Source organism: Vibrio sp. ABG19, from assembly GCF_029962385.1.
Classification (GTDB): Bacteria; Pseudomonadota; Gammaproteobacteria; order Enterobacterales; family Vibrionaceae; genus Vibrio; species Vibrio ostreae.
This window is the reverse complement of sequence record NZ_CP071708.1, coordinates 977,379-1,092,721: the sequence shown is the minus strand read 5'-3', so window position 1 is coordinate 1,092,721 and position 115,343 is coordinate 977,379. Positions and strand designations below refer to the sequence as shown.

The 115,343-nt window shown below is 53.0% G+C and carries 90 protein-coding genes, 6 tRNA genes and 8 rRNA genes (2 of these 104 cut by a window edge); 59 read left to right on the top strand and 45 right to left on the bottom strand.

Features of this window, described 5'->3' with window-relative positions:
• The 14 genes from J0X00_RS11220 to J0X00_RS11155 form a co-directional block, all read left to right on the top strand.
• Positions 1-62, top strand: a 23S ribosomal RNA gene (locus tag J0X00_RS11220) (it extends 2,828 nt beyond the left edge of the window).
• Between the two features lie 126 nt (positions 63-188).
• A 5S ribosomal RNA gene (gene rrf / locus J0X00_RS11215) occupies positions 189-304 on the top strand.
• Between the two features lie 407 nt (positions 305-711).
• Positions 712-2,264 (top strand): 16S ribosomal RNA (locus J0X00_RS11210).
• Between the two features lie 66 nt (positions 2,265-2,330).
• Positions 2,331-2,407 (top strand) — tRNA-Ile (locus J0X00_RS11205).
• A gap of 42 nt (positions 2,408-2,449) precedes the next feature.
• Positions 2,450-2,525: transfer RNA gene (locus tag J0X00_RS11200), tRNA-Ala, on the top strand.
• Positions 2,526-2,855: 330 nt separating this feature from the next.
• Positions 2,856-5,745 (top strand): 23S ribosomal RNA (locus tag J0X00_RS11195).
• Between the two features lie 126 nt (positions 5,746-5,871).
• Positions 5,872-5,987, top strand: a 5S ribosomal RNA gene (rrf, locus tag J0X00_RS11190).
• 407 nt (positions 5,988-6,394) lie between these two features.
• Positions 6,395-7,947 (top strand): 16S ribosomal RNA (locus J0X00_RS11185).
• A gap of 68 nt (positions 7,948-8,015) precedes the next feature.
• Positions 8,016-8,091: transfer RNA gene (locus tag J0X00_RS11180), tRNA-Glu, on the top strand.
• A gap of 19 nt (positions 8,092-8,110) precedes the next feature.
• Positions 8,111-8,186, top strand: a tRNA-Lys gene (locus tag J0X00_RS11175).
• A 27-nt stretch (positions 8,187-8,213) separates the two neighbouring features.
• Positions 8,214-8,289 (top strand) — tRNA-Val (locus J0X00_RS11170).
• 378 nt (positions 8,290-8,667) lie between these two features.
• Positions 8,668-11,557, top strand: a 23S ribosomal RNA gene (locus J0X00_RS11165).
• A 126-nt stretch (positions 11,558-11,683) separates the two neighbouring features.
• Positions 11,684-11,799, top strand: a 5S ribosomal RNA gene (rrf, locus tag J0X00_RS11160).
• The 16S, 23S and 5S rRNA genes sit together here with 6 tRNA genes alongside, the layout of an rRNA operon.
• Before the next feature lie 78 nt (positions 11,800-11,877).
• Positions 11,878-11,954, top strand: a tRNA-Asp gene (locus J0X00_RS11155).
• Positions 11,955-12,217: 263 nt separating this feature from the next.
• On the opposite strand, the gene add is transcribed toward J0X00_RS11155, so the two are convergent.
• From add to glnA, 5 genes are all read right to left on the bottom strand, one after another.
• Complete coding sequence (gene add, locus J0X00_RS11150; RefSeq protein ID WP_136485495.1) at positions 12,218-13,222, bottom strand: adenosine deaminase; 1,005 nt, start codon at positions 13,220-13,222, stop codon at positions 12,218-12,220.
• Between the two features lie 238 nt (positions 13,223-13,460).
• Positions 13,461-14,864, bottom strand: coding sequence for a nitrogen regulation protein NR(I) (gene glnG / locus J0X00_RS11145; RefSeq protein ID WP_136485492.1), 1,404 nt, complete (start codon positions 14,862-14,864; stop codon positions 13,461-13,463).
• Between the two features lie 53 nt (positions 14,865-14,917).
• Positions 14,918-15,964, bottom strand: coding sequence for a nitrogen regulation protein NR(II) (gene glnL, locus J0X00_RS11140; protein WP_136485490.1), 1,047 nt, complete (start codon positions 15,962-15,964; stop codon positions 14,918-14,920).
• A 134-nt stretch (positions 15,965-16,098) separates the two neighbouring features.
• Positions 16,099-16,644, bottom strand: coding sequence for a DUF4124 domain-containing protein (locus J0X00_RS11135; protein ID WP_282478059.1), 546 nt, complete (start codon positions 16,642-16,644; stop codon positions 16,099-16,101).
• A 144-nt stretch (positions 16,645-16,788) separates the two neighbouring features.
• Complete coding sequence (gene glnA / locus J0X00_RS11130) at positions 16,789-18,198, bottom strand: glutamate--ammonia ligase (protein ID WP_136485486.1); 1,410 nt, start codon at positions 18,196-18,198, stop codon at positions 16,789-16,791.
• Positions 18,199-18,693: 495 nt separating this feature from the next.
• Between glnA and typA the strand changes: the two genes are divergently transcribed.
• The gene (typA, locus tag J0X00_RS11125) at positions 18,694-20,514 is read left to right on the top strand and encodes a translational GTPase TypA (RefSeq protein WP_136485484.1); all 1,821 of its coding nucleotides are present in this window, start codon (positions 18,694-18,696) and stop codon (positions 20,512-20,514) included.
• Positions 20,515-20,653: 139 nt separating this feature from the next.
• Positions 20,654-21,847, top strand: coding sequence for an ISL3 family transposase (locus tag J0X00_RS11120; protein ID WP_282476786.1), 1,194 nt, complete (start codon positions 20,654-20,656; stop codon positions 21,845-21,847).
• Between the two features lie 83 nt (positions 21,848-21,930).
• Here the strand turns inward: J0X00_RS11120 and J0X00_RS11115 are convergent, their stop codons facing one another.
• Complete coding sequence (locus tag J0X00_RS11115) at positions 21,931-22,569, bottom strand: DUF2959 domain-containing protein (protein WP_136485521.1); 639 nt, start codon at positions 22,567-22,569, stop codon at positions 21,931-21,933.
• A gap of 294 nt (positions 22,570-22,863) precedes the next feature.
• Between J0X00_RS11115 and J0X00_RS11110 the strand changes: the two genes are divergently transcribed.
• The 3 genes from J0X00_RS11110 to J0X00_RS11100 are packed head-to-tail and all read left to right on the top strand — an operon-like array spanning position 22,864 to position 25,148.
• Positions 22,864-23,781 (top strand): virulence factor BrkB family protein, encoded by a 918-nt coding sequence (locus J0X00_RS11110; protein ID WP_136485482.1) that lies wholly within the window; start codon positions 22,864-22,866, stop codon positions 23,779-23,781.
• The gene (dtd, locus tag J0X00_RS11105; RefSeq protein WP_136485480.1) at positions 23,753-24,187 is read left to right on the top strand and encodes a D-aminoacyl-tRNA deacylase; all 435 of its coding nucleotides are present in this window, start codon (positions 23,753-23,755) and stop codon (positions 24,185-24,187) included. The genes J0X00_RS11110 and dtd overlap by 29 nt, the downstream gene beginning before the upstream one ends.
• A 34-nt stretch (positions 24,188-24,221) precedes the next feature.
• Positions 24,222-25,148 (top strand): bifunctional GNAT family N-acetyltransferase/hotdog fold thioesterase, encoded by a 927-nt coding sequence (locus J0X00_RS11100; protein ID WP_136485478.1) that lies wholly within the window; start codon positions 24,222-24,224, stop codon positions 25,146-25,148.
• Here J0X00_RS11100 and J0X00_RS11095 read toward each other — a convergent pair.
• The 4 genes from J0X00_RS11095 to hslR all read right to left on the bottom strand — a co-directional run bounded on the left by J0X00_RS11095 (position 25,123) and on the right by hslR (position 30,431).
• Positions 25,123-27,042 carry an AsmA family protein gene (locus J0X00_RS11095; RefSeq protein WP_282478058.1) on the bottom strand — a complete coding sequence of 640 codons (1,920 nt, stop codon included), beginning with the start codon at positions 27,040-27,042 and terminating at the stop codon, positions 25,123-25,125. The two genes, J0X00_RS11100 and J0X00_RS11095, sit on opposite strands and share 26 nt — an antisense overlap.
• Positions 27,043-27,151: 109 nt before the next feature.
• Positions 27,152-28,780, bottom strand: a complete 1,629-nt coding sequence (gene pckA, locus J0X00_RS11090; protein WP_282478057.1) for a phosphoenolpyruvate carboxykinase (ATP) — start codon at positions 28,778-28,780, stop codon at positions 27,152-27,154.
• Positions 28,781-29,135: 355 nt separating this feature from the next.
• Entirely contained in the window at positions 29,136-30,026 is an 891-nt protein-coding gene (gene hslO, locus J0X00_RS11085) for an Hsp33 family molecular chaperone HslO (RefSeq protein WP_136485471.1), read from the bottom strand.
• Between the two features lie 18 nt (positions 30,027-30,044).
• The gene (gene hslR / locus J0X00_RS11080) at positions 30,045-30,431 is read right to left on the bottom strand and encodes a ribosome-associated heat shock protein Hsp15 (RefSeq protein WP_136485469.1); all 387 of its coding nucleotides are present in this window, start codon (positions 30,429-30,431) and stop codon (positions 30,045-30,047) included.
• Positions 30,432-30,698: 267 nt separating this feature from the next.
• On the opposite strand from hslR, the gene gspC reads away from it, so the two are divergent.
• Genes gspC through J0X00_RS11020 form a run of 12 tightly spaced genes read left to right on the top strand, consistent with a single transcriptional unit; the run spans position 30,699 to position 41,900 of the window.
• Positions 30,699-31,556 carry a type II secretion system protein GspC gene (gene gspC, locus J0X00_RS11075; RefSeq protein WP_282478287.1) on the top strand — a complete coding sequence of 286 codons (858 nt, stop codon included), beginning with the start codon at positions 30,699-30,701 and terminating at the stop codon, positions 31,554-31,556.
• A gap of 35 nt (positions 31,557-31,591) precedes the next feature.
• Positions 31,592-33,610 carry a type II secretion system secretin GspD gene (gene gspD, locus J0X00_RS11070; RefSeq protein WP_136485465.1) on the top strand — a complete coding sequence of 673 codons (2,019 nt, stop codon included), beginning with the start codon at positions 31,592-31,594 and terminating at the stop codon, positions 33,608-33,610.
• 2 nt (positions 33,611-33,612) lie between these two features.
• Entirely contained in the window at positions 33,613-35,124 is a 1,512-nt protein-coding gene (gspE, locus tag J0X00_RS11065) for a type II secretion system ATPase GspE (protein WP_136485463.1), read from the top strand.
• A complete protein-coding gene (gspF, locus tag J0X00_RS11060; protein WP_136485461.1) occupies positions 35,124-36,347 on the top strand; it encodes a type II secretion system inner membrane protein GspF in 1,224 nt (407 codons plus the stop codon). Before gspE ends, gspF begins: the two co-directional genes overlap by 1 nt.
• A 36-nt stretch (positions 36,348-36,383) precedes the next feature.
• A complete protein-coding gene (gene gspG / locus J0X00_RS11055) occupies positions 36,384-36,827 on the top strand; it encodes a type II secretion system major pseudopilin GspG (RefSeq protein ID WP_136485459.1) in 444 nt (147 codons plus the stop codon).
• Positions 36,828-36,884: 57 nt separating this feature from the next.
• Positions 36,885-37,466 carry a type II secretion system minor pseudopilin GspH gene (gspH, locus tag J0X00_RS11050; protein ID WP_136485457.1) on the top strand — a complete coding sequence of 194 codons (582 nt, stop codon included), beginning with the start codon at positions 36,885-36,887 and terminating at the stop codon, positions 37,464-37,466.
• The gene (gene gspI / locus J0X00_RS11045) at positions 37,453-37,809 is read left to right on the top strand and encodes a type II secretion system minor pseudopilin GspI (protein ID WP_136485519.1); all 357 of its coding nucleotides are present in this window, start codon (positions 37,453-37,455) and stop codon (positions 37,807-37,809) included. Before gspH ends, gspI begins: the two co-directional genes overlap by 14 nt.
• On the top strand, positions 37,796-38,452 hold the full coding sequence (gene gspJ, locus J0X00_RS11040) for a type II secretion system minor pseudopilin GspJ (protein WP_282478056.1): 657 nt from the start codon (positions 37,796-37,798) through the stop codon (positions 38,450-38,452). Before gspI ends, gspJ begins: the two co-directional genes overlap by 14 nt.
• Positions 38,445-39,458 carry a type II secretion system minor pseudopilin GspK gene (gspK, locus tag J0X00_RS11035; protein WP_136485453.1) on the top strand — a complete coding sequence of 338 codons (1,014 nt, stop codon included), beginning with the start codon at positions 38,445-38,447 and terminating at the stop codon, positions 39,456-39,458. The genes gspJ and gspK overlap by 8 nt, the downstream gene beginning before the upstream one ends.
• Complete coding sequence (gspL, locus tag J0X00_RS11030; protein WP_136485451.1) at positions 39,427-40,638, top strand: type II secretion system protein GspL; 1,212 nt, start codon at positions 39,427-39,429, stop codon at positions 40,636-40,638. The genes gspK and gspL overlap by 32 nt, the downstream gene beginning before the upstream one ends.
• 9 nt (positions 40,639-40,647) lie before the next feature.
• On the top strand, positions 40,648-41,142 hold the full coding sequence (locus tag J0X00_RS11025; protein WP_282478055.1) for a type II secretion system protein M: 495 nt from the start codon (positions 40,648-40,650) through the stop codon (positions 41,140-41,142).
• Positions 41,142-41,900 carry a type II secretion system protein N gene (locus J0X00_RS11020; RefSeq protein WP_282478054.1) on the top strand — a complete coding sequence of 253 codons (759 nt, stop codon included), beginning with the start codon at positions 41,142-41,144 and terminating at the stop codon, positions 41,898-41,900. Before J0X00_RS11025 ends, J0X00_RS11020 begins: the two co-directional genes overlap by 1 nt.
• A gap of 84 nt (positions 41,901-41,984) precedes the next feature.
• Here the strand turns inward: J0X00_RS11020 and cysQ are convergent, their stop codons facing one another.
• The 4 genes from cysQ to J0X00_RS11000 all read right to left on the bottom strand — a co-directional run bounded on the left by cysQ (position 41,985) and on the right by J0X00_RS11000 (position 44,917).
• Complete coding sequence (gene cysQ / locus J0X00_RS11015; protein ID WP_136485445.1) at positions 41,985-42,812, bottom strand: 3'(2'),5'-bisphosphate nucleotidase CysQ; 828 nt, start codon at positions 42,810-42,812, stop codon at positions 41,985-41,987.
• A gap of 23 nt (positions 42,813-42,835) precedes the next feature.
• Positions 42,836-43,384: an ADP compounds hydrolase NudE gene (nudE, locus tag J0X00_RS11010; RefSeq protein ID WP_136485443.1), complete on the bottom strand. Its 549-nt coding sequence runs from the start codon at positions 43,382-43,384 to the stop codon at positions 42,836-42,838.
• A gap of 145 nt (positions 43,385-43,529) precedes the next feature.
• The gene (nfuA, locus tag J0X00_RS11005; protein WP_136485441.1) at positions 43,530-44,117 is read right to left on the bottom strand and encodes a Fe-S biogenesis protein NfuA; all 588 of its coding nucleotides are present in this window, start codon (positions 44,115-44,117) and stop codon (positions 43,530-43,532) included.
• A 98-nt stretch (positions 44,118-44,215) separates the two neighbouring features.
• Positions 44,216-44,917, bottom strand: coding sequence for a phosphoribosyltransferase family protein (locus J0X00_RS11000; RefSeq protein ID WP_136485439.1), 702 nt, complete (start codon positions 44,915-44,917; stop codon positions 44,216-44,218).
• 87 nt (positions 44,918-45,004) lie between these two features.
• Here J0X00_RS11000 and bioH point away from each other — a divergent pair, with 87 nt between their 5' ends.
• Both bioH and J0X00_RS10990 read left to right on the top strand, forming a co-directional pair.
• Positions 45,005-45,775, top strand: a complete 771-nt coding sequence (gene bioH, locus J0X00_RS10995) for a pimeloyl-ACP methyl ester esterase BioH (RefSeq protein WP_136485517.1) — start codon at positions 45,005-45,007, stop codon at positions 45,773-45,775.
• Positions 45,776-45,904: 129 nt separating this feature from the next.
• The gene (locus tag J0X00_RS10990; RefSeq protein WP_282478053.1) at positions 45,905-46,375 is read left to right on the top strand and encodes an ATP-dependent Lon protease; all 471 of its coding nucleotides are present in this window, start codon (positions 45,905-45,907) and stop codon (positions 46,373-46,375) included.
• A gap of 80 nt (positions 46,376-46,455) precedes the next feature.
• On the opposite strand, the gene J0X00_RS10985 is transcribed toward J0X00_RS10990, so the two are convergent.
• Both J0X00_RS10985 and J0X00_RS10980 read right to left on the bottom strand, forming a co-directional pair.
• Positions 46,456-48,762, bottom strand: coding sequence for a Tex family protein (locus J0X00_RS10985; protein WP_282478052.1), 2,307 nt, complete (start codon positions 48,760-48,762; stop codon positions 46,456-46,458).
• A gap of 55 nt (positions 48,763-48,817) precedes the next feature.
• A complete protein-coding gene (locus J0X00_RS10980; RefSeq protein WP_282478051.1) occupies positions 48,818-49,480 on the bottom strand; it encodes a hypothetical protein in 663 nt (220 codons plus the stop codon).
• Positions 49,481-49,627: 147 nt separating this feature from the next.
• On the opposite strand from J0X00_RS10980, the gene greB reads away from it, so the two are divergent.
• Positions 49,628-50,113, top strand: coding sequence for a transcription elongation factor GreB (greB, locus tag J0X00_RS10975; protein ID WP_282478050.1), 486 nt, complete (start codon positions 49,628-49,630; stop codon positions 50,111-50,113).
• A 133-nt stretch (positions 50,114-50,246) separates the two neighbouring features.
• A complete protein-coding gene (locus J0X00_RS10970) occupies positions 50,247-51,245 on the top strand; it encodes a LacI family DNA-binding transcriptional regulator (protein ID WP_218562623.1) in 999 nt (332 codons plus the stop codon).
• A gap of 48 nt (positions 51,246-51,293) precedes the next feature.
• Here J0X00_RS10970 and edd read toward each other — a convergent pair whose 3' ends face one another.
• The gene (edd, locus tag J0X00_RS10965) at positions 51,294-53,099 is read right to left on the bottom strand and encodes a phosphogluconate dehydratase (protein ID WP_282478049.1); all 1,806 of its coding nucleotides are present in this window, start codon (positions 53,097-53,099) and stop codon (positions 51,294-51,296) included.
• On the bottom strand, positions 53,096-53,617 hold the full coding sequence (locus J0X00_RS10960) for a gluconokinase (RefSeq protein WP_136485424.1): 522 nt from the start codon (positions 53,615-53,617) through the stop codon (positions 53,096-53,098). Before J0X00_RS10960 ends, edd begins: the two co-directional genes overlap by 4 nt.
• Before the next feature lie 159 nt (positions 53,618-53,776).
• Between J0X00_RS10960 and J0X00_RS10955 the strand changes: the two genes are divergently transcribed.
• The 4 genes from J0X00_RS10955 to envZ all read left to right on the top strand — a co-directional run bounded on the left by J0X00_RS10955 (position 53,777) and on the right by envZ (position 58,151).
• Positions 53,777-55,156: a GntP family permease gene (locus tag J0X00_RS10955; RefSeq protein WP_136485422.1), complete on the top strand. Its 1,380-nt coding sequence runs from the start codon at positions 53,777-53,779 to the stop codon at positions 55,154-55,156.
• 12 nt (positions 55,157-55,168) lie between these two features.
• Positions 55,169-55,774, top strand: a complete 606-nt coding sequence (locus J0X00_RS10950) for a bifunctional 4-hydroxy-2-oxoglutarate aldolase/2-dehydro-3-deoxy-phosphogluconate aldolase (protein WP_282478048.1) — start codon at positions 55,169-55,171, stop codon at positions 55,772-55,774.
• A 284-nt stretch (positions 55,775-56,058) separates the two neighbouring features.
• Positions 56,059-56,781, top strand: coding sequence for a two-component system response regulator OmpR (gene ompR, locus J0X00_RS10945; RefSeq protein WP_136485418.1), 723 nt, complete (start codon positions 56,059-56,061; stop codon positions 56,779-56,781).
• 62 nt (positions 56,782-56,843) lie between these two features.
• On the top strand, positions 56,844-58,151 hold the full coding sequence (gene envZ, locus J0X00_RS10940; protein WP_136485416.1) for a two-component system sensor histidine kinase EnvZ: 1,308 nt from the start codon (positions 56,844-56,846) through the stop codon (positions 58,149-58,151).
• A 124-nt stretch (positions 58,152-58,275) separates the two neighbouring features.
• Here envZ and J0X00_RS10935 read toward each other — a convergent pair whose 3' ends face one another.
• The 6 genes from J0X00_RS10935 to gmk all read right to left on the bottom strand — a co-directional run bounded on the left by J0X00_RS10935 (position 58,276) and on the right by gmk (position 66,136).
• On the bottom strand, positions 58,276-59,664 hold the full coding sequence (locus J0X00_RS10935; protein ID WP_136485414.1) for a uracil-xanthine permease family protein: 1,389 nt from the start codon (positions 59,662-59,664) through the stop codon (positions 58,276-58,278).
• 279 nt (positions 59,665-59,943) lie between these two features.
• Positions 59,944-62,022, bottom strand: coding sequence for an ATP-dependent DNA helicase RecG (recG, locus tag J0X00_RS10930; protein WP_282478047.1), 2,079 nt, complete (start codon positions 62,020-62,022; stop codon positions 59,944-59,946).
• Between the two features lie 87 nt (positions 62,023-62,109).
• Positions 62,110-62,796: a tRNA (guanosine(18)-2'-O)-methyltransferase TrmH gene (gene trmH, locus J0X00_RS10925; protein WP_136485410.1), complete on the bottom strand. Its 687-nt coding sequence runs from the start codon at positions 62,794-62,796 to the stop codon at positions 62,110-62,112.
• Positions 62,797-62,942: 146 nt separating this feature from the next.
• Positions 62,943-65,063 carry a bifunctional GTP diphosphokinase/guanosine-3',5'-bis pyrophosphate 3'-pyrophosphohydrolase gene (spoT, locus tag J0X00_RS10920; protein ID WP_136485408.1) on the bottom strand — a complete coding sequence of 707 codons (2,121 nt, stop codon included), beginning with the start codon at positions 65,061-65,063 and terminating at the stop codon, positions 62,943-62,945.
• Between the two features lie 38 nt (positions 65,064-65,101).
• Entirely contained in the window at positions 65,102-65,374 is a 273-nt protein-coding gene (gene rpoZ, locus J0X00_RS10915) for a DNA-directed RNA polymerase subunit omega (protein ID WP_004728487.1), read from the bottom strand.
• 138 nt (positions 65,375-65,512) lie between these two features.
• A complete protein-coding gene (gene gmk, locus J0X00_RS10910; protein ID WP_136485406.1) occupies positions 65,513-66,136 on the bottom strand; it encodes a guanylate kinase in 624 nt (207 codons plus the stop codon).
• Positions 66,137-66,519: 383 nt separating this feature from the next.
• Between gmk and J0X00_RS10905 the strand changes: the two genes are divergently transcribed.
• On the top strand, positions 66,520-67,194 hold the full coding sequence (locus tag J0X00_RS10905; protein WP_136485404.1) for a 7-cyano-7-deazaguanine/7-aminomethyl-7-deazaguanine transporter: 675 nt from the start codon (positions 66,520-66,522) through the stop codon (positions 67,192-67,194).
• A gap of 158 nt (positions 67,195-67,352) precedes the next feature.
• On the opposite strand, the gene J0X00_RS10900 is transcribed toward J0X00_RS10905, so the two are convergent.
• Together J0X00_RS10900 and J0X00_RS10895 are read right to left on the bottom strand one after the other, a co-directional pair.
• On the bottom strand, positions 67,353-69,056 hold the full coding sequence (locus J0X00_RS10900; protein WP_282478046.1) for a sodium:solute symporter family protein: 1,704 nt from the start codon (positions 69,054-69,056) through the stop codon (positions 67,353-67,355).
• A gap of 12 nt (positions 69,057-69,068) precedes the next feature.
• Positions 69,069-69,335 carry a DUF4212 domain-containing protein gene (locus J0X00_RS10895; protein ID WP_136485399.1) on the bottom strand — a complete coding sequence of 89 codons (267 nt, stop codon included), beginning with the start codon at positions 69,333-69,335 and terminating at the stop codon, positions 69,069-69,071.
• 395 nt (positions 69,336-69,730) lie between these two features.
• Here J0X00_RS10895 and J0X00_RS10890 point away from each other — a divergent pair, with 395 nt between their 5' ends.
• Entirely contained in the window at positions 69,731-71,476 is a 1,746-nt protein-coding gene (locus J0X00_RS10890; RefSeq protein WP_282478045.1) for a potassium/proton antiporter, read from the top strand.
• Between the two features lie 2 nt (positions 71,477-71,478).
• Here J0X00_RS10890 and J0X00_RS10885 read toward each other — a convergent pair whose 3' ends face one another.
• From J0X00_RS10885 to J0X00_RS10865, 5 genes are all read right to left on the bottom strand, one after another.
• Entirely contained in the window at positions 71,479-72,108 is a 630-nt protein-coding gene (locus J0X00_RS10885) for a response regulator transcription factor (protein WP_136485395.1), read from the bottom strand.
• 182 nt (positions 72,109-72,290) lie between these two features.
• Positions 72,291-75,872, bottom strand: a complete 3,582-nt coding sequence (pulA, locus tag J0X00_RS10880; protein ID WP_282478044.1) for a pullulanase-type alpha-1,6-glucosidase — start codon at positions 75,870-75,872, stop codon at positions 72,291-72,293.
• A gap of 380 nt (positions 75,873-76,252) precedes the next feature.
• Positions 76,253-78,040 carry a protein-disulfide reductase DsbD gene (locus tag J0X00_RS10875; protein ID WP_282478286.1) on the bottom strand — a complete coding sequence of 596 codons (1,788 nt, stop codon included), beginning with the start codon at positions 78,038-78,040 and terminating at the stop codon, positions 76,253-76,255.
• A gap of 338 nt (positions 78,041-78,378) precedes the next feature.
• Positions 78,379-79,812: an aspartate ammonia-lyase gene (gene aspA / locus J0X00_RS10870; RefSeq protein ID WP_136485515.1), complete on the bottom strand. Its 1,434-nt coding sequence runs from the start codon at positions 79,810-79,812 to the stop codon at positions 78,379-78,381.
• A gap of 199 nt (positions 79,813-80,011) precedes the next feature.
• Complete coding sequence (locus J0X00_RS10865; RefSeq protein WP_282478043.1) at positions 80,012-81,922, bottom strand: sensor domain-containing diguanylate cyclase; 1,911 nt, start codon at positions 81,920-81,922, stop codon at positions 80,012-80,014.
• A 222-nt stretch (positions 81,923-82,144) separates the two neighbouring features.
• On the opposite strand from J0X00_RS10865, the gene J0X00_RS10860 reads away from it, so the two are divergent.
• Positions 82,145-82,636 carry an FxsA family protein gene (locus J0X00_RS10860; RefSeq protein ID WP_136485385.1) on the top strand — a complete coding sequence of 164 codons (492 nt, stop codon included), beginning with the start codon at positions 82,145-82,147 and terminating at the stop codon, positions 82,634-82,636.
• A gap of 127 nt (positions 82,637-82,763) precedes the next feature.
• On the opposite strand, the gene trmL is transcribed toward J0X00_RS10860, so the two are convergent.
• The 4 genes from trmL to J0X00_RS10840 all read right to left on the bottom strand — a co-directional run bounded on the left by trmL (position 82,764) and on the right by J0X00_RS10840 (position 86,163).
• On the bottom strand, positions 82,764-83,237 hold the full coding sequence (gene trmL / locus J0X00_RS10855) for a tRNA (uridine(34)/cytosine(34)/5-carboxymethylaminomethyluridine(34)-2'-O)-methyltransferase TrmL (protein WP_136485383.1): 474 nt from the start codon (positions 83,235-83,237) through the stop codon (positions 82,764-82,766).
• A gap of 129 nt (positions 83,238-83,366) precedes the next feature.
• The gene (locus J0X00_RS10850) at positions 83,367-83,984 is read right to left on the bottom strand and encodes a superoxide dismutase (RefSeq protein ID WP_282478042.1); all 618 of its coding nucleotides are present in this window, start codon (positions 83,982-83,984) and stop codon (positions 83,367-83,369) included.
• A 113-nt stretch (positions 83,985-84,097) separates the two neighbouring features.
• Positions 84,098-85,477 (bottom strand): envelope stress sensor histidine kinase CpxA, encoded by a 1,380-nt coding sequence (gene cpxA / locus J0X00_RS10845; protein ID WP_282478041.1) that lies wholly within the window; start codon positions 85,475-85,477, stop codon positions 84,098-84,100.
• Positions 85,477-86,163, bottom strand: coding sequence for a response regulator (locus J0X00_RS10840; protein ID WP_136485377.1), 687 nt, complete (start codon positions 86,161-86,163; stop codon positions 85,477-85,479). The genes cpxA and J0X00_RS10840 overlap by 1 nt, the downstream gene beginning before the upstream one ends.
• A 187-nt stretch (positions 86,164-86,350) precedes the next feature.
• Here J0X00_RS10840 and J0X00_RS10835 point away from each other — a divergent pair, with 187 nt between their 5' ends.
• The 3 genes from J0X00_RS10835 to pfkA all read left to right on the top strand — a co-directional run bounded on the left by J0X00_RS10835 (position 86,351) and on the right by pfkA (position 89,191).
• On the top strand, positions 86,351-86,911 hold the full coding sequence (locus J0X00_RS10835) for a CpxP family protein (protein WP_282478040.1): 561 nt from the start codon (positions 86,351-86,353) through the stop codon (positions 86,909-86,911).
• A 150-nt stretch (positions 86,912-87,061) separates the two neighbouring features.
• Positions 87,062-87,970, top strand: coding sequence for a CDF family cation-efflux transporter FieF (gene fieF / locus J0X00_RS10830; RefSeq protein ID WP_136485373.1), 909 nt, complete (start codon positions 87,062-87,064; stop codon positions 87,968-87,970).
• A gap of 258 nt (positions 87,971-88,228) precedes the next feature.
• The gene (gene pfkA, locus J0X00_RS10825) at positions 88,229-89,191 is read left to right on the top strand and encodes a 6-phosphofructokinase (protein ID WP_136485370.1); all 963 of its coding nucleotides are present in this window, start codon (positions 88,229-88,231) and stop codon (positions 89,189-89,191) included.
• A 100-nt stretch (positions 89,192-89,291) separates the two neighbouring features.
• On the opposite strand, the gene glpX is transcribed toward pfkA, so the two are convergent.
• A complete protein-coding gene (gene glpX / locus J0X00_RS10820) occupies positions 89,292-90,299 on the bottom strand; it encodes a class II fructose-bisphosphatase (RefSeq protein WP_136485368.1) in 1,008 nt (335 codons plus the stop codon).
• 389 nt (positions 90,300-90,688) lie between these two features.
• Between glpX and zapB the strand changes: the two genes are divergently transcribed.
• Complete coding sequence (zapB, locus tag J0X00_RS10815) at positions 90,689-90,931, top strand: cell division protein ZapB (protein ID WP_136485366.1); 243 nt, start codon at positions 90,689-90,691, stop codon at positions 90,929-90,931.
• An 89-nt stretch (positions 90,932-91,020) separates the two neighbouring features.
• Here zapB and metF read toward each other — a convergent pair whose 3' ends face one another.
• The 3 genes from metF to J0X00_RS10800 all read right to left on the bottom strand — a co-directional run bounded on the left by metF (position 91,021) and on the right by J0X00_RS10800 (position 95,836).
• Entirely contained in the window at positions 91,021-91,914 is an 894-nt protein-coding gene (gene metF / locus J0X00_RS10810; protein WP_136485363.1) for a methylenetetrahydrofolate reductase, read from the bottom strand.
• A 344-nt stretch (positions 91,915-92,258) separates the two neighbouring features.
• A complete protein-coding gene (locus J0X00_RS10805) occupies positions 92,259-94,670 on the bottom strand; it encodes a bifunctional aspartate kinase/homoserine dehydrogenase II (protein ID WP_136485361.1) in 2,412 nt (803 codons plus the stop codon).
• A complete protein-coding gene (locus J0X00_RS10800) occupies positions 94,670-95,836 on the bottom strand; it encodes an O-succinylhomoserine (thiol)-lyase (RefSeq protein ID WP_282478039.1) in 1,167 nt (388 codons plus the stop codon). Before J0X00_RS10800 ends, J0X00_RS10805 begins: the two co-directional genes overlap by 1 nt.
• A gap of 328 nt (positions 95,837-96,164) precedes the next feature.
• Between J0X00_RS10800 and metJ the strand changes: the two genes are divergently transcribed.
• Positions 96,165-96,482 carry a met regulon transcriptional regulator MetJ gene (metJ, locus tag J0X00_RS10795; protein WP_136485356.1) on the top strand — a complete coding sequence of 106 codons (318 nt, stop codon included), beginning with the start codon at positions 96,165-96,167 and terminating at the stop codon, positions 96,480-96,482.
• A 153-nt stretch (positions 96,483-96,635) separates the two neighbouring features.
• Here metJ and J0X00_RS10790 read toward each other — a convergent pair whose 3' ends face one another.
• On the bottom strand, positions 96,636-97,913 hold the full coding sequence (locus tag J0X00_RS10790; protein ID WP_136485354.1) for a malic enzyme-like NAD(P)-binding protein: 1,278 nt from the start codon (positions 97,911-97,913) through the stop codon (positions 96,636-96,638).
• A 236-nt stretch (positions 97,914-98,149) separates the two neighbouring features.
• Positions 98,150-98,368, bottom strand: a complete 219-nt coding sequence (rpmE, locus tag J0X00_RS10785) for a 50S ribosomal protein L31 (RefSeq protein ID WP_136485352.1) — start codon at positions 98,366-98,368, stop codon at positions 98,150-98,152.
• A 352-nt stretch (positions 98,369-98,720) separates the two neighbouring features.
• Between rpmE and priA the strand changes: the two genes are divergently transcribed.
• From priA to rraA, 7 genes are all read left to right on the top strand, one after another.
• Positions 98,721-100,922 carry a primosomal protein N' gene (priA, locus tag J0X00_RS10780; protein ID WP_282478038.1) on the top strand — a complete coding sequence of 734 codons (2,202 nt, stop codon included), beginning with the start codon at positions 98,721-98,723 and terminating at the stop codon, positions 100,920-100,922.
• A 324-nt stretch (positions 100,923-101,246) separates the two neighbouring features.
• Complete coding sequence (cytR, locus tag J0X00_RS10775) at positions 101,247-102,254, top strand: DNA-binding transcriptional regulator CytR (RefSeq protein WP_136485348.1); 1,008 nt, start codon at positions 101,247-101,249, stop codon at positions 102,252-102,254.
• A 128-nt stretch (positions 102,255-102,382) separates the two neighbouring features.
• Complete coding sequence (locus J0X00_RS10770; protein ID WP_136485346.1) at positions 102,383-102,937, top strand: SPOR domain-containing protein; 555 nt, start codon at positions 102,383-102,385, stop codon at positions 102,935-102,937.
• A 131-nt stretch (positions 102,938-103,068) separates the two neighbouring features.
• Positions 103,069-103,626, top strand: coding sequence for an ATP-dependent protease subunit HslV (hslV, locus tag J0X00_RS10765; protein ID WP_218562634.1), 558 nt, complete (start codon positions 103,069-103,071; stop codon positions 103,624-103,626).
• A gap of 33 nt (positions 103,627-103,659) precedes the next feature.
• Entirely contained in the window at positions 103,660-104,991 is a 1,332-nt protein-coding gene (hslU, locus tag J0X00_RS10760; RefSeq protein WP_136485341.1) for an HslU--HslV peptidase ATPase subunit, read from the top strand.
• Between the two features lie 126 nt (positions 104,992-105,117).
• Positions 105,118-106,035, top strand: a complete 918-nt coding sequence (locus J0X00_RS10755; RefSeq protein WP_136485339.1) for a 1,4-dihydroxy-2-naphthoate polyprenyltransferase — start codon at positions 105,118-105,120, stop codon at positions 106,033-106,035.
• 75 nt (positions 106,036-106,110) lie between these two features.
• Positions 106,111-106,665: a ribonuclease E activity regulator RraA gene (rraA, locus tag J0X00_RS10750; protein WP_136485337.1), complete on the top strand. Its 555-nt coding sequence runs from the start codon at positions 106,111-106,113 to the stop codon at positions 106,663-106,665.
• A 157-nt stretch (positions 106,666-106,822) separates the two neighbouring features.
• Here rraA and J0X00_RS10745 read toward each other — a convergent pair whose 3' ends face one another.
• Both J0X00_RS10745 and tpiA read right to left on the bottom strand, forming a co-directional pair.
• Positions 106,823-108,193, bottom strand: a complete 1,371-nt coding sequence (locus tag J0X00_RS10745; RefSeq protein ID WP_282478037.1) for an MATE family efflux transporter — start codon at positions 108,191-108,193, stop codon at positions 106,823-106,825.
• Between the two features lie 202 nt (positions 108,194-108,395).
• On the bottom strand, positions 108,396-109,166 hold the full coding sequence (tpiA, locus tag J0X00_RS10740; protein ID WP_136485333.1) for a triose-phosphate isomerase: 771 nt from the start codon (positions 109,164-109,166) through the stop codon (positions 108,396-108,398).
• A gap of 231 nt (positions 109,167-109,397) precedes the next feature.
• Between tpiA and J0X00_RS10735 the strand changes: the two genes are divergently transcribed.
• Both J0X00_RS10735 and J0X00_RS10730 read left to right on the top strand, forming a co-directional pair.
• Positions 109,398-109,745 (top strand): 5-carboxymethyl-2-hydroxymuconate Delta-isomerase, encoded by a 348-nt coding sequence (locus tag J0X00_RS10735; RefSeq protein ID WP_136485331.1) that lies wholly within the window; start codon positions 109,398-109,400, stop codon positions 109,743-109,745.
• A gap of 32 nt (positions 109,746-109,777) precedes the next feature.
• Positions 109,778-110,236: a DUF805 domain-containing protein gene (locus tag J0X00_RS10730; protein ID WP_256612378.1), complete on the top strand. Its 459-nt coding sequence runs from the start codon at positions 109,778-109,780 to the stop codon at positions 110,234-110,236.
• Between the two features lie 65 nt (positions 110,237-110,301).
• Here the strand turns inward: J0X00_RS10730 and J0X00_RS10725 are convergent, their stop codons facing one another.
• Both J0X00_RS10725 and J0X00_RS10720 read right to left on the bottom strand, forming a co-directional pair.
• Complete coding sequence (locus J0X00_RS10725) at positions 110,302-110,649, bottom strand: DUF3135 domain-containing protein (RefSeq protein WP_136485329.1); 348 nt, start codon at positions 110,647-110,649, stop codon at positions 110,302-110,304.
• A 142-nt stretch (positions 110,650-110,791) separates the two neighbouring features.
• The gene (locus J0X00_RS10720) at positions 110,792-111,409 is read right to left on the bottom strand and encodes a metalloregulator ArsR/SmtB family transcription factor (RefSeq protein ID WP_218563461.1); all 618 of its coding nucleotides are present in this window, start codon (positions 111,407-111,409) and stop codon (positions 110,792-110,794) included.
• A gap of 251 nt (positions 111,410-111,660) precedes the next feature.
• Here J0X00_RS10720 and J0X00_RS10715 point away from each other — a divergent pair, with 251 nt between their 5' ends.
• The 3 genes from J0X00_RS10715 to ltrA form a co-directional block, all read left to right on the top strand.
• The gene (locus J0X00_RS10715; protein WP_136485327.1) at positions 111,661-111,951 is read left to right on the top strand and encodes a co-chaperone GroES; all 291 of its coding nucleotides are present in this window, start codon (positions 111,661-111,663) and stop codon (positions 111,949-111,951) included.
• A 54-nt stretch (positions 111,952-112,005) separates the two neighbouring features.
• The gene (groL, locus tag J0X00_RS10710) at positions 112,006-113,643 is read left to right on the top strand and encodes a chaperonin GroEL (RefSeq protein WP_136485324.1); all 1,638 of its coding nucleotides are present in this window, start codon (positions 112,006-112,008) and stop codon (positions 113,641-113,643) included.
• Positions 113,644-114,747: 1,104 nt separating this feature from the next.
• A protein-coding gene (ltrA, locus tag J0X00_RS10705) for a group II intron reverse transcriptase/maturase (RefSeq protein WP_282478036.1) crosses the window boundary here: on the top strand, positions 114,748-115,343 show its 5' end (the start). The gene runs 1,060 nt beyond the window's last position; only the first 596 of its 1,656 coding nucleotides appear in the window; its start codon is at positions 114,748-114,750; its stop codon lies beyond the right edge, outside the window.

Below are 115,343 nucleotides of genomic sequence, written 5' to 3'. Positions count from 1 at the left end.
GGTGTGTAAGCGTTGTGAGGCGTTGAGCTAACCTGTACTAATTGCCCGTGAGGCTTAACCATACAACACCCAAGGGGTTTTGATGGACTCAATGACCAGTACATTGAATGTGTAAAGAGAACCTTTTTCGAAAGAACAGCTTTCCGAATTATTAATTACTGCTTAAAGCGGTAGTTAAACAGAATTTGCTTGGCGACCATAGCGTTTTGGACCCACCTGACTCCATTCCGAACTCAGAAGTGAAACGAAACAGCGTCGATGGTAGTGTGGGGCCTCCCCATGTGAGAGTAGAACATCGCCAGGCTCTTATTTTTGTCTTCAGATTTTAGAAAATCTGAAAGCAAAACGGCGCACTTGTCTACTAAGCAGACAAGTCACCATAAAGCTTTTAAAAAACTTAAAGTTTTATGTTGACTTTCACGGTGCACAGCGTAATATACGCGTCCTGCCCAGGTGCTAAGGCACTGAAAGCCTTCTCTTTTTAGAGAAATGCTCTTTAACAATATAAACCTATCAATCTGTGTGGGCACTCGTTGATGATAATCGAAGATGATTCTAAAGAATCAACTTAGGTATCAATGAACTGAGTGACCAATTTGAATGAGCAATCATTCGAGCACAGTCAATTCATTACCATTCTGTTGGAATGGTAATAGCTTTGAATTACTAAGGTAATTTGAAGTCAGTATTCATTGAGCCGAACAAAATCTTAAATTGAAGAGTTTGATCATGGCTCAGATTGAACGCTGGCGGCAGGCCTAACACATGCAAGTCGAGCGGCAGCGACTTAACTGAACCTTCGGGGAACGTTAAGGGCGGCGAGCGGCGGACGGGTGAGTAATGCCTGGGAAATTGCCCTGATGTGGGGGATAACCATTGGAAACGATGGCTAATACCGCATGATGCCTTCGGGCCAAAGAGGGGGACCTTCGGGCCTCTCGCGTCAGGATATGCCCAGGTGGGATTAGCTAGTTGGTGAGGTAAGGGCTCACCAAGGCAACGATCCCTAGCTGGTCTGAGAGGATGATCAGCCACACTGGAACTGAGACACGGTCCAGACTCCTACGGGAGGCAGCAGTGGGGAATATTGCACAATGGGCGCAAGCCTGATGCAGCCATGCCGCGTGTATGAAGAAGGCCTTCGGGTTGTAAAGTACTTTCAGCAGTGAGGAAGGCGGGTGCGTTAATAGCGCATTCGTTTGACGTTAGCTGCAGAAGAAGCACCGGCTAACTCCGTGCCAGCAGCCGCGGTAATACGGAGGGTGCGAGCGTTAATCGGAATTACTGGGCGTAAAGCGCATGCAGGTGGTTTGTTAAGTCAGATGTGAAAGCCCGGGGCTCAACCTCGGAATTGCATTTGAAACTGGCAGGCTAGAGTACTGTAGAGGGGGGTAGAATTTCAGGTGTAGCGGTGAAATGCGTAGAGATCTGAAGGAATACCGGTGGCGAAGGCGGCCCCCTGGACAGATACTGACACTCAGATGCGAAAGCGTGGGGAGCAAACAGGATTAGATACCCTGGTAGTCCACGCCGTCAACGATGTCTACTTGGAGGTTGTGGCCTTGAGCCGTGGCTTTCGGAGCTAACGCGTTAAGTAGACCGCCTGGGGAGTACGGTCGCAAGATTAAAACTCAAATGAATTGACGGGGGCCCGCACAAGCGGTGGAGCATGTGGTTTAATTCGATGCAACGCGAAGAACCTTACCTACTCTTGACATCCTCAGAAGAGACTGGAGACAGTCTTGTGCCTTCGGGAACTGAGAGACAGGTGCTGCATGGCTGTCGTCAGCTCGTGTTGTGAAATGTTGGGTTAAGTCCCGCAACGAGCGCAACCCTTATCCTTGTTTGCCAGCGAGTAAAGTCGGGAACTCCAGGGAGACTGCCGGTGATAAACCGGAGGAAGGTGGGGACGACGTCAAGTCATCATGGCCCTTACGAGTAGGGCTACACACGTGCTACAATGGCGCATACAGAGGGCGGCCAACTTGCGAAAGTGAGCGAATCCCAAAAAGTGCGTCGTAGTCCGGATTGGAGTCTGCAACTCGACTCCATGAAGTCGGAATCGCTAGTAATCGTGGATCAGAATGCCACGGTGAATACGTTCCCGGGCCTTGTACACACCGCCCGTCACACCATGGGAGTGGGCTGCAAAAGAAGCAGGTAGTTTAACCTTCGGGAGGACGCTTGCCACTTTGTGGTTCATGACTGGGGTGAAGTCGTAACAAGGTAGCGCTAGGGGAACCTGGCGCTGGATCACCTCCTTATACGAATGATTATTGCGATGAGTGTTCACACAGATTGATGGTTTATACGATTTAAGAGACGATACTGGGTCTGTAGCTCAGGTGGTTAGAGCGTTCGCCTGATAAGCGAGAGGTCGGTGGTTCGAGTCCACTCAGACCCACCAATCTTCCTCCCAGGAGATTGGCACACAGTATCAACACCTGATGGGGCTATAGCTCAGCTGGGAGAGCGCCTGCCTTGCACGCAGGAGGTCAGCAGTTCGATCCTGCTTAGCTCCACCATCTTTAAGCGCATTCCTTCATAAAGAAGAAATCAGTGCTCTTAAACATGGTTCATCTCATTAGAGATACGAATCTTGCTCTTTAACAATTTGGAAAGCTGACAAAATAATCTTTTGTTTATTCGTAAACGAAATATTATTTGTAAAGTTCTCAATGTATTCCGAAATGGAATACACCAACAACACATTCAAGTGTGCTTGGTAGAAACTTGTTTTCAAGTTTCAAAATTGAGTCCGGCAAAATCGAAAAGTCTCTCGCTCATTCAAATAATGAGAGACAACGAAACCTTGGTGACTTGGTTCATCAACTCGAAACTCCTTCGGGTTGTATGGTTAAGTGACTAAGCGTACACGGTGGATGCCTTGGCAGTCAGAGGCGATGAAGGACGTACTAACTTGCGATAAGCGTAGATGAGGCAGTAAGAGCCACTTGAGTCTACGATTTCCGAATGGGGAAACCCACCTGCATAAGCAGGTATCATTAACTGAATACATAGGTTAATGAAGCGAACCGGGGGAACTGAAACATCTAAGTACCCCGAGGAAAAGAAATCAATTGAGATTCCGAAAGTAGCGGCGAGCGAAATTGGATTAGCCCTTAAGCTTTATATGCGTCAGGTGAAGGTTCTGGAAAGGACCGCGAAACAGGGTGATAGCCCCGTAGCCGACAGCGTATGTTCAGTGAAATCGAGTAGGGCGGGACACGTGTTATCCTGTCTGAACATGGGGGGACCATCCTCCAAGGCTAAATACTCCTGACTGACCGATAGTGAACCAGTACCGTGAGGGAAAGGCGAAAAGAACCCCTGTGAGGGGAGTGAAATAGAACCTGAAACCGTGTACGTACAAGCAGTAGGAGCACCTTCGTGGTGTGACTGCGTACCTTTTGTATAATGGGTCAGCGACTTATATTCAGTGGCAAGGTTAACCAATTAGGGGAGCCGTAGGGAAACCGAGTCTTAACTGGGCGCACAGTCTCTGGATATAGACCCGAAACCGAGTGATCTAGCCATGGGCAGGTTGAAGATTGAGTAACATCAATTGGAGGACCGAACCGACTAATGTTGAAAAATTAGCGGATGACTTGTGGCTAGGGGTGAAAGGCCAATCAAACTCGGAGATAGCTGGTTCTCCCCGAAAGCTATTTAGGTAGCGCCTCGGACGAATACTACTGGGGGTAGAGCACTGTTAAGGCTAGGGGGTCATCCCGACTTACCAACCCTTTGCAAACTCCGAATACCAGTAAGTACTATCCGGGAGACACACGGCGGGTGCTAACGTCCGTCGTGGAGAGGGAAACAACCCAGACCGCCAGCTAAGGTCCCAAATTACAGCTAAGTGGGAAACGATGTGGGAAGGCTCAGACAGCTAGGATGTTGGCTTAGAAGCAGCCATCATTTAAAGAAAGCGTAATAGCTCACTAGTCGAGTCGGCCTGCGCGGAAGATGTAACGGGGCTAAGCTGTAAACCGAAGCTGCGGCAATGCGATTTATCGTATTGGGTAGGGGAGCGTTCTGTAAGCCGTTGAAGGTGTGCTGTAAGGCATGCTGGAGGTATCAGAAGTGCGAATGCTGACATGAGTAACGATAAAGGGGGTGAAAAACCTCCTCGCCGGAAGACCAAGGGTTCCTGTCCAACGTTAATCGGGGCAGGGTAAGTCGACCCCTAAGGCGAGGCCGAAAGGCGTAGTCGATGGGAAACGGGTTAATATTCCCGTACTTCTTACAATTGCGATGGGGGGACGGAGAAGGCTAGGTGGGCCTGGCGACGGTTGTCCAGGTTCAAGTGCGTAGGCTTGAGAGTTAGGTAAATCCGGCTCTCTGTAAGGCTGAGACACGATGTCGAGTCACTACGGTGATGAAGTCATTGATGCCATGCTTCCAGGAAAAGCCTCTAAGCTTCAGATTGTAAGGAATCGTACCCCAAACCGACACAGGTGGTCGGGTAGAGAATACCAAGGCGCTTGAGAGAACTCGGGTGAAGGAACTAGGCAAAATGGTACCGTAACTTCGGGAGAAGGTACGCTTCTGACGGTGAAGTCCCTCGCGGATGGAGCTATTGGAAGTCGCAGATACCAGGTGGCTGCAACTGTTTATTAAAAACACAGCACTGTGCAAAATCGTAAGATGACGTATACGGTGTGACGCCTGCCCGGTGCCGGAAGGTTAATTGATGGGGTTAGACTTCGGTCGACGCTCTTGATCGAAGCCCCGGTAAACGGCGGCCGTAACTATAACGGTCCTAAGGTAGCGAAATTCCTTGTCGGGTAAGTTCCGACCTGCACGAATGGCGTAATGATGGCCACGCTGTCTCCACCCGAGACTCAGTGAAATTGAAATCGCTGTGAAGATGCAGTGTACCCGCGGCTAGACGGAAAGACCCCGTGAACCTTTACTACAGCTTGGCACTGAACATTGAACCTACATGTGTAGGATAGGTGGGAGGCTTTGAAGACGTGACGCCAGTTGCGTTGGAGCCGTCCTTGAAATACCACCCTTGTATGTTTGATGTTCTAACTCTGGACCGTTATCCGGTTCGAGGACAGTGCCTGGTGGGTAGTTTGACTGGGGCGGTCTCCTCCCAAAGAGTAACGGAGGAGCACGAAGGTGGGCTAATCACGGTTGGACATCGTGAGGTTAGTGCAATGGCATAAGCCCGCTTGACTGCGAGAATGACAATTCGAGCAGGTGCGAAAGCAGGTCATAGTGATCCGGTGGTTCTGAATGGAAGGGCCATCGCTCAACGGATAAAAGGTACTCCGGGGATAACAGGCTGATACCGCCCAAGAGTTCATATCGACGGCGGTGTTTGGCACCTCGATGTCGGCTCATCACATCCTGGGGCTGAAGTCGGTCCCAAGGGTATGGCTGTTCGCCATTTAAAGTGGTACGCGAGCTGGGTTTAGAACGTCGTGAGACAGTTCGGTCCCTATCTGCCGTGGGCGTTGGAAGATTGAAGGGGGCTGCTCCTAGTACGAGAGGACCGGAGTGGACGAACCTCTGGTGTTCGGGTTGTGTCGCCAGACGCATTGCCCGGTAGCTAAGTTCGGAATCGATAACCGCTGAAAGCATCTAAGCGGGAAGCGAGCCCTGAGATGAGTCTTCCCTGACACTTTAAGTGTCCTAAAGGGTTGTTCGAGACTAGAACGTTGATAGGCAGGGTGTGTAAGCGTTGTGAGGCGTTGAGCTAACCTGTACTAATTGCCCGTGAGGCTTAACCATACAACACCCAAGGGGTTTTGATGGACTCAATGACCAGTACATTGAATGTGTAAAGAGAACCTTTTTCGAAAGAACAGCTTTCCGAATTATTAATTACTGCTTAAAGCGGTAGTTAAACAGAATTTGCTTGGCGACCATAGCGTTTTGGACCCACCTGACTCCATTCCGAACTCAGAAGTGAAACGAAACAGCGTCGATGGTAGTGTGGGGCCTCCCCATGTGAGAGTAGAACATCGCCAGGCTCTTATTTTTGTCTTCAGATTTTAGAAAATCTGAAAGCAAAACGGCGCACTTGTCTACTAAGCAGACAAGTCACCATAAAGCTTTTAAAAAACTTAAAGTTTTATGTTGACTTTCACGGTGCACAGCGTAATATACGCGTCCTGCCCAGGTGCTAAGGCACTGAAAGCCTTCTCTTTTTAGAGAAATGCTCTTTAACAATATAAACCTATCAATCTGTGTGGGCACTCGTTGATGATAATCGAAGATGATTCTAAAGAATCAACTTAGGTATCAATGAACTGAGTGACCAATTTGAATGAGCAATCATTCGAGCACAGTCAATTCATTACCATTCTGTTGGAATGGTAATAGCTTTGAATTACTAAGGTAATTTGAAGTCAGTATTCATTGAGCCGAACAAAATCTTAAATTGAAGAGTTTGATCATGGCTCAGATTGAACGCTGGCGGCAGGCCTAACACATGCAAGTCGAGCGGCAGCGACTTAACTGAACCTTCGGGGAACGTTAAGGGCGGCGAGCGGCGGACGGGTGAGTAATGCCTGGGAAATTGCCCTGATGTGGGGGATAACCATTGGAAACGATGGCTAATACCGCATGATGCCTTCGGGCCAAAGAGGGGGACCTTCGGGCCTCTCGCGTCAGGATATGCCCAGGTGGGATTAGCTAGTTGGTGAGGTAAGGGCTCACCAAGGCAACGATCCCTAGCTGGTCTGAGAGGATGATCAGCCACACTGGAACTGAGACACGGTCCAGACTCCTACGGGAGGCAGCAGTGGGGAATATTGCACAATGGGCGCAAGCCTGATGCAGCCATGCCGCGTGTATGAAGAAGGCCTTCGGGTTGTAAAGTACTTTCAGCAGTGAGGAAGGCGGGTGCGTTAATAGCGCATTCGTTTGACGTTAGCTGCAGAAGAAGCACCGGCTAACTCCGTGCCAGCAGCCGCGGTAATACGGAGGGTGCGAGCGTTAATCGGAATTACTGGGCGTAAAGCGCATGCAGGTGGTTTGTTAAGTCAGATGTGAAAGCCCGGGGCTCAACCTCGGAATTGCATTTGAAACTGGCAGGCTAGAGTACTGTAGAGGGGGGTAGAATTTCAGGTGTAGCGGTGAAATGCGTAGAGATCTGAAGGAATACCGGTGGCGAAGGCGGCCCCCTGGACAGATACTGACACTCAGATGCGAAAGCGTGGGGAGCAAACAGGATTAGATACCCTGGTAGTCCACGCCGTCAACGATGTCTACTTGGAGGTTGTGGCCTTGAGCCGTGGCTTTCGGAGCTAACGCGTTAAGTAGACCGCCTGGGGAGTACGGTCGCAAGATTAAAACTCAAATGAATTGACGGGGGCCCGCACAAGCGGTGGAGCATGTGGTTTAATTCGATGCAACGCGAAGAACCTTACCTACTCTTGACATCCTCAGAAGAGACTGGAGACAGTCTTGTGCCTTCGGGAACTGAGAGACAGGTGCTGCATGGCTGTCGTCAGCTCGTGTTGTGAAATGTTGGGTTAAGTCCCGCAACGAGCGCAACCCTTATCCTTGTTTGCCAGCGAGTAAAGTCGGGAACTCCAGGGAGACTGCCGGTGATAAACCGGAGGAAGGTGGGGACGACGTCAAGTCATCATGGCCCTTACGAGTAGGGCTACACACGTGCTACAATGGCGCATACAGAGGGCGGCCAACTTGCGAAAGTGAGCGAATCCCAAAAAGTGCGTCGTAGTCCGGATTGGAGTCTGCAACTCGACTCCATGAAGTCGGAATCGCTAGTAATCGTGGATCAGAATGCCACGGTGAATACGTTCCCGGGCCTTGTACACACCGCCCGTCACACCATGGGAGTGGGCTGCAAAAGAAGCAGGTAGTTTAACCTTCGGGAGGACGCTTGCCACTTTGTGGTTCATGACTGGGGTGAAGTCGTAACAAGGTAGCGCTAGGGGAACCTGGCGCTGGATCACCTCCTTATACGAATGATTATTGCGATGAGTGTTCACACAGATTGATACGGTTTAGATAAAGAAGAGTATCTTAGTGTCCCGTTCGTCTAGAGGCCTAGGACACCGCCCTTTCACGGCGGTAACAGGGGTTCGACTCCCCTACGGGATACCATTTCCTTGTGAAATAAAAGGGGTCGTTAGCTCAGTTGGTAGAGCAGTTGACTTTTAATCAATTGGTCGCAGGTTCGAATCCTGCACGACCCACCATTCCTTCCATGGGAATTAAAATAAGATGGGCGATTAGCTCAGTTGGGAGAGCACCTGCCTTACAAGCAGGGGGTCACTGGTTCGAACCCGGTATCGCCCACCACTCTCTAAGTATTTTTGGATTTCAAATTCCAAACCACTTCAGTAAAACGTACGTGGTTCGGATTTCTGACGCTGAGAATCTTTAGAAAGTGCCAAACAGGTACTCTGTTTCGAAAGAAACAACGCTCTTTAACAATTTGGAAAGCTGACAAAATAATCTTTTGTTTATTCGTAAACGAAATATTATTTGTAAAGTTCTCAATGTATTCCGAAATGGAATACACCAACAACACATTCAAGTGTGCTTGGTAGAAACTTGTTTAACAAGTTTCAAAATTGAGTCCGGCAAAATCGAAAAGTCTCTCGCTCATTCAAATAATGAGAGACAACGAAACCTTGGTGACTTGGTTCATCAACTCGAAACTCCTTCGGGTTGTATGGTTAAGTGACTAAGCGTACACGGTGGATGCCTTGGCAGTCAGAGGCGATGAAGGACGTACTAACTTGCGATAAGCGTAGATGAGGCAGTAAGAGCCACTTGAGTCTACGATTTCCGAATGGGGAAACCCACCTGCATAAGCAGGTATCATTAACTGAATACATAGGTTAATGAAGCGAACCGGGGGAACTGAAACATCTAAGTACCCCGAGGAAAAGAAATCAATTGAGATTCCGAAAGTAGCGGCGAGCGAAATTGGATTAGCCCTTAAGCTTTATATGCGTCAGGTGAAGGTTCTGGAAAGGACCGCGAAACAGGGTGATAGCCCCGTAGCCGACAGCGTATGTTCAGTGAAATCGAGTAGGGCGGGACACGTGTTATCCTGTCTGAACATGGGGGGACCATCCTCCAAGGCTAAATACTCCTGACTGACCGATAGTGAACCAGTACCGTGAGGGAAAGGCGAAAAGAACCCCTGTGAGGGGAGTGAAATAGAACCTGAAACCGTGTACGTACAAGCAGTAGGAGCACCTTCGTGGTGTGACTGCGTACCTTTTGTATAATGGGTCAGCGACTTATATTCAGTGGCAAGGTTAACCATTTAGGGGAGCCGTAGGGAAACCGAGTCTTAACTGGGCGTTCAGTCTCTGGATATAGACCCGAAACCGAGTGATCTAGCCATGGGCAGGTTGAAGATTGAGTAACATCAATTGGAGGACCGAACCGACTAATGTTGAAAAATTAGCGGATGACTTGTGGCTAGGGGTGAAAGGCCAATCAAACTCGGAGATAGCTGGTTCTCCCCGAAAGCTATTTAGGTAGCGCCTCGGACGAATACTACTGGGGGTAGAGCACTGTTAAGGCTAGGGGGTCATCCCGACTTACCAACCCTTTGCAAACTCCGAATACCAGTAAGTACTATCCGGGAGACACACGGCGGGTGCTAACGTCCGTCGTGGAGAGGGAAACAACCCAGACCGCCAGCTAAGGTCCCAAATTACAGCTAAGTGGGAAACGATGTGGGAAGGCTCAGACAGCTAGGATGTTGGCTTAGAAGCAGCCATCATTTAAAGAAAGCGTAATAGCTCACTAGTCGAGTCGGCCTGCGCGGAAGATGTAACGGGGCTAAGCTGTAAACCGAAGCTGCGGCAATGCGATTTATCGTATTGGGTAGGGGAGCGTTCTGTAAGCCGTTGAAGGTGTGCTGTAAGGCATGCTGGAGGTATCAGAAGTGCGAATGCTGACATGAGTAACGATAAAGGGGGTGAAAAACCTCCTCGCCGGAAGACCAAGGGTTCCTGTCCAACGTTAATCGGGGCAGGGTAAGTCGACCCCTAAGGCGAGGCCGAAAGGCGTAGTCGATGGGAAACGGGTTAATATTCCCGTACTTCTTACAATTGCGATGGGGGGACGGAGAAGGCTAGGTGGGCCTGGCGACGGTTGTCCAGGTTCAAGTGCGTAGGCTTGAGAGTTAGGTAAATCCGGCTCTCTATAAGGCTGAGACACGATGTCGAGTCACTACGGTGATGAAGTCATTGATGCCATGCTTCCAGGAAAAGCCTCTAAGCTTCAGATTGTAAGGAATCGTACCCCAAACCGACACAGGTGGTCGGGTAGAGAATACCAAGGCGCTTGAGAGAACTCGGGTGAAGGAACTAGGCAAAATGGTACCGTAACTTCGGGAGAAGGTACGCTTCTGACGGTGAAGTCCCTCGCGGATGGAGCTATTGGAAGTCGCAGATACCAGGTGGCTGCAACTGTTTATTAAAAACACAGCACTGTGCAAAATCGTAAGATGACGTATACGGTGTGACGCCTGCCCGGTGCCGGAAGGTTAATTGATGGGGTTAGACTTCGGTCGACGCTCTTGATCGAAGCCCCGGTAAACGGCGGCCGTAACTATAACGGTCCTAAGGTAGCGAAATTCCTTGTCGGGTAAGTTCCGACCTGCACGAATGGCGTAATGATGGCCACGCTGTCTCCACCCGAGACTCAGTGAAATTGAAATCGCTGTGAAGATGCAGTGTACCCGCGGCTAGACGGAAAGACCCCGTGAACCTTTACTACAGCTTGGCACTGAACATTGAACCTACATGTGTAGGATAGGTGGGAGGCTTTGAAGACGTGACGCCAGTTGCGTTGGAGCCGTCCTTGAAATACCACCCTTGTATGTTTGATGTTCTAACTCTGGACCGTTATCCGGTTCGAGGACAGTGCCTGGTGGGTAGTTTGACTGGGGCGGTCTCCTCCCAAAGAGTAACGGAGGAGCACGAAGGTGGGCTAATCACGGTTGGACATCGTGAGGTTAGTGCAATGGCATAAGCCCGCTTGACTGCGAGAATGACAATTCGAGCAGGTGCGAAAGCAGGTCATAGTGATCCGGTGGTTCTGAATGGAAGGGCCATCGCTCAACGGATAAAAGGTACTCCGGGGATAACAGGCTGATACCGCCCAAGAGTTCATATCGACGGCGGTGTTTGGCACCTCGATGTCGGCTCATCACATCCTGGGGCTGAAGTCGGTCCCAAGGGTATGGCTGTTCGCCATTTAAAGTGGTACGCGAGCTGGGTTTAGAACGTCGTGAGACAGTTCGGTCCCTATCTGCCGTGGGCGTTGGAAGATTGAAGGGGGCTGCTCCTAGTACGAGAGGACCGGAGTGGACGAACCTCTGGTGTTCGGGTTGTGTCGCCAGACGCATTGCCCGGTAGCTAAGTTCGGAATCGATAACCGCTGAAAGCATCTAAGCGGGAAGCGAGCCCTGAGATGAGTCTTCCCTGACACTTTAAGTGTCCTAAAGGGTTGTTCGAGACTAGAACGTTGATAGGCAGGGTGTGTAAGCGTTGTGAGGCGTTGAGCTAACCTGTACTAATTGCCCGTGAGGCTTAACCATACAACACCCAAGGGGTTTTGATGGACTCAATGACCAGTACATTGAATGTGTAAAGAGAACCTTTTTCGAAAGAACAGCTTTCCGAATTATTAATTACTGCTTAAAGCGGTAGTTAAACAGAATTTGCTTGGCGACCATAGCGTTTTGGACCCACCTGACTCCATTCCGAACTCAGAAGTGAAACGAAACAGCGTCGATGGTAGTGTGGGGCCTCCCCATGTGAGAGTAGAACATCGCCAGGCTTTAACTTCTTGTTTTCAGCTTTTTTAAGCAAAAGCTCAAAGCAAAAAATGAAAAAGACTTTATAGTCTGACCAATGCGGAGCGGTAGTTCAGTTGGTTAGAATACCGGCCTGTCACGCCGGGGGTCGCGGGTTCGAGTCCCGTCCGCTCCGCCACTTATTCGAAACCCTAGCAGAAATGCTGGGGTTTTGTCGTTTTAAGCTGAGCCAAATTCATCGCGTTGCGATGACGAGTCCCGCAGGGAGGCCTGCCCGTCGTGTGCGACCCCAGCCGTCCGCTACTTCCTTATCTATTCCTGCCAACATCGAGACCGGAATATCTTGTTATCTGCCCAGGTTATTATTTTCAGTTCTAGACCCTGACAAAGAAGCCCCGCTTGTAAGGGCGGGGCTTTGGTATATTTTTGTTTGATGAAAGTTTAACAGCGTTGAGCGACTTTATCCTTCAGTGCCTGTTTTTCTGTTTCAGACAAGAAAGCGAGATCCAGGCCGTTGATTTGAGCCTGACGGATTTGCTCTTGGCTGAGGCCTGCTTGCGGCGCTGCCACTTCATACTCGTATGGTAGTTCAATCCCTTCTACTGCCGGATCATCGGTATTCAGACACGCTGGCACACCGTGCTCAAGGAAACGCTTGAGCGGATGTTGCGCCAGGCTGGCAACGGTGCTGGTTTGAATGTTGGAGGTCAGGCAAGACTCAATACCAACCCGGTGTTTAGCCAGATAATCCATCAGCTGCGGATCTTCAATTGCTTTCACACCGTGGCCAATACGGGTTGCGCCTAATTCACGGATAGCCTGCCACATGCTCTGCGGGCCAGCGGCTTCACCTGCGTGGACGGTAATATTCAGTCCGGCATCGCGTGCTTGTTTAAAGTGGCTGACAAAGCGATCTCCAGGTTGCCCCAGCTCATCCCCGGCTAAATCGAGTGCGACGATGTGCTGTTTCTGGCTCAGAATGCCCTCCAGCTCTTGCTGACACGCTTTTGTGCCGAAAGTACGGCTCAGTATGCCAATCAGGTTAGCTTGCACGCCAAAATCGCGTACACCGGCTTGTACGCCATCGACCACGGCTTCGACGACACCGGCAATAGGCAGGTTATGTTTCATTGCCATGTAATACGGAGAAAAACGCAGTTCGGCATAATCGATCTGCGCGTTGAGTGCATCCTCAACGTTTTCGTAGGCCACGCGGCGGCAAGCGTCCAGATCACCCAGTACAGCCACACCCCAGTCAAGTTTCGACAGAAAGGCAACCAGAGAGGGTTCGGCTTCGACAATTTGTACATGCGGTGTCAGAGCTTCCACAGTATCGGCGGGTAACGCCATACCAAACTTCTGGCCAAGCTCAAGGATGGTTTGAGTGCGGATGTTGCCGTCAAGGTGGCGGTGTAGATCAGTCAGGGGAATATTTTTTGTAATCATTGTCATGTACCAAGTCAAATTCTGCGCTAAGTATAAAAACCAATCGGGTCAGTGTCAGTAGCTGTAATGGCTGAATCTGGCTTATTTTGCTGCGACTTTGTTCTTGTTTACTGTATATGTTGATCTCTCGTCGCTCGCTGAAAGGAGACTGCAGCGGGCTGAATGCAGCGGCGGAAAATAAAAAGGTGGCCTGATTACAGACCACCTTGCATAGCTCTCAGTGAGATTATGCTTCGGGCTAATACAATTCTTTAAGCTTGCGCGTCAGGGTATTACGTCCCCAGCCAAGCACTTTGGCTGCATCTTGTTTATGGCCGTTAGTATGATTCAAAGCGGCTTCCAGCAGGATGCGTTCAAATTCCGGCAGAGCATAAGAGAGGATTTCAGTTTCACCAGATGCTAGGGCGGATTTTGCCCAGGCTTCAAGCTGCTTCTGCCAACTGACATCACTGTCAAAGTCGACCGTTTTCTTCTCTGCCAGTAACTCAGAAGGCAGGTCGCTTGGTAACACTTCGGTACCACTTGCCATTACCGTCAGCCAGCGGCACATGTTTTCTAACTGACGTACGTTACCCGGCCAATCGAGACGATTGAGAATTTCGATTGTTTTGCTATGCAGAGTTTTCATCTCCACGCCTAACTCTTTGGCAGCCAGAGCAAGAAAATGTTTGGTCAGTTTGTCGATGTCCTGACGACGCTCACGCAAAGCAGGAATTTGAATGCGGATGACGTTAAGACGGTGGAACAGGTCTTCACGGAACTTGCCCTGATGAACCAGTTTTTCCAGATTCTGGTGCGTTGCGGCGACAATTCGCACATCGACTTTGATTGCGGAATGGCCGCCGACACGATAGAACTGTCCATCGGCCAGTACCCGCAGCAAACGGGTCTGAATGTCGAGCGGCATGTCACCGATTTCATCCAGAAACAGTGTTCCGCCATTAGCCTGTTCAAAACGGCCCTGACGTACATTGTTGGCGCCGGTAAACGCGCCTTTTTCGTGGCCAAACAGTTCAGATTCGATCAGGTCTTTCGGGATAGCGGCCATATTGAGGGCGATAAAAGGGTTCTGCGCCCGCGGGCTGTGACGATGCAGAGCATGAGCGACCAATTCTTTACCGGTACCCGATTCACCGTTAATCAACACTGAAATCGAAGAGCGGGACAGGCGGCCGATGGCGCGAAACACTTCCTGCATTGCTGGCGCTTCGCCGATGATTTCCGGTGTATCGTAGGTGGGGACCTGATTTTGTGACTGCTCTTTACGCTGTTCCTGACCGTGGGCAATCGCACGTTCAACCAGAGTGAGGGTCTCATCCACATCAAACGGCTTAGGCAGATATTCGAATGCCCCCTTCTGATAGGCATTTACGGCTGCATCCAGGTCGGAGTGGGCCGTCATGATGATCACCGGGAGCTCTGGTGAGCGCGAGTGTACCTGATGCAGTAACTCGATTCCGTCGATCCCGGGCATACGAATATCAGAAACCAGTACATCCGGCGTTTCTCGTTCTAATGCCATCAGAACGCTTTCCGCATCGGAGAAGGTTTCACATTTAATGTTTGCTGACGACAGGGTTTTCTCCATCACCCAACGAATAGAACTGTCGTCATCGACAACCCAAACGTATCCTTTACTCATAGTATTCTTCCTCAACAGCAACCTACATTCTCAGTGGTCGCATAATCACACCATCAGATGGGTAAATAAATCGTAAATATGGTTCGTCCTGGCCAGCTTTCTACATCGATTTTTCCATTGTGCTGGTCGATCAGGTTTTGAGATATTGACAGACCAAGTCCGGTCCCACCTTCCCGGCCACTGACCATCGGGTAGAACAGTGTATCCTGTAGTTCGAGTGGGATCCCCGGGCCGTTATCAATGATCTCAATGCGGGCCACCAACTTATGTCGCTGACCGTGAATATTGGCTTGGTGCACGGTGCGGGTGCGTAGGGTAATCACGCCATGTGACTGCTGTGACAAAATTTGCGCCGCATTACTGACGATATTGAGTAGAGCCTGCTCGATTTGATCGGTATCCATCATGATATTAGGCAGGCTGGGATCGTAATCCCGCTCAATCTGCAACTCTTTGCCACCTTCGAGTTCAACCAGCTGACGAACCTTTTCCAGAATCAGATGCAGGTTCTCCGACGTTTTCTTGCCAGGCTTCTGCGGGCCAAGTAAACGGTCGACCAGCGCACGCAGACGATCTGCCTGTTCGATAATAATCTGGGTGTATTCGGTCAGGCTCTGGTCCGGTAACATGCGTTCCAGCAACTGAGCTGCGCCGCGCAACCCCCCTAACGGATTTTTAATTTCATGAGCTAAACCTCGCACCAGCAGTTTCGCTGCTTGTTGCTGCGCATGCTGATTGAGCTCCTGAGTCAGGCGGCGTTGCTGACCGATTTTTCGCATTTCAACCAACAGCATCAAGCTCTTCTGCCACGAAATCGGACTAACGGTCACTTCCAGCATTAAGGGTTTGCCGTCAACCACGAAGGTGACATCACTGTCTGTAATACTCTGTCCGCTTTGCAATGGCTGAGACAGTAAAGCCAGGTCCATCGAAGCGTGTTGAATCAGTTTTGACAGCGGTTGATTGATAATGCGCTTGGCACTTTGGGAAAACAGTTGTTCGGCCGCCGGGTTGGCGTAACGTACGCACAATGTTTCATCCAACATCAAGGTGGCGGTTACAACATTGTTCAGAATGGTTTCGCTTAGCTCTGCACTCACAGTATCGTCCTTGCCGTGTTCCAAAATGATGCAGTGCACAATAATGGTGCACTGTTTTGTCAAGTATGGCGCAACGGTATAGAAATAAAAAGTGAAATCCCCTGTTAAATCGGGCGATTGAGTGTTGTTCACACCTATTTAATGGATGCCCGATGCAGATACACCGTTACTTTACTAGACGATGCAATAACCTTGCCGCTTACAAGAGCCTGAATTAAAAAGGTATGTGAGCCGCGTGCAATATTACTCAGCTGCCACACTGTTTTGGTGCCGGGTGCACCAAAAGGCTGATCATCGAGCAGTAATTGCAGTGTCTCCTGCTCAGACAGCGGGCGGTTTAGTGCGATATGCAGGGTGATGTTGCCCTGATTGTCGTGAACCGTCTGTTCATGAGTCGGTTTTAACCACTCTATGTGCAGCTCTGTTTGAGTGGTTGTGTGCTGTTTCGGTGCAACCTGTGCCGTTGCCGCACTGACCGACGGGGTTAAGGCCGGCGGTGTGTCATTAACGAGCAGTGCGTCATTAACGGATAGTCGCAGCACCCGGCTATGGGCATGACTTGGATTATCACTAAAATGAACGGTGCCGTGATGATCGGTCCAGGTATAGATGGTCTGGGGCTGAGTGTCTGCTGCGGGCAGCAGACACAGCAGTAATGCAAGGGGAGTGGTCCGTTTCATGCGACTCCTTGGCTGAGCTGTCATATGGCAGTGAGAAGACAAGGATAATAAGGCTCTGAACGTCAACCAATAGAAAAAAGGCCCGCCTGCGAGGCGAGCCTTATTATTGATTGCAACCGCGGTTACAACGGCACTGAGTGCGAATTATACAGAGTAGTACAGTTCGAACTCTAGTGGGTGTACTGCTACGTTCACGCGCTCTACATCTTTAGATTTCAGGTCGATGTAAGAGTTGATGAAGTCATCAGAGAATACGCCACCTGCTGTCAGGAACTCGCGGTCTTCGTCTAGGCATTGCAGAGCTTGTTGCAGAGATTCTGCCACTTTTGGAATTTCTGCAGCTTCTTCTGCTGGTAGATCGTACAGATCTTTATCCATCGCTTCGCCTGGGTGGATCTTGTTCTTGATACCGTCAAGACCAGCCATCAGCATTGCTGCAAACGCCAGGTATGGGTTCGCTGCTGGATCGCCGAAACGAATTTCGATACGACGTGCTTTAGGGCTTGGTACCACTGGGATACGGATAGACGCTGAACGGTTACGTGCAGAGTATGCCAGCATAACTGGTGCTTCGAAGTGAGGAACCAGACGCTTGTATGAGTTAGTCGCTGGGTTAGCGAATGCGTTGATTGCACGAGCGTGTTTGATGATACCACCGATGTAGTAGATCGCCATTTCAGACAGGCCGCCGTACTTGTCGCCTGCGAACAGGTTAACGCCGTCTTTTGCCAGAGATTGGTGCACGTGCATACCTGAACCGTTGTCGCCAACGAGTGGTTTAGGCATGAAAGTCGCTGTTTTACCGAATGCGTGAGCAACGTTATGAACAACGTACTTGTAGATTTGGATTTCGTCCGCTTTAGTCGTCAGAGTGTTGAAACGCGTTGCGATTTCGTTCTGACCCGCTGTTGCTACTTCGTGGTGGTGTGCTTCAACAACCAGACCCATTTCTTCCATGATCAGACACATAGCTGAACGGATGTCTTGAGATGAGTCAACTGGCGCTACTGGGAAGTAACCGCCTTTCACACCTGGACGGTGACCTTTGTTACCGTTTTCGTATTCAGTGCCAGTGTTCCATGCCGCTTCCACGTCATCGATCTTGAAGAAAGAACCTGACATGTCAGTAGAGAATTTCACGTCGTCAAACAGGAAGAACTCTGGCTCTGGACCAACCAGAACAGTGTCTGCGATGCCAGTTGAACGCATGTATTCTTCAGCACGTTTTGCGATAGAACGTGGGTCACGATCGTAGCCTTGCATAGTTGCAGGCTCAAGAATGTCACAACGGATGTTTAGCGTTGCGTCTTCTGTGAACGGGTCTAGTACAGCAGATGATGCATCCGGCATCATTACCATGTCAGATTCGTTGATACCTTTCCAGCCAGCAACTGATGAACCATCGAACATTTTACCTTCTTCGAAGAAGTCTGCGTCGATTTGGTGAGCAGGAATAGAGATATGTTGCTCTTTACCTTTTGTATCTGTGAAGCGTAGGTCAACAAACTTAACTTCGTTTTCTTGGATCAGCGATAGAACGTTTTCTACTGACATCTTGGATAACCTCCAGTGTTAATAAAGCGGTTTGGGCTCGAATCAAAGTGAAACCAGCATTGCTTAAGGCTGCACTATTTCTTAAGCAATGCTGATTTTATTAAGCTAATATCGTGCCAATTTCTTAAGTCCCGTAATTTCAATGCTTTGCGAGTGTTTGGTTCTTTTTGGTGCTTTCCGTTGCACCATAATGATCCCGTACTGCACTTTGGTGGTGCATAGTGGTTTTTGCTGCACCAATTTATAACAAAGCGAACACTATTCAGCCGATTATTTCTGTGATTGTCAATTGTCTTTTCTGCTCCAGGACGGTTTGTGTTCATTTCAATTCGCGACTAGGCTCTAAATGTGCGAAATTCACAGAGTCAGATCACATATTTCTAGGCTTTTCGCCAAAATCTGGTACATTATTGGCCGTTTTTTTAACCAAACTCAGGTACTGGTTTGCACTTCCGTAAATCGGGCCATTTGTGTAATTAAGTGAAGCAAAATTCCATGGCTACTCAGATTGAAAAACTAAGAAACATCGCGATCATCGCGCACGTTGACCACGGCAAAACGACCCTGGTAGATAAACTGCTCCAGCAATCGGGCACGCTAGAGTCGCGCGGTGACGTTGAAGAGCGAGTCATGGACTCGAACGACATCGAAAAAGAGCGTGGTATTACCATCCTGGCGAAGAACACAGCGATCAACTGGAATGATTTCCGTATCAACATCGTTGACACCCCGGGACACGCGGACTTCGGTGGTGAAGTAGAGCGCATTATGTCGATGGTAGACTCTGTACTGCTGATCGTTGACGCGGTTGACGGCCCAATGCCACAAACCCGCTTTGTAACGCAGAAAGCGTTTGCTCACGGTCTGAAGCCTATCGTTGTTATCAACAAAATCGACCGCCCTGGCGCGCGCCCTGACTGGGTTATGGACCAGGTATTTGACCTGTTTGACAACCTGGGCGCGACTGACGAACAGCTTGACTTCCAAGTGGTTTACGCATCAGCACTGAACGGTTGGGCATCGCTGGAAGAAGGCGAGACCGGCGAAAACATGGAACCGCTGTTCCAGGCAATCGTTGATAATGTTGAATCACCAAACGTTGACCTTGATGGTCCACTGCAGATGCAGATTTCACAGCTGGATTACAGCTCTTACGTTGGTGTTATCGGTGTTGGCCGTGTAACCCGTGGTAGCGTGAAGCCAAACCAGCAAGTGACGGTAATCAGTGCTGATGGCAAGAAGCGTAACGGCAAAGTGGGTACGGTTCTGGGTTACCTGGGTCTGCAACGTTCTGAAACTGACCTGGCAACGGCTGGTGACATCGTTGCGATCACAGGTCTGGGTGAGCTGAAAATCTCTGACACCATCTGTGACGTGAACACAGTAGAAGCTCTGCCTGCACTGACTGTTGATGAACCAACCGTTACGATGACTTTCCAGGTCAACACTTCTCCGTTCGCGGGTAAAGAAGGTAAGTTCGTGACTTCACGTAACATCCTTGAGCGTCTGGAAAAAGAACTGGTACACAACGTAGCCCTGCGCGTTGAGCAAACTGACGATCCAGATAAATTCCGTGTATCTGGTCGTGGTGAACTGCACCTGTCTATCCTGATTGAAAACATGCGCCGTGAAGGTTTTGAGCTGGCAGTATCTCGTCCGGAAGTTATTCTGCGCGAAGAAGATGGCCAACTGATGGAACCGTTTGAAACTGTGACTATCGACGTACTGGAAGAGAACCAGGGCGGTATCATGGAGAAAATCGGTCTGCGTAAAGGCGAACTGAAAGACATGTCTCCGGACGGTAAAGGCCGTGTACGTCTTGACTTCGTGATGCCATCACGTGGCCTGATCGGCTTCCAGACTGAGTTCCTGACTCTGACTTCTGGTACTGGTCTGCTGTACCATACTTTTGACCACTACGCACCGCACAAAGGTGGCGAAATCGGTCAACGTGTTAACGGCGTACTGATCTCTAACGCAACCGGTAAAGCACTGACTTACGCACTGTTTAACCTGCAAGAGCGTGGCCGTCTGTTTGCAGAACACGCGGATGAGGTTTATGAAGGTCAGGTAGTGGGTATCCACAACCGTTCTAACGACCTGACAGTAAACTGTCTGAAAGGTAAGCAGCTGACCAACGTACGTGCTTCTGGTACTGATGACGCTCAGGTTCTGACTCCTGCGATCAAATACACCCTGGAACAGGCTCTGGAGTTCATCGATGATGACGAGCTGGTAGAAGTAACACCGAAGAGCATCCGTATCCGTAAACGTCACCTGACTGAGAACGACCGTAAACGCGCTGCGCGTAAGTAATCGTTCAGCGGATTAAAAAAAGCCCTCATTTGAGGGCTTTTTTATGGTTCATCGCGGATTAGCGGGAACTTAAAACAAAAACGGTAGTAAGTGATAAGGTTACATCGCCAAACACAACCTTACACAAACTACCGTTTTCATGCCGAATCATACTTTCCTATCATCGTTCTGGGAAGGCTTTCATGTCGTAAAGTCTGTACAAACGTCTTCTCTCATCACGATTACTCTCCAACCCAGCACAACTGCTCGATGTTCATGTGGGCAACATGTTCAAGCCATACATGATTATCAGTGGCGCACGATTAAGGAAGCGATGATTCTCGGCGTACCCGTCGAGCTATCCCTACAAACAAGGCGTATCAAGTGCCCTGACTGCGGTATCAAAACCGAATCTATTTCTTGGCTTGAACCTTTTGCTCGCCTGACTAACCGCTTAAGAAGTTACATTGAGCAGTTGTTGCCTCTTCTTCCTATCAAACATATTGCCCAGATGACGGGGGTTCATTGGCATACGATTAAGGCGATAGATAAGCGTCGGCTGCAACATGTGGTGCCAGAGGTTAACTGGGCAGAGCTGAGACAACTGGTCATGGATGAGTTTGCTCTCTTCAAGGGACATCGTTATGCCACTGTTATCGCGGATGCTAAGACGCATCAAGTGCTTTGGATAGGCGTCGGACGCAGCCGAAAAGATATCCGTCCCTTCTTTGAATTACTCGGTGAGCATAGCCAGAACATAGAAGCGGTTGCAATGGATATGAATACGGCTTTCGACTTTGAAGTGCAGCAACATTGTCCTAACGCCCGCATTGTGTACGACTTATTCCACGTGGTCGCCAAATTTGGCCGGGAAGTGATGGATAGAGTCAGAGTTGACCAAGCTAATCAACTCAAACAGGACAAGAAAACGCGCCAATGGGTGAAACGTTCACGCTGGGTTCTCCTCAAAAACAGAGCTAATTTAGACGGTAAGCAGGAGAGCTATCTGAGTGAGATACTGAGCATGAACAAGGACTTAATGGTGACGTATTTACTTGGCTCTCAGCTTAAAGAGTTATGGAGGTGCCAGTCGGAAAGAGAAGCGGAAGACTTATGGGACGTATGGTGGGAGCAAGTTCAAGAAAGCGGGATCAAGCCGCTTATGGACTTCGCGAGAAAGCTCAAACCGTATCTTCATGGCATCGTTGCTTCTGCAAGCTACCCACTCAATACCTGTACGCTCGAAGGGATAAACAACAAAATAAAGTTAATCAAACGAATGGGCTACGGTTACCGAGATATCGATTACTTTTTTTTAAAGATAAAAGCGGCTTTCCCCGGAAAGCCGCGATGAACCTTTTTTATTGTCTGGCACCATGAGCGGATTAACCGGAGCGGTCTATCTGAATACCGCTGCCGGTCCGGTATTGGCGGTCATTACTGTTTTAACTGGCTGAGGAACTGATCTGACTCGGCAATTGCAGCATTCATCTGACTGATCGCACTGCGGATATCCTTCTCCAGTGAGGCGAATTCACCTTGCAGCGAGCCGACCGCGCTGGCGTTGAGGTTGTGTTTGAGATACAGGGTGTTGTCACGCAGTGTATTGAGCACAGGTGTCATTGTCTGCTCAGCCTGTTTCATCGCTTTCAGCATGGTCTGATACGATGCCTGAGTTTGTTTTAGCTTCTGCTCACTGGCGCGACGCAACTTGCTGCTGGTATACAGCGACAACTCTTGCTGCCACTCGGCAAACAAAGCCTGGGAAACATCTTCGATTGCGGCGATACGATCGCGCACATCCGCGGCGGCGTCTTCGCTTTGCTGATACTGATCGTTGATGCGCTCATAGGCGCTTTCCAGCTCTCCACCGTCGAACTGGGTAAAGGCTGACAGGGCTTCGAGCGCGCTGGTCAGCTCCTGCTGAGCGTCTTTCTGTGAGTCTTGTGCGGCTTCAACCCGATCAACCATGATGTCACGTTTATGGTAGCCGACTTTTTCCATTGCCGAATAATACGCACTCTGGCAACCAGTCAGGGTGAAGACAGATAACAAGATGGCCAACAAGTAAGGCATCATGAACTCCTTTCTATTAAAATAATTGCATTGTAACCTGATATAGTCAGCATACCGTATTCAACACCGCTTTACTGGTCGATTTAGTGATAACTGATAGTGGTGTTCAATAAACCGGTTCAGTTTGTGTATCGCGCTGCATTCTGTGTCATCTGGCCGCGTTGCGTGTCACACTAAGCGCTATGATCCGCTACAATTTCAAAACCTTATCTGTCAGATAATTCAAATGTTCATATGATCACTCCAGCCAGATTGGTCATTCAGGGACGGATATCGTTAAATGGGAGAAACACCTTGAACATCCAGTTACTGGTCAAGCATAGCCTGTTATTCGGCCGCTATTTATTTGCCCGCATGGGGCACGACAGAGTCAATGTGAACGCTGGCTATCTGGCTTACATCACCTTGCTGTCTATCGTGCCGATGTTGACCGTGCTGCTGTCGATCCTCTCTTCGTTTGCTATTTTCGATAACGTCGGCGATGAAGTGCAGGATTATGTCATTACCCATTTCGTGCCGGCGGCCGGTGATGCGGTGCGCACCGCGTTAGCCGAATTTGTCACCAATACTGGTAAAATGACGGCCGTTGGCGGTATGTTCCTCTTTATCGCGGCGCTGACACTGATCTCGAACATCGATAAAAATCTGAACTATATCTGGCGGGTGCGTAAAAAACGCCGTCTGGTCTTTTCATTCTCGATGTACTGGATGATCCTGACCCTGGGGCCGATTTTGGTCGGTGCCAGTATCGCGGTGACGTCGTACATTACGTCACTTAAGCTGCTGGACAATGAAGCGCTGACCGGCGCGTTTAATTTTTTCCTCGCCCGCCTGCCGTTATTGCTGTCCTTTTTTGCCTTTTCGGGGTTGTACCTGCTGGTGCCGAATAAAAAAGTCGTTATCTGGCACGCGGTCTCCGGCGCCCTGGTCGCGGCCTTGTTGTTTGAACTGAGTAAGAAAGGTTTTGCTGTTTACATTACTCAGTTTCCGTCTTACCAGCTGATTTACGGCGCGCTGGCGGCGATCCCGATTCTGTTTGTCTGGGTGTACCTGTGTTGGTTGATCGTGCTGATTGGGGCTGAAGTGACCGCGGCGCTCGGTGAGCGTGACGAGTGGAGCGACGAGCCAGACATGCTAAACTCAGCGCTCAATTCCCCAACCCAACCACAAGGAAAAGAGCAGAGTGATAGCCTTGATTCAACGAGTAAGTGAAGCGGCAGTGCGCGTCGAAGGTGAAATCGTCGGCGAGATTGAACAGGGTTTACTGGTATTGCTCGGGGTCGAGCGTGAAGATGACGAAGCGAAAGCGAAACGCCTGATGGAACGGGTGACCAGCTACCGCGTATTTGAAGATCAAGCCGGTAAGATGAATCTGAGTGTCAAAGATGTCGGCGGCAGTGTGCTGGTGGTCTCGCAGTTTACCCTGCCAGCAGACACCAAAAAGGGCACCCGGGCCGGATTTTCCCGTGGCGCTCATCCAGAGGATGCTGAACGCCTGTACGATTACTTCTCCGATTTGTGCACTCAGGTACTACCGACACAGCGTGGCCGTTTTGCCGCGGATATGAAAGTGTCACTGATCAATGATGGTCCGGTAACCTTCTGGTTACAGGCTTAACGACGGCTCTTTAGAGCCAGCAGGAACCGACTCTATGTACAAACTTATTACGCCGAAGACGGATAATCAGCTCAATAAGTATTTTCATTTTCGCTGGCAGATGTTGCGCGAGCCATGGCGAATGCCACTCGGTTCGGAGCGGGACGAATACGATGCCATGAGCCATCACCGCATGATTGTTGACGGACGTGGCCGGCCGATGGCGATTGGACGTCTGTATATTACTCCGGACAGTGACGGCCAGATTCGTTATATGGCGGTGAAAGCGAACCGGCGCAGCAAAGGTATGGGATCACTCATCCTGGTCGCGCTGGAGTCGCTGGCGCGTCAGGAAGGGGCCAAGCGGCTGGTGTGTAATGCGCGTGAGGATGCGATAAAATTCTATGAAAAGAACGGATTCGAGCAACGCGGTGAACTCACGGATGAACGCGGCCCGGTCCGCCATCAGCAAATGGTTAAACACCTTGATCCGATGGCAGATGTACTGCGCAAACCGGAATGGTGCACTGAGTTGCAGGAACGCTGGGGCGAGCATATTCCGATCAGTGAAAAAATGGGCATCAAGGTACTGCAGTACACAGGTTACCAGTTTCAGTGCGGGGCTCAGCTTAATCCTAATCTTAACCCGCACAACACCATGTTTGCCGGTTCAGCATTTACTCTGGCCACTCTGACGGGGTGGGGGATGGCCTGGCTGCTGATGCGTGAACGCAATCTGGAAGGGGATATTGTGCTGGTGGACAGCCGTATCCGTTACCGCCATCCGGTAGTCTATAACCCGGTGGCGTCCACTTCTCTGGATGGGATCAGTGGTGATCTTGACCGTCTGGAGTCCGGGCGTAAAGCGCGGATTGTGATGCGCGTTATCATCGCCAGCGGCGACAAGGACGCGGTCGAGTTTACCGGAACCTACATGCTTATCCCCGATTATCAGTCTATTCTCGAGCACGCTCGCGACTGAGTGTGTCTGCACACGCTTTGGCTGACAGAGTCTCTTCAGCCTGTTGATTGCGCAGCAGGTCGAAGCGGGTTTGCTGACAGCCTTGGCGCAACTGCAGTTCAAGTATCCCTTGCTGCGGGGCGACTAAGTCGATATTCCCTTGCAGGCGGGCATCAAGTCCGGGCCCAGCTAGCGGCGCCGCGTTAAGCTGTAAACGTCCGCGGTCCGCGCTGATAGTCAGCCCATCCAGTGCAAATGGCTGAACCACCAATTGCTGGTTCTGTTGTGTGGTGAGCACGCCGTGACGCAAACCTAGTTGCAGCTCACCGGTGAGTGAATGAGCCAGCATGGAATAATCGCCGGCCAGTCCTTCGGCATTGAGATCCAGATCCGCCAGAGCATCGAAACGAAAAGGCAGTGTCAGCCACTGGTGCAGCTCGGTCAGCGGCAGTCCGTCGGTATGCAGCGCCACTTTCCACGGCGCGCTGTCAGCCGCGAAATGCCATTCCGCATTGGCATCGATGTAGCCTTTTTCCAGTGGCAGAAATGCGCGATCCAACCACCAGCGGCCATTGTCACTGTGCATTTCAATAATGCCCTGACTGCTGAGCACTGAACCGATACTGGCGTTATTGGCGCTGATGGTGGCGGAGCCTTGCCAAAGTCCCCATTTGCCATCCCGCATCAGCTCGGTATCGCGGCCTTCCGCATTGAGTCCGGTCAACTGCCAGGCCGGAGTATGTCGCAGTTGGATCAGCTGCAGGTTGTGCAGATCAAATTGATCAATTTGCAGCGCGTGCCAGTTGCTAAGATCCATGCTGAGCCAGTGCCAGTCGCTGTCTTGTTCGCCAAACCACTTCAGACCACGAGCCGTCAGGTGGTGCAGGTGCACCTGCCCGGGAGTGAGTTCACCACTCAGTTGCAGGCTGCCCTGCAACACCTCACTGGCAAAGTCGCTGATTTGGATCTTGTCTGGTTCGAAGTCCAGTTTAACGCTTGGCTCTACCCATTGCAGGCCATGGCTGGTCATGCTGTCAGCATTGAGCGACAGGTAACCTTGCTGCTGTTGCCACCAGGTATGGTCTAACTGCAGATTTTCTGCCGACAGGGCCAGGTTGGTCATCTCGCTGCCGGCCACGCGCAGATTGCTGTTGAGAATATCCAGGCTGTTGATGCGCGCAACATGGCTGCGTAGGAGTGGCCACCAAGGGGCAGTGAGTTGAGTGAGGTCCTGATCCAGGTTGAGCTGGTTGATGGTGACATTGACCAGTGACCAGCCTTGCGGATACTGCTCGGCCTGACCGGAGAACTGACCGCCGCGCCAGATAAAAGAGGCGCCATAAACCGTGCTGTCGGCGGGCTGGTAGTCAGCATCGACTAACACATTGTCGATGGCTTCACTGTGCCAGTAAAACTGCTCGGCAGACAGCTGCAACTCGCCATAGGGCAGAAGTTGTGTCGCGCTGTGCCAGGACGGGTTTTTAATCTGCAGGTCAAAGCCGCGTGCAATCAGACCATCCATTGCAAAATCAATATTGTGCAGCGCCAGTTGGTTTAGTTTCAGTTCGGACAGGAAAGGGTGGCTGGGCAGCCCAGCCGAGAAATTGGCGCCATCAAGCAGCAGACTGTCGATAACCCATTTATCATCCTGCCAGGGGCGGGCGCTAAGCCAGACATCCACCTGCTGAAAGTGCAGCGGTTTTTCATCTTGATCCAGGGTGACATCGTGCAGGCGGAAATGACGCGGATAGTCGTATTCTAACCGGGTGAAGGTCAGCTCGCCGGGCCATAAATGGTCGGTTAACCATTGAGCGGAAGGCGTCAGGTAGCGAGTATGCATCAGGCCAAATGTAGCCAGTATCAGCACCAGCAACAGTGCGATTAATCCCATCCCTAGCGCGAGCAGCTTTTTCATAGTTTCCTGACTGAGTGACATTCCTTAAGAATCACAGCTTGGAACAATTTCATTCTGGCTTCAACAAAAAAAGCCCCTCAAAAGAGGGGCTTGTTGGCAAGTTTTGGTTTCAGTCCAGCTGAGGGCCGGCGGAAACCAGCGCTTTGCCTTCGGCATTATCCGTGTACTTGGCAAAGTTATTGATAAAGCGGGTCGCCAGATCCTGGGCTTTGCTTTCCCATTGCAGCGGATCGGTGTAGGTATCACGTGGATCAAGGATGGAAGCATCGACGCCTGGCAGCGAGGTTGGTACCTCAAGGTTAAAGATAGGCACCTGTTTGGTTTCTGCCTGCTCAATTGAGCCATCCAGAATGGCGTCAATAATGCCACGGGTATCTTTGATCGAAATACGCTTACCAGTGCCGTTCCAGCCGGTGTTAACCAGATAAGCTTCTGCGCCTGCTGCTTCCATGCGTTTGACCAGCACTTCAGCGTATTGGGTCGGATGCAGGGTCAGGAAAGCCGCACCGAAACAGGCCGAGAAGGTCGGTGTCGGTTCAGTGATGCCACGTTCAGTACCGGCCAGCTTGGCGGTAAAGCCGGACAGGAAGTGGTACTTGGTCTGTTCCGGGGTCAGTTTGGATACCGGAGGCAGTACGCCAAACGCATCGGCCGACAGGAAAATCACTTTGTTCGCGTGGCCGCCTTTGGAAACCGGTTTAACGACGTTATCGATATGGTAAATCGGGTAGGAAACTCGGGTATTCTCGGTTTTCGAACCGTCATCGAAGTCGATTGAACCGTCACCACGCACGGTGACGTTTTCCAGCAGAGCGTCGCGGCGGATGGCATTGTAAATATCCGGTTCCGCTTCTTTGGACAGCTTGATGGTTTTTGCGTAGCAACCGCCTTCAAAGTTGAAGACGCCATCGTCATCCCAGCCGTGTTCGTCATCGCCAATCAGCGCGCGCTTAGGATCGGTGGACAGGGTGGTTTTACCGGTGCCGGACAGACCAAAGAAGACCGCCACGTCACCATCCTGGCTCATGTTGGCACTGCAGTGCATTGAGGCGATGCCTTGCAGCGGCAGGAAGTAGTTCATCATCGCGAACATCCCTTTTTTCATCTCGCCGCCATACCAGGTGCCGCCGATGAGCTGCATTTTTTCGCTCAGGTTGAATACAGTGAAGTTCTCAGAGTTTAGCCCTTGCTGCTGCCAGTTCGGGTTGGTGCATTTGGCGCCGTTCATGACGACAAAATCTGGTTTAAAGTCCGCCAGCTCATCTTTGGCCGGGCGGATGAACATATTGGTCACGAAGTGGGCCTGCCAGGCTACCTCGGTAATAAAGCGCACACACAGGCGGGTATCGGCGTTGGCGCCACAGTAGCCGTCGACCACAAACAGGCGTTTGCCTGACAACTGCTGGCTGACCAGAGATTTCAGGTCATTCCATACCGCCTGGCTAATCGGTTTATTGTCGTTTTTGGCTTGGTCAGAAGTCCACCATAAGGTGTCGCGGGTGGTGTCGTCATTAACGATGAATTTATCTTTTGGTGAGCGGCCAGTGAAGATGCCGGTGTCTACTGCCACGGCCCCCAGTTCGGTGACCACGCCTTTCTCGTAGCCTTCCAGATCCGGACGGGTTTCTTCTTCAAATAGTAACTCGTAACTCGGGTTACGAATGACTTCGCTGACATCGGTGATGCCGTATTGGGTAAGATCAAGTCGTGCAGCCTTTGTTTGTTCGATAACAGTCATAGGTGCTCCTTATCGGGAATTTGTAGGGATTTTTATAATGTTTGTATTTTTTCTGCTCACCATGCTAGCAACGGGGTCGGGAAAAAACAGGGAGATGGGTCAAAAATTAACCATGCCTGATTTGTGGTTTTAGGTAACCTGTCACATATTGCTGGCGGGCTTATTTTATATTGCGTTTTGGCGTCAGTACCAGAGCAAAACGATTATTAATTCGCGGAAATTAAGTCGGGTGTTCTACAGGGGAGTATGTTGATTTTTTTGGGTTTTTATGGGTTTTTATGGGTTTTGATCACAAAAAAAGCCAGCATGAAGCTGGCTGTAAGACTGTGTTGACGTGCTTGTTAATTCACAAGAATTAATGCTTGGTCTGAGAACCTGAATCCTGCTGGGCGAACAATTCAAACACTTGAGTGGAATCAAATGAGTAGGTGGTACCGCAGTAATCACAATGCAGGTTCACCGCGCCGTCTTCGGCCAGAATTTGGTTCAGCTCATCACGGGCGACGGTAATAATGGCTGCTGCACTGCGTTCACGGGAGCAACCACACAGGAATTCGACGGCCTGAGGTTCAAACAGCTGGACTTTTTCCTGGTTGTACAGACGGTAGAGTACTTCGTTCGCTTCCAGGCTGAACAGCTCTTCATTTTTCACGGTCGCAGTCAGTTGCGCCAGGTGATCGAAGTCGTCGGCGGAGCCGGTACCGTCAGGCATGATTTGCAGCAGCATGCCGGCAGCGTGCAGTTTGCCGTCCAGCTGACCGGTGCGGATCCACAGGCGGGTCTTCAGCTGCTCTGAGCGCATGAAATAAGCTTCCAGTACTTCAGCCAGATTATCTCCTTCCAGACCAACCACCCCCTGATAGCGTTCGCCTTTCTTCGGCTCGATAGTGATCACCAGATGGCCTTTGCCCATCAGATCATGCAGGCTGGCATCGTCGGCAATCTCACCGTCCCAGCGCGCTACGCCGCGAACTTTCTGGTTATTGTCACCATTGATGACGGCCAGAGAGACCGGGCCGTCACCTTGCAGTTGCATGGTGATCGAACCTTCAAATTTCAGGGTCGCAGTCAACAGCGTGGTTGCGACTAGCAGTTCGCCCAGTAACTGTTGCAGCGGAGCTGGGTATTCCTTGCTGCTGATAATATGCTGATACGTGTCGTCCAGTTGTACCAACTCGCCACGTACCGACAGATCGTCAAACAGGTAGCGGTGTAATGTGTTTTTAGACTTTGAGCTTGTCGTCATAAGGAATAGTCCGGCTCGTTATTGATGTTTAAATTTCAGCAGATCGCGACGCTGTTTCTTATCCGGGCGGCGATCCGGTGCTGGATTGTGGGCATTCAGCTTGCGTGCCAGTGCCTGCTTTTCACGTTTCTCAACACTGTCAGTGGTTTCTGAATAAAGGGTCTGTGCCTCGGGGGCTCCTCGTCTTTGATCGGAAACTCTTTCGATAACAACGGTTTTCTCTTCGTTGCCCTGACGCAAGGTGATGATTGCACCGAGTTCAACCAGCTTGCTGGGTTTGGTTCGTTGGCCATTATAGTGAACTTTGCCACCATCGACCATATTCCGCGCCACTGAGCGGGTTTTATAAAATCGCGCGGCCCATAACCATTTATCGAGACGCACTGCTTCAGATGGGGAACTCATGCTGGCAAATTACCTCTAAATTCATTATTTTGCTGCGTTAATGTGGTTTACAATGGAGTCTGCGTCACAGTTTTTCAAGTTTGCGGACAATTTTAACCTAACTGAAAAGAAGTGTTCCTCGGTTGTGATATATTGCTATATTTTATTTAAAGCCCTGAAATACAAGGCTCCGACTAATAAAAAAACATGACGTTAGCGTTTAAAACGGAACCAAAGGACACCGAAGTGGAGCGTATCAGTTTTCAACCGCTGGCATCCGTCAACTGGATGCAGCGCCTTTCCGGCTGGCAAAAGCCGCTGAGTGTTTGGCTGGCAGTGCTGTGTATTGCGCTTTCCGCCTGGATTGTCGGCAAGATGGTGTGGATGTTTTACGGTGAGCAAACCGCCGTGTCAGCCTGGGCACCCTCTGTGACTGCGCGCCAGACCAATCAAACTCATTTTGACCTCACGAACCTGCAACAAGGTGCTATTTTTGGCCGCTATAGCGAGAAAGTGGCGCCGGTGGCCATACCGGTCAAAGTCGACGCGCCGAAAACCCGTCTTAACCTTGTGCTGGTGGGGGTGGTGGCCAGTTCTGAACCAACCCAGAGCCTTGCGGTCATAGCTAACCGTGGCCAGCAGTCGACCTACGGCTTGAACGAGGTGATTGAAGGTACCCGGGTTAAGCTGAAAGCCGTTTTGCCGGATCGTGTCATTATTGATAATTCTGGTCGTAACGAGACCCTGATGTTGGAAGGGTTGGACTATTCTAAATTGAATACGGCCCAGCCAGAGCGACGTGCGCGTAATAGCGCTGAGACCGGCGCCAACGATCAGGAAGACAAACTGGCAGCCATTCGCGCTGCAGTGGCGAACAATCCCAGTGAGATCTTCCAGTATGTGACGATGTCGCAGGTTAAGCAGGATGATCAAATTTTGGGATATCGTGTCAGCCCGGGTAAAGATCGGGCGCTGTTTGAAGCCGTCGGGCTGCAAAATGGCGACATTGCCACCCAAATTAATGGTCTGGATCTGACCGATCCGGATGTGATGAGCAAACTTTTTGAGTCCGTGTCTGATTTGACCGAGCTTAACCTGACCGTAGAACGAGATGGACAGCAACATGACATCTATATTCAGTTTTAATTTTCACCTTTGTGTAAAGGTTGAGGGAGTATCCCGTGAAGCATTGGCTTAACAAAAGTGCGTGGCTGCTCGCCATGAGTCTGGCGGCATCGCCAATGGCACTGGCAAATGAATTCAGTGCCAGTTTTAAGGGCACTGATATTCAGGAATTCATCAACATCGTCGGTCGCAATCTCGAAAAAACCATTATTGTTGACCCTTCTGTCCGCGGCAAAGTCGATGTGCGCAGTTATGACACCCTGAATGAAGAGCAGTACTACAGCTTTTTTCTCAATGTACTGGAAGTGTACGGGTTTGCCGTGATTGAGATGGACAACGGTGTGCTGAAAGTCGTCAAGTCGAAAGACGCCAAAACCTCTGCCATTCCGGTGCTGGGGGACAGTGACCGCATGGATGGCGACAGCGTTATCACGCAGGTCGTGGCGGTAAAGAACGTCTCGGTGCGCGAATTGTCACCGCTGTTGCGCCAGCTGATTGATAACGCGGGTGCCGGTAACGTGGTGCATTATGACCCGGCCAACATCATTCTGATCACCGGCCGTGCTGCGGTGGTCAACCGTCTGGCAGACATCATTCGCCGGGTCGATCAGGCCGGTGACAAAGATATTGAAGTGGTGGAGCTGAAAAATGCGTCTGCCGCTGAAATGGTGCGTATTGTCGAGGCGCTGAATAAAGCGAATGACACTAAAAATACGCCTGAATTCCTGCAGCCAAAGTTTGTGGCGGACGAGCGTACCAACTCAATTCTTATTTCCGGTGACCCGAAAGTACGCCAGCGCCTCAAACGTCTGATCAACAAGCTCGACGTCGAGATGGCCACCAAAGGCAACAATCGGGTGGTGTACCTCAAATACGCCAAAGCTGAAGACATGGTCGATGTGCTGAAAGGAGTCTCGGAAAACCTGGTAGCGGAGAAGAAAAGTGGCCAGCCGGGCGCTTCTGCCAAGCGGGATGATGTGATGATTGCCGCGCATGCCGATACCAACGCGATCGTACTGACCGCACCACAGGACATTATGAGTGAATTGCTGGATGTGATTTCACAACTCGATATCCGCCGAGCTCAGGTGCTGATTGAAGCGCTGATTGTGGAAATGTCGGAAGCGGATGGTATCAACCTCGGCGTACAGTGGGGCTCACTGGAGAGTGGTTCGGCGATTCAGTTCAGCAACAGCGGCGCCTCGATTGGTAATGTGATGGTGGGGCTGGAAGAGGCTAAGGATCAAACGACAACAGAATACTACTACGATGGCAATGGTAACCGTGTGCCTTACTCGGTGACCGAGTCTGGTGACTATTCAACCCTGGCATCGGCCTTGTCCGGCGTGAATGGTGCGGCGGTGAGCGTGCTGATGGGTGACTGGACCGCGCTGATTAATGCCGTGGCGAGCACATCGAACACTAATATCCTCTCTTCGCCAAGCATCACTGTGATGGATAACGGCGAAGCGTCATTTATTGTCGGTGAAGAAGTGCCGGTAATTACCGGCTCGACGGCGGGTTCGAATAATGATAATCCGTTCCAGACCGTGGATCGTAAAGAAGTGGGTATCAAACTTAAAGTGGTGCCGCAAATCAACGAAGGCGACTCGGTGCAGCTGTCGATTGAACAGGAAGTGTCGAACGTGCTGGGTGCGAACGGCGCGGTCGATGTGCGCTTTGCCAAACGTCAGCTCAATACCTCGGTGATGGTGCAGGATGGCCAGATGCTGGTGCTGGGTGGTCTGATTGATGAGCGGACCGCCGAAAGTGAATCGAAAGTACCGCTGCTGGGCGATATCCCGATTCTTGGCCAGTTGTTTACTTCCACCAGTACTCAGGTTGAAAAACGTAACCTGATGGTGTTCATCAAGCCGACCATTATCCGTACCGGCATGACGGCTGACGGCGTGACCCAGCGTAAATATAACTACATTCGCGCTGAGCAGTTATTTAAAGCCGATAAAGGGCTGAAACTGATGGATGACAACAATATTCCGGTGCTGCCGAAATATGGTCAGGATCGTCTGCATCCGCCGGAAATTCAGGCCTTTTTAGAACAAATGGAAGAGTAATCATGACGGATGTTGTGGTAGCGCAGGCGGCGCGTAATCTGGTGCGCCGCTTACCGTTCAGTTTCTCTAACCGCTTCAAACTGGTGCTGGAATGGCATGACAGCCAGGACACTCCCACCGTGTATTATGTTGCGCCGCTGTCGATGACCTCGCTGGCGGAAGTGCGCCGGGTGATTAAAGGCCGCCTCAATCTGATTGAACTGCAGCCGAATGAGTTTGAAAGTAAACTGACTCAGGTCTATCAGCGTGATTCTTCCGAGGCGCGGCAGCTGATGGAAGATATCGGTGCGGACAGCGATGACTTTTTCTCGATTGCTGAGGAGTTACCGCAAAACGAAGACCTGCTGGAATCCGAAGATGATGCGCCAATCATCAAGCTGATCAACGCCATGCTTGGCGAAGCGATCAAAGAGGGGGCGTCGGATATTCATATCGAGACCTTCGAGAAAGAGTTGTCGATTCGTTTCCGGGTCGATGGAGTGCTGCGTGAGGTTTTGTCGCCGAGCCGTAAACTGGCGCCGCTGCTGGTGTCACGGGTGAAAGTGATGGCCAAACTGGACATTGCCGAAAAACGTGTGCCGCAGGACGGGCGGATTTCGCTGCGTATCGGTGGCCGTTCGGTGGATGTGCGGGTGTCGACCATGCCGTCGTCGCACGGCGAACGAGTGGTGATGCGTCTGCTGGATAAAAATGCCACCCGGCTTGATCTGCACAGTCTGGGGATGACGGAATATAACCACGACCATTTCCGTCATCTGATTCAGCGCCCGCACGGGATTTTGCTGGTGACCGGACCGACCGGATCAGGTAAATCAACCACCTTGTATGCCGGGTTACAGGAGCTCAACAGCAATGAGCGCAACATTCTGACGGTGGAAGACCCGATCGAGTTCGATATCGAAGGTATCGGCCAGACTCAGGTCAACCCGAAAGTGGACATGACCTTCGCCCGTGGTTTGCGTGCGATTTTACGTCAGGACCCGGATGTGGTGATGGTGGGCGAGATTCGTGACCTGGAAACGGCGCAGATCGCCGTGCAGGCCTCCTTGACCGGCCACCTGGTGATGTCAACCCTGCACACCAATACTGCGATTGGCGCCGTGACTCGTCTGCGTGATATGGGGATTGAGCCTTTCCTGATCTCCTCTTCGCTGCTTGGTGTACTGGCACAGCGTCTGGTGCGCACCTTGTGTCCGGAGTGTAAAGAAGCGTATCAACCGAACAAAGAGCAGCGTAAGTTGTTCGCACTGGACGACGCTGAACCACTGACGCTGTATAAAGCGCATGGCTGTGACAAGTGTAACTTCAAAGGTTACCGTGGCCGGACCGGGATTCATGAGCTGGTGTTGATTGATGATGAGCTGCAGGCGTTGATTCACGCCGAAGCCGGTGAGCAGGAAATCGAGAAACGGGTCCGTATCAGTACACCGAGTATTCGTCAGGATGGCTTGGATAAAGTCCGGCGTGGGATTACCTCGCTGGAAGAAGTGATGCGAGTCACCAAGGAGTCCTGATGGCGGCGTTTGAATATAAAGCGCTGGATGAGCGTGGCCGGCACAAAAAAGGGGTCCTGGAAGGGGATAATGCCCGCCAGGTGCGTCAGCGTCTCAAAGAGCAGGGGCTGGTGCCGGTGGAAGTGGTGGAAACCCGTGCCAGGGCCGCGAAATCGCAAAGCAGCGGGCTTGGGTTTTCCCAGCGTGGTATCAGCACGCCGGATCTGGCGCTGTTGACCCGTCAGTTATCGACGCTGGTGCAATCCGGCATGCCGCTGGAGGAGTGTTTGCGCGCGGTATCCGAGCAGTCGGAAAAGCCGCGCATTCGTAATATGCTCGCCGCGGTGCGCTCCAAAGTGACCGAAGGTTACACTCTGGCGGACAGTATGGCCGATTACCCGCATATTTTTGACGATCTGTTCCGCTCTATGGTGGCGGCCGGAGAAAAGTCCGGCCACCTGGATGCGGTGCTGGAACGTCTGGCCGATTATGCGGAAAACCGCCAGAAAATGCGCTCTAAACTGCTGCAGGCGATGCTGTATCCGATAGTGCTGGTCGTATTTGCGGTTGGCATTGTGGCCTTCCTGCTGGCCGCTGTGGTACCTAAGATTGTCGGTCAGTTTGTCCAGATGGGGCAGGAGCTGCCAAAATCGACCCAGTTCCTGCTCTCGTCCAGTGACTTTATCCAGCATTGGGGGTTGCAGCTGGTGGTGCTATTCGTGTTGCTGGTGTATCTGGTGCGCTGGTTGCTGAGCAAACCAGATCTGCGCCTGCGCTGGGATCAGCGCGTGATTCATATGCCGCTGGTGGGAAAAATCTCGCGTGGCCTCAATACTTCGCGTTTTGCCCGGACTTTGTCTATCTGTACCTCGAGCGCAATTCCGATTCTGGACGGAATGCGGGTCGCGGTGGATGTGATGTCCAATCAATACGTCAAGCAACAGGTGCGTCTGGCGGCAGAAAATGTGCGCGAAGGTGCCAGCCTGCGCAAAGCACTTGATCAAACCAAACTCTTCCCGCCGATGATGCTGCATATGATCGCCAGTGGTGAACAGAGCGGCGAACTGGAAAGCATGCTGACCCGCGCCGCAGATAACCAGGACAACAGTTTTGAAGCGACGGTTAATATTGCGCTGGGCATTTTTACCCCGGCGCTGATTGCGTTGATGGCGGGTCTGGTGCTGTTCATCGTAATGGCTACTCTGATGCCTATCCTGGAAATGAATAATTTGATGAGCCGCTGATTTGGCTCACTTCGTCTTGAGTAACATGGAGTCTCTATGAACAAAAAAGTAAACAAACAGTCCGGTTTTACCCTGCTGGAAGTGATGGTTGTGGTCGTTATTCTGGGTATTCTGGCCAGCTTTGTGGTGCCTAACCTGCTCGGCAACAAAGAAAAAGCCGACCAACAGAAAGCGATCACAGACATTGTCGCGCTGGAAAATGCCCTCGATATGTACAAGCTGGATAACAATGTCTATCCGACCACTGATCAGGGGCTGGATGCGCTGGTCACTATGCCAGGCAGCCCTGAGCCACGTAATTACCGCGCCGGTGGTTACATCAAACGTCTGCCAAAAGACCCTTGGGGTAACGATTACCAATACCTGAGCCCGGGTGATAAAGCCACGATTGATGTGTTCACCTTAGGTGCGGATGGTCAGGAAGGCGGTGAAGGTACGGCCGTCGATATCGGTAACTGGAATCTGCAGGATTTTCAGTAACAGGTTAACGGTGGCGCTTGGCGCCACCTTTTATTGAATTCAGGTCTGGCTGTTGTGATGAAGCGCAAACATGGTTTTACTCTGTTGGAAATAATGCTGGTGTTAGTGCTGCTTTCCGTCAGTGCGGTGGCCGTGATCGCCACTCTGCCGGTCAGACATGATGATGAGATTAAAGAAGTGGCGCAGAGTATTTTTCAGCGTCTGCAACTGCTCAATGAGGAAGCCATCCTCAGCGGCCGTGATTACGGGCTGCGCATTGATGAGCAGGCACGCACACTGCGTTTTTTAAGCCTGGAACAGACAGGCTGGCAAAAATTGGATAAAAACGGCATCGCCGCGGATCTGCAGCTAGAGGAGGGACTGGCGCTGCAGTATCAAGCCGGTGGCGATGTCTGGCAGGATGAAGACCGCTTGTTTAAGCCGGGCTCTCTGTTTGATGAAGAGATGTTTGCTGAGCAGGATGGCGAGCACAAGCAGCGTCCGCCCCAGGTCTTTATCTTATCCAGCGGCGAACTGACCCCGTTTACGCTGGATATTTACGTGCAGAATGCAAGTGTTGAGCGTGGATGGCAGGTGCAGGTACAAGATAATGGTCAGATCACTCTGCTGGCACCGGGAGAACATGATGAGGCGCGCTGAGCGGGGCTTTACGCTGCTGGAAGTGCTGGTTGCGCTGGCCATCTTTGCCACTGCCGCATTGAGTGTGATGCGCGCCGTGACCCAGCACATCAATACCATCAGTTATCTGGAAGAGAAAACGTTCGCCGCTATGGTGGTGGATAACCAGACCGCCAAGGTGTTTTTGAGTGAACAGACACCTCGGGCGCAAAACGGCAGCGAAGAGCTGGCCGGACGTACCTGGTACTGGAAAGTCGCGCCGGTGAAAACGGCCAATGATGTCCTGGCAGCATTTGATGTCAGTGCGGCGACCGAGAAGAACGGCGCGCCGGTGGTGACGGTAAGAAGTTATGTTGCAAAGTAAATATGGTTCATTGAGACGAGTTGCACGCCGCCGCGGTTTTACCCTGATTGAAGTGCTGGTCGCCATGGCGATTTTTGCCAGCCTCAGTCTGGCGGCCTATCAGGTGCTCAATCAGGTGCAACGCAGCAATGCCCTGTCCGCGGAACGAGAAGCGCGTCTGAGCGAAGTGCAGCGTGCGATCGTCATGATGGATGCGGATTTTCGTCAGATGGCGTTGCGTCATTTCCGCCATAACGGGGAAGCGCCCGCTGAGCGTATGTTGCTCTGGAGCGATTATCTGAACGACTCTGACAGTAAGGGGGTGATGTTTATCCGCCTCGGCTGGCATAACCCGGAGCAGCAATTCCCGCGTGGAGAAGTGGCCAAGGTAGGCTATCGTTTAAAAGAAGGTGTGTTGGAGCGCCTTTATTGGCGCTATCCGGATACCACGGTCTCTGAGCCTGCGGTGGTGATGCCTGTGCTGACTCAGGTTGAATCCTGGTCGCTGCGTTTTTACGCCGAGGGCGGCTGGCGTGATACATGGGAGTCGGATCAGGCGTTGCCGAAAGCAGTGGAAGTGACACTGACATTGCAGGATTACGGTCAGATTCAACGAATTTATCTTACCACCGGCGCATCACTGGGAGAGGGCGGGAATGGCTAAATCTCAACAGCGCGGTGTGGCTCTGATCATCGTTTTGCTGCTGCTGGCGATCATGGTGTCGATTGCCGCGACCATGTCGCAGCGGATGTTTACCCAGTTTCAGCGTGCCAGTCATCAGCTCAATTACCAACAGGCGTACTGGTACAGTATCGGGGTTGAAGGGCTGGCCAAAGCGGCCATCGAGCAGAGCTATAAAGACAGTGATGTCGTCAGCCTCAATCAACCCTGGTCACAGCGCGATCGCAGTTATCCGCTCGACTACGGTCAGGTGACCGGCAGTATCGTCGACAAGCAGGCCTGCTTTAACATCAATGCGTTTGCCGGTCTGGCGCCGGTCGCAGCGCAGACCACGACACCGTATGTGTATCGGGTGTGGCGCGCCTTGCTCGATGAGCTCGATGTTGACAGCTATCAGGCCGAAAACATTGCCGACGGCACCTGGGAGTTTCTTGATGCCAATGATTCGGTCAACACCGCGAGCGGGGTGGAAGACAGTTATTATGAATCAGTGTCGCCGGCCTATATGGCCCCCAATGGTATACTGGCTGACGTCAGTGAATTACGTGCGGTGCACGAAGTCAGTGGCGAAGTGATGCAGAGTCTGCAGCCCTATGTCTGTGCGTTACCGGTGCAGGACTGGCGTTTGAATATTAATACGCTGCAACCTGAGCAGGCTAAACTGCTGGCCGCCATGTTCAGCCCGAACCTGAGTGAGTCCAATGCGCGTACTGTGCTGGAAGGACGGCCCTATGACGGCTGGAGCAGTATCGAAGATTTTATGGCTGAGGCGCCTATCGCCGCGGTTGATGAGAGTGTGCGGGAACAGGCACGCGGTTATCTGAGTATCGACAGCCACTATTTTGAGCTGGATGCGAACATTCAGGTCGAGCAATCCCGGGTGCGTATCCGCAGTCTGTTTTTTAGTAGTAATTTAGAAACTGCAACGGTTATTCGCCGTCGCTTTGGAGGAATCAGTGAGCGAGTTTCTGACCGTTCGGCTGAGTAGTCAAAAAGAAGCCACCATTCCCTGGCTGGTGTGGTCAACTGACCAGCAGGCAGTGATTGCCAGTGGTGAAATTGCGGGCCTGGATCAGCTCGAAGATCTGGCACCTTATGCGGCCCAGCGTCCGACACTGTTACTGTTGTCGGCCAGCGATGTGGTGCTGACTCAGGTTGCTATTCCGTCGGGTGCCAGTCGCCAGCTTGAGTCGATGCTGCCTTATCTGGTGGAAGAGGAAATTGCCCAGGATGTGGATGAAATGCATTTCACCATTCTGGCGAAAAGTGGCGGAGTGGCTCAGGTTGCCGGTGTCGATCGCCAGTGGCTGCGTTCGTGCCTCGATTCGCTGCGCGCACTGCAGTTTGATGTGCGCCGGGTTGTCCCGGATGTGCTGGCTATTCCTCACTCTGAAGGGCTGAGCGCGCTGCAAATCGGTGACGAGTGGCTGGTACGTAAAAGTGAGTTTTCCGGCCTGAGTATCGACGTGCAGTGGTTGCCACTGTTTAGTCAGTCGCAGTGGGTACGTGACGGCGAAAACTGGTTAGCTCTGAACGCTTACACACCGTTGCCGGAGCTGCAGCTGGCTGAGGGGCAGGAGTGGCATAACCAGCCGGCAGCGTTGGTGATGCAGTTGCTGACCGAACAGGCGCTCAGTCACAAAATCAACCTGCTCAGTGGTGAGTTTAAAACCAAGTCATCCTGGAACAAGTACTGGCAAGTGTGGCGTAAAGCCGCGATTGCGGCCGGTTTGCTGGTGGTGGTCAGCACCGGTTATCAGCTGGTACAGGCCAATCAGTATGAAAGTACCGCTCAAAGTTATCGCGCTGAAAGTGAACGCATTTTTCGCTCCATTTTTCCTGACAAACAGCGCATCCCGACCGTGAGCTATCTGAAGCGCCAGATGAGCGATGAAGTGGCGCTGCTGTCGGGTGGCGGGGGCGGGGAGCATGTGTTGTCCTGGCTGGATAAATTGCCGGAAACGCTACGCAATGTCAGCGCCATGCAGGTACAGAGCCTGCGCTTTGACGGGAATCGCGGTGAAGTGCGTCTGGAGGCGGTCAGCAAAGATTTTCAGACCTTCGAACAGGCACGGGTACAGCTCGAAGAGCACTTCTCGGTTGAGCAGGGCCAGCTGAGCCGCAATGGCGAACAGGTGGTGGGTTCGTATGTACTCACACGCAAATAGGGACAGAGCATGAAGAATTTACTCAACCCGGCGCAGGCATGGTGGAGCTCGATCAGTCAGCGTGAACAGCGTCTGGTGCTGGTGTGCGGCGGACTGCTGTTGCTTGGTCTGGTGTATTGGGGGGGGGTGCAGCCACTGCAGCAACGCAGTGAAAACGCCCGGACCCGCATTCAGTCGGAGCAGCAGTTGCTGCAGTGGGTCAAATCGACCGCCGATGACATTATCACCCTGCGTCGTCAGGGCGGCGTGGTGCGCACCAATCAGCCGTTCAACCAGGTGATTGCCAGCTCGACGCGGGATTTCAATATTGAGCTGATCCGGGTGCAGCCGCGCGGAGAAATGATGCAGGTCTGGGTTCAGCCGTTGCCATTTTCTCAGTTGGTGGCCTGGATAAACTTCCTGCGTGAGAAGCAGGGGATTGATGTCGAATTTATGGATCTGGACCGCGGCGCAGCGCCGGGTCTGGTTGAAGTCAAACGCTTGCAGTTAAAACGAGGCGGATAATGAAAGGTGTGATTGGATACGTCAGCGTATTTGTGGTGGTGGTGCTGATTAGTGCGCTTGTCCATATCCCGGCCTCGTTGGTGGTCAAATACGCGCCGCTGCCACGTGCTCTGCAATTGCAGGGCGTCAGCGGTACTCTGTGGCAGGGCAGTGCGGAGCAGGTCAGCTGGCAGCGTAATAAACTGGGCGCCGTGCAGTGGAACTGGCAATGGTCGGCTTTGCTGGGGGCGAAAGCTCAGGCTGCGGTGCGTTTTGGCCGTGGCAGTGATCTGGAGATGCGCGGTAAAGGTGTGATCGGCTATGGTCTGAGTGGCGCTTTTGCCCGTGATCTCGTGGTGTCTATGCCCGCTCAGCAAGTGGTGCAAACACTGCAGCTGCCTGTGCCTGTCACGGCGCAAGGTCAGGTCGAACTGACGGTACGTGATTTCCAGTACGGGCAACCGTGGTGCAGCGCCGCCAGTGGTAATCTGGTCTGGACACCGAGTCAGATTGGTTCACCGCTCGGTGAGCTGCAACTGGATCGTGTGATGGCTGATGTGCAGTGTCAGGATAACGTCGTGACAGTCAATGGCAACCAGAATAGTGCCCAGGTCAGTGCAGAATTTTCTGCAGAGCTTAACGCGGCACGTCGTTATCAGGCTAAGGGCTGGTTTAAGCCCGGGGCAGAATTTCCGCCGCGTCTGAGCGAGCAGCTTAATCTGCTGCCACGTCCCGATGGGCAGGGGCGTTATCAGTTTACCCGCCAGGGCAGGCTGTAACTATGTCTCACGGTGGTGAGTGACCAAATCAGCAAGGGCGAGTCAGAACTCGCCCTTTTTTATTTTTGGCAACGCAGTGCGCACTCAGTCTTTGATTTGCAGAATCTGATCCCACGGCAGGTCAGCGTCACCGAGTACGATAAAGTTAGGATTTTCCAGCGTATCGCGCTCGTTGTAGGACAATGGCTCAAGCTGAGTACTGAGAATACGTCCGCCAGCTTCTTCGACAATGCATTGAGTGGCCGCAGTATCCCATTCCCCGGTCGGCCCCAGGCGCAGATAACAGTCTACGGCGCCCTCGGCGACCAGACAGGCTTTCAGTGCGGCCGAGCCGAGTGGTACCAGCTCATAGTTCCACTGGCTGCTCAGGCGCTTGGTGATGCGGTTGATGTCCTGACGGCGGCTGATGGCCATCGCGATCGGCTGTCCCGGCAGTTCATGTTTGTGTGAGCGGATACGCAGGCTGTCTGACATGTCCGGGATCTTCCACGCCCCTTTGCCAGCATAAGCGTAGTAAATCACGCCGGACACCGGGCCGTACACCACGCCCATCACCGGACGATTATGCTCGACCAGAGCAATAATTGTGGCAAAGTCGCCGCTGCGGGCAATGAATTCCTGGGTGCCGTCGAGCGGGTCAACCAGCCAGTAGCGTTGCCAGGTTTCACGGGTGGTCAGACTGATGTTCGCCGCTTCTTCCGACAGAACCGGGATGTCCGGGGTCAGTTCCGACAAACGTTCAGTGATCAGTTTATGCGCAGCTAAGTCGGCGCTGGTGACCGGGGTCTCGTCACTCTTGGTGAATGCTTCGTACGATTTGTTTTCGTAGATGTCGAGGATAAGTTGTCCAGCTGAACGTGCAATACTGATCACGTCAGGCAGCAGATGGGAGAGATCTTTCGCGGTTGGCATACGCTTTCCTATAACTCTGCGGGTCAGGATTTCAGATGACGCAGTGCCAGCAGCAGGGCGGTAATGCTGCGGGCTTCGCTGAAATCTAAATGGGTCAGCAACTCTTCGGCCTGCTCAAGCGGCCAGCGCACCAGTTCCAGCGGTTCCGGTTCGTCGCCATCCAACTGTTCTGAGTATAGATCCTGCGCAATGAAGAGTGTCATGCGGCTGGAAAAATAAGAGGGAGCCAGGATAACCTCTTTGAGCGCAATTAACTCGCGGGCACCAAAACCGATCTCTTCTTTCAGCTCGCGTACCGCCGCCTGTTGCGGGGTTTCACCCGGATCGATCAGGCCTTTGGGAAAACCGAGTTCATAGTTTTCGGTACCGGCGGCGTATTCCCGGATTAACAGCAGGTCACCTTGCTCGGTCACCGGCACCATCATCACTGCGTTGCGGCCGCTCGGTTTCATCCGTTCATAAGTGCGTTGCTCACCATTAGAAAAACGGAGATCCAGGGCTTCAATCGAGAACAGCTTTGACCTGGCCACTGTACTCTTGGCCAGAATCTCCGGTAATAATTTGGATGGCATACGCTAACTCCTTCGCTTTCAAACGTTTCTTACTATATGAGAAAATTCTGCAGCTGAAAATGTTCTGTTTTAACAGGCGGCCAGATTGGTGTGAATAAAAAGAAAAAAAGCTGATGCACGGCATCAGCTTTTGATAATGGGTTGCTTAGTAGTAAGAGTGCTCACCACGGTCATGCTCAGTCTGGTCACGCACCGCAGTCAGTTCACCTTCAAACTGAGCCAGCAGTTCTTTTTCGATGCCTTCTTTTAGCGTCACATCCACCATAGAGCAGCCGTTACACCCGCCGCCGAATTGCACCAGCGCAACGCCGTCGTCAGAGATTTCGATCAAACGTACGTGACCGCCGTGACCGGCAAGTTGTGGGTTAACCTGGGTTTGAATCGCATATTCAACACGTTCCATCAGCGATGCGTCATCAGACACTTTACGCATTTTGGCGTTAGGTGCTTTCAGGGTCAGTTGTGAGCCCATTTTATCGGTGACAAAATCGATCTCTGCCTCATCCAGGAACGGCAGGCTCAATTCATCGATGTACGCGGAAAAGGCGCTGTATTTGATCTCTGTATCAGTGGCTTCTACTGCTTCTGGTGGACAGTAAGAGACGCCACACTCTGCATTCTGCGTTCCCGGGTTTACCACGAAGACGCGGATGTTGGTGCCTTCCGGTTGCTGAGCCAGAAGCTTGGCAAAGTGAGACTGGGCGTTTTCTGTAATAGTAATAGTATTTGACACGACGAATACCTGAGTAAATTTGTAGGCTATTTAGTCACCATTCTACTCCTGTCGAGCCGAGGATCCAGCCCTTTTTACTGACGCTTTTTGCATCAGATTCAGCTTCCCGGCTCAGGAGTACGGCATATACAGTAAATATCAAGCCTTTTGACCCCCACATCAAGCAGTAAATTGCATAATTGCCGCATGGTACTGCCCGTGGTGACCACATCGTCGACGATAGCAATATGGCGACTGGCTGGTGGTTCACTGAGGCGGAATGCCTGAGTCAGGTTACGGGTGCGTTCGCGTTTATTCAGTCCCTGCTGCATGGCGGTGGCGCGTACCCGTTGCAACAGCTGCGGCTGGTAATGACACTGCAGTGCTTGACTCAGCGCCCGCGCCAGCAGATCACTCTGATTGAAACCACGCAGCCAGTAACGGCGCCAGTGCAGGGGCACTGAAGTGAGAAGCGGAGCCGGATCCGTGATGCGTGTTGCCAGTAAACCGGCCAGTGACGGTGCCTGCCAGAACTGACGCTGATACTTGAGTTTATGCACCGCCTGACTGAGTGGAAAACGGTAATCCCCGAGACAAATCAGGCGTTGCCAGGGCGGTGGCGAGCGCAGGCATTCACCGCATTGTGTGACCGGCATCGGGCTTGGCAGTCCGCAGCGCTCGCATCGCGGTTGCGGCGTATACCACTCGAGGCAGGCGGCGCATAAGCCGTGCGTATCCTGCTTGGCCAGCGGCAGGCGGCACAGCGGGCAGGCCGGAGCCAGCCAGGAAAGCATGGTTTTTTGAAGCTGATTCGCTAACATAGGATCTTCTTAAATGGCAGCCGTGGGGTTGATTGTGACCGGTTGGGCTGCCTGGTGAGCATGGAATGAGTAGGAGAAAGTGTGACTATGGCGGCAGACTTGTATTGGCAGGTAAGTGGTAGCGGTCCGGATCTGGTGTTGGTGCATGGCTGGGGCATGAACGGGGCTGTGTGGCAACAGACCGAGCAGCGTCTGGCGCAGCATTTCACTGTCCATGTGGTGGATTTACCCGGCTACGGTCACAGTGCGCATCTGCATGCTGACAGCCTGGAAGCGATTGCCCGGCTGTTGATTCTTAAGGCCCCCAGACAGGCGATTTGGGTTGGCTGGTCGCTGGGCGGATTGGTGGCCACGCATATGGCACTGCATCACAGCGATTATGTCGCGAAACTGGTCACAGTCGCATCGTCACCTAAGTTTGCGGCTGAGCGGCCATGGCGCGGTATTCAGCCCCAGGTCCTGAGCGCGTTTACCGATCAACTGGTGGAAGACTTCCATGCCACCATTGAACGTTTTATGGCGTTGCAAGCCATGGGCAGCCCTTCCGCGCGGCAGGATGTCAAAACCCTCAAGCAGGCGGTGTTATCGCGTCCGACCCCGAATCCGGATTCGCTGCTGGCCGGGTTGCAGATGCTGGCGGACGTCGATCTGCGTGAGCAACTGGCGCATATTTCCGTGCCGTTGCTGCGTCTCTATGGCCGCCTCGATGGATTGGTGCCGGTCAAAGTTGCCCACGATCTTGCGCAGGTGGTGCCACACAGCCAGCAATATATCTTCACAGAATCGTCCCATGCGCCGTTTATGACCGAATTTGATGCGTTTTGTCAGCAACTGGTTGCGTTTGGCGGGCCAAAGTAACGGATGTGGATGATTTTTGGCCCGGACGGACAAATAAGACTAAATTTTGTCCTGTTCTGGCCGATATAAAATCAGGCCCGGGTAGCAGCGAATTGCAACGGGCCGGGCGATACTGAGGAGGTTTCGGCTATGATTGTGTCACCGACCAATGTCGGCGTGCCACTCATCGCCCCATCAGTGAACGTTCCGACAGAACAGGTTGCGCGCGATAACCGCGCCCGTGAACCTGTGACGCCGACCGTAGCGCTGACCAAAACCCACGCTGAACGTAAGATTAAAGCAGATGACAAACGACGCAGAGACTCATCCTGGGATCCGGCCGAACATCCGGGCTATGAACTGGATGCGGAGGATGGGGTCGCTTGGGAGGGCGATGATCAACCGTCCAGTGAACTGGAACGACTGTTCGGATTGCTGGCATTAGCCAGCTACAGTGAAGCGCAGGGCAAGGGTTATGCGATGCGGTTTCGCCTGCCGAAACGCGTCATTGATGAAGCGATAACTGAGGGCAAAATGGCGCAGCGCCGCACCGTGATTAAATACCACTACGGTCAGGCTGTGGCGCCCAATACACCGTCAGAAGTGATTGCAGTCCTGTAGTGATCGCGTCAGTGATGAGACTGAAATAAAAATCCCCGCCCGGTAGCCCGGACGGGGATTTTTTCTGTGCGAGTAAAGGCTTATTTCTTGGCTTTGGCAAAAGCTGCGGCAAACGCCCCGCTCATCGCTCCGCCGGACTGTGTTTCCTCGCGGCGGCGTGGTTTACGTTCTGCGTTTGGTGCGCTGGCGCGCGCGCCACGGCTCTCCTGACCCGGTTCATCGTTAAGACGCATGGACAGGGCGATTCGCTTACGCTGCACATCCACTTCCATCACTTTGACTTTGACGATATCGCCGGCTTTGACCACTTCACGCGGGTCAGAAACAAAACGGTCGGTCAGGGCAGAAATGTGTACCAGGCCATCCTGATGGACACCGATATCGACAAATGCGCCGAAGTTGGCCACGTTGGAAACCACGCCTTCCAGTACCATGCCGACTTCAAGATCGGACACCTGATTGACGCCGTCGGCGAACGTGGCGGTTTTAAATTCCGGGCGTGGGTCACGGCCGGGTTTATCCAGTTCTTTAATGATGTCGGTTACGGTCGGCACGCCGAAATGTTGGTCGGTGTAATCAACTGCGCGCAGACCACGCAGAAATTCACTGTTACCGATCAGCGTCTTAATCTGCTGCTGATTCTTTTCGGCGATCGCTTTGACGACCGGGTAGGCTTCCGGGTGCACCGCAGAACCGTCGAGCGGATTCTTGCCGTGCATGATACGCAGGAAACCGGCACACTGTTCAAATGCTTTGGGCCCCAGACGGGCGACTTTTTTCAGCGCGGTACGCGATTCAAAGCGGCCGTTTTCATCGCGATAATCGACGATATTCTGCGCCAGAGTACTCGACAGGCCCGCGACGCGGGTTAGCAGAGCCGGGGAGGCGGTGTTAACATCGACACCGACGGCGTTCACACAGTCTTCCACCACCGCATCAAGACGTTTGGCGAGCAGAGTCTGGCTGACATCGTGCTGGTACTGACCAACCCCGATTGATTTCGGGTCAATTTTAACCAGCTCGGCGAGCGGATCCTGCAGACGACGTGCGATAGACACGGCGCCGCGTAGTGAGACATCCAGGTTCGGAAACTCTTTCGCGGCCAGTTCAGAGGCCGAGTAGACCGACGCCCCAGCTTCGCTGACCATGATCTTCTGCACTTTGAGGTTGCCACGCTTAATCAGATCCGCGGCGAAGGCATCGGTTTCGCGCGAAGCGGTACCGTTACCGATCGCAATCAGATCGACATTGTGCTGTTTGACCAGCGCGGCCACGCTCGCCATGGCGCGATCGTACTGGTTTTGTGGCTGGTGCGGATAGATGGTATCGGTCGCCAGGACTTTGCCGGTGGCATCTACCACGGCCACTTTACAGCCGGTACGCAGGCCCGGATCCAGACCCAGAGTCGCACGCGGGCCTGCCGGTGCTGCCATCAGCAGGTCTTTAAGGTTAGTGGCGAACACTTCAATGGCTTCGATTTCAGCGCGCTCTTTCATCGCACTCATCAGCTCGGTTTCCATATGCATCGATACTTTGATGCGCCATGACCAGCTGATGACCTGCTTGCGCCACGCGTCCGCAGCCGCCTGGCTGAGATGAATGCCGTAATGCTCGGCGATCAGGGTTTCGCAGTACGACTGGCGTACACCCTCTTCCTGCTCCGGATCCGCATTGAGGGTCAGGGTCAGAAAGCCTTCGTTGCGGCCACGCAGCATCGCCAGAGCGCGATGGGAAGGTGCCTTACTGATCGGCTCCTGATGGGCAAAGTAGTCTTTAAACTTCTCTCCGTCGCGCTCTTTACCTTCGACCACGCGCGCCACGATATGAGCGTTACGGTTGAGGTGCTGACGAATCTTTTCCAGCAAATCTGCATCTTCGGCGATACGTTCCATGATGATAGCGCGTGCGCCATCCAGCGCCGCTTTGCTGTCTTCGATGCCGTGTTGCGCAGCAAGATATTTGCCTGCTTCCAGCTCCGGATCGGTGTGCGGATGATGCCACAAGGTATCCGCCAGAGGCTCCAGACCGGCTTCAATCGCGATCTGGCCTTTGGTGCGGCGCTTCGGTTTATACGGCAGATACAAGTCTTCGAGACGGGTTTTGCTGTCGGCATCAATAATCGCCTGCTCCAGTTCCGCAGTGAGTTTACCCTGGTCCTGAATCGATTTGAGGATGGTTTGACGGCGGTCGTCCATTTCACGCAGGTAGGACAAGCGGCTGTCCAGGGTGCGCAGTTGAGTGTCATCCAGCCCGCCGGTGACTTCTTTACGGTAGCGGGCGATGAATGGCACTGTGTTGCCGTCGTCAATCAGTTTGACGGCGGCGATGACTTGCTCTGAGCGAACGTTCAGCTCTTGGGCAATCGAATGACAGATAGCTAAGCTCATGGTTGGTATCACTTGTTACAACAGACTTCTTGATGTGGGGACAAGATAGTCTATTTTAAACGTTTACCGGCGTTGTCAGAGCAGATTCAGCGACAGAAGTGCTACGTTGTGCACAAATGCAGTGGCGATAGGCCCCATAGGTCATCCAGGAGTAGCCCAGTAATTCCAGACCTTCCTGCAGCGCGCTTTTCAGCACATAGTCATAGTCATCGCCCATGATGTGTTCCCACAACAGGTGACCACTGCCAAATACACGGCTGAATACCAGCAGCAGCAGAACGCCACCGACCATAAAGACATACTCACGTGAACGGGTATAGTCTGCCATCGGTGCCAGTACGGAATCGTTATAACGGGTCATCGCCATGCCGATACAGGTCGCGGCGGTGATCGCGGCCGGGATCTGCCAGAAGCCGTGCCAGATGTAGTCCAGGAACTGATCGAGTTCGCGGATCAGAATGCAGGCAAAAAAGCCGCTGACCAGCAGGTAAAAACCGCGTGACGACGGGGTGGTTTTCGCGGCGCGGGCAAACATCAGCATGGAGAGTAATACGAAACCCTCTTGAGCTAGTTCGGTCACTGAGATTTCGCCGACATCGTTTTTAAGCACGGCCAGATCGAGATAGAGTGCCAGAGGAGCGACAAGCAACAGAGCGATGATGGCGATAAGCTCTTTGCTGGCGTTGAAAATTTGCTGTTTTGCATCAGGTGCGGACATAATGGTTTTGACTCCGAAAAGGTAACTCAGAATCGCGTAATTCTATTAAAACAGCGTTTTTTAATCTAATAAAACAACCTAAAATGTTCTGTTTTTATCTTTTTATAAATTTGTAAGATTTTGATTATTAATTATTTTGTGGATTAAATGAAAACGAAACTTATTACTCGTGAAGGGTTTAATAAACTCAAAAAAGAGCATGATTTTCTCTGGAATGAACGGCGTCCTGAGGTCACCAAAATTGTGACATGGGCCGCAAGCTTGGGTGATCGCTCTGAAAACGCTGATTACACTTTCAACAAACGACTGCTGCGCCAGATCGATCGCCGCGTGCGCTTCCTGCGTAAATTGCTGCCGGAACTGACCATAGTTGACTACTCGTCGCAGCAGGATGGCAAGGTGTTTTTTGGTGCCTGGGTGGAGATTGAAAACGAAGCCGGTGAGATGAAAAAGTTTCGAATCGTCGGTCCGGAAGAAATTTATGGTGATGAGGTCAAAAATTACATATCAATTGACTCACCAATGGCGCGTGCGCTGCTGAAAAAAGAGGTGGATGATGAATTTGTCGTCAGGACGCCAAGTGGCGATAAAGTCTGGTTCATCAATAGCATTGAGTATAAAATAGATGCATAGAAACTAGTTTATTATCATTTTTGCTCTGTTTTGTGAAAAGCTGGCATAGTTTCAGTTATCCGTATGTTTTATGATAAAAGTCTGACGCGAGGTCAACCCGGGCGGAAACCTGTCGCCACTGATTAGGAAAAGTATGCAGCGAAAAACCAGACCCACCTTACAAGACATTGCTGACCAGGTGGGGATTACCAAAATGACGGTGTCGCGTTATTTGCGTGACCCGGGCTCGGTAGCCCAGAAAACCCAGCAAAAAATCGCCGCTGTAATTGAAGAGCTGGGTTATATTCAGAATCGGGTACCGGCGATTTTGTCCAAATCCTCCAGCCGTGCTATCGGTATTATTCTGCCCTCGTTGTCGAATCAGGTGTTCGCTCATTTAGTGCAGGGGATTGAGTCTGTGACCAAGCAGGCCGGCTATGACACCCTGATAGCCCACACCGGTTACAGCTCGAAGGAAGAAGAAGAAAAAATTGCGGCGTTACTGTCGTATCGCGTCGATGGCCTGATCCTGACCGAAACCAACCATACGGAACGCACCCTGCAGATGCTGAGATCAGCCGCGGTGCCTGTGGTGGAAACCATGGAGATCCCGGCCTGCCCGATTGATATGGCTGTGGGGCTGGATCATGAGCAGACATCGTATGAAGTGGTGCAGGAGATGCTGGCGCGCGGGCGGAAAAATATTGTCTATCTCGGCGCCCGACTGGATACCCGGACCCGGTTACGGATGCAGGGCTACGAGCGTGCGATGCGTGATGCCGGTCTGGAGCCACAACAGATTTCAACCGGTGAACACTCCAGTTTCACCATAGGTGGAGTGTTGCTGGAAAAAGCGCTGGCGCAATGTCCGCAGCTCGATGCGATTTTCTGTACTAACGATGACGTGGCGATTGGGGCTATGATGTACTGCGCCCATAAAGGCATTGAAGTACCGAAACAGATTGCGGTGGTCGGCTACAATGCGTTGGATATCGGCCAGGCGATTATTCCTAAGCTGACCAGTGTGGAGACGCCGCGTTTTGCGATTGGCAAGAAAAGTGCAGAATTACTCTTAGCGGCGCTGGCCGGAGAGGAAGCGGAGCAGAAAGTCTACGATCTGGGCTACCGCCTGACGATCGGAGACAGTCTGTAATAGCACGGGCTGACCAGGTCAGCCCGTACAGGCCGGTTTTAAGGCTGTTTACAGCGCTGGAAACAGAAAGGTTGCGCCCTGATCGGCAGCGGTGACCTGCTGGCGCGCCAGAGCAAACAGTTCGCGTCCCCAGTCGTGCTGATCGACTTCACTGGCTGGAACTGTGGCGCTGCGCTGGCTGAGGTCAGCCAGACAGGTCAGTTCGCCATTTTGGGCATCCAGCCGCAAAATATCCCCGTCTTCTACCAGGCCAATCATGCCGCCCCGCAGAGCTTCCGGCGACATATGAATCGCGGCCGGGATCTTACCCGAGGCGCCGGACAGGCGGCCGTCGGTCACCAGGGCGACTTTGAAACCGGCTTTTTGCACGTTGCCGAGGATCGGCATCAGTTTGTGCAGCTCCGGCATCCCATTGGCTGCCGGGCCACTGTAGCGTACCACGACCACACAATCCTGATTCAGCTCACCGCGTTGATAGGCGGCTTCCACCGCATGCTGCGAGTTGAAGACTTTCGCTGGTGCTTCAATCAGATGATGCTCAGCTTTGACCGCGGAAATTTTAATGACACTCTGACCCAGATTGCCTTTCAGCACCTTAATACCACCGCTGGTCTGATAGCAGGTCTGCTTGGCGGCAATGACGGCCGGGTTGAGGGTGTCACCACATGGCTGCCATACCAGTTCACCGTCAGCGAGCTGCGGGCGTTGGAGCTGCAGGGAAAAATCACCGATAGCCGGGGTGACACTGCGGTGTAACAGAGCGCGTTCATCCAGGCGGGACAACAGCATAGGGACGCCGCCGGCCGCTTCGAACTCGTTGATATCGGCCGTGCCGTTCGGATAAACGTTGGTCAGCAGAGGCACCACGTCAGACAGGTCACTGATATCCTGCCAGGTCAGGATCAGACCGGCAGCCCGCGCTAGCGCGACCAGATGAATGGTGTGGTTACTGCTGCCGCCGGAGGCGAGCAGGGCAACCAGTCCGTTAACCAGGCTTTCTGCCGTGACCACTTCGCTCAGCGGTCGGTAGGCCGGAGTGCCCGGCGCCATGGCAGCGATCGCTTTGGCGGCATACTCAGTCAGCGCAGTGCGCAGCGGGCTGTCCGGATGCACAAAAGCCGAGCCCGGCAGCATCAGTCCCATCGCCTCAAACACCAGTTGGTTGGTGTTGGCGGTACCGTAGAAGGTACAGGTACCCGGTGAGTGGTAAGAATTACACTCCATTTGCAGCAGCGCATCGCGGCCGACTTCACCGGCGGCGTATTTCTGGCGCACATCGACTTTTTCTTCGTTGCTGATCCCGGTCGCCATTGGCCCGGCCGGGATAAATGCGGTCGGAAGGTGCGCATAGGCCAGCGCGCCCATCAGCTGGCCCGGGGCAATCTTGTCACAGATACCGAGCAGCAGGGTGCCGTCAAACATGTTATGGCTGAGCGACATCGCGGTCGCCTGAGCGATCAAGTCACGGGAAAACAGTGACATGTCCATACCCGGTTGCCCCTGAGTCACGCCGTCGCACATCGCAGGGACACCACCGGCAATCTGGGCAGTATGGCCAACCGGGGCCAGGGCAGCTTTGATTTGATCCGGATAATCTTTGTAGACCTGATGCGCACTGAGCATGTCATTGTAGGCGGTGATGATGGCCAGGTTGGCACGGGTCAGATCGAGAATGTTTGATTTCTCACTCTGACAGGAAGCCGCAATCGCATGAGCCAGATTGCCACATGACAGGCTGGCTTTGCCTTTGCCGCTGGCGTGCTGCTGGGCTGTTTTGGCCAGAAAGCGTGCCCGCAGCTCGGCACTGCGTGAGCGAATGTTGTCGGTCACCTGCTGAATATGCGGATGGGTCATGCCGTTGCCTCCTGCTGGTACAGTGCATGCACGGCGTGCTCAACCACGACATCGATATCGTCAGCAATCGAGATGTTCAGTACGTCGGTTTCACTGTTATCTGGGCGCTGTAGCGCCGCAAACTGGCTGTCAATCATATGAGTTTTCATAAAGTGACCCTGACGAGCCTGCATACGCTTGATGATCAGAGATTTATCACCATCAAGAAAAACAAAAGTGACGCTTTGGTTGCCGTCACGAATTTGATCACGGTAACTTTTTTTCAGCGCAGAGCAGACGATGACACCGCGTTCGCTCTTGTTTTCCAGGCTGAATGCTGCATCGCGGATACGCTCAAGCCAAGGCGCGCGATCGTTATCATCCAGTGGTTCACCGCGGCGCATTTTTTCAATGTTGGCGCGGGGATGAAGGTCATCGCCATCGATGAATTTGGCGTTGAGACGTTGGGCAATCTTGGCACCGATGGTGCTTTTTCCGCAACCACTCACGCCCATAACGATAATACTGCTACCCGTCATACTGACTCCTTAATCGCGAGATCTGAGCGAGATCTCAATTTTAAAATCTGCCGTAAGAATTGACTTTATCTTAGTGGTGTTATCGGTAACATGTTACCCGTAACTTTTGAAATTGTGAACTAATACACAAACATCCAATCCTTGATAAAGGTGAACAAAATGGAACAATTAGCACAGAGCCCAGACCCTACCCAGCTGTTGCTTATCGCTGCCGCCGCTATTGCTGCACTGCTGGTTTTGATCATGAAATTGAAGGTGCACGCTTTTGCCTCGCTGACGTTGGTGAGTTTCGGTACTGCGCTGGCAACGGGTATGCCGAGCGATAAAGTCGTGCCGACTATGCTGTCTGGACTGGGCGGCACGTTAGCCTCAGTGGCCCTGTTAGTTGGCCTGGGTGCCATGATAGGTAAAATTCTTGAGGTGACCGGTGGCGCGAAAGTGCTGGCGGACACCCTGATTAGCCGCTTCGGCGAGCACCGTGCGCCAATGGCGCTTGGTGTGGCATCGCTGATGTTTGGTTTTCCAATCTTTTTCGATGCCGGTCTTATCGTGATGATGCCGATTTTGTTCAGCGTGGCTAAGCGTCTGGGCGGTTCGCCGATCAAATACGCGTTCCCGGTCGCGGGGGCGTTTGCTGTGATGCATGCGTTTGTACCGCCGCATCCGGGCCCGGTGGCCGCTTCCGATCTGCTGGGCGCAGATTTAGGTCTGCTGCTGCTGGTCGGTTTGCTGATTGCGATTCCGACCTGGTATTTCGGTGCTTATCTGTTCAGTATCTATGCCGGTAACAAGTATGTGATTTCCCTTCCGAAAGCCTTTATGAACACCGAAGTGATGTTCAAAGACAAGCAGGATCTGCCGAAGTTTTCTACCGTGCTGCTGATTCTGCTGCTGCCGGTGATTCTGATTTTCCTCGATACTGGTCTCAATACTCTGTCTGTTGCCGGTGTGGTCGATGGCCAGCAGCCAGTGGTGGAATTTCTGCGTATGCTGGGTAAAACCCCGATTGCACTGCTGATCACTCTGCTGGTGTGTCTGGCGGTATTTACCGGTAAGTACGGTAAGCATAAACTGGAAAAACTGTGTACTGATTCTCTGGCGCCGATCTGTGCGGTGATCCTGGTCACGGGTGCCGGCGGTATGTTTGGTGGTGTACTGCGCTCAAGCGGTATCGGCCAGGCACTGGCGGATGTGCTGGCGCATACCGGTATGCCGGTGATTGTGGCCGCGTTCGTGATTTCGACCTGTCTGCGCGTGGCGCAAGGCTCTGCAACCGTCGCACTGACCACTACCGCAGCACTGATGGCACCGATTGTCGCCCAGACCACCGGACTGACTGCCCTGGATCACTGTTTTATCGTGATTGCGATTGCCGGTGGTGCCACGGTACTGTCTCACTTTAATGACTCCGGTTTCTGGCTGGTTTCTCGTCTGCTTGAGATGGATGAGAAAACGACCCTGAAAACCTGGACTGTAATGGAAACGCTGCTGGGGACGATCGCTTTTGTTATCGCCGCGGGTCTGAGCGTAATTTTATAAGGCTGACTGATAATGACTCTTGAACAACAACTGCAACAAATCAAAATTGTTCCGGTAATTGCGATTAACCACGCCGACCAGGCTGTGCCTCTGGCTAAAGTGCTGGTTGAAAATGGCCTGCCGTGTGCTGAAGTCACCTTCCGTACTGACGCGGCACAGGAATCGATTCGTCTGATGCGAGAAGCTTATCCTGAGCTGCTGATCGGGGCCGGTACCGTGCTGACTACTGAGCAGGTGGATCAGGCAATTGCAGCGGGCGCAGACTTTATTGTCAGCCCGGGCCTTAACCCGACCACAGTCAAATACTGTCAGCAACGCGGCATTGCGATTGTACCTGGCGTGAATAACCCGAGCCTGGTTGAGCAGGCGATGGAGCTGGGCCTGAAAACCGTGAAGTTCTTCCCGGCTGAACCGTCAGGCGGCACGGCGATGCTGAAAGCACTGAGCGCCGTGTATCCGGTGCAATTTATGCCAACCGGCGGCGTCAATCCTGGTAATGTGCAGGAATACCTGGCGATTAAAGCGGTAGTGGCGTGCGGCGGCACCTGGATGGTACCGAGCGATCTGATGGATAAGGGTGACTGGGACGCGATTGCTAAACTGGTGCGCGAACTGTAAGTTCTCGCCTGAGCCGGTCACTGTCATCCACATAAGCCAACCCTGCGGTTGGCTTTTTTTGTCTCTGCGTCAGGTCGCAGCTTAGAGATGAGGAGTGGGCTATGATAAAAGCAACATCACACAGCGCTGCCTGGTTGGTATGATGACTTAGCCACCTTGGCTGACAGGGCTTAAGTTAGTAATAAACGTTAACAATTCTTTAAGCCCTATCATGCGCAACAGTGTTACATTTTACTCGCTTCTTTCGCTTTAAGAAGCAGACACTTATTCGTGGGACAGGACAGATGCAAGAAAATCATAAAATATTAGTCGTGGATGATGATGCCCGCTTGAGAGCCCTGCTCGAACGCTATCTCTCGGAGCAAGGGTTCCAGGTGCGCAGCGTGGCCAATAGTGAGCAGATGGATCGCCTGCTGACCCGTGAAACCTTCCATTTAATGGTATTGGATCTGATGTTACCGGGTGAAGATGGTTTGTCGATTTGCCGCCGTCTGCGTAATGCCAACAACATGATCCCTATCCTGATGCTGACCGCCAAAGGTGACGAGATCGACCGAATCGTCGGTCTGGAAGTCGGGGCCGATGATTATCTGCCTAAACCGTTTAATCCGCGTGAGCTGCTGGCCCGTATCAAAGCGGTGCTGCGCCGCCAGGTAACCGAAGCGCCCGGAGCGCCGAGTGCCGATGACAAGATTGTGGAGTTCGGTGAGTTTCGCCTTAACCTCGGCACGCGCGAAATGTTCCGCGGTCAGGAAGCGATGCCGTTGACCTCAGGTGAATTTGCCGTGCTGAAAGCGCTGGTGACTAATGCCCGTGAACCGCTGTCGCGCGACAAACTGATGAATATGGCCCGCGGTCGCGAGTATTCGGCCATGGAACGCTCAATCGATGTGCAGATTTCCCGTCTGCGTCGTATGCTGGAAGTCGATCCGAGCAAACCGCGTTACATCCAGACCGTATGGGGGCTGGGTTATGTGTTTGTGCCGGACGGTAAGGAAGCCAGTTAATCCGATCTCCGTTTCAGTGCCAGCCTGTCTGGCACTGATTGTCCTGCATTGAAAGGTATCCCATGCGCATTCGCAGTTCATTTAGCCAGACCATTGTGCTGTTTTTTACCCTGCTGGTCGCAAGCCAGGTCTACTCCTATTACGCCCTGTTTAACTATGCGCTGATGCCTAGTCTGCAGCAGTTCAATAAAATTCTCAGTCATGAAATCAGTCTGATGCTCGATGATTCGATGCACATGGATGAAAACGGTCTGGTCATGGACGCACCGTTGCGCCGCCGTGTGCTGGAACAGCTCGGGGTCAGTATCTATGCTGAAAACAGTCCGCAGGCCGAGCCGTATCATCACTCCGTCGCGATTGATTTGATGAGTGAAGAGATGAGTGAGCAGCTCGGTTCGCCGACCGAAGTGCGTATGGGCGCGGGAGAAGACAGCTATGTGCTGTGGATGAAGATCGATATGCTGCCTGGTCAGGTGCTGCGGATCCCGCTCTCAGAACTGCAGGAAGAAGATTTTGCGCCGCTGTTTCGTAACAGCATCATTATGGCGGTGCTGATTGTGCTGGGTGGCTGGCTGTTTATCCGTTTGCAGAACCGACCGCTGATTGCGCTCGAAAAAGCGGCCAAATCGGTCGGACGCGGGGCGATTCCACCGCCGCTGCAGGAAAAAGGGGCCAGTGAAATTCGTTCGGTAACCCGGGCCTTTAATCAGATGTCGAAAGGCATTCAGGCACTGGAGGAGGACCGGGCACTGCTGATGGCCGGTATCAGTCATGACCTGCGTACGCCGCTGACCCGGATTCGTCTTGCGACCGAAATGATGTCGCCGGAAGAGAGTTATCTGGCGGAAAGCATCATCAGTGACACCGAAGAGTGTAACGAGATCATCAGTCAGTTTATGGATTACCTGAAACCGGTCAATCGCGACAGCTTTGAAGCGGTCGATCTCAATGCGATTGCCAATGATGTCGCGACCTCGGAAGGCGGTTATGAGGTGCATATTGAAACTGACCTGCACCAGAGCATGGAAGATGCGGTCGGTAATCCGATTGCGATCAAGCGTGCGGTGAGTAATCTGGTGGTGAATGCGCTGCGTTACGGTAATGGCTGGGTTAAGGTCAGTACCGGTCTGACCGCAGATAAGAAAATGGCCTGGGTGTGTGTCGAAGACAACGGTCCGGGTATAGATTCATCCCAGGTCAATAAGCTATTTGAACCCTTTACCCGCGGCGATACGGCGCGCGGCAGTGAAGGTACCGGGCTGGGGCTGGCTATCGTGAAAAGGATTGTCAGCCAGCACGCCGGAGCGGTGGCGGTCAATAACCGCAGCGAGGGTGGCCTCAAGGCCCAGATCAGTTTCCCGACGCGCTGAGCGCCAGCTTAACTGCAAAGCCATAAAAGAGGCTCGCCATATGGCGAGCCTCTTTTATGGGTAACCCGTTACCGCAAGGGCGGTGAAGCGTATCCGCCAGGTTGTGCTGGCAGACTGGCGCGGATCAGTCGCTAACCTGCGCTGCGCTTTGTTCCGCTTGTTTATGGTCTGGCAGCAGCAGGTTGAGCAGGATGGCCGTGATACCGCCGGCGGCAACGCCTGATGAGAAAATACTCTTAATGAATTCCGGCATAAACTGCAGGATCTCCGGCTTTTGTGCGATGCCAAGGCCCATAGAAAAAGAGAGCGCCATAATGAGAATTGCGCGGCGGTCGAGATCAACGCGCGAGATGATACGTACGCCTGCCGCGGCAATAGTACCGAACATTACGATGGTCGCACCGCCCAGCACCGGCTCCGGGATCAGCTGGACAAAGCTGGCAACACCAGGGAACAGGCCCAGCAACACCAGCATCGCGGAAATAAAGTAACCCACGTAGCGGCTGGCGACACCAGTCAGCATGATAATACCGTTATTCTGGCTGAAGGTGGAGTTCGGGAAGCTGTTAAATACCGCCGCCAGTGCCGAGTTGATGCCGTCGGCCAGCACGCCGCCTTTAATCCGTTTCATGTAGACAGGACCTTTGACCGGTTCACCGGATACTTCCGAGGTGGCGGTAATATCACCAATCGCTTCGAGCGCAGTGATGAGGAAAATCAGTACCAGCGGGATAAACAGGGACCAGTCAAAGCTCAGGCCGTACTGCATCGGGATAGGCAGGGCAACCAACTGGGTAGCGCTCAGTTTGCTGGTATCCACCATGCCCATCAGGTAGGCCATGATGTAGCCGACCAGCATGGCAATTACGATTGATGCTACGCGCAAATACGGGTTACGCGCGCGGTTAAGCAGGACAATAATCGCCAGTACCGTGCCCGCCAGAGCGAGTTTGTCGAGGCTGCCGAAGGTGCCGTCGCCCAGCGCCGCATAGCCGCCACCCATCGAAACCAGGCCAACCTGAACCAGGGTCAGGCCAATCAGGGTGACCACAATGCCGGATACCAGCGGAGTAATAATACGCTGCGCGTATTCCAGCACCCGCGACAGCAGAATTTCGGCAAACGATGCCAGCAAAATGGTGCCGAAAATCGCCGCCATCATGGTCGGTACATCAGCACCGCCGGCTTTAAGTGCCAGACCGGCCCCGATAATTGGACCTAAAAAGTTAAAACTGGTGCCCTGAATGGACAGCAAGCCGGAACCAATCGGACCAAAGGTACGAATTTGGATAAAAGAGGATAAGCCGGACGCAAACAGCGACATGCTGATGATGGTGTTGGTCTGATCGGCAGGTACGCCGAGAGACTGGCAGATGATCAGTGATGGCGTGATCACGGCAACGAACATGGCCAGCAGGTGTTGCAGGGCGGCAAAAATCGTATGCGGTAAAGGTGGGCGATCATTGAGCTGATAAACCAGCTCGGATGGACGCGCAGCGTGTTGGGTTGTCATGGCAGTTTCCTAAATTGTAAATGCACTTTGTGTATGCGCTGAATGGGCACGTAAAGCGGAACACGGAACATCTCTGTGATTGCTGTTAATCAGGTCCGGTTCTGGAGTTCTACCCGCTACGCCAATGGCGGCCGGGTATAAAGGTAAACGTTTGCGTTTACTCGTTTTGGGCGGCGATTATAAAACGTTTGACCATGAAAGCAAACGATTGCTGTAGGAGTGGGAAGAGCCGTTGTTCTGGCTCAAACGGCGCCTGTTCGGCGCTGTTTATGCTTTGACTTATGCTTTGGCGTAGACGTCGCGCTCGCCGAGCCAGCGCTCAATAATCGCACTGGCGTGCTCGGGGTATTGGTCGTGAATGTGGCGCGCAATGCGCTGAACTTCAGGAATAAGGCGCTGATCGCGAACCAGATCGGCAATTTTGAAATCGGCCATGCCGGTCTGCTTGGTACCGAGCAGTTCACCCGGACCACGAATTTCCAGATCGCGCTGGGCAATGATAAAACCGTCATTACTTTCACGCAGCACGGCGAGGCGCTTTTGCGCGGTCTTGGAGAGCGGAGCGTGATAGAGCAGCACACAGTGGCTGGCGACAGAGCCGCGTCCAACCCGGCCGCGTAATTGGTGCAACTGAGCCAGGCCCAGCCGCTCCGGATTTTCAATGATCATCAGGCTGGAGTTCGGTACATCCACCCCGACTTCAATCACAGTGGTCGCAACCAGCAAATGGAGCTGGTTGTCTTTGAATGCCTGCATCACCGCCTGTTTCTCGGCCGGTTTCATCCGCCCGTGCACCAGGCCGATTTTGACGTCTGGCAGCTTGCGCTGCAGATCTTCGGCGGTATCCGCTGCAGCCTGGGCTTCCAGCACTTCCGACTCGTCAATCAGGGTACATACCCAGTAGGCCTGCTTGCCTTCGGTCAGGCAGGCATGGCGCACCCGTTCGATGATGTCATCGCGCTTGGTATCGGGAATGGCGACGGTCTGAATCGGCGTGCGGCCGGGTGGCAGTTCGTCGATAATCGAGGTTTCCAGGTCGGCGTAGGCGGTCATGGCCAGGGTACGCGGAATCGGGGTAGCCGTCATGATCAGCTGATGTGGATAGCTGCCCTGACGGGCGCCTTTTTCGCGCAGTTCGAGGCGCTGGTGGACGCCAAAACGGTGCTGCTCATCGATGATCACCAGAGCCAGATTATCGAACACCACGTGTTCCTGAAACAGGGCGTGAGTACCTACTACCATTTTGACTTCACCGCTGGCTATGCGCTCCAGCTCGGCCTGTTTGGCTTTACCTTTCAGTTTGCCCGCCAGCCAGCCGACTTTGATGCCCATACTTTCAAACCAGTTGGCAAAGTTGAGCGCGTGCTGCTCGGCCAGCAGCTCGGTCGGGGCCATCAGAGCGACCTGACAGCCGTGCTCAATCGCCCGCACCGCAGCCAGAGCCGCAACCAGGGTTTTGCCTGAGCCGACATCGCCCTGCACCAGGCGCATCATCGGGTGGGGTTTAGCCAGATCGGCTTCGATCTCGCTCACCACCCGGGCCTGGGCATTGGTCGGAGTAAACGGTAACTGGGCGAGCAGCTGCTGTTTGAGCGTATCCGCTACTGGCAGCGGCAGGGCGCTATCTTGCTGGCCTTTACTGCGCACCGCCAGCATCGACAGGTTCTGCGCCAGCAGCTCTTCCATTACCAGGCGGATCTGGGCCGGATGGCGGCCTTCATCAAACAGGCTGAGGTCAATATCGGCCGGCGGACGGTGAATCGTATGCAGCGCTTCGGCTAACGTGGTTTGATGATCATACAGTCCGGCAGGCAGTAATTCCTGCACGGCGGCTTTGTCGAGCAGGGCCAGAGCCTGGTCGGTCAGATTACGCAACGTGAGCTGGCGCAGGCCGTCAGTCGCCGGGTAGACCGGGGTCAGATTGGGTTCGCTATCTGGGTTTTGTGCCGGGGCAAAGAATTTGTAATCGGGGTGGATAATTTCTAACCCGCCATTGCCACGCTTAATTTCCCCGTAAGCATGCACTAACTTACCTTCGGCGAAATTGTTTTTCATCCCGGCAGTGAAGTTGAAAAAACGCAGCGTCAGTGAGCCGTTGCCGTCGCTGATTTTGACCGTCAGCATTTTACGCCGCCCGAACAGGGTATCGACCGCCATCACTTTGCCCTGTACCGCAGCCCACAAGCCAGGGTGCAGTTTAACGATGGGATAGACCCGGGTACGGTCTTCATAGCGCAGCGGCAGATGGAACAGCAGATCCTGGACACTGATCAGCCCGATTTTTTCCAGTTTTTCGGCCACTTTAGCGCCCACTCCGGAGAGTGAGTTTAACGGAATTGCGGAAAGAAGCTGCGACATAAATTCAACCAGATACTCATTGACGAGTTAACTATTCAACCATTGGACTGTCTATTTGTACAGGGGCAATTAGTGAACAGCGCGCAATTACGCGCTCTGCATCGCCTTCCACCAGTCTTGGTCTGCAACGATTTGCCCTTCATCATCCAGTTGCGGGTAGGCCAGACCTTTACGCTTGGCCACTTTAGCCAGCACTGGGTGACCACGTTCGAACAGGATGCGCTGAATCGTTTCATCCGGTAATGGGCTGGCATCGCGCTGATACATGCCGGCGTCCTGACGCTGGCGCTGTGCTTCATACAGGATCAGCGCACCGGCCACCGATACATTGAGTGACTGCACCATGCCGACCATAGGGATGACGATATCCTGATCCGCTAATGCCAGGGCCTGCTTGGAAATACCGACTTTTTCACTGCCGAGGATGATAGCGGTTGGCTTGGTGTAATCGATACTGCGAAAATCGACCGCCTGATCCGACAGATGAGTGACCAGCACTTGCATGCCCTGTGCTTTAAGATGTTGAATGGCTTCCAGCGTAGTGTCGTGAGTTTCCACTTCGACCCAGTTACGTGCACCGGCCGAGGTGTGGCCGAGAGTACGCATCTGCTCATTGGGCCACACCGCATGGATTTTATGCAGGCCGACCGCGTCTGCGGTGCGGATCACGGCGGAGACATTGTTCGGTTTGTGGACTTCTTCCAGGCAGACCGTCAAATCGGTCTGGCGTGCTTTCAGTACTTGCTGAATGCGGGAGTAACGCTCTGAGTTCATGTTCGGATTCTTCAGTTAATAGTATGGCCGTTTCCTCCGGGCGGGCCATATGAATAAAAATGCCCCTGATAGGTTGGCCTATCAAGGGCATGATTTCCCTTGCTGCAAGCACTGCGCAGACGCGCGGCATTATCAGGCAGCGGGAGTTAGTGTTTTCTGCGGCGTACCTTGAGGGTGTACGGCATAGTGCGGATCTTACGCATGATGCCAGCCAGATGAACACGGTCTTTGGTGGTCAGCAACACAGTCACTGTATAGAGGCGGCCATCGCGTTCTTCGGTCGACAGGCCATGAATGTTCGAGCCGGTCTTCGAGATCACATTGGTCAGTTCAGCCAGAGCGCCCTGACGGTTCTGCATGTCGACTTTCAGTTCGGCAATGAACTCCTGATCGTAGTCTCGGGTCCATTCCACCGCCATGTACTTGTCCGGTTCACGCTGGTAACCACGCACGTTCGGACAGGTTTCACGGTGCACAACCAGACCACGACCCGGGGAGACATGGGCAATGATTGAATCGTCCGGGATCGGATGACAACAGTTGGCAAAGGTCAGCAGAATGCCATCCGCACCGCGGATTGGCAGTTTCTTCTTCGGCTTACCGTCATTGCTGCTGGTCGCGGTCAGAGCTTCTGCATCGCCAAGTAAACGACGTGCAATGACTATGCTCATCAGCTCACCCAGACCAATTGCAGCCAGCAGATCGTTCTCGCTGGCGATCTTGAGATCGCTCAGCACCTGAGTGAGGCTTTCCTGGCCGATGTCGCTCAGTGACGGGCCACCCAGCGCATGGTTGAGCAGACGACGACCGAGTGAAATCGACTCTTCACGGCGCATGGTTTTCAGTACCTGACGAATCTTGGTGCGTGCACGTGAGGTCACGACATAGTTGAGCCAGGCTGCATTCGGACGCGCGCCCGGTGCACTGATGATCTCAACCGTCTGGCCGTTCTTGAGAGATTTACTCAGCGGGTAAGGCGTGCGATCGACGCGGGCGCCGACACAGGTGTTACCCACATCGGTATGGACGGCATAGGCAAAATCGACCGCGGTCGCGCCGACGGGTAATTCGACAATGCGGCCTTTCGGTGTGAAGACGTAAATCTCGTCCGGGAACAGATCCGATTTCACGTTTTCAATGAATTCAAAGGAGTTACCGGCACTTTGCTGCAGCTCAAGCAGGCTTTGCATCCAGCGCTGCGCTTTAATTTGTGCCGTGGTTCCGCCACGTTCGCCGTTGGCTTTGTAAGACCAGTGTGCCGCCACACCTTTGTCCGCCATCTGGTCCATGTCTTCGGTACGGATCTGCACCTCGACCGGCACGCCGTGCGGGCCGACCATAGAGGTGTGGATCGACTGATAGCCGTTGGCTTTAGGTACTGCGATGTAATCTTTCATCCGCCCCGGACGTGGCTTGTACAGGCCGTGTACCTGACCGAGCACGCGATAACAGGTATCGGCGCTATCGACAATCACGCGGAAGGCGTAAATATCCATGATGGTATGAAAACGCTGTTCTTTGGTTTTCATCTTGTTGTAGATGGAGAACAGGTTTTTCTCGCGCCCGAGCACACGTGCCGGCAGGCCGACTTCCTGCAGACGATCTTCGATTTCGTTGTGGATGCGCTGAATCATCTCTTTACGGTTACCGCGCGCCGCTTTAACCACCTCTTTTAACACGCGGTAGCGGTTAGGATATAAGGCTTCAAAGCCGAGTTCTTCGAGCTCGGTTTTGATGTTGTGAATACCGAGACGGTGGGCGAGCGGGGCGTAAATTTCCAGCGTTTCGCGCGCGATACGACGTTTCTTATCCGGACGCAGGGCACCTAAGGTGCGCATGTTGTGGGTACGGTCAGAGAGCTTGATCAGAATAACGCGGATGTCCTGCACCATGGCGAGAACCATTTTGCGGAAGTTTTCGGCCTGAGCCTCTTTGCGATCGCGGAATTTGAGTTTATCCAGTTTGGATACGCCATCAACCAGTTCTGCGACTGCCTGACCAAACTGCTGCTCCAAATCTTCTTTGGTGACATCACAGTCTTCGATGACATCATGCAGGAGAGCGGCTTGCAGAGTTTCCAGATCCAGGCGCATTTCGGCCAGGATGCGGGCAACGGCAACGGGATGGATAATGTAAGGTTCACCGCTGGAGCGGGTTTGCCCTTCATGGGCATCTCTTGCCACGACATAAGATTGGCGCAGAGCCTCAATTTGAGGCTCTGAGAGATATTCCTGGGCAACATCTTTGAGGCTATCGAATAGATACAAATTTCAGGCCCGAGTGTTGATTAATTCCTGAGGCAGAATTAACGGTTGTGCACGATGCTGCTTACCGCTGCCAATTCTGCCGCTTCTTGCTCTTGCTGCTCTTGGCGTTCACGCGCGTCTAGCACATCTTTAGTGATAAGACCTTCTTCGATTTCGCGCAGAGCGATAACCGTTGGCTTATCGTTCTCTTCCGGCACCAGAGAGTCTTTACCGCCAGTTTGCATTTGACGAGCGCGGCGAGCCGCAATCAGAACCAAGTCGAAACGGTTACCAACTTTTTCAACAGCGTCTTGAACAGTTACGCGTGCCATGAGAACTCCAAATAGTTAACTAAAATGTTGAATGACGAGAAAGTATACAACCTAACGCTGTGAGATACTAGCGACAGGCTGGCAAATTCATTAATCCTTATCTGCGGCGCAACCACCGCAGATTAAGGCGAGGCGGGATTACTCCGCCAGAAGCTCAGACAGCATAGCGCTATATTTAGCAGCTTGTTTATCCTGCTTCAATCTTTCCGCACGGATGATGGCTTTAAAGTCAATCAGCGCGACATCGAAATCATCGTTGATGATGACATAGTCGTACTCGCCGTAGTGGGAGATTTCCGACCGGGCTTCGCTCATGCGCTTGGCAATCACCGCTTCGCTGTCCTGGCCACGAGCGTTGAGACGGCGCTCCAGCTCTTCTTTGGACGGCGGCAGAATAAAGATACTTTTGCTGTGGGGCATCTGGGTACGGATCTGACGTGCACCCTGCCAGTCGATGTCAAGGAACACATCGATACCTTTATTCAGGGTCTCTTCAATCCATACCCGTGAGGTACCGTAATAGTTACCGAACACTTCGGCATACTCTAGAAATTCGCCTTTGCCGATCAGCTCTTCAAAGTGCTCTTTCTGTACGAAGTGGTAATGTACGCCATCTTGTTCACCCGGGCGCATACCGCGTGTGGTGTGCGAGACCGAGACTTTCATCGCATAGGTCGGGTTACGTTCCAACAATGCTGAGATCAAGCTCGATTTTCCTGCGCCACTCGGTGCAGAAACAATATAGAGAGTACCTTTGCCCATTAGTTCGGTTCCACTTTGGTTGGGATCTTGTGCTCAACCTGGCGGTTGGGCAGCCTGAAAGCAGTTCTGACCGCGTTCATCTCATTGAGAGGCTGAATTTAGGTCAGAAAAATGGAGGCGAAGATTAGCACGATCTTCAGGATCTTCTCAAGCAAAAGGTCATCTGCGCTGATCCATGCCGAGTTGGTTGCGGACGCTGCCGACTCGGCGCGCGGCGGCGATATTTATCATCCGCCAGCCTCTTGCGGCACAAGCGGATTGCGGTATAATCGCCGCCCCGTCGCGATTGGCTGATTTTTCGCCGTCCGATACGATAATTTATCAGGAAACAGCGTTTTCCATTTGGGTTCCCTCGCCCCCAAACCAAACCAAAAAGGTACAATATGAGTCCGTTTTCGTCGGCGCAACAGCGCAAAGCCCTGACCGTTCTGGTCCTGTTTCATTTGATCATTATTGCGTCCAGTAACTATCTGGTCCAGATCCCGTTCACCCTGTTTGGTTTTCATACCACCTGGGGCGCGTTTACCTTTCCGTTTATTTTTCTCGCCACAGACCTGACCGTGCGGATTTATGGTCCGGCGCTGGCAAGGCGTATCATCTTTCTGGTCATGGTGCCATCGCTGGCGGTGTCCTACCTGTTATCGGTGATTTTTTATCAGGGTCAGTTTCAGGGCCTGGCGCCACTGGGTGAATTTAACCTGTTTGTGGCCCGGATTGCGATGGCCAGCTTTATGGCCTATCTGTTCGGCCAGATGCTGGATGTGCAGGTGTTTAACCGCCTGCGTCAGATGAAGCAGTGGTGGGTCGCGCCGACAGCCTCTACCTTGTTCGGTAATGCGCTCGATACGCTGGCATTTTTCGCGATTGCGTTTTATCACAGTCCGGATCCGTTTATGGCCGAACACTGGAGTGAAATTGCCCTGGTTGATTACAGTTTTAAGCTGATCATCAGTCTGGGCCTGTTTGTGCCGATGTACGGTGTGCTGCTCAACTACCTGGTCGCGAAGCTGACCAGGTTGAATGAGCCGCAAACGTCGGCGCTGCAGCAGTGCTCGTAATCGAAGCGGTTGCCAAGTAAACAGGTTGCAAATAAAGCGGCGAGTCAATCATAACGATACAAATGAAAAAGCCCGGGTCAGTTCAGACCCGGGCTTTTTGTTCACGGCTTTTTGTTCACGGCTATTTTTTTGCTTTGCTGAGCTCAGCTCAGATCAGCTTAGTGCGAGTGTGCCTCGCCAGCACCTTTAGGGAAGCGGATCGATTCCACCATGTCCTGTACTTCGGTCGGTACTTCTGCGGTGAATTTATTCACCACAATCGAGACCACAAAGTTCAGACACATACCCAGAGTACCGATACCTTCAGGACTGATACCGAAGAACCAGTTGTCCGGAGTGCTGGCTGCCGGGTTAATGAACTTGAAGTAGATGATGTACGCCGCCGTAAAGGCAATACCCGCTACCATACCCGCAATCGCGCCCTCTTTGTTCATCTTCTTATAGAAGATGCCGAGGATAATGGCCGGGAAGAAGGAAGCCGCTGCCAGACCGAAGGCGAAGGCCACCACCTGAGCCACAAAGCCCGGAGGGTTGATGCCGAGATAACCGGCGGCAACAATCGCCACGACCGCCGCGCCACGCGCGGCCAGCAGTTCCTGTTTGTCGGTCATATTCGGTTTGAAGCCTTTTTTCAGCAAGTCATGGGAAATTGAGGTTGAGATCACCAGCAGCAGACCCGCTGCGGTTGACAGTGCAGCCGCCAGGCCACCCGCTGCCAGCAGACCCACAACCCAGTTTGGCAGTTTCGCCAGCTCAGGAGAGGCCAGTACGATAATATCTTGGTTGATGTTCATCTCGTTGCGCTCGTCACCGGAGTAGAACATTTTGCCATCGCCGTTTTTATCTTCCCAACTGACCAGGCCTGTGCTTTCCCAGTTCTTATACCAGCTTGGAGCCTGCGCAGCGGCAACCCCCTGCATATCCGGACCGTTAATGGTGTCGATCATGTTGACGCGGGCAAACGCCGCGACCGCAGGTGCTGTGGTGTACAGCAGCGAGATAAACAGCAGTGCCCAACCGGCAGAGATACGCGCGTCACGTACTTTTGGTACGGTAAAGAAGCGGATGATAACGTGTGGCAGACCTGCAGTACCGACCATCAGTGCCGCACAGATAAAGAACACGTCGACCATACTCTTATTGCCTTCGGTATACGCGGTAAAGCCGAGTTCCTGGGTCAGGCCGTCCAGTTTATCGAGCAGATAAACGTCTGAGCCGACGGAGGTTGAACCCATACCAATTTGTGGCAGCGGGTTACCTGTCATCATGATAGAGGTAAAGATAGCCGGAACCAGGAAGGCGAAAATGAGGACACAGAACTGTGCCACCTGGGTGTAAGTGATACCTTTCATGCCGCCAAGTACAGCGTAAAAGAACACGATGGCCATACCAATCACGATACCGATGTTGATGTCGACTTCCAAAAAGCGCGAGAACACGACGCCCACACCACGCATCTGACCCGCCACGTAAGTGAATGAGACGAAGATGGCACAGAACACCGCAACCATACGCGCGGTTTTGGAGTAGTAACGTTCGCCGATGAAATCCGGTACCGTAAACTGGCCGAATTTACGCAGGTAAGGAGCCAGGCAGAGTGCCAGCAGCACGTAACCACCGGTCCAGCCCATCAGATAAACCGCACCATCGTAACCGATGAACGAGATGATACCCGCCATAGAAATAAACGATGCTGCCGACATCCAGTCCGCCGCGGTCGCCATACCGTTCGCTACCGGGTGAACACCGCCGCCCGCCACATAAAACTCGCTGGTTGATCCGGCACGGGCCCAAATCGCGATACCGATATACAGGGCGAATGACAGGCCAACCAATAAAAACGTCCAAGTTTGAATATCCATGTGCGAAACCTCTTAGTCTTCCTGTACGTTATACTTCTTGTCTAACGCGTTCATGCGTGCGACATAGATGAAAATCAGTGCGACAAAGGTGTAGATCGAACCTTGTTGAGCAAACCAGAATCCCAGTTTGAAGCCGCCAAGATGGATTGTGTTGAGTGCATCGACGAATAAAACGCCGGCACCGTAAGAAACAATGAACCAGATCGCCAGCAGCGATCCCATTATTCTCAAGTTTTCCTTCCAGTAGGCTTGAGCGTGTTCTGTGGATTCGAACGACATAGCCTTCTCCTTCCGTAGCTGTCTGAGTAGATGTGATGTTAATGTAATGTTACGGTTTTTAATGTAGCAGCGAAAAGGCAAGGGATCTGTGCAACTTTAGTCGTGACTCATACCACGGCTTATGTTGTTAAATGAGGGGATTAGCTCAGTAGCACTGGGATGGTGCATTGTTAATGTTGTGTTAAATTAGCCAAAGGTCTAATTCGGCATAAAATGTGATTGGTGGTTAGACCAGTTTGCATGAGGTGCCGGTGTGGCAGCGTGCTTGCCGCCGATCAGGCCGCGAGGTATTTGTTTACACAAACTTTTCGTCACAAGCGGCGGTTTTCGTGCACAATAGATAAGCCGTGACCGAGCGGTGCGTTGTTAGGTTTCAGTAAGCAGAGGGAGTGACAGTGGACGCAATTACCATCAACAGTTTTTTTTTGGTCGGTGCACTGCTGATCGCGCTCAGTGTGTTGCTGAGTCCGGTCTCATCCAAACTGGGCATTCCCATTCTGCTGGTGTTTCTCGCCGTGGGCATGCTGGCCGGTGAAGACGGTGTCGGTGGTATTCTGTTTGATAATTATCCGGTCGCGTATCTGGTCAGTAACCTGGCCCTGGCGGTGATCCTGCTCGATGGCGGGATGCGTACCCGGGTGGCCAGTTTCCGGGTCGCTTTCTGGCCCTCGGTCTCCCTGGCGACCGTCGGGGTGGCCATCACTACCGCACTGACCGGGTTGATGGCAACCTGGTTGTTTGACCTTGATTTAATGCAGGGCATTCTGGTCGGCGCGATTGTTGGCTCGACGGATGCAGCGGCGGTATTTTCTCTGCTTAAAGGGCGCAGCCTCAATGAACGGGTCGGCTCGACACTGGAAATTGAGTCCGGTACTAACGACCCGATGGCGGTCTTTCTGACGGTTACCATGATTGCGGTGCTCTCCAGCAGCGGCAGTGAACTCAGTATCGGCTTCCTCGCGCTGAGTTTTATTCAGCAATTTGGTATCGGTGCGGCGCTGGGGTTGATTGGCGGCTGGTTGCTGTGGAAGCTGATTAACCGCAATCAGCTGCCGGAAGGCCTGTACTCGATTTTAACCGTCAGCGGCGGTCTGATCATTTTTGCGTTGTCGAATGCGCTCGGCGGCAGCGGTATTTTGTCGATTTATCTGGTCGGTCTGCTGATAGGTAACCGTCCGACCCGTAGTCGCCATTCGATTCTTAACGTGCTCGATGGCATGACCTGGCTGGCCCAAATCAGCATGTTCCTAGTGCTTGGCCTGCTGGTGACGCCTTCCAATCTGGTCACGATTGCCTTGCCGGGTCTGGCACTGGCATTTGGTATGATTCTGTTTGCGCGTCCGATTTCGGTCTGGATTGGTTTACTGCCGTTTCGCAGTTTTACCGCCCGGGAAAAATGGTTCATTTCCTGGGTCGGCCTGCGCGGCGCGGTGCCTATCATTCTGGCGGTCTTCCCGATGATGGCGGGCCTGCCCGGAGCTCAGCTCTATTTTAACCTGGCATTCTTCGTGGTGATGGTCTCGCTGATAGTGCAGGGCGGCACGCTGACCAAAGCGATGGCACTGGCCAAAGTGGAGTTGCCACCCAAACCTGAGCCGATTTCGCGCACTGGCGTTGAAGTGTTCCCGACCAGTGAATGGGAGCTTCTGATCTATACCCTGAAAGAGGACAAATGGTGTATCGGCGAACCGCTACGTAATCTGTTTATGCCTGAAGGGACGCGGATTGCCGCCGTATTTCGCGATAAACAGCTATTCCATCCGTCCGGGAGTACCCAGTTGCAGGAAGGGGACACCCTGTGTGTGCTGGCGCAGGATAAAGATCTGGAAGCGCTCAGCCGCCTGTTCAGTGAAGCGCCGCACAAAGAGTCGCTGGCGCGTTTCTTCGGTGACTTCTTCCTGGACATCGAGGCAAGACTGTCGGATGTCGCCATGCTGTACGGTCTGGATCTGGGTGAGGGGATTGAAGGCAAAACATTGCGCGATCTCGTTGGTGAGCACCTTGGTGCCACCCCGGTACTCGGTGACCATTTTGAATGGCAGGGGCTGTACTGGGTCGTGGCCGATGTGGTGGACTGGAAAGTAACGAAAGTGGGCTTGCGTCTGCCGCCGGATGATGAGGAAACGAAGCCGGGGGAGTAAGATTACGCGTTCAACTCGTTGAGCAAAATCACCGCCTGAGTGCGGTTTTTCACTCCGAGTTTACGAAAGATGGCCGTCATATGCGCTTTGATGGTCGCTTCCGAGACATTGAGTTCATAGGCGATCTGCTTATTGAGCAGGCCATCGGATAGCATGCCCAGTACCTTGTACTGCTGCGGTGTCAGAGTGGCAATCTTTTCTGCTAAGTCATTGTAGCTGCTGCTGTCGGTCACCAGACCTTGCGGAAAATAGGGTTCTCCGCCCAGTACCTGGTTAATGGCACTGATCAGCGTGCGCATATCACTCGATTTAGGAATAAAACCAAACGCGCCGTGCGATTTGGCCTGCGAGACCACAGGCGCATCTTCACTGGCTGAGACCACCACGATCGGCAATTCCGGATATGCTGCGCGCAGGTGGATAAGCCCGGACATCCCGTTTGCGCCCGGCATTTTCAGATCCAACAGCAGCAAATCCGGTTCCGGCTCTTTTTCCAGCAGCGTCAGCAGCGCATCATGAGAATCCGCTTCCAGCAGGTTGGCCCCGCTGACCGCCATATGAACCGACTGGAACAGGGCATTACGAAATAACGGATGATCATCGGCGATGATGATGGTGTAGGTAGAGTCCATGAGTGTGCGCACTTTTAACAAATAAGTTGAATAAATTATTGTCTGCTTTGAAAATATGGACAATCTTCACACGCTAAAAGTCTGAACTATATCCCTATTTTGGGGCAGACTATTGCAACAAAAAAGCGCCGGACGTCGAGTCGTACGTCCGGCGCTGCTTTACGCTCGCCAGTCAGAGACCATCAGTTGGTGAGCGGCGCTTCAAACACAGAGACTGACCAGGCCGGTACCGACAACTTGCCCGCGCTGATGCTGGCGCCAAAACCCAGTGAGGCGCTGCCGGCTTGTTGCTGGATGCTGTGCAGCTGGTAGCCACTGGCGTCCACGCCGGCAAAATCCGTCACTGCATCCGGTGACGCGTTCAGTACCACGATCAGGCCCTGGCGTCCGGCATCGATATTGGCATCGTACAGCGCGCCACTGTTATCGAGCTTCATCACGATAAGGCCGGGGATCTGTGCACTGCCGGTATTGTGGAATGTCACCCGGCGCAGGATTTCACTGCCCTTACCCAGCGTCAGTAGTCCCGAAGACGCGCGTAATTGCGTCAGCTCGGTGAAGTACTGCTTCATGGCACTGATTTGTGCGCTGCCCGGTTTGGCCGCCGCACCGGCACCGTTGATCACTTGCTGGATGACAGTCCAGTTGTCACCGTCTTTATCGGCGCGCGGCAGACCGACATCCCAGTTATTGCCTTGCATACTGAAATCAACCCGGTTGAACCAGTCGCCGGAATCGTACGAGTCGCGTTGCATCGACTTGGAACGCAGCAGTTCACTGCCCATGTGAATAAACGGTACACCCTGGCCAAGCATGGCTGAAGAGAGGCTGACAGCCTGCATTCGTACCCGGGTGTCAGCAGACGCGGCGTAGTCGATTTTGTATTGGTTGTTGTCCCATAAGGTCTGGTTGTCGTGTTTGGAGACATAGTTCTGAATCTCCCACGCATCTTCGGCATAACCGGCGGCCTGGCCGTTATAGTCCAGTTCGGCCCCTGTGATCGGGTGATCCTGGCTGTCAGTAAAGGTGAATGCTTTCAGGTTACCCGCCATGCCAAGCCGGACCAAATCGGCAAGATGTAGTGCAGTGGCTAAATTATCGCTCGCGGCCAGCTCATTCGGTTGTACGTAGATACCGTTACCAAAACCCTGATTGGCGCGCAGCGCTTGCTGGCTGTCGAATGGGCCACCACCACGCACGGCATCACGCAGGCGATCAGAGAATGAGCCGATACCTGTGCCGCCCAGATGAGCCTGGCTGGCCTGGACAAACATGCGGTCATCGGCCACTTCACCAAAGTTCCAGCCTTCACCATAGAAGTAGACATCCGGATTAATCGTCTGGGCGGCTTGCAGCGTATGCTGGATTTGCGTCAGCGGATGATGGCCCATCAAATCCCAGCGGAAAGCGTCAATTTTGTAGTCGCGCACCCAGGTAGTGATCGAGTCATCAATCAGTTTGGCAAACATGCGGTTTTCCGGTGCGGTGTTGGAACAGCAGGTCGAGTTTTCTACCTGGCCCGAGAACTCATTCAGGCGCTGATAATACCAGGGCACGATCCGGTCGAGCACCGATTTGGAGGACACGCCCGCTTCATTGGTATGGTTATACACCACATCCATCACCACATTCAGGCCGATATCCTGTTTGATCGCCATGATCATCGCGCGGAATTCGCGGATGCGGGTCAGTCCGTCGGGAGCGCTGGAATATGAGCCTTCCGGGACGGTGTAGTGGTAAGGATCGTAGCCCCAGTTAAAACTGTCGACATCTCGCACCAGGGCATTGAGGCGCTGCACGGCCTGCGTCTGCTTGTCATCGCTTTGCAAAGCGCTGAACACCTCGGCCAGGGTGTCATTACTGCTACAGTAAGCGCCCAATTCGCTGTCGGCGCTGACACTTGACTGCAGTTGGCACAGCTTACTGAATGGCTGGTCGATATCGGCCACTTGATCCGGGTCTTCGTTAATGGTGGCAATATCGAAGACCGGCAGCAGATGCAGATGGGTGATCCCCGCATCCGCCAGCGCTTTGAGGTGGCTCACGGAGACGGAATCACTCTGGGTAAATGCGCTGAACTTGCCGCGATACTGGGCTGGCATGCTGGTATCTGAAGAGGAAAAATCACGCACGTGCGCTTCATACAACACAAATTGGGCCGGATTACTTTGTGAGTGAGGAGCCATGAGCGTTGTCCAGCCGCTGGGGGTAACATCGGCACTGTCTAAGTTAACCACCTGACTGTATTGCGAGTTGAGCGCCAGGCTGTGTGAGTAGGGGTCGGTCACCTCGTACTCCTCGACCTGATCGGTCACCGGATGGTAGACCTTGACCCGGTAACGATAGAAATCACCATGGCCCAGACTGGTATCGTTAATAAACCAGCTGCCTGAGGCCCCATCCCAGTTCATCGCCAGCGTCGCCTGCAACTGCTTATCGGCGTTATAGGCCATCAGTTCTACCGACTGCGCAGTTGGTGCCCAGAGGCGGAAACTGGTGCTATTGCCGTTGACGATAGCACCGTACTCAAGCTGACTGGCGGCATCGGCATAGAGTGCATCCAGGGCACTGGCCGGCTGCACTTCGGTTGCGGCTATCACACCACTGCTGTCGCTGGCTACCAGCCATAGCTGGCCTTTAAGCAGGGTTTTCAGATCGAGCGAGGCATCAGCAAAGTCAAAGTGAAAGGCGTGAAACTCGCCGGCCAGGTGGGGTTTGCTGCTCTGCCAGCCGTCACTGGCAGTTTGAGCAGAGCTGACCACGGCATCAAAATCACGCACCGTTTTACTGTTGCCGTCAAAGCTCATACTGGCGTCTGCTGAGTAATACAAGGCCACGGAGGTTGCCTCAGACGATGCGACCAGCAAGGTATTCGCGTCGGCAAAAATGGCACTGGCGCCGCTCAATTCGACCTGGGTCTGAGGTAACCGGGCGAGAGGCTGATAATAAACTTTGTCGGTACCCTTAAACACAAATCCGATCGGACCTATCGCGCCCTGCTGAGCAAAATCGAAACTCAGATTGGCCGTCTGGTAATCGCCGTTGCTATGACTGTTGGGGATGATATTGATGCAGTTGTTGTTGCTGTTGGTGGGCAAATCCCAATAGGCTCCATAGGTCGGGCTGAAGCCGGTGGGGGCCAAACCCGGCCAGGTCGTATTACTGTCAGCATAGCTGGTGCATTCACCTTCATTCCAGACATGCAGGGTAAAGCTATCGCTGTCGCCGTCTTCACTGTGCAGATAAATGCGGGTGGTATCGGCGGGCAGGTCATTCAGCGGGATTAACTCCGGATAGACAGCCGCGACATTTTGCTGAGTATAAACCTGGTTGTCGGTGCCGAGTTGGGTCAGATCGATTTTGGCATCATATTCGCCGAGGACTTTATTGCCGTCCACGCGCGGAATGAAGTTGACACACTGGGTGGCATCCTGATTGACAGGGAGCTGCCAGTACGCACCGAATTGACTGTCGATACCATCAGGGGCTAAGCCCTGAGCCCAGTCTGATGCCATGCCGGTATCGCCGGCAAAGGCATTGCAGTTGTCATCGTTCCAGACATACAGGCTGGCGTTTTGGTAGGCGTTACTGTCGGTACTGAACGTCGTCACCGTATCACTGGCTTTATAATACACGGTGACCGTCTGGGTAGGGCTCTTTGCTTGTGGGTCAGATGAAGAATTACAGCCGGCCAGAACTCCGGCGGCGATAACCGGCAGCATCGCCTGCCAGATTACCGAATGAGGCAGAGTAGGTTTGTTCACGTGGTTGACTCCTGATTATTATGATTTATCCGGCCCATACCGGGATTTATTCAGTCGTCATGCTAGATGCTGGCGGGGTCTACAAAGTGTGAGTCAGTTTGGCAAAGATAATTTGGTGCCAGAAAAAATCGCAACCTGGAGCAAAAATCACGAAGTGTGGGATGAGTTGTAGTGAGTTTAAGCACATATTGGAGGTTGAGAGGCAGGGATGAGTGCCGGAGGGTGAGCTGCCCGGCGCACACTATGCGCGGGTTCAGTATCGCAACAGCGGTGCAGTCTGGTTGTATTAGCGCCATAAGCCGCAACAGCCACCAGATATTTCAGCCGCTTAGTTTGCCGGCTAAAATATCTGGCTGCAGAGACGACCGCTTAGATCTTGGTTACAGCTTATGCTGCTGCAGATGGGTGAGGAACTCTGCTGCGGGAAGGAAGCCGGTGATACGGGCTGAGTCGAGTGGCTGCCCCTGCGCATCCCAGAACGCGATGGTTGGCAGGCCGAGTACCTGCAACTGGCGCAGCAGTTCGATATCCTGTGGCTGGTTGCGGGTCACATCCGCTTGCAACAGCACGAAATTACTCAGTTTCTGCTCGACATCTGGCTGGTGGAAGGTGTACTTCTCGAACTCTTTACACGCCACACACCAGTCAGCGTAGAAGTCGAGCATTACTGCTTTACCTTGCGCGCGTGCTGTCGCTAGTTGCTGATTGAGATCGGAGACATCGGCTATGCGGGTGAACTCAATCTGTGGCGTGTTTTGCAGCTGGGTAGTGCCGGGCATAAACCAGTGGTTCAGGGCTGGCTGAGCTGAGGCCAGCAAGCCAAGAATGGCAATGATGCCGAGCAGGCTCTGTTTCCAGCCGGCAAACGGCAGGCTGTTTTTGACATGGTACAGCCAGCCGAAAGCGGCCAGTCCCAGTGCTGACCATAAAATAGTGGACCAGCTCTCCGGCAGCAGACGCTCCAGCAGGAAAACCGGAGCGGCGAGCAGAATGAAACCAAACAGGGTTTTGACCCGATCCATCCAGGCGCCGCCTCTTGGCAGCAGGCGGTTACCGAACATCGCGACCAGAATCAGCGGGATCCCCATGCCGAGCGCCAGCGCGTACAAAGCAATCCCGCCAGTCAGCAAATCGCCACTTTGGGCCACGTACAACAAGGCTCCGGAAAGCGGCGCGGTGGTGCAGGGTGAGCAAACCAGACCGGATATCGCCCCCATGGCAAACACGCCAGCCAGGCTGCCACCTTGTTGCTGATTACTCAGGTCAGCCAGCCAGGTCTGAACTTTGCCGGGTAATTGGATGGTGTAGAGCCCGAACATCGACAGCGCCAGCACGACAAATAACAGACTCAGGCCGATTAATACATACGGATGCTGCAGCGCGGCCTGGAACTGTAAACCCGCCTGGGCGACGACCAAACCGAGCAGGGTATAAGTCAGTGCCATTCCTTGCACATAGACCAGGCTGAGCAACAGGGTGCGGCGTTGTGACAACGGCTTACCACCCAGAACGATACTGGTCAGGATCGGATACATCGGCAGCACACACGGGGTGAACGCGAGACCGATGCCGAGCAGTAAAAACAGCAGCGGTGTCCACCATGCCGCGGCCAGTTGCGAGGCCAGTGAGTCCTGAGGTGAGGTCGGCAACGATGTTGGCGGCGTCAGTGCTGCTGCTTTCACCTCCGGGGGCTTGGTCGATGCTGGCGTGCTGCTGTCTGTAAAATGGTTAACCTCGATCACCCGGGTCTCAGGTGGGTAACAGAAGCCAGCCTTGGCGCAGCCCTGATACTGTATGGTCAGTTGTGCTCCGGTCTGATACTGGCTGAGCGGAATATTAACCGACAGCGGGGTGGTATAGATGGTGACGTCGCCGAAAAATTCATCATGATAAGGCTCACCCGGCGGTAATTCGACCTGACCGGTCTGCACATCTTGACCCTGCAGCGTGATGCGATCCTGATACAGGTAATAGCCCGGTTTTACCTGCCAATCGAGGTAGATTTGATTGCCTTGCTGAAAGTAACTGAAGGCAAACGCTTCATCCACCGTGACAAAACGGCTGTTGCTGTTGCCCAGTGTTAATGGGTTACTGTTACCAAATGCAGCAAAAGCGGGTGAATGGAGTACGCCGCACAGCAGTAGAATTAGGGAAAAAATAAGTCGCATCATTAGGATATTCTGAATAAGTGAACGCCCATACTATACCTGAACTATCGTTGAGTTCGGCGGATTGTGTCAAATTTCATCAAGCCGCCGGCATATTACCATCTCTGCGGACCTTTTCTGCGCACAGCAAAGCGGCGCACCGGGCAGGGCCGAACAGGATTTGATTCGCTTAATCAATCAGACCGGTATAGAGCCGGTTTGGTTTCGTCGCCAAGCGAATTTATCGCAAGCGGTCCAGCGGGCGGTGTGAGCAGATAACGGGGCGGCCGCTGAACAATGGTCAGTAGTGCCGCGCGGGGGAAAAATCAGGCCCCGAGGGGCCTGATGGGGCAAACAGCTTATTCGTAGCGTTTGGCTTTGTACTGCGGGTGCATCAGGTTCTGGACCGAGAAAATATCATCCAGCTCTTCTTCGGTCAGCAAACCACGTTCCAGTACCACTTCACGCACACTTTTACCGGTCTCTGCACAGATCTTACCGACAATGTCACCTTCATGGTGGCCAATGTACGGGTTCAGATAGGTGACGATACCGATAGAGTTAAACACGTAACCTTCACAGATCTCTTTGTTCACTGTGATGCCGTCAATACATTTATCACGCAGATTCACACAAGCGTTAGACAGCAGTGAAATCGACTCAAACATCGCCTGAGCAATGACAGGTTCCATCACGTTGAGCTGCAGTTGACCGCCTTCTGCTGCGAACGAGACGGTGTTGTCGTTACCCAGTACTTTAAAACAAACCTGGTTAACCACTTCCGGTACCACAGGGTTTACCTTGGCTGGCATGATGGATGAGCCCGCTTGCAGTTCAGGCAGATTAAGTTCGTTCAGGCCGGCGCGCGGGCCTGATGACAGCAAACGCAGGTCATTACAGATTTTCGACAGTTTCACCGCCAGACGCTTGAGGGCGCCATGGGTCATGACATAAGCGCCACAGTCTGAGGTTGCTTCAATCAGGTCTTCTGCCGGCACCACTTCCAGGCCAGTCACTTGTGCCAGGTGTTTCACCGCAGCCGCCTGGTAACCCGGTGCGGTATTCAGGCCAGTACCGATGGCTGTCGCACCCAGGTTGACCTCGAGCAGCAGTTTTGAGGTGTATTGCAGGGCACGGATTTCTTCGTTCAGCGTCACCGACCAGGCATGGAATTCCTGGCCTACAGTCATAGGCACCGCGTCCTGCAACTGGGTACGGCCCATCTTGAGGATGGTTTTGAATTCCTGGCTCTTAAGCTCGAACGCGCCTTTCAGGTATTCAATTGCATCAATTAACTTCAGCACGCTGTTGTAAACCGCGATCCGGAAACCGGTCGGGTAAGCGCAGTTGGTCGACTGGCTCTTGTTGACGTGATCGTTCGGGTTGATGAACTGGTACTGACCTTTCTCTTTACCCATCAGTTCCAGAGCGACGTTAGCGATCACTTCGTTGGTGTTCATGTTGACCGAAGTACCGGCCCCCCCCTGGAATACATCTGACGGGAACTGGTCCATGCACTTACCGGTCTCAAGAATCAGATCACAAGCCTGGATAATGTAATTGGCAACATCTTTCGGTACGACGCTCAGTTCTTTGTTAGCCAGAGCCGCCGCTTTTTTGGTCATCACCATGCCACGCACAAACTCAGGCACATCAGAAATCGTGACATTTGAGATGTTAAAGTTTTCGATCGCACGCAGGGTGTGGATGCCGTAATAAGCGTCGGCAGGAACGTGACGCTGGCCGAGTAAATCTTCTTCAATTCGTGTGGCTGGGGAAGGGGAAGATGTCATTTGGGCTGCAGAGATTTGAGCCATAACAGGATCCTTAAGATAATTATTCTGATTAGATTGCAACTAGTTAGCCACTTCTGCCTTAAGAATCCGTTCATCAGAGTTTTTGGCTGCAAAATCGATCCTGACTTTAGTGGCACATCATACTCAAGTCATAAAGAAAAAACAGGAAGTTGATCACTTTTTGTTGCGTTAAAGATCACGATTGTTGAGGTTCGACCACCGTCAGATTTTCAAAGCCATGCAACGAGACACAGTTTTTGCCTTTGCGCTTGGAGCGGTACATGGCTTTGTCGGCATTGGTTGCGGTCTGAATGGCATCATTGGTGACTTCTGCCACTCCGACGCTGATGGTGACCTGATATTGCGGCCAGTTGGCGATAGCACTGCACACGCGTTGCATCAGTTTGCCGGCCTGATGGATATCGGTGTGCTGGATAATGACCGCGAACTCATCACCGCCGATGCGGGCGATAAAATCAGTATCACGCAGCAGGGCTTGCAACTGCTGGGCGACATGTAAAATAACCACATCGCCGACCGCATGGCCCAGTGTATCATTGATGTCTTTGAACGAGTCGATGTCGATCACGGCCAGGCAGGCTGGCGGCTCGTCCGGATAACGCTGATGCAGGCGGGTGTGGTAGTTGAGCATATTTTCGAACTTTTTCTTGTTCCACAAAGCCGTTGCCGAATCGCGTTCGCTGCGTTCTTTGAGCTCAATGATGGCATTATGATGGTCTGAGATGTCGGTAAATGAATAGACATAATACTGCACTTTTTTCAGCTTGCTGCTCAGGGCACGCACGTCGGTTTTACACACCACTTCATCACCGTGCGGGTTTTGCAGGGTATATTGTCCTTCCCAGTGGCCCTGGTTAATCAGATCAGCGTGCATTTCACGCTGTTTGAGGCGTGAAGGTAAGAAGTTGAGCACACTGCGCCCTTGCAATGCGAACGGCTCCATTCCCACCATGTCACAAAAGCGCTTGCTGACGCGTAAAATGCGGTGCTCACGATTGGTGAACACAATGGCCACGCCGTTTTCAATCACGAACTGGGCATAGGTTTTATCCATTTTAATGCTTTTGTGCGCAATCCAGAACATGGCCAGAATCACCGAAACAATACCAAGCAGCAGCCAGATGACGATGGCATCCTTGAGTATCCCGGCGTCGCGTGGGGCGAACATCGCACCCAACATATCAGGCGTGTAATGAGTGAGCAGCATCAGTCCGCCGACCGAAGAAAATAGCTGATTATCAAAGCGCTGATAGATGAACAGCCCCTCTTTAGTGGTAAGGCTGCCTTTGGCGTTGTTATTGGCTTGCATGGCTTGCCAGACCTCAGGGTGCTCGTTGGGCAGGTTAAGTGATGCGCGGCTTTGGATTAAGTCACCAAACAGCCTGTTTTCATCGCTGCTGACGATGAAGTAACCCTGGCGATCGACAAAGTCGACACTGAGGTTCTGATTGTTGGCTGTGATCTGTTTGATGACCGCCATCACATCGAGGTTGGCGATAAAGTAGCCTAAGCGCTGCTGGTCTGTGTCAAGCGGATACAGGAGACGAAAGCCTGGCTTATAGGGGATGAGGGGCAGGCCGTGCTCATATTCGAGATCAATACCAAAGTAGCCCTGCTCTCCGACGGCCAGCTGGCGGGCGTAAATAAAATAATCGCGATGACCTTTCTCCTGCAGTTGTTCTTGTGGCACCACAAAAGCCTGAGTCATTTGCCGGGTGTAATCGACGCGGATAACTTCTTTACCTGCAAGATCAAGAAAACGCAGCTGATAAAACAGGCCGGAATTAAAGGACGTTAATGACCACTGGCTTTCGAGATAACGGCGCAACCGAGGATCGCGATCACGGGCGTAGTCGGCCAGCAGTGGTGAATGACTGAGTTGATAGAAGCTTTTTTGAATTTGAGAATGAGTGCGGCTGGCCTTCGCATCCACAAACGAAAGAAATTGCAAGCCCTGAGCTTCAAGCTGGTTGAGCAGGAACTGATGAGCCTTATTGGATAAATGGTAATAAAAGCCGAGTGGGAGCAGCGTTAAACCCAGCCACAGAATTACCGTTTTTTTTAGTGTATTGGTAACCCGTTTCATTATGCCACTTGTTGAATTTTATCTGTGTATTCAAGGTAGTCGACTTTCGGATGGGTTTCCAACCACAATTACTTTTATAGCAATAACTTACGCCTATCTAGTTGAATTGCTTACAATAGATTTTTTCCTCTTGGGCAATAATTTTTTATATTATGGCTGTGAGCTGATTGCTTGAACAAGATTGCCCTTAACGCTAATGTTGAAGCCAACAAAGGAGGGACAGTGTTTCCGATATTATTGATGATGTTTATTGCGGTGCCGGTGATCGAAATCGGCCTGTTTATTCAGGTGGGCGGTATGCTGGGCTTATGGCCGACGTTGGCTCTGGTGTTGATCACTGCATTTGTTGGCGCTTCACTGGTACGCAGCCAGGGGCTGTCGACTCTGCTGACGGTGCAGCAGCGTATGCAGCGTGGCGAAATACCGGCTCAGCAGATCGTTGAGGGGGTCATGCTGGCGGTGGCTGGCGTGCTGTTGCTGACGCCTGGTTTTATGACCGATACCATGGGGATGCTGATACTGCTGCCACGCCCGCGGGCGATGCTGGCTAAGTATTTGATGACCAAAGTGGTGGTGACCAATATGTCGGCCGGGGGATTTCAGTCCGGCCCGTATGAGCGAGGCCCGGATCAACACGGTCAGGGTGGCCAGACCTTTGATGGCGAGTATGAGCGTAAAGACGACTCAGATCACGACAAGCTGGATCGTCATTAGGGCATTTGGCCTGCCATAACCCCAAAGCTAAAAAAGCTCCCGCTTGCGGGAGCTTTTGCTTTATTCAGCCCGGTGTTTCTCCAAGGGATCCCCGGGTTTTGTCTGGTTAAGACGGGAAGCCGGGGGCTCAAATCGCGCCGGCAAAGTCCATCTGACGCCAGGCTTCGAATGCGATGATAGCCACGGCATTGGATAGATTGAGGCTGCGTGCTTCTGGCATCATAGGAATGCGGATCCGCTGCTCAGGAGGTAGAGCCGCAATCAGATCGGCCGGTAGTCCGCGAGTTTCCGGTCCGAACAGCAGCACATCACCGTCCTGGTAGCGGGCATCGACATGATGACCGGTCGTTTTAGTGGTGCAGGCAAAAATGCGATATTCACCACGCTCAGCCAGGTAATCGAGAAAGGCCTGATAATCTTTGTGGCGGGTGACCCGTGCCAAATCATGGTAATCCAGTCCGGCCCGGCGAACCTTCTTCTCCTCCAGATCGAAGCCCAGCGGTTCAATCAGATGCAGGTTGGCACCGCAGTTGGCACACAGTCGAATAATGTTACCCGTGTTGGGCGCAATTTCAGGTTCATACAGGGCGATGTCTAACATGGCTTTTGCGTTCCTTAGTGATTGAACGCCGCAGTATATACCCAGAGAAGTGGATATACCCAGAGAAGTGGTCAATTCGGATAAGGAAAAACGGCAGCAGCTGGGGAGGGGCTGCCACCGGTCGGATTATCAGGCGGCCAGAGCTCTGGCAACAGCGTAGTTTTCTGCGACGGCCTGCCAGTTCACTACATTCCACCAGGCGGTGATGTAGTCAGGTCGACGGTTCTGATAGCTGATGTAGTAAGCATGTTCCCATACATCCAGAGCCAGAATCGGCTCTCCGCGTATATTGGCAATGTCCATCAGCGGGTTGTCCTGATTGCTGGTTGAGCTGATCACCAGCTCACCATCACGCACCACCAGCCAGACAAAACCTGAGCCGAAGGTGTTGACGGCTGCGTCGGAAAACTGTTGCTGGAATTGGCTGAAACTGCCGAACGTGCGTTCGATGGCATCGGCCAGTTCGCCTTCAGGCTGACCGCCGCCTTGTGGCGTCATGCAGTTCCAGTACAGGATGTGATTGTAATAGCCACCGCCGTTGTTACGAATCGCTGCAGGCAGGGTCGAAATACGTGCAAACAACTCATCGAGCGGGGTTTGCTCATACTCAGTACCTTTAATCGCGGTCATAAACTTATCGTAGTAAGTGCGGTGGTGCTTGCTGTAGTGCACTTGCATGGTTTGCGCATCGATGTAGGGTTCCAGGGCATCGTAGGCGTATGGCAGTTCAGGGAATGTATGCGACATAGTTGATCCTCCGTTCAATCAATACAGATAATATTGATAACCATTCTCATTATCAACTACGTCTTTTGTGTGGTTTTTGTGCAGCCGGAAGCGCGGGCGCTCTCCCGGCGCGGTCAGTCCTGCAGCGGCAGGGTAAAGGTGACTTTCAAACCGCCCAGCTCGCTGCGGCTGGCGGCAATCTTACCACTGTGCTGGCGAATGGCGCTTTCGGTGATGGCCAGGCCCAGCCCGGTTCCCCCACTGTGGCGATCGCGCGCGGTCGAGACACGGTAAAACGGACGGAAGATCTCTTCCAGTTCACTGTCCGGCACGCCTTCACCGTTATCTTCCACGCTGACCGTCACCTGCTGCGCTGAAACCGAGAAGTGGACAGCTATTTTGTCGTGGCCGTAGTGAATCGCATTGCGTACTATGTTCTCCAGCGCGCTCATCAGCAGCGGCGGATTGCCGGAGATATGGCGGTTCGGGATCTCTTCCATGGTCAGAGTTTTGTTCATCTGCTCGGCCTCAAACTGGGCATCGCTGAGCAGTTCTTCCCACAGGCTGCTCAGTGGCTGCACTTCGCGGCTCATCTGGCTGTTGGTCTGCATACGTGATAATTCCAGCAGTTCACTAATCATCTGCTCCAGACGCTGGGCTTCGGTATCGATACGCTCCAGTTCCGGGCTGGCCCCCTGTTTACGGGTTGCCAGTGCATTCGCCATTCTCAGTCTGGTGAGCGGAGAACGCAGCTCGTGCGAGATGTCGGACAGCAAACGCTGCTGACCGGAAATCATCTGATTGACCGCTTCCACCATCTGGTTGAAGCTGCGTCCGGCCTGGCGAAACTCAGTGGTGCCTTTTTCCAGGCTGGCATCCACTTCAAATTCACCACGCGCGACACGTTGTGCGGCCTGAGCGAGGCGCTGTGCCGGCTGGCTCAGTGCCCAGGCCAGCCACAGCAGCAGCGGTGTGCTGACCAGCATCACGGCCAGTAACAGCTGCAGCGGGCGATCGAACAGGCGCAGCAGAAATGGTGGCGGCTGATCCCAGCGCAGGCCGACATACAGCAGTAAATTCTGTCCTGCCAGGCTGATCGGTGCCGGTCCGGCAACCATGTAGCGGCCATACAAACGCTGTTGCGGTTTATCCACGGATTCGATACTGGTAGTAAAGTTACGTAGTGCTTTCAGTTTGAAATCCGGATGTTTACGTGTGGTGAGGATATTGCCTTCCTGATCGGTAATAAAAAAGCGCGGTCCTTTCTCATGCGGTTCGTCGGCGCGGTTCTCCAGTACCTTGATGATGCGGGCCAGGTTTTTATCGCCGCTAAAGCGCGCTTCGATCACCTCTTTTTGTTCCAGCATGCGTTGGTAAGCATCGGCCGGCATATCGCGTGATTTGCGCGGATCAAGATGGGGCAGCGACAACACAGCAATCACCACCAACATCATGGTAAACCAGAAGATGGCAAAAATACGGCCGTACAGGTTGTTGAACTTGGGCAAGCGCATCAATCCTCCAGCACCATCAGATAGCCGCGTCCGCGCAGAGTTTTAATCCGCGGTTTGCCATCGCAGCGCTCGGGCAGTTTTTTGCGCAGGTTCGAGACATGCATGTCGATGGCACGGTCAAACGCGGCCAGATGTTTGCCGAGCACATCCAGGCTGAGCGACTCTTTAGTCAGAGTTTCGCCCGGATTCTGAACAAAATGGGTCAGCAGGGCAAATTCGGTGCTGGTCAGATCGAGCAGCTCACCCTGGCAATAAGCTTCCTGTTTGCCGGGGTAGAGTTGCAGATCCTGACACTCAATCACATCGGAGGTTTTGGCCGGCTGATGCGGATTGGTACGGCGCAAAATAGCGCGGATGCGAGCCAGCAGCTCCCGGTCACTGAATGGTTTGGGCAGGTAGTCGTCTGCGCCGAGCTCAAGGCCAATTACCCGATCAATTTCTTCACCCTTGGCGGTCAGCATCAGTACTGGCGTTTGCCAGTTTTCACGTAGCTTTTTCAGGGTTTCCATTCCGTTCATTTTCGGCATCATGACATCAAGCAGGACCAGATCGGTCTGCTCACTCACCGCCTGTAATCCCGCTTCGCCATCGTTGGCTTCGGATACCTCAAACCCTTCATAGCTCAGGACCTCTTTTAACAGGCTGGTGAGCTCGGTGTCGTCATCAATAAGAAGAATGTGCGCCATAACTGCCTCGTAAAACCGCGTTGATGAATGTAGTTTACTGCGAAATAGTGCGCTGAATCAGCGCCGATTGCACTCTTTACGTAGATTTACGCACTCTAAACGTCACTTTACCTGGCAGTTTGTATTCTAACCTCAAGCGTTGCGAAAGCAGCCTGTAAGCAAATGTCAAACCTGAGAGGATACGAGGATGAAAAACGTAAAAAAATGGATGCTTGCCGCATTGATTTTACCAGCCACACTAGGCGCCACCAGCGTATTGGCTGCGGGTGGAGATAAAGCACCGCATCAGCGTGACTGTGGCCCCGGCGCTGAACGGGCTCTGTTTAAGCAACTGAACCTGAGCGATGCGCAACAAGAGCAACTGCGCAGTCTGCGCGAGCAAGGCCGTGCTGAGATGAAAAAGCAGCCGCGTTCAGGCATGAAAGAAGAGATGCAGGCGCTGCATCAGCAAGAGCGCGCATTAATGCTGGCGCCAAACTTTGATAAAGCTGCGGCGACTGCACTGGCCAAACAGATGGCGGAAAAACAAGTCGAGCACCGGGTGCGTATGATGGAGAAGCGTCATCAGATGCTTAATGTCCTGACTGCGGAACAGAAAAGCCAGTTTGAGTCACTGCAACAAGAGCGCATGACGCAGTGCTGGAAAGAGCGGCCGCGTGGTGGACATCCAGGCGCGAAAGGTGAGCATGGTTATCGAGGTGACAAAGGCCAGCAAGGTAAACAGCCAGCCTCAGAAGCGGCGCAATAATCACACTGAAAGAAACCACAGGCAGCTTCGGCTGCCTGTTTTCGTTGTGGCTTACAGTCCATTCCTGCGGCCAGAGGGTGATGATCTTTTACTCACATTCAAGCACGATGTGGGTATAATTAAGCCATTGTTTTGATTTGGTAACCTAATATGAAACAGGAATACGCCCGACTTGTCACCACCGCGGCGTGGACGGCCACTGCGGTCGCGACACTGCTGCTTATTTGTAAAATTGCCGCCTGGTGGGTGACCGGTTCGGTCAGCCTGCTGGCTTCTCTGATTGATTCGCTGCTCGACATCGCGGCGTCAGTGGTCAACCTGGTGGTGGTGCGCTATTCGTTGCAGCCCGCTGACCGGGAGCACACCTTCGGGCACGGGAAAGCTGAATCACTGGCCGCCCTGGCTCAGGCAATGTTTATTTCCGGTTCAGCCTGTTTTCTGATTCTGAACGGGATCGACCGCTTTTTCCGCCCGCATGAACTGCAGTCTCCGGAATACGGTATTTATGTCAGTGCGTTTGCCATGCTTGTCACGGCCGCCCTGGTGATGTTTCAGCGGGCGGTGGTGGCCAAAACCGGCAGCCAGGCGATTGCGGCTGATTCACTGCATTACCAGTCCGATTTACTGATGAATGCGGCGATCATGGTTGCGCTGGGGCTGAGCTGGTTTGGGATCAAGCAGGCCGATGCGCTATTTGCAGTCGGCATCGGCATCTACATTTTATACAGTGCTTACCGGATGGCTTACCACGCGGTACATACTCTGCTTGATCATAAACTCCCGGATGAAGAACTGGTTCAGATCCGCACTATTTCATTATCGGTGGAAGGGGTGATGGGGGTGCATCAGCTGCGTACCCGTATGTCCGGACCTGTAAGATTTATCCAGTTGCATCTGGAACTCGATGACAATATTCCTCTGATTGAAGCGCACCGTATTTCAGATATTGTTGAAGCGAAGCTGCGTAAGGCATTTCCGGGCGCCGATGTGCTGATTCACCAGGACCCTTACTCCGTGGTATTCGGAGTGGAAAGGAAGCAAAAATTTCAGGGCTGGTAAGGCAAATACCAGCGATCTTGACTATCTTTTCTCAGTTCATGAAAGAAACCGGATCCTGATGTGAATCAACAACCGGGATGGCTAAAACTGTAATACTCTTACATAAGTAAAAAAGTTACAGAAAATCGTGCAATAACTGTAGTATTCCTATTTAGGAAATGTAACATAACGCACAGATAACAATGCTTTTGCCGCCTGAATGTCGTTAGCGGGCGGTATAGAAAAATTATATTAAGTTCCCAAAAATCGAGGGTGAGCATGATTAAGAAGATCGGTATTTTGACAAGTGGCGGCGACGCCCCGGGCATGAATGCTGCAATTCGCGGCGTGGTTCGTACTGCCTTGGGCGCAGGCCTGGAAGTGTATGGTATCTACGACGGCTATCAGGGCCTGTACGAAGATCGCATCAAGCAGCTGGATCGCTCCAGCGTATCTGATGTCATCAACCGCGGTGGTACCTTCCTGGGCTCGGCACGTTTTCCACAGTTTCGTGAAGTCGAAGTGCGTGAAAAAGCGATCGAAAACCTGAAAAAACACGGCATTGATGCACTGGTTGTGATCGGTGGTGACGGTTCGTACATGGGTGCGAAGAAACTGACTGAAATGGGTTACCCATGTATCGGTCTGCCAGGCACTATCGATAATGATATCGCAGGCACGGATTACACCATTGGTTACCTGACTGCACTCAACACAGTGATCGATTCGATTGACCGTTTGCGTGACACTTCATCGTCACACCAGCGGATCTCTATCGTGGAGATCATGGGTCGTCATTGTGGTGACCTGACCCTGATGTCAGCAGTGGCGGGTGGTTGTGAGTACATCATTACACCGGAAACCGGCCTGGACATGGAGCAGTTGATCTCTAACATCCAGGATGGCATCAAGAAAGGCAAGAAACACGCGATTATCGCGCTGACTGAGCTGATGATGGACGCCAACCAACTGGCGCAAGAGATTGAGAAAGCGACTGGCCGCGAAACCCGCGCTACGATTCTTGGTCACATTCAGCGCGGCGGTAAACCAACAGCGTTTGACCGTGTACTGGCATCGCGCATGGGTAACTACGCGGTGCACCTGCTGATGGAAGGCTACGGCGGCCGCTGTGTCGGTATCCAGAAAGAGCAGCTGGTTCACCACGACATCATCGACGCGATTGAAAACATGAAGCGTCCGGTGCGTACCGACCTGTACAAAGTCGCTGAAGAGCTGTTCTAAGTCGGCTGCTGAGTGTCACAACTGAAAAAGACCGCTGCGGCGGTCTTTTTTGTTATGGCCGCTATCCTTATCAGCGATAGCGGCCATTCACACTGCGCGCTTACAGAATCGCTTCACGCACTTCCGGATCTTTACGCTCCAGATAGTGGATCGACTTGATGCGGCGAATGGTACGACAGCGGCCACGAATAAGCAGAGTCTCGGTGGTGGCAATATTACCCTGGCGGGTAATGCCTTCCAGCAGATCACCTTTGGTAATACCGGTGGCGGAGAAAATCACATTGTCACTGCGCGCCATATCTTCCAGCTTGAGGATCACTTCAGCCTCAACGCCCATTTCCCGGCAACGCTCCAGCTCTTTAGCGCCCCAGATACGGTTGTCGTCACTGTCGCCTTTGACTTTATGGCGTGGCAGCAGACGGCCTTGCATATCACCGTCCAGCGCGCGGATAACCGCAGCCGACACCACACCTTCCGGCGCGCCGCCGATGCAATACATCACGTCCACTTCGCTGTCAGGCATACAGGTCAGAATGGAGGCTGCCACATCGCCATCCGGCACCGCAAAAACGCGTACGCCGAGGTTTTGCATCTCAGCGATAATGTTATCGTGACGTGGTTTGGCCAGGGTGATGACCGTCAGGTTGCTGAGCGGTTTATGCAGCGCCGCGGCGATATTCTCCAGGTTTTCCTGCAATGGTTTGTCGAGGTCAATACAGCCTTTCGCGCCCGGACCCACCACCAGTTTCTCCATGTACATATCCGGCGCCTTGAGGAAGCTGCCACGTTCACCGGCAGCCAGCACTGCCAGCGCATTGGACTGGCCCATTGCCGTCATACGGGTGCCTTCAATCGGGTCGACGGCGATATCGACTTCATCGCCGCCCAAACCGACGTGTTCACCAATGTACAGCATCGGCGCTTCATCGATTTCGCCTTCACCGATGACGATTTCACCACGGATGTCGGTTTTATTTAATAAGGTCCGCATCACTTCTACTGCGGCACCGTCAGCGGCGTTTTTATTGCCACGGCCGAGCCATTTGTAGCCTGCCAGGGCTGCGCCTTCCGTCACCCGTGAAAAAGCCATTGCTAAATCGCGTTTCATGCTCACTCCAAACCTGAAAAATCGTTATCCTCTCGCGTCCTGCGCTGCCATCATGCAGTGTTGATCGCATGTGAGCGTGCCGTATGCGGCGGCATGTCAGCCAGAGGGGGAAAGTTGCGCGAAGTTTAGCATATTCGGCGTGCAAGGTTCGGGTTTTGATTTGTGCACGGTTTAGCCTGGATCAAAATCGGCGTCAATAAGACGATTTCTGCGGCTGGATGTTTGTTAACCGCTGGTAAAGTTAACGCCAGGTCAATTTACGCTGTTTTTTTAAGCGAATGGCGCAAAATATCGAATATAGTGAGTGTTTCTCTGCGCTTGGCTGAGTAGAATGGAAAGATAACTGAAGTGACTGTCACCTCGACCGAATCAAGAAAAAGGTAAGTACCATGTCTTTTGAAGTGCTAGAACAATTAGAAGCGAAAATTCAAACTGCGGTTGATACAATCGCCCTGCTGCAAATGGAAGTTGAAGAACTGAAAGAAGAAAAACAGAAGCTGAGCACTGAAGCTTCTGAGCTGAAAGCCGAGCGTGAAGCGCTGGAGCAGCGTGCGCAGCAAGTTCAACAGGAACACGCAGCATGGCAAGAGCGTATCCGCAGCCTGCTGGGTAAAATGGACGACGTTGAATAACGACGACCTGAAGAATCAAAAAACGCCGACCAGATGGTCGGCGTTTTTGCAGGTTGGGTTTGCCTGCGGTCCGACAGGCCAATCACCGATTATTTTTGCCTGTTCGGACGTACACCCAGGGTATGACACAGGGCGTAGGTCATCTCGGCACGGTTTAGCGTATAGAAGTGGAAATCTTTCACGCCTTCACGCGACAGGATACGAATCATGTCGATCGCCTGGCTGGCCCCCACCAACTGACGGGTCACCGGATCATCATCCAGGCCGTCAAACTGTTTTGCCATCCAGCTCGGGACTTTGACGTTGTTCTGCGCGGCGAAGCGCTGCGCCTGGTTGAAGTTAGACACCGGCAGGATACCCGGAACGATTTCTACATCGATACCGGCCGATACGCAGCGGTCACGAAAACGCAGGTAGCTTTCGACATCAAAGAAGAACTGGGTGATGGCACGGTTAGCACCGGCATCGACTTTGCGTTTCAGGTTAAGCAGGTCAGATTGCGCGCTCTTGGCTTCCGGGTGAACTTCCGGGAAAGCGGCCACTGACAGATCAAAGTCGTGGCGGGATTTAAGCAATGCGACCAGATCAGACGCGTACATATCTGGTTTGCCGCCGCCTTTAGGAATGTCACCACGCAGGGCGACGATATTCTGGATGCCGTTGTTCCAGTAGTCGTCAGCAATTTGAATTAGCTCTTCACGTGACGCATCAATACAGGTCAGGTGGGGGGCCGCGACCAGACCGGTCTGATCTTTGATCGCTTTAATGATGGAGTGGGTACGGTCACGTTCACCGGAGTTCGCGCCGTAAGTCACCGAAACAAATTTCGGTTGCAGGGTTTTCAGACGGTGAACCGAATTCCACAGCGTCTCTTCCATTTGCGGTGTGCTCGGCGGGAAAAACTCAAATGAAACGTTGATGTCTGAAATATCAGCGATGTTCTGATTGAGAGCATCGATATGACTGGCGTGCGTGTATCCCATTTTCCTCTCCTTGTGGCATACGGCGGCCACAACGCGAACACTAAATTGAAATTGACGTTTAGACGTCTATATGGCTACAGAATGTCTTGAATACATTTTAATGTCAACATTGTAAATATGAACTTTTTTCATGTTGAACGTGAGCTTATTTCAACAATAATGTCAGCAATTGCACATCATTGACGTGTCTGACGGTGATATTCGACGTTTATCCTGTCGATGGATGTTTCTCTAGAATAATAGTAAAAAAGCTCGCCAAACAGGCGAGCTTTGTACGTTTGTTATCAGTCGTCGTTTTTAGCCGCCGCTATCTTTAGCTGCCGTCGTTTGTAGCATAGTGTTGATTACAGCTGGCCCGCCAAACGGTTGAGATCGGATTGGATCGCTCCGGCGGTGACTTCGCGTCCGGCCCCCGGGCCACGAATCACCAGCGGATTATCGCGGTACCATTTACTCTCGATGGCGAAGATGTTGTCACACGGCAGCAGGTTGGCGAGCGGATGCTCTTTATCCAGCGCTTCGACTCCGACCGTGGCTTTGCCGTCTTTTTCCAGACGCGCAACGTAACGCAGCACCTTGTCCTGCTTCTGGGCGCGGGCCAGACGCTCGGCCAGACGCTCGTTGAGCAACTGGCTGCGATCCAGGAAATCATCCAGCGACAAATCCTGCAGTTCGGCCGGCACCAGTGACTCGACTTTGACGCTGTCCGGTTCGATGTCCAGGCCGGATTCGCGCGCCAGAATCACCAGTTTGCGCATCACGTCTGAGCCGTCTAGGTCATGACGTGGATCCGGTTCAGTCAGGCCTTGCTGCCAGGCCAGATCAACCAGTTCGCTGAACGGCACATTGCCGTCATACTGCTGGAACAACCAGGACAGAGTGCCGGAGAAAATGCCCGACAGGGCGGTGATTTCGTCGCCGCTCTCACGCAGGTCACGGACCGTGTGGTTAATCGGCAGGCCGGCACCTACTGTGGCGTTGTATAGCCAGTGACGGCTGATCTTGGCGAAGGCATCTTTAACCTGGTAGTAGTAATCTCCTGCAGCCGAGCCTGCCACTTTGTTGGCAGAGATCAGGTGCATGCCCTGTTCGGCGATTTGCGGATACAGGCTGGCAACGTCGGCGCTGGCGGTGACATCGAGCACAATCACTTCATCAAAGCCCTGGATGGCGCCCAACTGTTTAAGCCAGGTATGGCCGTCATTAGGCTGCGCTTCATCGGCGTAGCTGCTCAGTACTGAGGCTGCATCAATACCCTGCGGTTTAAACAGATACGCCTGGCTGTCGATCACGGCCACCAGCTCGAAGTGCATGCCGTAGCGTTTTTCCAGATCGTCTTTTTGTTCAGCGAACAGTTTCAGCCAGCTTGAGCCGATGTTGCCTTTGCCGCACAGCGCCAGTCCGACCCGTTTCTGGGCCTGGAACAACTGGGTATGCAGACCGGTCACCAGAGGATTCACATCACACTGACGCAGTACCGCAACCAGGCTCAGCTCGGATTCGGCTTCGCTGATAAATTCGACCGGCGCATTTTTCAGCTGCTGGAAAAAGCCGTAGCTGTGCTGGGCATTTTTGGTGACACCTGCGCCGACAGCGCCGACCAGAGCGAAGCCTTCCTTGAGGCGAATCTCGGCTTCAATCGCCACATCCTGCAGCAAGGAAAGCGCGCCGGAGGCGATCTCTGTGGTGTAAGCCAGACGCAGGCAGTGCTGATCGGCCTGCAGCTCAAACGCCAGCGGCTCGAGCTGAGCGCGTTTGAGTTTTTCCAGCACTTCGGCCTGAGCACGGGCAAAGTCGTGACCCTGGCCAAAGGCCAGTTCCAGCAGCAGCACTTCATCGAGTGACGTGATGATTTTGGCGCCGCGACCAGAGGCCAGCACACGTTCAATCCGGGTCGACCCCGACTCAGGCTGGTAGCTGCAACGCAGCTGCAGCTCCATCGCGCTCTGTGCGACGGGTTGTAAGGTGCGGCTGTGCAGCACAGGAGCGGCCAGACGGGCCAGTTCATTGGCTTCATCCAGGCGCAGCAGTGGCAACAGACAGGCCTCCGACACCAGACGCGGGTCAGCGCTGTACACGCCGGCCACATCACTCCAGATGGTGACGCGTTCGGCATCGGCCAGGGCACCGATCACGGTGGCTGAGTAGTCAGAACCGTTGCGGCCGAGCAATACGGTTTCGCCTTGCTCGTTGCGGGCCATAAAGCCGGTGATGATCACCCGGTGATGAGCATGCTGGGCCAGGACTGCTTTCAGTAACGGGTAAGAGCGGGCGCGATCGACTTCCGGCTGAGTGCCGGTTTCGGCGCGCAGAAACGCACGTGCGTCCTGAGCCACTGCCGGCAATTTTTGCTGGTTAAGCAGCGCTGCCAGCAGGCGGGCAGACCAGAGTTCGCCGTGGCCGAGAACCGCGGCTTGCTGCGCTTTGCTCAGTGGTGCGGTCAGTTCTCCCAGTGCGACGAACTCGCCGCTCAGCTCGGTCAGCAGATGGTCTGCGACTTCGCCTTCCAGCAAACCTTCAATCAACTGGACCTGGAACTGGCGCAGGGCCTGCAGTGCTTCGTGCGCGGCGCGGCCATCTTTGTTGAGCGCTTCAAGAAATTCAATCAGGCGGTTGGTGGTTTTACCGGCGGCAGACACCACCACCAGATCGTCGGCCTGAGAGTAGTCACGCAGAATGTGCGCGACCCGTTGATAACATTCCGGATCCGCAAGGCTGCTACCACCAAATTTATGCAGCTGACGTGAAACCGACATTAAAAGGCCTCCTTGGCTTTGGTGAAGGCCTGGTCGAGGTCGGCAATCAGATCGCTCGCATCTTCCAGACCCACCGACAGGCGCAGCAACTGCTGAGAGACGCCGGCTTCGGCCAGCGCTTCTTCGCCCATCGCGCGGTGAGTCATGCTGGCCGGATGACATACCAGGCTTTCCACGCCGCCCAGCGATTCGGCCAGTGAGAACAGCTGCAGTTCACCGACAAAATATTTCAGCTGCTCGAATGAACCGCCGAATTCAAAGCTCAGCATGGAACCAAAGCCAAGCTGCTGTTTCTTGGCGATGTCATGACCCGGATGATTTGGCAGGCTAGGGTGGTAAATCACTTTGACCAGCTCCTGGTTTTGCAGGTAAGCGAGGATTTGCTGCGAGCTCTCTTCATGCACGCGCATACGGGCCCCCAGGGTGCGCAGGCCACGCAAAGTCATGTAGCTGTCAAACGGCGTGCCGGTGGCGCCGATGCAGTTACCCCACCATGCCAGCTCGGTGGCGTGTTCGGCGTCTTTACTGATGATCACACCGCCAATCACATCCGAGTGACCATTGAGGTATTTAGTGGTCGAGTGCACCACGAAGTCGGCACCAAGCAGCAGAGGCTTTTGGTACACAGGGGTCAAAAAGGTATTGTCGACCGCTACCAGAGCACCGACCGCTTGCGCCTGCTGACAGATTTTCTCAATATCCACCACTCGTACCAGCGGGTTAGACGGCGTTTCCAGCAGCACCAGCTTTGGCTTCTGGGCAAAAGCTGCGGCTATTGCCGCGTCGTCAGACTGGTCAACAAACAGCACTTTGAAATCGCCTTTCTTGGCGCGGGTGTTGAACAGACGGTAAGTACCGCCATAGCAGTCATGCGGTGCGATAATGATTTCGCCCGGCGACAGGAATGCCGAGACCCACAGGTTCAGTGCTGATGTGCCGCAGTTGGTGACCACGGCATCCGCACCGGATTCCAGTTCAGACAGGGCTTGTTCTAGCAGGCCACGGTTCGGGTTGCCGGAGCGGGTGTAGTCGTATTTTGGCACTTCACCAAATGCAGGAAAGCCATAGTTGGTTGAGAGATAAATGGGTGGAACAACGGCGTGATACTGGGTGTCAGATTCAATACCGGTGCGAACCGCGATGGTGGCTGGCTTGCGATTGGTCATGAGCGTTTCCTTTCCTGTCTGGTGTTTCCTGAATGGTTGATTCCCTGAGCTCTGTCACCGAGCGAATCGGGCTACAGAGCGGGCAATGGTAAGCATTGGCATAGCTGCTATTGGGATTTCAAACAATTCCGGGCGATGTGTAAATCCAATTCCGGGGTGAGTGGTGAAGCAAATGTTCACTCCGGTGAATAACATCACACTTTACTGCTCAAAAAAGAAGACGTCAACACTTCTAGACGTCTATATGTCTTTGCTTATGGCAGTAAATCCCGCTAAAATTGAGGTCTTTGAAAAACTCAACTCGAATTCAAATTTACGAAGGTGCGCAATGGCAGACTGGAACGGCGAATATATTAGCCCGTACGCGGAACATGGGAAGAAGAACGAGCAGGTCAAAAAGATCACTGTCTCGATTCCGCTTAAGGTACTTAAAGTGCTGACGGATGAACGTACTCGTCGACAGATCAATAATTTACGTCATGCCACTAACAGTGAACTGCTGTGTGAAGCGTTTCTGCATGCTTACACCGGTCAGCCGCTGCCAACCGACGAAGACCTGCGTAAAGACCGTCCGGATGATATTCCGACCGAGGCCAAAGCGCTGATGACGGCGATGGGTATCGAGTTTGAGGCATACGACGACTAAGTCGCTGTGCACCGCATCAGCATAAAAAAACCCTGGTTACTGACCAGGGTTTTTGCATTGTTAGCTCTCAGATCATTTTTAAGCATCAGGGCATTGTTAACCCGCAAGGATCAACGCTTCCGTCACCGGAGTGTTTATCCGGCATGCTGCTTACTAATCTTGCATATAGTTATGCGGCATCTCGATCCGTGCGACACCAGAGTCAACCGCAGCTTGTGCGACTGCCTTAGCCACGCGGGGCAGCAGGCGCGGATCCATGGGCTTAGGAATAATGTACTGATGACCGTAGGTCAGGCTGTCACTGCCTGCGGCTTGTAGTACGGCTGCCGGCACCTCTTCTTTCGCCAGTTGACGAATCGCTTCGACCGCCGCCAGTTTCATCTCATCATTGATTTCGCTAGCACGTACATCCAGCGCGCCGCGGAAGATGAACGGGAAACACAGCACGTTGTTGACCTGGTTCGGGTAGTCACTGCGTCCGGTGCCCATGATCAGGTCGTCACGCACCGCGTGAGCCAGCTCTGGTTTGATTTCCGGATCCGGGTTAGAGCAGGCGAACACCACAGGCTTGTCAGCCATCAGCTTCAGCGCATCGGCGGACAGCAGGTTCGGGCCTGATACACCCAGGAACAGATCCGCGCCGGCAATCACATCTTCCAGGGTGCGTTTGTCGGTGTTGTTGGCAAACAGTTGCTTGTACTGGTTCAGATCGTCACGACGGGTGTGGATGACACCTTTACGGTCGAGCATGTAAATCTTCTCACGCATCGCACCGCATTTGATCAGCAGTTCCATACACGCTACCGCTGCGGCACCCGCACCCAGACAGACAATCACACACTCAGACAGTTCTTTGCCTTGCAGTTCAATCGCGTTCAGCATGCCTGCTGCGGTCACGATCGCCGTGCCGTGCTGGTCATCGTGGAACACTGGCACGTCACAACGTTCAATCAGGCGACGCTCGATCTCAAAACAGTCCGGCGCTTTGATGTCTTCCAGGTTGATACCGCCAAAGGTGTCAGCGATGTTAGCGACGGTGTCGATAAACTCATCGATGGTGCGGTGTTTCACTTCAATATCAATGGAGTCGAGGCCGGCAAAACGTTTGAACAGCAGCGCTTTACCTTCCATGACCGGTTTAGAGGCCATTGGCCCCAGGTTACCCAGGCCAAGGATTGCGGTACCGTTTGAGATCACCGCCACTGTGTTGCCTTTGGCGGTGTATTTGTAAACGTTATCGACATTCTGAGCGATTTCACGTACCGGTTCTGCCACGCCCGGGCTGTAAGCTAACGCCAGATCAGTGGCTGAGTCAGCCGGTTTGGTGATCGAGACCGCGATTTTACCCGGGGTCGGCTGCGCGTGGTAATCCAGAGCACGTTGGCGGAAGGCTTCTTCCGCGCTTAATTGTTGACGATTGTCGTCGGACATAGGGGAGGTTCTCTTATTATTTTTGGAAAAGGGGCGCACATTTTAGTTGATGCCTGAAATAGTGACTAGGCAGGGGTGCTGTATAATCGTACAAAATGCGTGAGTTTTTGGCTGATAAGACCAGCTGTTTTGTGATCAGGGTAGACTTTAGTCGTAGAGCGGGGGGACGGGCAGATGGCAGGCATGAAAAAAGGACGCCGTAGCGTCCTTTTTGAAATCTTCGCGTAAAGTAAAAATTACTTCTTGCTTGACAGTGCGCCGAAACGCTTGTTGAAGCGATCAACACGGCCGCCAGTGTCAACAACACGTTGCTTACCAGTGTAGAATGGGTGGCACTTGTCACATACGTCCAGGTGCATTTCTTCTTTACCTAGAGTAGATTTGAAAACGAAAGTGTTGCCGCAAGAGCAGCTTGCATTTACTTCTTTGTATTCTGGGTGGATACCAGCTTTCATGGGATAACCTCAAAAATTGGGCCGTGTCGCCATCCGAGTCTGAGCCGGACACCACACGTAACGTTAATAATACGATTGCCATGGTCACAGCTGACTGCTGAGGACCATTAAGGCGCGATATAGTAATGAATCTGCTAGCCCGGATCAACCGATTTCGGCGTTATTTTAGCCAGCCATAGCAAACAGCCGCTCAGAGCATGACGGGTTGGCGGTGCCAACGGCCAGACCCGATGCCCGAACTGCTGCCGGCGTGCCGCATACGGCCTTTTGCCCGCCATGTGCGGGTCGAATTTATGCCCGTCTTCCAGTAGACTGTGGCGTCCTTAACTGACTTAATTGCTGACGGATTGTTATGCGCCCAACTATTGCTCGCGTTGCCCTGCCGGTGCCGCTTGATAAGCAATTTGATTACCTGATTCCCGGCCACCTGTTTCCGATTATCGGCGGCCGCGTTTCTGTGCCGTTCGGGCGCCAGACTCTGGTCGGCATTGTGACTGCACTGGTGCAGGAGTCCGAGTTTCCGCGTGAGCAGCTCAAAGCGCTCAAGGCCGTGCTCGATACCCAACCAGTCTGGCCGGATAAACTGTATCGCCTGCTGCAGTGGTGCAGTCAGTTTTATCAGCATCCACTTGGCGAGACCCTGGCTAATGCTCTGCCGGGAGCGCTGCGTAAAGGTAAAGCGGCTGATTTTGCCAGCAGTAAAGAGTGGCTCATTACTGCCGCCGGGCGCGATCAGCTGATGCAGGGCTTTGGCCGTGCGATTAAACAGGCCAAGGTGATGAATCTGGTCGCTTCTGGCCCGGTCCCTCATCAGGTGATGCTGGATGAGGAAGTGTCGAGTGCGACACTCAACACCCTGCAGAACAAAGGCTGGATTGAAGTCAGTGAACAGCGTCCGCAGTTCCGGCCCTGGCCAGCAGAGCCGGAAGCCGCGGTCGATAAGCCCAAGTTGAACTCTGAGCAGGCCATCGCAATTGCAACGGTCAACCATCAGCCGGCATTCGGCTGTTATCTGCTGCAGGGCGTAACAGGCTCGGGTAAAACTGAAGTCTACCTTAATCTTATCAAGCCGGTGCTGGCACAAGGCCGCCAGGCGCTGGTGCTGGTGCCGGAAATTGGCCTGACGCCGCAAACCATTAACCGTTTTCGTAAACGGTTTAATGTGCCGGTTGAGGTGATTCACTCCGGTCTCAATGAAACCGAACGTCTCAATGCCTGGCTGGCCGCGCGCGACAAAGTAGCCGGTATCGTGATTGGTACCCGTTCCGCGCTGCTGACCCCGTTTGCCGATCTCGGCATCATCATTGTTGACGAAGAGCATGACTCTTCGTATAAACAGCAGGACAGCCTGCGCTACCACGCACGCGATGTGGCGGTGATGCGTGCCAATCTGGAGCAGATCCCGATTGTGCTCGGCAGTGCCACCCCGGCGCTGGAAACGCTGCATAATGCCCTGAGCGGCAAATACCATCATCTGCATCTGACCCAGCGTGCCGGAACGGCGCGCCCGACCACCAACCGGGTGCTGGATGTCAAAGGCCTGTATCTGGAAAGCGGTTTGTCCGCGCCGTTGATTGCGGAAATGCGCCGCCATTTATCGCAGGGCAATCAGGTGCTGCTGTTCCTCAACCGGCGTGGCTTTTCTCCGGCGCTGATGTGTCACGAATGTGGCTGGATCGCCGATTGTCAGCGGTGTGATGCTTATTATACCTACCATCAGTACAGTAACGAGATTCGCTGCCACCACTGCGGCTCACAGCGTCCGGTGATCCACCAGTGTCAGGGGTGTGGCTCGACGCATTTGGTCACGGTCGGGGTCGGCACCGAGCAGCTCGAGGCGCAACTGGGGGAACTGTTTCCGGACTACAAGACGATTCGGATTGACCGTGACAGTACCCGGCGCAAAGGCAGTCTGGAATCAGCGCTGCAAGCGATCCGCAATAACGAATATCAGATTTTGATCGGCACCCAGATGCTGGCCAAAGGCCACCATTTCCCCGATGTAACTCTGGTGGCGCTGCTGGATGTGGATGGCTCATTATACAGCAGTGATTTTCGCGCCTCTGAACGTCTGGCTCAGTTGTTTATCCAGGTGGCGGGCCGGGCCGGGCGGGCGAGTAAGCCGGGCGAAGTGGTGCTGCAGACCCACCATCCAGAGCATACCTTGTTGCAGGCGCTGCTCAACAAGGATTACCACCATTTTGCTGAAACCGCACTGGCGGAGCGCAAGCTGGCCCAACTGCCGCCGTATACCTTTCTGACCCTGTTTCGCGCCGAAGGCAACCAGTCGCAGCAGGTAGAAGATTTTCTGCGTCAGGTACGCCAGACGCTGGAAGCTCACCCGCTCAGTGAACAGGGTTGTCTGGTGCTGGGGCCGACGCCGGCACCGCTCGCCAAACGGGCCGGAAAATTTCGCTGGCAGTTGCTGTTGCAGGCGCCCAGCCGTTCGGTGATGCAGAAGCTGTTAGCCAGCGCACGCCCGGCGATTCAGATGTTGCCGCTGGCCACTAAAGTGCGCTGGACGCTGGACATTGAACCGCAGGATTTGAGCTGAGCAGCCCCATCCGGCTTGCTGGTAAAATTGTCAAAAAATGAAATCCTTCTTATCGTGATAAATATCACACTTGTGATGCAAAAATTGTTAATCAGACCGTAACTTTCCCATCGGAAAGGAATACACTAAATGCCATAATCGCGCAGTGAATCGTTTTCGCTGGCCTAAATGTGGCGAACCTTAAGCGAACGTGCAGCAGGTAAGCGTGAATCCAAGCAATGTTAGCAGCCAAACCGGATGCCCGGCGGCGCTCTATAACGATAATCAGTGTCTCAGACACGATGAATTTTTATTAAGAACCGAGAAAAGAGGACAGTACCCCCTATGGCGACAATGAAGGATGTTGCCCAGCTTGCAGGCGTATCAACGGCGACCGTATCGCGTGCTCTGATGAATCCCGAGAAAGTCTCATCCTCGACCCGTAAACGGGTTGAAGAGGCGGTGTTAGAAGCTGGTTATTCCCCTAACTCTCTCGCGCGCAATCTGCGTCGCAATGAGTCCAAAACGATTGTGGCCATTGTGCCGGATATCTGTGACCCGTATTACACCGAGATCATCCGCGGCATTGAAGATGCGGCGATGGAACACGGTTATCTGGTGCTGCTGGGTGACAGCGGTCAGCAGAAAAAACGTGAAAGCTCATTTGTGAACCTGGTGTTCACCAAGCAGGCGGACGGTATGTTGCTGCTCGGGACCGACCTGCCGTTTGATGTCAGTAAGCCGGAACAGAAAAACCTGCCGCCGATGGTGATGGCGTGTGAGTTTGCCCCGGAACTGGAGCTGCCCACGGTACATATTGATAACCTGACCTCGGCGTTTGAAGCGGTGAACTATCTGACCCAGATGGGCCACAAACGGGTGGCGCAAATTGCCGGCCCGGATACGGCCGTTCTGTGCCAGTTCCGCCAGCAAGGTTACCAGCAGGCGCTGCGCCGCTCCGGGATTACCCGCAATCCAGACTACAGTGTGAGCGGTGATTTCTCATTTGAATCGGGTGCTCAGGCGGTGCGTCAGCTGCTGGCGTTGTCCGAGCCGCCGACGGCGATTTTCTGCCACAACGATACCATGGCGATTGGAGCGATTCAGGAAGCCAAACGTCTGGGTACGCGAGTGCCGCAGGATCTTTCCGTGGTCGGTTTCGATGACATTCAGTTTGCCCAGTACTGCGATCCACCGCTGACCACCATTTCTCAGCCGCGTTATGAGATTGGCCGCCAGGCAATGCTGATGATGCTGGAATTGCTGCGTGGCAACGATGTTCAGGCCGGTTCACGTTTACTGGAAACCCAGCTGGTGGTACGCGACAGCGCGGCTCCGCCATGTGCAATCTAGTGCTTTAACCACGAGTAATATCTCAGTGTGAGCGGCGTATTTTGACACGCCGCTTCCATTTCTGCTCTGTTATCCGGCAGGAAACTGCATTAACATGAAGGCAAAATTGTCAACTTTTGAAATAGTTTGTGGCTAATAAAGATTATGTAAGACGTGGTCGTAGTCCGAAAAAGCCGACCCGGAAAACAACTCCCACTCCCCGACGCAGAAAACCCTGGCGCAGTGGCTTGCTGGCTCTCGTGCTGGCGGGCGGCTTTGGCTATGGTTTGTATCAGCTCAGTCAGGATCCCGAGCCACCAGCACCGCAAGTGGTGGAAACCAAGCCACAGCCGGTCAGTAAACCGCAGCCGGCCAACAGCCTGCCGCCGCCGCCAACCGAACAGTGGGATTACGTGGAATCGCTGCCTAATCGCCAGATTGAGGTCAAAGCCAAAGAGCTGCAGGTGTCGGACATTCCTTACATCATGCAGTGCGGGGCCTATAAAACCATGCATCAGGCTGAAACCCGCAAGCTGGATATCGCCTTTCAGGGGCTGAGCAGTAAGATCCGCAACAAGGAAGGCAGCAGCTGGTTCCGGGTGGTTCTCGGCCCTTACAAGTTCAAGCGCGACGCTGAGCGTGACAAGCATAAGCTGCAGCGTGCCAAGATTGAGCCTTGTGCTATCTGGAAAGAGCAGCAGTAAACCTGATAGCAGTAACGCCCGGAGTTTCTCCGGGCGTTTTGCGTTGTGGCGCTGATTCTTTCCCTTGAATTTTGATTTTCCAGCCTCATATAACCACTATCTTGATAGTGAAAACCACAAAGGGGTTCCTAGTGACTACCATCGTATCTGTACGTCGTAATAACAAAGTTGTCATCGCAGGTGACGGACAAGTCTCGCTTGGCAATACCGTGATGAAAGGCAACGCGCGCAAAGTTCGTCGTTTGTACAACAACAAAGTATTGGCCGGATTCGCGGGTGGTACGGCGGACGCATTCACGCTATTTGAGCGTTTCGAAAGTAAATTGCAAATGCACCAGGGACACCTGACCAAAGCCGCGGTTGAACTGGCTAAAGACTGGCGCAGTGACCGTGCGTTACGCCGCCTGGAAGCGATTCTGGCGGTGGCAGATGAAACCGCATCGCTGATCATTACCGGTAATGGTGATGTGCTGCAGCCGGAGCATGACCTGATTGCGATTGGTTCCGGCGGTAACTATGCCCAGGCGGCGGCGATTGCTCTGCTGGAAAATACCGAGCTGGATGCGCGCGAGATTGCGGAAAAAGCCCTGAAGATTGCCGGTGACATCTGTGTGTTCACCAACCACCATCATACGATTGAAGAGCTGGAGATCCCTGCGGGAATGCTGCCAGCGACCAGCGATCAGTAAGCGCTGCCAGCCACCGAATTGAAGGAAAGCATTATGTCTGAAATGACTCCTCGTGAGATTGTCCATGAACTGAACCGTCACATCATCGGACAGGATAAAGCGAAACGAGCGGTTGCGATTGCACTGCGTAACCGCTGGCGCCGTATGCAGCTCGAAGAGAGCCTGCGCGTTGAAGTGACGCCGAAAAATATTCTGATGATCGGTCCGACCGGTGTGGGTAAAACTGAAATTGCCCGTCGTCTGGCCAAACTGGCTAACGCGCCCTTCATCAAAGTTGAAGCGACCAAATTCACTGAAGTGGGTTACGTCGGCAAAGAAGTTGAAACCATCATCCGCGATCTGACGGATGTGGCGGTAAAACTGACCCATCAGCAGGCGATGGAGAAAGTGAAATTCCGCGCCGAAGAGCTGGCGGAAGAGCGAATTCTGGATGCCTTGCTGCCACCGGCGCGCGATGCGTGGGGCCAGGCCGAGCACAACGATGAGTCTTCCAATACCCGCCAGGTTTTCCGCAAGAAACTGCGTGAAAATAAACTGGATGACAAAGAGATTGAGATCGAAGTCGCTGCGCCGCAGATGGGCGTAGAGATCATGGCGCCTCCGGGCATGGAAGAGATGACCAACCAACTGCAGGGTCTGTTCCAGAATCTGGGTGGCGACACCAAGAAAAAGCGTAAGCTGAAAATCAAAGAAGCGCTCAAAGCACTGACTGAAGAAGAAGCGGCTAAGCTGGTTAATCAGGAAGAGCTGAAAGAACAGGCGATTTACAATGTTGAAAATAATGGCATTGTGTTTATCGACGAGATTGACAAAATCTGTAAACGCGGCGAGAGCTCAGGTCCGGATGTGTCCCGTGAAGGGGTGCAGCGTGATCTGCTGCCGTTGATTGAAGGCAGCACGGTATCCACCAAGCATGGCATGGTGCGTACCGACCACATCCTGTTTATTGCTTCCGGCGCGTTCCAGGTGGCGAAGCCATCGGATCTGATCCCTGAGCTGCAGGGCCGTCTGCCGATTCGGGTTGAGCTGGAAGCGCTGTCGAGCAATGACTTTAAACGCATCCTGACCGAACCCAAAGCTTCACTGACCGAACAGTACATTGCGCTGATGAAAACCGAAGATGTCAATGTCGACTTTACCGAAGACGGCATCAAGCAGATTGCAGAGGCGGCGTGGCAGGTCAACGAGACAACGGAGAATATCGGTGCCCGTCGTCTGCATACTGTGATGGAGCGTCTGATGGATGAAATCTCGTTTGACGCCACGGAAAAAGCCGGCGACAGCCTGACTATTGACGGTGCTTATGTCAGAGCTCGTCTGGGTGAGCTGGTGGAAGACGAAGACCTGAGCCGTTTCATCCTGTAATCGGCCCGGTTTTACTCTGACCGTATAAAATTGTGCATTTTTCTGAGCCCACCTTGATCTGGTGGGCTTTTTTGTGTTGTCAGGTTGGGCGTATACTGAACGTATGTTGATCAATCTCTCATCACTATGAATAATTCATTACGTATCTGGTTTGACGCCGCTCGCCCTAAAACGCTGCCGTTGGCACTGGTGTCGATTTTTACCGGCAGTGCTCTGGCTTTCTCATCCGGCCGTTTTACTCCGGCGATTGCGGTGCTGGCGCTGTTAACCGCGACGCTGCTGCAGATCTTGTCTAATCTTGCTAATGACTACGGTGATGCCGTCAAAGGCACCGATAATGAAAAACGGCTCGGTCCGATGCGGGCCATCCAGTCTGGTGAGGTATCACTGGCCGATATGAAGCAGGCGATCATCATTAATGTGGTGCTGACCATTGTTGCCGGTCTGGGACTGGTGCTGTATGCCCTCGACAGTCTGCAAAGCATTCTGGTCTTTATTGGTCTGGGCGTACTGGCGATGGCGGCGGCGATTGCGTATACCGTGGGTAATAAGCCCTATGGCTATGTTGGCCTGGGTGATTTGTCGGTGTTTATCTTTTTTGGTCTGCTCGGCGTATCCGGCACTTATTTTCTGCACACCGGCTCGATTGACTGGAGCCTGTTTCTGCCCTCGTTAGGTTGCGGTCTGCTGGCGGTCGCGGTGCTCAATGTCAATAATATGCGTGACATCGAGAATGATGCTGAATGCGGTAAGCGGACCGTGGCAGTACGTCTGGGTCAGCAACGCGCCAAGCACTATCACTTTCTGCTCCTGGCGGGTGCGCTGGTGGCATTTGGCGGCTATCTGCTGATGCAGAGTAAACCGGTCTGGATCAGCCTGCCGTTTCTGCTCAGCCTGATTATTGTTACCCGCCACAGCCGTGCGGTATGGGCGACCCAAAAGCCGGCCCAGATTGCCCCTATGCTACCGGCGATCGTCAAATGTTCGCTGGTGACTAACCTTTTGTTTGTTGGGGTAGTTATCGCGCAAACTCTGACGAGTTAATGTGCACAATGTCATTGCATTGACTCAACGACCCGATATACTCGTTTAAAGACTGTTCGCAAAGAGACTCAAGCTATGGAATATAACACCTCTGCGTTATGTGATATCTATCTCGACCAGGTGGATGTGGTAGAACCCATGTTTAGCAATTTTGGCGGCTGTGCTTCCTTCGCGGGGCAGGTCACGACCATTAAATGTTTTGAAGATAATGGTCTTATCCGCGAAACCCTCGAGCAGGACGGCCTGGGCCGGGTACTGCTGATTGATGGGGGCGGCTCACTGCGTCGTGCGCTGATTGACGCTGAACTGGCGGCATTGGCGGAAGAGAACGAATGGGAAGGCATCGTGGTCTACGGCTGTGTACGTGAAGTCGACGAGCTGGAAGACATGAGTATCGGCATTCAGGCCATGGCCTCGATCCCGGTTGGTGCCACCGCGCAGGGGATTGGTGAAGTGGATGTACCGGTCAATTTCGGTGGCGTCACTTTCCTGCCGGAAGATTATCTCTATGCGGACAATACCGGTATCATCTTGTCACAAGAGCCGCTCAACAGTGGTCTCGACGGTGAAGAAGATGAAGTGCTGGAAGAACTGGAAGAGATTCTGGACGATGACGACAGACTGCTCTGATCGTTACTGAAATTAAGCCGGCCTGACAGCCGGCTTTTTTGTCGCCACCAGACAGTGAGCTTGTTGCTGGCAGACAGATTACTGCTGGTAGATAGCTTACGGCTGACAGAGATCTAGTGATGCGGCTTAAGGGTCGCAATGCGACTGACGTGTTGGCTTAGTGCGTCGCCGCGGAGCTGCCTGCTTGGTGGTGCGCGGCGCTAAAACGGCGGCGCAGCAGCACGGCGTACAGATAACCGAACACGCCGCCGAGGACATTGCCGCAGGCAATACCGATAAATAACCCTTCAATATCGAACAGCCATGACCCAAGCCAGGCCGCAGGCAGGGTAAACACAAACAGACGCATAAAACTCCACTGAAACGCCTTGAGCGGCAGATGCAGGGCATTCAGCGCTGATACCAGCATCATTACCACTCCCTGACAGCCGTAGCTGAACGGCACCACCAGCAGGTAATGCCATAACAGATCACGCACCGCCTGCTCTTGTGAGAACAGCGCCGCGAGCGGAATGCTCAGTGGCAGCATCATGATAAAAATCATCAGTTGAAACAGCAGGGCAAAACGCAGGCTGAGGAACAGGCCGGCAAAACTGCGCTGCGGATTCCCCGCGCCCAGATTCTGCGCCATAAACGGCGTGAGCACCGAAGTCAGCGACATCAGTACCAGGATCAGAATGGATTCAATCCGCTGTGCCGCACCATAAGCTGCCACCGCTGCCGTACCGTGACTGGAGAGCAGCTTCATCAGCAGTGCGCCGCAGATAGGGTTCATGGCGGTGGAGAGCGCGGCCGGAGTACCGATTTTCAGGATCTGGCGCCAGTCGTGCAGCAAATAATTGAGGCGCGGCACAGCCAGCAGGTGTTCGCGTTTGATCAGCACATACCCGGAGCCGAGCAGAGCGCCGAGCCAGGATACAGCGCTGGCAATCGCCGCACCCTGCATGCCCAGTTCGGGAAACGGACCGTAGCCAAAGATCAGCAACGGATCGAGGCCGCCGTTAATCGCTCCGGCTAGCAGCATCATTTTCGCCGGTGTTTTGGTGTCACCGGTGGCGCGAATCGCGCTGTTGCCGGCCATCGGGATCACCAGCAGCGGAATCGTCAGGTACCACACCTGCATATACTGTTCGATCAGCGGCAGTAGCTCAGGTTTGGCGCCCAGTGCCAGAAACAGCGGCTCGATAGTGAAGAAGCCGCTGAGTGAGGCGAGCGTGACCAGACACACGGCCAGGATCAGACCATGAGTGGCAAAACGGGCGGCATTCGGGGCTTCGCCCTGGCCGAGCAGACGGCCGATGCTGGTCGATAGGCCAACGCCGATGCCCATGGTGATACAGTTGACGGCAAACGTGACCGGAAAGGTATAACTGATCGCCGCCAGAGCATCTGTACCGAGCAGAGAGATGAAAAAGGTGTCGACCAGATTGAACATCAGAATCGCTATCATGCCGACGACCATAGGGAGGGTCATCTGGCGCAATACCAGCGCAATCGGTGCCGAGAGCAGGCCGTGTTTATCGTTCATATCTGTTTCTGCAAGCCGGTTGGTGATGTATGAAGCCGCCGGGAGACTCGCGCCTGTGGGCTCAGATGAAGACGGATAGGCGAGTGTGGCAGCGCAATATAATAAGGATACCTGATATTGGCGGGGGGCACTAGCACGCTGACGGTAAGGCGCAGCAACGAAAAAAGGCCGGCAAGCCGACCTTTTTTAGCGTTAAAAGCGATTAAGCTTTGGCTTTTGCTGCTGCTTTAGCAATCGCGGCAAAGCTTTTCGCATCCAGAGATGCGCCGCCAACCAGAGCACCGTCGATGTCTGGTTGGGCGAAGTAAGCTTCTGCGTTTTCTGGTTTTACTGAACCGCCGTACTGGATGATCACTTGCTCAGCCACCGCTGCGTCTTTGGCTGCGATCAGGGCGCGGATAGAAGCGTGGATGCGCTGTGCATCGTCTGCAGTCGCTGCTTTACCCGTACCGATTGCCCAGATTGGTTCGTAAGCGATGATAGCGCCGTTCAGGGCTTCTACGCCGTAAGCGTCGATCACTGCGTTGATTTGACGTGCGCATACCGCTTCAGTTTCGCCCGCTTCGTTTTGTGCTTCAGACTCACCGATACAGAAAACCGGAGTCAGGCCGTTTTCTTTCAGGAACGCAAATTTCTTCGCGACGAACTCGTCTGATTCGTGGTGGTATTCACGACGCTCTGAGTGACCGATGATGATGTGAGAAGCACCGAAATCTTTCAGCATAGCCGGAGACATATCGCCAGTGAACGCACCGCTGTTGTTCAGGTCAGTGTTTTGTGCACCCAGGATCATCTTGTTGCCGCCTTCTGCGATCAGACGCTCAGCCAGATCCAGGTAAAGTGCCGGTGGCGCGACTGCCACGTCAACACCAGTTACACCTTCAAGTTCTGCATTCAGGCCAGCCAACAGTTCAGTCACCATTGCTTTGCTGCCATTTAGTTTCCAGTTCCCCATCACTACAGGACGACGCATAGGAATATCTCCAATTTCAATTAATAAAAAAAACCTGATTGCGACTGAATATAACAGATAAAACTGAGCAGATCATGACTCCGGTCATGACTTTCTGGGATCTTATCCAGTGCCGCACGTGTGCGGCAGTGATCTGCTATACAGAATAGAGGGGATATGCTCGGATTTTGTGCTGCGACTTGCTATTAGTGTCAGTTTACTATGATGAAATGACGTAACAGGGAAGTGACTATGCCTAATTTGGTGCTGGAGTACTCTAATTCAGTTGAGGAGCGCGTCAATGTGCAGGGGCTGCTGGAAGATCTCCATCAAGTGATGATTGAGTCCGGATTATTTGATGTGCTGACGGTGAAATCACGCACCCTGCGCTGTCATCACTGGTTGATTGGCGATCAGGCCGACAGTGAAGACTTTATTTATATCAGTGTCGAAGTGATGTCCGGTTACAGCGCTGAGCAGAAGCAGGCGTTATCGCAGCAGTTGATGCAAGTGCTCGACAGCCAGACCGGGCAGGTACGCAGCTTATCGGTCAGTATTCGTGAATTGGATCAGGCCTGTTTCCGTAGTGTGATGCATTGACATTCCGCCAGCCCGGGCCCAAAGGAGAGGTTATGTCGTTAAGAGTTATGTCTTTGGATTCACAATCGTTACAGCAGTTGCTGTTCTCTTTTCAGGGCCGGGTCGGGCGGCGTACCTTCTGGATCTGGAATCTGTGCTACTACCTGAGCATCGTGGTCTTTATTCAGCTGTGTCACCGTCTGGTGCCGGGGCTGGCTCCGGTCCTAATCCCTTTGCTGCTGCTGGTATTACTCATCCCCGATCTGGCTGTCACCGCCAAACGCTGGCACGATCGCAATAAAACCAGCTGGTGGTTGCTGCTCAATGTGCCGCTGGTGATCGGGCGTATGATGGTGCCGGGCGCCGAAGATGACATGGCCACCACGCCGACCTTGCTGGATACCGGAGCGACCCTGCTGGCGCTGCTGTGTGGCAGTTGGATTTTAATTGAGTGTGGCTTGTTACCCGCCGTTGAAGACAACAACCGGTTCGGCCCGCCGGAGCAGGGCTGAAACCGCTGACTTATCGCTCCGCTTGGGAGGATACCCTGGCATCCCCAGGATGCCCAGGATGAGTGTTAGCGCCAGGTGTCATTGCGCGGCCGGAATGGAATAACCTGCGCTTCACTTTGTTCATCCAGATCGCCATCCAGTGCATTGCGGAATTTTACCATCTGCATCGACAGTTCGCGCATCAGGGTCACATTGGCGTGGTCGGGATTTTTGCAGTGACTGAGGATCAGGTCGATGTGGCTCTGCTGGGCCTGCAGTCTGGCCTGCATGGTATCTGAGGCCGACTGAATCATCTCCTGACACATGGTGTGCTTAAAGCGGTTGAATCCATCCGGATCGGTTTTGGCCATTTCGACCAGTTCATCAAACGGTGGCAGCGTCTGCAGGGCTTCATGGGTATGTGGGGGGGACATGGCTTGCTCCTGTGCCAGCATGGCATTGATGATGTTATCAATACTTCAAGCATAAGAGACAAAACGGCATACTGCCTGGCGGCTATGGGGGCTTCTCAAAAATGAGACAGCGCTGTTGGTGTGACGGCCAGTCAGCGCCTGATCAGAGCGGATAAATCTGGTAGGTACAGCGCCGCTCACCGGCAATGATATGTTCACTGCGCTCCACCCGGCATTCATCGCCGAGCAGGCGCTGAAACACGTTGAGCTCTGACTGACACAGATTCGGACAGCGTTGGGCGGCTTTACAGATAGGGCAGTGGTTTTCCACCAGCAGATAGCCCTGCTCGGTCTGTTCTAGTTCGGCCATGTAGCCTTCCTGCTCGCGCAGTTCGACCAGTTTTTCCAGCTTCGCGGCCAGATCGGGGCAGTGTTGCACCGCTTGCTGATACTGGGCCAGTGTCTGCGCTTCACGCTCGGCCGCGACTTTAGCTAGCCCTTCTTTACCGAAAATGTGTTCTACCGCTTCGATAACCTGAATGGTCAGCTCGCCGTGGCGGTCGGCAAACTGATCATGGCCCTGTTTGGTCAGGGACCAGTGGCGGGTCGGACGGCCGACTTTGACCTTCACATCATGAAAGGCCAGAACACCGTCATCTTCTAAGGCCTGCAGGTGCTGACGGGCCCCCATGGTGGTGATCCCTAAGTCTTCGGCAAGCTGTTTGGCGGTCACGGCACCTTCACGTTTGATGGTGTGTAAAATCCGGTCGATCGTCTTCATCATTTCCCTCTTATTCCTCTGATCTATTATGGATAATCAGGTTAATAAAGCAAATTATTTACTATACACGGGCAAGGAAAACGTGCCGCAGTGCAGTGGCTGATGAATGACTGCGCAGATTCGTTAATTTCATCACATTTTTTTCACTTCACCCCCTTGGGTTATGCTGTTTTATCCCCCACATATCATTCACAAGCTGGTCACCCAGCGTTACATCAACCAAATGGAAATTTAATCAGGAGAGACGACCGATGAATATTCGTCCATTACATGACCGAGTTATCGTTGAACGCCAAGAAGTTGAATCTAAATCTGCTGGTGGAATTGTTCTCACTGGTTCTGCAGCTGAAAAGTCAACGCGCGGTAAAGTGCTTGCAGTAGGTAAAGGCCGCATTCTCGAAAACGGTACAGTTCTGCCTCTGGACGTGAAAGTTGGCGATGCAGTGATTTTTGCAGAAGGCTACGGCACCAAGTCAGAAAAAATCGACGGCAAAGAAGTACTGATTCTGTCTGAGAACGACATTCTGGCAATCGTTGAGTAATTGCTCCGAATCAAAACGATTAATTAAAACCGAATTCAAGAGAGGAAATACAAAATGGCTGCTAAAGACGTAAAATTTGGTAATGACGCTCGAGTAAAAATGCTGGAAGGTGTAAACGTTCTGGCTGATGCAGTAAAAGTAACCCTGGGCCCTAAAGGCCGTAACGTGGTACTGGACAAATCTTTTGGTTCACCAACGATTACTAAAGATGGTGTATCTGTGGCGCGTGAAATTGAACTGGAAGACAAATTCCAGAACATGGGCGCACAAATGGTGAAAGAAGTGGCGTCGCAGGCAAATGACGCAGCAGGCGACGGTACCACTACCGCGACTGTACTGGCACAGGCTATCGTCAACGAAGGTCTGAAAGCCGTGGCTGCGGGCATGAACCCGATGGATCTGAAGCGCGGTATCGACAAAGCGGTCATCGCGGCCGTTGAAGAGCTGAAAGCGCTGTCTGTTCCATGTGCAGACAACAACGCCATCGCGCAGGTAGGTACCATCTCTGCCAACTCTGATTCAAGCGTTGGTAACATCATTGCTCAGGCGATGGAAAAAGTCGGCCGTGATGGCGTGATCACCGTTGAAGAAGGTCAGGCTCTGCAGGACGAGCTGGACGTTGTAGAAGGTATGCAGTTTGACCGCGGTTACCTGTCTCCTTACTTCATCAACAACCAGGAAGCGGGCAGCGTTGATCTGGAAAACCCGTTCATCCTGCTGGTTGACAAGAAAGTGTCTAACATCCGTGAACTGCTGCCAGTTCTGGAAGGTGTCGCGAAAGCATCTCGTCCGCTGCTGATCATCGCAGAAGACGTAGAAGGCGAAGCGCTGGCAACACTGGTTGTCAACAACATGCGTGGTATCGTGAAAGTCGCCGCAGTGAAAGCTCCTGGTTTTGGCGATCGTCGTAAAGCGATGCTGCAGGATATCGCAATTCTGACTGGCGGTACTGTTATCTCTGAAGAGATCGGTCTGGAACTGGAAAAAGCGGTTCTGGAAGATCTGGGTCAGGCGAAACGTGTCACCATCACCAAAGAAAACACCACGGTTATCGACGGTGCCGGTGAAGAAGCCGCGATTCAGGGCCGTGTGGTTCAGATTCGTCAGCAAATCGAAGAAGCAACTTCTGACTACGACAAAGAGAAACTGCAAGAGCGCGTGGCTAAACTGGCTGGCGGTGTTGCGGTCATCAAAGTTGGCGCAGCCACTGAAGTTGAAATGAAAGAGAAGAAAGACCGCGTTGAAGATGCACTGCACGCAACTCGTGCAGCGGTAGAAGAAGGCGTCGTTGCTGGTGGTGGTGTGGCTCTGATCCGTGCTGCATCGAAACTAACTGAACTGACTGGCGACAACGAAGAGCAGAACGTCGGTATCCGCGTTGCTCTGCGTGCGATGGAAGCTCCAATCCGTCAAATCACTAAGAACGCAGGCGATGAAGAGTCTGTGGTTGCCAACAACGTGAAAGCGGGTGAAGGTAACTATGGTTACAACGCAGCTACTGGTGAATACGGCGATATGATCGCAATGGGTATTCTGGATCCAACCAAAGTAACCCGTAGCGCACTGCAATTTGCAGCGTCTGTTGCTGGCCTGATGATCACCACTGAAGCTATGGTGACTGAACTGCCACAGAAAGACGGCCCATCAATGCCTGACATGGGCGGTATGGGTGGCATGGGCGGCATGATGTAATGCGACAAGGGTCGCATTTGACCGTTCCTTGGTGTTAATCACTAAGGTGAGCAGAAATATCAGTAGATATAACTGCTCTAGCTATCACCTGAGGATGTAAGGATAGCGCTCTCCCAAGAGTTCCTCGCCACTACACCACTCGCCGGAAACGGCAATTAGGAAACAAGTGTTGAGGCAGCCATGCTGCCTCACTTTTCACTATGATCACGTATCTCCTGAAGGCGAAGCCTAAAGGTTAAGAACGTGAGCGGGAAACCGCCATTTAGGAAAATAAAACTTGGGACCGACATATCTGACAACGTCTGATATGCCCTCCACTTAAAAGCACTGGCTTCTTAGCAGAACTCGGTAATTTACTGTGTTTCATCACAAGAAGACGCGCTTCACGGTCAAAAACGACTGAAGCTTGTGTGTTGTATTGTCTTACCTTCAGCAGCAGTTTGAATGGATAAGACCAACTTTGTAGCAAGTTGTAGCCTAGGGATAGTGCGAATCTGGTAACGGATTGGTGCGAAGCTTCCTGACAATGTACCCCCTGAAAAGGTGCAATCTCTGCGTGAGCAGAATTGTGGATATCGCTAATGACAAGCGGTTGAGGGGCTAGGCTTGGTTATAGGGTTAACGTACGTGAACTGTTGATAAACAACGTCAGCCGCGTTGAGCGAAAGGTCTTTGTTACGCTCTGACCAAAAGGTATGTGGACAGGTTCTTCCTTTTGCATCTAGGAAGACGCTACTGTTGTGCCACCGTTGAATAGACAGAACCTAAGTAACTATTTGTACACACACAGGAACTTGGTAAGCCCAATTATCCGCCCAAGTGGCAGGTGACTCGTAAGAGAAGCTGTTGGATAAGTGGGTATGGGAACGATGGAAAAAGCGAATGCTTGGCTGTAATGGTCAGGATAGAGGTTCAGACTTTGCCTTAACTCGAAAGAGTGCAGACTTCCATTAGGTCTTTAATCGTAAGATGGCTTGTAAAGCTGAAGGCCGGTTAATGTTATTACGTTAACCGGAAACAATCCCCCCTAGGGTGAATGACATTTCACCCGTAGGGGAGATCTGTCTTCATTTCTCATGGGGGGCCCACCATGAGGAAAGCAAGATGAGTAGCACACAGTGTTTACCTGCATTCTCACACCAGAATGATGGCTGGCATGCCCTAGATTGGAAACGATGCCATCAGACAGTGAAGAAGCTACAAGTGCGGATTGCGAAAGCAACGCAAAGGAAAAACTGGCGACAAGTAAAGCAACTGCAGCGAATGCTTGTGAAGTCCTTTTCTGCCAGAGCATTAGCGGTTCGAAAGGTTACAGAGAACCGTGGTAAGAAAACACCCGGTGTGGACGGAGAAATCTGGAATACACCGCAATTGAAATGGGAAGCGATACATAATCTCAGTCGCAAAGGTTACAAACCGATGCCACTAAGACGTGTTCATATTCCTAAGGCTAACGGCAAAACCCGACCACTGGGAATACCGGTTATGCGTGATAGAGCAATGCAGGCATTGTACCTGTTAGCTCTAGAACCCTTGTCGGAAACCACAGCGGACAGGAACAGCTACGGCTTTCGTCCTCACCGCGCTTGCGCTGATGCGATCGAACAATGTTTCGTGAATCTCAGTCGCAAGGCGAGTGCCCAATGGGTACTGGAGGGGGATATCAAAGGGTGTTTCGACCATATCAGTCATGACTGGCT

What these genes read in the sequence shown, in the direction of transcription:
- add (WP_136485495.1), bottom strand. Translation starts at nt 13,222, where the DNA reads ATGATTACAAAAAATATTCCCCTGACTGATCTACACCGCCACCTTGAC.
- glnG (WP_136485492.1), bottom strand. Translation starts at nt 14,864, where the DNA reads ATGAGTAAAGGATACGTTTGGGTTGTCGATGACGACAGTTCTATTCGT.
- J0X00_RS11135 (WP_282478059.1), bottom strand. Translation starts at nt 16,644, where the DNA reads ATGAAACGGACCACTCCCCTTGCATTACTGCTGTGTCTGCTGCCCGCA.
- glnA (WP_136485486.1), bottom strand. Translation starts at nt 18,198, where the DNA reads ATGTCAGTAGAAAACGTTCTATCGCTGATCCAAGAAAACGAAGTTAAG.
- typA (WP_136485484.1), top strand. Translation starts at nt 18,694, where the DNA reads ATGGCTACTCAGATTGAAAAACTAAGAAACATCGCGATCATCGCGCAC.
- J0X00_RS11120 (WP_282476786.1), top strand. Translation starts at nt 20,654, where the DNA reads ATGCCGAATCATACTTTCCTATCATCGTTCTGGGAAGGCTTTCATGTC.
- J0X00_RS11115 (WP_136485521.1), bottom strand. Translation starts at nt 22,569, where the DNA reads ATGCCTTACTTGTTGGCCATCTTGTTATCTGTCTTCACCCTGACTGGT.
- J0X00_RS11100 (WP_136485478.1), top strand. Translation starts at nt 24,222, where the DNA reads ATGTACAAACTTATTACGCCGAAGACGGATAATCAGCTCAATAAGTAT.
- J0X00_RS11095 (WP_282478058.1), bottom strand. Translation starts at nt 27,042, where the DNA reads ATGAAAAAGCTGCTCGCGCTAGGGATGGGATTAATCGCACTGTTGCTG.
- pckA (WP_282478057.1), bottom strand. Translation starts at nt 28,780, where the DNA reads ATGACTGTTATCGAACAAACAAAGGCTGCACGACTTGATCTTACCCAA.
- hslO (WP_136485471.1), bottom strand. Translation starts at nt 30,026, where the DNA reads ATGACGACAAGCTCAAAGTCTAAAAACACATTACACCGCTACCTGTTT.
- hslR (WP_136485469.1), bottom strand. Translation starts at nt 30,431, where the DNA reads ATGAGTTCCCCATCTGAAGCAGTGCGTCTCGATAAATGGTTATGGGCC.
- gspC (WP_282478287.1), top strand. Translation starts at nt 30,699, where the DNA reads ATGCAGCGCCTTTCCGGCTGGCAAAAGCCGCTGAGTGTTTGGCTGGCA.
- gspE (WP_136485463.1), top strand. Translation starts at nt 33,613, where the DNA reads ATGACGGATGTTGTGGTAGCGCAGGCGGCGCGTAATCTGGTGCGCCGC.
- gspF (WP_136485461.1), top strand. Translation starts at nt 35,124, where the DNA reads ATGGCGGCGTTTGAATATAAAGCGCTGGATGAGCGTGGCCGGCACAAA.
- gspG (WP_136485459.1), top strand. Translation starts at nt 36,384, where the DNA reads ATGAACAAAAAAGTAAACAAACAGTCCGGTTTTACCCTGCTGGAAGTG.
- gspH (WP_136485457.1), top strand. Translation starts at nt 36,885, where the DNA reads ATGAAGCGCAAACATGGTTTTACTCTGTTGGAAATAATGCTGGTGTTA.
- gspI (WP_136485519.1), top strand. Translation starts at nt 37,453, where the DNA reads ATGAGGCGCGCTGAGCGGGGCTTTACGCTGCTGGAAGTGCTGGTTGCG.
- gspJ (WP_282478056.1), top strand. Translation starts at nt 37,796, where the DNA reads ATGTTGCAAAGTAAATATGGTTCATTGAGACGAGTTGCACGCCGCCGC.
- gspK (WP_136485453.1), top strand. Translation starts at nt 38,445, where the DNA reads ATGGCTAAATCTCAACAGCGCGGTGTGGCTCTGATCATCGTTTTGCTG.
- J0X00_RS11025 (WP_282478055.1), top strand. Translation starts at nt 40,648, where the DNA reads ATGAAGAATTTACTCAACCCGGCGCAGGCATGGTGGAGCTCGATCAGT.
- J0X00_RS11020 (WP_282478054.1), top strand. Translation starts at nt 41,142, where the DNA reads ATGAAAGGTGTGATTGGATACGTCAGCGTATTTGTGGTGGTGGTGCTG.
- cysQ (WP_136485445.1), bottom strand. Translation starts at nt 42,812, where the DNA reads ATGCCAACCGCGAAAGATCTCTCCCATCTGCTGCCTGACGTGATCAGT.
- nudE (WP_136485443.1), bottom strand. Translation starts at nt 43,384, where the DNA reads ATGCCATCCAAATTATTACCGGAGATTCTGGCCAAGAGTACAGTGGCC.
- J0X00_RS11000 (WP_136485439.1), bottom strand. Translation starts at nt 44,917, where the DNA reads ATGTTAGCGAATCAGCTTCAAAAAACCATGCTTTCCTGGCTGGCTCCG.
- bioH (WP_136485517.1), top strand. Translation starts at nt 45,005, where the DNA reads ATGGCGGCAGACTTGTATTGGCAGGTAAGTGGTAGCGGTCCGGATCTG.
- J0X00_RS10990 (WP_282478053.1), top strand. Translation starts at nt 45,905, where the DNA reads ATGATTGTGTCACCGACCAATGTCGGCGTGCCACTCATCGCCCCATCA.
- J0X00_RS10985 (WP_282478052.1), bottom strand. Translation starts at nt 48,762, where the DNA reads ATGAGCTTAGCTATCTGTCATTCGATTGCCCAAGAGCTGAACGTTCGC.
- J0X00_RS10980 (WP_282478051.1), bottom strand. Translation starts at nt 49,480, where the DNA reads ATGTCCGCACCTGATGCAAAACAGCAAATTTTCAACGCCAGCAAAGAG.
- greB (WP_282478050.1), top strand. Translation starts at nt 49,628, where the DNA reads ATGAAAACGAAACTTATTACTCGTGAAGGGTTTAATAAACTCAAAAAA.
- J0X00_RS10970 (WP_218562623.1), top strand. Translation starts at nt 50,247, where the DNA reads ATGCAGCGAAAAACCAGACCCACCTTACAAGACATTGCTGACCAGGTG.
- edd (WP_282478049.1), bottom strand. Translation starts at nt 53,099, where the DNA reads ATGACCCATCCGCATATTCAGCAGGTGACCGACAACATTCGCTCACGC.
- J0X00_RS10960 (WP_136485424.1), bottom strand. Translation starts at nt 53,617, where the DNA reads ATGACGGGTAGCAGTATTATCGTTATGGGCGTGAGTGGTTGCGGAAAA.
- J0X00_RS10955 (WP_136485422.1), top strand. Translation starts at nt 53,777, where the DNA reads ATGGAACAATTAGCACAGAGCCCAGACCCTACCCAGCTGTTGCTTATC.
- J0X00_RS10950 (WP_282478048.1), top strand. Translation starts at nt 55,169, where the DNA reads ATGACTCTTGAACAACAACTGCAACAAATCAAAATTGTTCCGGTAATT.
- ompR (WP_136485418.1), top strand. Translation starts at nt 56,059, where the DNA reads ATGCAAGAAAATCATAAAATATTAGTCGTGGATGATGATGCCCGCTTG.
- envZ (WP_136485416.1), top strand. Translation starts at nt 56,844, where the DNA reads ATGCGCATTCGCAGTTCATTTAGCCAGACCATTGTGCTGTTTTTTACC.
- J0X00_RS10935 (WP_136485414.1), bottom strand. Translation starts at nt 59,664, where the DNA reads ATGACAACCCAACACGCTGCGCGTCCATCCGAGCTGGTTTATCAGCTC.
- recG (WP_282478047.1), bottom strand. Translation starts at nt 62,022, where the DNA reads ATGTCGCAGCTTCTTTCCGCAATTCCGTTAAACTCACTCTCCGGAGTG.
- trmH (WP_136485410.1), bottom strand. Translation starts at nt 62,796, where the DNA reads ATGAACTCAGAGCGTTACTCCCGCATTCAGCAAGTACTGAAAGCACGC.
- rpoZ (WP_004728487.1), bottom strand. Translation starts at nt 65,374, where the DNA reads ATGGCACGCGTAACTGTTCAAGACGCTGTTGAAAAAGTTGGTAACCGT.
- gmk (WP_136485406.1), bottom strand. Translation starts at nt 66,136, where the DNA reads ATGGGCAAAGGTACTCTCTATATTGTTTCTGCACCGAGTGGCGCAGGA.
- J0X00_RS10905 (WP_136485404.1), top strand. Translation starts at nt 66,520, where the DNA reads ATGAGTCCGTTTTCGTCGGCGCAACAGCGCAAAGCCCTGACCGTTCTG.
- J0X00_RS10900 (WP_282478046.1), bottom strand. Translation starts at nt 69,056, where the DNA reads ATGGATATTCAAACTTGGACGTTTTTATTGGTTGGCCTGTCATTCGCC.
- J0X00_RS10895 (WP_136485399.1), bottom strand. Translation starts at nt 69,335, where the DNA reads ATGTCGTTCGAATCCACAGAACACGCTCAAGCCTACTGGAAGGAAAAC.
- J0X00_RS10885 (WP_136485395.1), bottom strand. Translation starts at nt 72,108, where the DNA reads ATGGACTCTACCTACACCATCATCATCGCCGATGATCATCCGTTATTT.
- J0X00_RS10875 (WP_282478286.1), bottom strand. Translation starts at nt 78,040, where the DNA reads ATGCGACTTATTTTTTCCCTAATTCTACTGCTGTGCGGCGTACTCCAT.
- aspA (WP_136485515.1), bottom strand. Translation starts at nt 79,812, where the DNA reads ATGACATCTTCCCCTTCCCCAGCCACACGAATTGAAGAAGATTTACTC.
- J0X00_RS10865 (WP_282478043.1), bottom strand. Translation starts at nt 81,922, where the DNA reads ATGAAACGGGTTACCAATACACTAAAAAAAACGGTAATTCTGTGGCTG.
- trmL (WP_136485383.1), bottom strand. Translation starts at nt 83,237, where the DNA reads ATGTTAGACATCGCCCTGTATGAACCTGAAATTGCGCCCAACACGGGT.
- J0X00_RS10850 (WP_282478042.1), bottom strand. Translation starts at nt 83,984, where the DNA reads ATGTCGCATACATTCCCTGAACTGCCATACGCCTACGATGCCCTGGAA.
- cpxA (WP_282478041.1), bottom strand. Translation starts at nt 85,477, where the DNA reads ATGCGCTTGCCCAAGTTCAACAACCTGTACGGCCGTATTTTTGCCATC.
- J0X00_RS10840 (WP_136485377.1), bottom strand. Translation starts at nt 86,163, where the DNA reads ATGGCGCACATTCTTCTTATTGATGACGACACCGAGCTCACCAGCCTG.
- J0X00_RS10835 (WP_282478040.1), top strand. Translation starts at nt 86,351, where the DNA reads ATGAAAAACGTAAAAAAATGGATGCTTGCCGCATTGATTTTACCAGCC.
- fieF (WP_136485373.1), top strand. Translation starts at nt 87,062, where the DNA reads ATGAAACAGGAATACGCCCGACTTGTCACCACCGCGGCGTGGACGGCC.
- pfkA (WP_136485370.1), top strand. Translation starts at nt 88,229, where the DNA reads ATGATTAAGAAGATCGGTATTTTGACAAGTGGCGGCGACGCCCCGGGC.
- glpX (WP_136485368.1), bottom strand. Translation starts at nt 90,299, where the DNA reads ATGAAACGCGATTTAGCAATGGCTTTTTCACGGGTGACGGAAGGCGCA.
- zapB (WP_136485366.1), top strand. Translation starts at nt 90,689, where the DNA reads ATGTCTTTTGAAGTGCTAGAACAATTAGAAGCGAAAATTCAAACTGCG.
- metF (WP_136485363.1), bottom strand. Translation starts at nt 91,914, where the DNA reads ATGGGATACACGCACGCCAGTCATATCGATGCTCTCAATCAGAACATC.
- J0X00_RS10805 (WP_136485361.1), bottom strand. Translation starts at nt 94,670, where the DNA reads ATGTCGGTTTCACGTCAGCTGCATAAATTTGGTGGTAGCAGCCTTGCG.
- J0X00_RS10800 (WP_282478039.1), bottom strand. Translation starts at nt 95,836, where the DNA reads ATGACCAATCGCAAGCCAGCCACCATCGCGGTTCGCACCGGTATTGAA.
- metJ (WP_136485356.1), top strand. Translation starts at nt 96,165, where the DNA reads ATGGCAGACTGGAACGGCGAATATATTAGCCCGTACGCGGAACATGGG.
- J0X00_RS10790 (WP_136485354.1), bottom strand. Translation starts at nt 97,913, where the DNA reads ATGTCCGACGACAATCGTCAACAATTAAGCGCGGAAGAAGCCTTCCGC.
- rpmE (WP_136485352.1), bottom strand. Translation starts at nt 98,368, where the DNA reads ATGAAAGCTGGTATCCACCCAGAATACAAAGAAGTAAATGCAAGCTGC.
- priA (WP_282478038.1), top strand. Translation starts at nt 98,721, where the DNA reads ATGCGCCCAACTATTGCTCGCGTTGCCCTGCCGGTGCCGCTTGATAAG.
- cytR (WP_136485348.1), top strand. Translation starts at nt 101,247, where the DNA reads ATGGCGACAATGAAGGATGTTGCCCAGCTTGCAGGCGTATCAACGGCG.
- hslU (WP_136485341.1), top strand. Translation starts at nt 103,660, where the DNA reads ATGTCTGAAATGACTCCTCGTGAGATTGTCCATGAACTGAACCGTCAC.
- J0X00_RS10755 (WP_136485339.1), top strand. Translation starts at nt 105,118, where the DNA reads ATGAATAATTCATTACGTATCTGGTTTGACGCCGCTCGCCCTAAAACG.
- rraA (WP_136485337.1), top strand. Translation starts at nt 106,111, where the DNA reads ATGGAATATAACACCTCTGCGTTATGTGATATCTATCTCGACCAGGTG.
- J0X00_RS10745 (WP_282478037.1), bottom strand. Translation starts at nt 108,193, where the DNA reads ATGAACGATAAACACGGCCTGCTCTCGGCACCGATTGCGCTGGTATTG.
- tpiA (WP_136485333.1), bottom strand. Translation starts at nt 109,166, where the DNA reads ATGCGTCGTCCTGTAGTGATGGGGAACTGGAAACTAAATGGCAGCAAA.
- J0X00_RS10735 (WP_136485331.1), top strand. Translation starts at nt 109,398, where the DNA reads ATGCCTAATTTGGTGCTGGAGTACTCTAATTCAGTTGAGGAGCGCGTC.
- J0X00_RS10730 (WP_256612378.1), top strand. Translation starts at nt 109,778, where the DNA reads ATGTCGTTAAGAGTTATGTCTTTGGATTCACAATCGTTACAGCAGTTG.
- J0X00_RS10725 (WP_136485329.1), bottom strand. Translation starts at nt 110,649, where the DNA reads ATGTCCCCCCCACATACCCATGAAGCCCTGCAGACGCTGCCACCGTTT.
- J0X00_RS10720 (WP_218563461.1), bottom strand. Translation starts at nt 111,409, where the DNA reads ATGAAGACGATCGACCGGATTTTACACACCATCAAACGTGAAGGTGCC.
- J0X00_RS10715 (WP_136485327.1), top strand. Translation starts at nt 111,661, where the DNA reads ATGAATATTCGTCCATTACATGACCGAGTTATCGTTGAACGCCAAGAA.
- groL (WP_136485324.1), top strand. Translation starts at nt 112,006, where the DNA reads ATGGCTGCTAAAGACGTAAAATTTGGTAATGACGCTCGAGTAAAAATG.